We start from the raw sequence: 113,765 nt of genomic DNA on the forward strand, positions 1-113,765 counted from the left end.
CCAACCGCGCCGACGCCGCCGGTCTGCAAAAGGCGGCGGAGAGCGGCATCGCCGTCGAGGTCATCGAAAGCAAGCCGTTCGGCAAGGACCGGGCGGGCTTCGAAGCCAAGCTGCAGGCGGCGCTGGATGCGCGGGGCGTCGAGATCATCTGCCTCGCAGGCTTCATGCGGCTATTCACGGCGGAGTTCGTCCAGCACTGGTATGGCCGGATGCTGAACATCCATCCGTCACTGCTGCCGTCGTTCCCAGGCCTCGATCCGCACGGCCAGGCGCTGCGCGCCGGCGTGAAGCTGTCGGGTGCGACCGTGCATTTCGTCATCCCAGAGACGGATGCGGGACCGATCGTCATGCAGGGCGCTGTGGTGGTCAGGGACGATGATACGCCGGAGACGCTGTCGCAGCGCATTCTCGGCGTCGAGCATCGGATCTATCCGGAGGCGCTCAAGCTGCTCGCAAGGGACCAGGTGCGGCTGGAAGGCGATCTGTGCCGGACGTCGGCGACGGAGCAGGCGGAGCAGGCGCTGATCTGGCCGATGGTCTCGTAGTTGCTCTACGTGGTGTGTGTTTCTCTCTATCTGAGACGGTTCTCTCCGCAGACGCAGTTGTGCATCGTCATCGCTGAGGCTGCGTCCTGACAAAAAAATCCCCGGCGAGGCCGGGGGTGCATCAAGAGCTGACGAAGTCTGGTCATCCGCGTAGCAAGCCTTGCGCGGAGTTCGTTAGCTGCGGCGCTTCCGCCGCACATTGGCTCACGAGAGCTTCAGGTTCTCCGCCGACGTCTTTCCCCGGCTCTCCACGAGATCGTATTCGATCGGCTGGTTTTCGTTGAGCGTGGTCAGCCCCGCGCGCTCCACGGCCGAGATGTGGACGAACACGTCCTTGTCCCCGCCGGTCGGTTTGATGAAGCCATACCCCTTGGTCGGGTTGAACCATTTCACGCTGCCTTTGTAGGTCGGCATCGCCGTCTCCTCGTCTAGACGAAAAAAAGACGCGGTCACGCTCTCGCGTGCCACGCCACAAGCGGGCTTTCCGAAGTCTGCTGGATTTTCGAATTCACGAAACGCACAGTCGAACGGCCAAATCCGATTGTTGCTGGGATTGCAACACGATTTCTCATCGATATCAAGTTGGGGCGCGAGATGAGAACGCGTCGCGGAGTCGCGGCTGCAGGAGCCCGTCACGGCCGTCGTTGTGGCGTTGGAACCACAATTCGTCGGACGCGGGCTTGGCGAAGCCGATCGCGATTGACCGCGCTCGGGAACTACAGGCAAATCATTCGGCCACATTTAGACAGATTTGAGCGGGCGGCGGACAGGGCCGATGCGGGGACCATTTCAGCTTGGAAGGGACGGACGACCGTGCACCGGCGCGCTCGTAGCCGTGTCGTTCGTTGCTGCGCTCGCCGCCGGTTGTCTGGCGGCGAGTGCGACTGATGCCGCGAGCCTTCCTAGCGTCGCCGCAAGTCCAACACCAGCTCCGACGCCCAGCCCTTCGCCGAGCCCGGTTCCGAGTGCCGTCAGTTCCGATCTCTCATCCGGACGAACGGTGCTCGACCTCGGGTCGAATTTCCTCGAACGGCTTGGCAATCAGGCGACGTTTGGCGGCAGCCGGCTGCAGCGAAGCAATCCCGGTGGCGGTGGTGCTTCCGAGGCGTCGGAGCAGCCCCGGTTCCGGAGCTGGGCCGAAGCCTATGGCGTGACGGCTCGTTCCAACGCTCAAGGTGACTTCGTGGGCGACAAGAGGGTGACGTGGGGCGGCGTCGCCGGTATCGGCATGCGGCTCGCACCCGGTGTCAACGTCGGGCTGTCGATCGACCAGAGCCGGACCCGAGTCGACGTGCCGCTGGCGCTGCAGTCGGCAGCGCTGGACCTGACCCAGCTCGGATTCAACGCTTCCGTCGACCACGGCCCGTGGACCTGGGCGATTGCCATCGTCCACGGCTTCGGCGGCATCAATGCGCGGCGCGATACCATCCTCGGTGCGACGACCTCCGTCTATGGCGCCCACATCACGGGGGTTCTGAGCGAGCTCGACTACTACTGGAGCTTCGGCGAGAGCCGCGTGGTTCCGAAGCTCGCCTTCGAATATGCGCGCGCCACGACCGCAGCGTTCCAGGAAGCCGGCGGACTCGACCCGCTGTTGGTCAGCGGCACGTCGCTGGAGCGCGGCCGTGTCCTGGTCGGCGCCGAGATCGGCCGCTATTTCGTCGTCGACGGCAGGATTCTGGATGTCTCCGCCTACGGCAAGTTCGTCGACAACTTCGCGCAGAATCTCGGCGCGGTCACCGTCAGCCTCGGCGCGCAGAGCATCACCCTGCAGGGGCTCGGCGAAGGACGCTATGGCGCCGACGCCGGCGCGGCATTGTCGCTCTCCCTGAGCAGCACGGCACGCCTCTACCTGAACTACGATGCCAAGCTGCGCTCTGCGCTGCAGTCGCATCAGGGCACGCTGGGCGTCGAGCTCAAATGGTAGGCGATCCGACCGGCCTCGGTGCCACATAGTCGTTGAAGCCGACGACGTGGCGCGCCTCGGCCATCATCGGCACGAGATCGAGGGGGTGGATGAAATCATCGCGGAAGCAGGCGTGAACTTTCGGATCGAAGATGCGCTTGAGCCAGTCGATGACCACCTTGTGTCGATCGGAGCTGCGAAACTCCTTGTGATAGGTCAGCCACAGATCCATGTGGTAGTTGATGCCGAGATCGACCGGAACCAGCGGCGCACCCAGTGCGACCGCAGATGTCGGAAGAAAGCCGATGCCGGCGCCGCGCTCGACCGCGTAGAGCACCGCCACGCTGGAATTGGTGGAGATGCCGACGATGCCTTCGAGCGATTCCAATCCGAGGATGCGCGCATAGCCGGTCTCGTCGAGCTGCACGCCGTGCTGCTTGATGATGCGGTGGTTCCTGAGGTCCGCCAATGAGGCCGGCAGGCCATGAGCCTCGCGATAGGATTCCGACACGAAGCCGTAGATGTGCAGCCGGCCGAGCTTGGTGACGATCACGTCCGGATTGGTTGGCCGCTCGAACTGGATCGAGATGTCCGCCTCGAGCCGTGAGACATCGGCCTGCTGCATGGCGCAGCTCAGATCGACGGTGATCCTGCGATAGGTCTTCTGAAAATCGATCAGCCGCGGCAGCACCCAGAAATTGCCGGGGCCTTCGGTCACGGCGACTCGCACCGATCCTTGCGTGTCGGTCGACAACGAGGCGCGGCGGAAGATGTTGAAGCTCAGCCGTTCCATCTGCTCGACGTCGAACAGCAGCGACCGGCCCTCGTCGGTCAGCGAAAGTCCGGACTGATCGCGGATGAAGAGCTTGCACCCGAGCTCGTCCTCGAGCCGGTCGATCTTGCGCATCAGCGTGGTGCCGGTCAGTCCGAGAACCTCCGCCGCGTTCCTGAAGCTCTTGTGCCGCGTGCAAAGGAGAAATGCTCTTAAATCTTCCCACGAGGCATTAAGCGTTTCGTCAGATTTCCCGCGCTGCGTAGATGCAGCACCCCGATGCAAATGTTGCCGCATACACTCCAGCCCCGACAAGTATGATGACGTCATCAAAGCCAAGCTGGAAACATAGATGCAGAACCTGCAGCGCGGAAGCACAGAATTCACAGTGCGACATCAGCTCGACGCATTGCCCTGCACTGATCTGATCACCGCGCAGGCGGTCACCTCCGATCGGCTCGGCGAGCTCGCGGCGCTGGCGCGGCGGGAGATCCCGGGCGTGCGCGCCTCCGAGGCGGAGCTTGCCGAGTTCTTGCGGCACGATCCGGACTCGATCTTCGTGCTCTGTCGCGGCCGAGCCCTGTTGGGCGGCATCGCGTTCCTTTATCTGAACTGTGCGGGCCTGGATGCGCTGCTGCTCGACGAATTCCATTTGAACGATCCGCCGCGCCGATATCTGGCGCGGCCAGGCGAGGAGGTCGCGGCCATCTACGTCTGGGCGCTGGTGGCGCAGGGACGAGGCGCGATCGGGCTCGGCAATGTCGCGCAGACGCTGCGCGGACCGCGGTACCATGCAGCCGACTACTACGCCCAGCCCTCGAGCCCGGAGGGGCGCGCGTTCCTCGGCGCGCTCGGGTTCGCGCCGGTTGCGAGCTTTCAGCCGGACCTCTGGTGGTATCAGCGGCCTTGGAACCGGCTGCCCGACATGATCGCGCCTTCCATTCAATCGACCACGAATTGCGAAAAGGGGAGTCTTGCGGATGCACGGCATTAGTTCAGTCAGGACGACGAAGTCTGGCCCACGCACGATCACGGTGCGCATCGCACGAGATCCGAACGATTTGATGCTCGTCACGGCGATCCGGTCGGCGGTCTATCTGACCGAGCAGGATTGTCCGATGGAGGAGGAGTTCGACGGGAACGATCTCGTCGCGGCGCATTTCCTCGGCTTCGTCGGCAAGGAACCGGCCGGCTGCGTGCGCGTGCGCTTCTTCGGCGAGTTCGCCAAGGTCGAGCGTCTCGCGGTCCGTCATCAATATCGGCGGTCGCGGCTGTCGTTCAAGCTGGTGCGGGAGGCGCTCGACTACTGCAGGCGCAAGGGCTTCAAGAAGGCCTACGGCCACGCGCAGGATCGCCTGGTGGATTTCTGGGCACATTTCGGCGCCAAGCCGCTCGGTCACAACCGCAAGCTCACCTTCTCGGATTTCTCCTACACCGAGATGGTGCTGGATCTCGAGCCGTGCGACGACGCGATCACGCTCGACAGCGATCCCTACATGATCATCCGGCCCGAGGGCGATTGGGATCGGCCGGGCGTGCTCGATCTGTCTGCCGGGCGGCCAGCGTCCTCGCCTCTGCGCGATTTTGCTGCAGCGAGACCGTGATGGGGAACCGCGATCTGTTCGGCGCGACCGAGACGGATCCGCCGGTTCTGGTGTGCGCCGACCTGCAGTGCGAGTATCTCACTGAAGGACGCAAGCACCTGATCGCCGACGGCGACGCCACCATGGCGCGCTGCCGGCAGTTGATCGCGTTGTGGCGGGACAATCTCTGGCCCGTCATCCATCTCAAGCGGATCGCGCAGGCGGCCTGGTTCAATCCGGCTTCGAACCTCACCAACTGGCTCGACGACTTCAAGCCGAAGCCGGGAGAGATCGCCTTCGAGCACCCGCTGCCGTCGGCCTACAGCTCGGCGCGGTTCGCCGACTACATGTCGAACATGCGCAGTATCCGCTGCGTCGTGCTCGGCTTCTCGCTGGACGAGACCATCCTCTCGACCGTCGTCGACGGCTATCATCGCAGCCACCGCTATCAGGTGATCGGGGATGCGGTGGCCTGCCGTCAGGCGTGCGTCGGTGACGTTGTCTCTTACAAGCTGGTCGTCACCCGGGTGATCAGCAATTTTGCCGGCGTGGTCGACAGCGCCGAGCTGATGGCCGCGAGCGGCCGGCTGGCGGTCTGAACGGCAGGAGCTCGGCTGGCGTCAGCCGCCGGCGAGCCGTTCAGCCAGCTCGATGACCATGCGGCGATCGGACGGGTTGCTGATCTTGTTGAATGCAACGACCAGGCGCAGCGCCTCGACGACGTGCAAATCAACAGGATTTTCGCTGAGCAGCCGCAGCAGCTTCTGTTCCGGCGGCTCGCAATCGTCTTTGCTCACACGGGCAGCTCCAGCACCGAGACCATGACATGACCCGAGAGGAAGAGCTCAAAGAGCTGGCGAGCAGCCTCCAGGCGGCCATTGCGAAGGCGCGCCAGCTCGACCTGCCGACCAGCGCCTATATCCTTTCGTTGGCTCTGGTCGAGGTGTCCCAGACAATCGCGGCAGAGTTGAGGGGGCCGTCCGATTCCAAATGAGGTGCGCCGACCGTGGCCGCTTGCCACGCGGTCCGCAATCAACTGGGTAAACGCCCCGGGAGGGGACGTCGGGACCGGTGCGGCCGCTCAGGCCCGGTCGACCCTGACGACGCGGCCCTTGTCGATGGCGAGCGCCAGCTTGCCGTGCTTCAGCGCCAGCGCCGCCTCGCCGAACAGCTCGCGGCGCCAGCCCTGCAGCGCAGCGACGTCGGCATTGTCGTCCGCCGCGATCTGCTCGAGATCGTCCACGGTGGCGATGACCTTGCTGGCCACCGCGTGACGCTCCGAGGTCATGCGCAGCAGCACCTTGAGCAGCTCGACGATCGCGGCGCCGTTGGAGTTGTTGCGCGGCTTTTCCAGCTTCGGCAGCGCCGCGAGATCGCGGGCCAGCCCGCGCTGCACGGCGGCGACGATGTCCGAGCCCCATTTCGAGCGCTCGAAGCCCTTCGGCAGCGAGCGCAGGTTGCCGAGCTTCTCGATCGAGGTCGGGGCGTGGGTGGCGATATCGCCGACGGCATCGTCCTTCATGACGCGGCTGCGCGGCACATCGCGGCTCTGCGCCTCCTGCTCGCGCCAGGCGGCGACCTCGATCAGCACCGCGAGCTCCTTCGGCTTGCGGACGCGGGTCTTCAGCCGCTCCCAGGCGCGCTCGGGGTGGAAGTCGTAGGTCTTCGGCGAGGTCAGGATCTCCATCTCCTCGCTGACCCAGTCGCTACGTCCGCGCTTCTTGAGGTCGGCGTCCAGCGCGGCAAAGACGTCGCGCAGATGGGTGACGTCGGCCTCGGCGTAATGCGCCTGCTCCTTGGTCAGCGGCCGGCGCGACCAGTCGGTGAAGCGGTGGGTCTTGTCGGGTCGGTGGCCGGTGATGCGCTCGACCAGCTGGTCGTAGGCGATGCTGTCGCCGTACCCCAGCACCATCGCGGCGACCTGGGTATCGAAGATCGGATGCGGCACGATCCCGGCGCGGTGCCAGATGATCTCGATGTCCTGTCGGGCGGCGTGGAAGACCTTCAGGACCTTCTCATTGGCCATCAGCTCGAAGAACGCCTTGAGATCGATGCCCTCGGCGAGCGCGTCGATCACCACGGCTTCGTCCGGGCTCGCCATCTGCACGACGCAGAGCAGGGGGTAGTAGGTGGTTTCCCGCAGGAACTCGGTATCGACGGTGATGACCGGGTGCTGGGCGAGGCGGGCGCAGGCGGCTGCGAGGTCCGCGGTGGTCGTGATCAAGTCCATGAACGATCCATGACGAGGCTCTTACGCCGTCGTCCGAAAACGCTGACAAGTCAAGGGTGTCGGCAAAGGGTACGAGACGAAATTCATCTCCGCTTGTCGGCCCAATCCGTCCCGAACGCAAGCGCCGCGGTGTCAGTCGATCGCTCTATGGTTGATGATGGCCCGGCCTGGAGGCCGGTCAGTGGTGCCTGACGCGGCCCGAGGGCCGCCGCCCGGAGGGCACCGCGAGCACGATGAGGCACAGCGCGATCATCGCCAGACCCATGAATTCGAACACCAGCGCGTCCACGTCTCAGACCTCCCCGACAATTCGCTTCAACTTGTCGGGGCTGCGTTGATCGTTTCTTAAGGACCCCGGCGCGGTGCCGGCGATGGTGGACGGGGAGTTAAGACTGCGTGTCAGGTGCCGCAGAAGGTCTGCAGCACGCGCTCTTCCGGCTGCGGCGGCAAGGCATAATCGGTCCGCTCCGGCTGGTCCTCGTAGGGCTTGGCCAGCACCGCATGCAGCTCCTCGAACGGTTCGTAATCGTCGTTCTCGACCGCCGCGGTGATGACCGCCTCGATGCGGTGGTTGCGCGGGATGAAGGCTGGATTGACCTTGCGCATCGCCTCGCGCCGCTCGGCCGGGGTCTGCGGCTCCTGCGCCAGCCGCTGCTGCCAGCGCGCGGCCCATTCGTCGAACCCTGTGGGATCCTCGAACAGGGCGCGGACCTCGCCGAGATCGCCGCTGCCCGCGGCGTCGCTGAGGCGGCGGAAGGTGAGGGTGAAATCGGCTTTGGCCGCCGCCATGGTGTCGAACAGGGCCTGGGCCAGCGGCTGGTCGCCCTCGCGCTGAGAGAACAGGCCGAGCTTGCGGCGCAGGCCCGTCTGGTGCGCCTCGGTGAACTGAGCCGCAAAACCGTCGAGCGCGGCCTCGGCCTGCTTGATCGTCTCGTCCTTGTCGTCGCCGAACAGCGGCAGCAGGCATTCGGCCAGCCGGGTCAGGTTCCACAGCGCGATGCGCGGCTGGTTGGCGAAGGCGTAGCGGCCGAACTCGTCGATCGAGGAGAACACCTGCTTCGGATCATACGCGTCCATGAAGGCGCAGGGGCCGTAATCGATGGTCTCGCCGGAGACGGAGGTGTTGTCGGTGTTCATGACGCCGTGGATGAACCCGACCAGCAGCCAGTCGGCGATCAGCTTCGCCTGGCGCGAGATCACGGCGTCGAGCAGGGCGTGATACGGCCGCTCGGTGCCGGCGAGATCCGGATAGTGCCGGCCGATGACGTGGTCGGCGAGCCGGCGCACCGCCTCGGTGTCCTGGCGCGCGGCGAAATACTGGAACGTGCCGACGCGGATGTGGCTGGTGGCGACCCGCGTCAGCACGGCGCCGGGCAGGGCGATGCCGCGATTGACCTGCTCGCCGGTGACCACCGCCGCCAGTGACCTTGTGGTCGGGATGCCCAGCGCGGCCATCGCCTCGCTGACGATGTATTCGCGCAGCACCGGCCCGAGCGCCGCCCGGCCGTCGCCGCGGCGCGAGAACGGGGTCGGGCCGGAGCCCTTGAGCTGGATGTCCCGGCGGACGCCGTTGCGGTCGACGACCTCGCCCAGCAGCACCGCCCGGCCGTCGCCGAGCTGCGGCACGAAATGCCCGAACTGGTGGCCGGCATAGGCCATCGCGATCGGCTCGGCTCCATCAGGCACGGTCTTGCCGGCCAGGATCGCGGCGCCCTCCGGCGTCTCCAGCTCCGCCGGGTTCAGCCCGAGATCCTCGGCCAGCGGCCGGTTGAGCTTGATCAGCCGCGGCGCGGCGACGGGGGTCGGCGCCACCCGGGCAAAGAAATTGTCGGGCAGCGCGGCGTAGGAGTTCTGGAAGGGGAAATGCACGGTCATACCTCCCAAGATAAGCGCGAGAACGCCGCTTTTCGAGCCCAAACGACGGCCAGATGAGCGTTTCAGCGCCAGCTCAATTCGGCGGCAGCGCCGGTGGTTGCAATCGCGGCCCAGGCTTCCAGCCTCTTGGCCGGAAAAGCCGTTCCTGCGGTTGCCGCGCCGGGGCGGCTCGGCTAAACCCTGCGCGCATTCGGCCATGCGCCTTCGCGGCTGCGCCGATTCCCTCTTCCTCACGCCGACCATTCAGGACGACCATGCATCGCTACCGGACCCATACCTGCGGCGCGCTCCGCGACAGCAACATCGGAGAGACGGTCCGGCTGTCCGGCTGGTGCCATCGCATCCGCGACCATGGCGGCGTGCTGTTCGTCGATCTGCGCGACCATTACGGCATCACCCAATGCGTGGTCGATCCCGACTCCAAGGCGTTCGGCCTCGCCGAGAAGCTGCGCTCGGAGTGGGTCGTGCGCATGGAAGGCAAGGTCCGCCGCCGCCCCGAGGGCACCGAGAACGCCGAGCTGCCGACCGGCCAGGTCGAGCTCTACGTCGCCGACATCGAGGTTCTCGGCCCCGCGGCCGAGCTGCCGCTGCCGGTGTTCGGCGAGCAGGACTACCCCGAGGACATCCGGCTGAAGTATCGCTTTCTCGACCTGCGCCGCGACAGGCTGCACCAGAACATCATGACCCGCGGCGCGATCATCGATTCGATGCGCCGGCGGATGAAGGAGCAGGGCTTCTTCGAATTCCAGACGCCGATCCTGACCGCGTCCTCGCCGGAGGGTGCGCGCGACTTCCTGGTGCCCTCGCGCATCCATCCCGGCAAGTTCTACGCGCTGCCGCAGGCGCCGCAGCAGTACAAGCAGCTCTTGATGATGTCGGGCTTCGACCGCTACTTCCAGATCGCGCCGTGCTTCCGCGACGAGGACCCGCGCGCCGACCGCCTGCCCGGCGAGTTCTATCAGCTCGACGTCGAGATGAGCTTCGTCGAGCAGGAGGACGTGTTCGCGGCGATGGAGCCGGTCATCACCGGCGTGTTCGAGGATTTCGCCAAGGGCAAGCCGGTCACCAAGGGCTGGCCGCGCATCCCGTTTGCGGAAGCGCTGCGCAAATACGGCACCGACAAGCCGGACCTGCGCAATCCGCTCGAGATGCAGGACGTCTCCGAGCACTTCCGCGGCTCCGGCTTCAAGGTGTTCGCGCGCATGCTCGAGGACCCGAAGAATCAGGTCTGGGCAATCCCGGCGCCTAGTGGCGGCAGCCGTGCGTTCTGCGACCGCATGAACTCCTGGGCGCAGGGCGAAGGCCAGCCCGGCCTCGGCTACATCATGTGGCGCGAGGGCGGCGAGGGCGCCGGTCCCCTGGCCAACAACATCGGCCCGGAGCGGACGGCTGCGATCCGCAGCCAGCTCGGCACCAAGGAGGGCGATGCCGCCTTCTTCGTCGCCGGCGACCCCGACAAGTTCTGGAAGTTCGCAGGCCTTGCCCGCACCAAGGTCGGTGAGGAGCTGAACCTGATCGACAAGGACCGCTTCGCGCTGGCCTGGATCGTCGACTTCCCGATGTACGAGTACAACGAGGACGACAAGAAGGTCGACTTCTCGCACAACCCGTTCTCGATGCCGCAGGGCGGCCTGGACGCGCTGACGACCAAGGACCCGCTGACCATCAAGGCGTTCCAGTACGACATCGCCTGCAACGGCTACGAGATCGCCTCCGGCGGCATCCGCAACCACAAGCCGGAAGCGATGGTGAAGGCGTTCGAGATCGCGGGCTATGGCGAGCAGGAGGTGGTCGACCGCTTCGGCGGCATGTACCGCGCCTTCCAGTACGGCGCCCCGCCACATGGCGGCATGGCCGCCGGCGTCGACCGCATCGTGATGCTGCTGTGTGGCACAACCAATCTGCGCGAGATCTCGCTGTTCCCGATGAACCAGCAGGCCATGGACCTGCTGATGGGCGCGCCGTCGGAAGCCACCACCAAGCAGCTCCGCGAGCTGCACATCAAGACCAACCTGCCGGCCAAGTAGGTCGGCACGGCACGATCAGCGCTTCAACGGCGTCATTGCGAGCGCAGCGAAGTCATCCAGGGCGGCAAGCGCGCCCCTGGATGGCTTCGTCGCTTCGCTCTTCGCAATGACGGGCGCGCTGAGTACGGTACTCACGCGCTTCCGCGTCCCGGCAGCATCCGCGTCAGCACGCCGTCGCGGCGGACGAGGTGATGAAACAGCGCAGCGGCGATATGCAGGCCGACCACGACCCAGGCGATCCACTTGCCGACGAAATGGTGGATCGCATCGACCGGCGGCTCGAAGGCCTCCCACGACACCCCCCAGCGCGTCTCGATCCAGCCGAACAGCGCGGTCTCACGGAAGCTCGGGACCGCGAACGCTCCGAACTCCGTCGGGGCATCGGTGCCGATATAGCCGGTCAGCGGCATCAGGATCAGCAGGGCGTAGAGCCCCAAATGCGCGGCGTGCGCGAGCCATGCCTCGGCATGCGATGCGTGCGGCTGATCGGGCTGCACGTTGACGAGCCGCCACAGCAGGCGCGGCACGACGGAGACGCCGACGAAGATGCCGAGCACCCAATGGACATTGAGGACCGGGAGCACCTCCGGGGCCGTGTCGTCCATGAACCAGATGACGTAGTACACGACGGCATAGGCCGCGATGAAGGCCGCCGCGCTGGTCCAATGGAAGAACTTCGCGATCGCGCCGAACTCCATCTTGGTATTCTTCCACGGCATCACGGATCCCCTCGCACTCACGGCGCACCGGCAGCCGCGATCTGCTGCTATCGTCAGAGCGTCCGCTGGGCCAGAGGCTTGCGCGCGCGCCAAGCGGTCGCTCCCGTCAAATTCGTCTCACCTTGTCGTTATCGATGCCGAACTGCGGCAAGCCGTCGCTGGTCGTGTCGCGGGGGGCGCTGTGTCGGACGCAAGATGACCCAGCCTTGAAAGCGTCGCTCTGCATTTGATCTACTCGCGTTAACGCCGGTTAAGACTGCGAACAACTTCATCGTGGCGTCCGATCGCGTCCAGGCCGGGCCCGATACATCACAGGCGCCGCATCGGCAGCATCGGCGGGACGGCGAGGCCGGCCGCCGCGCACCTCGGCAAACCGTTGATTCTCAGAACTAATCGAGCATGCGGGTTGTTAGTCCGGCACCTTGCATGACGTCGCTCGAAACGTGGTGGCGCGATGTCGCGTGCGGCAAGTTCCAGGAGCCGGCGATCGGACGAATGGATGTTGCGGTGTCATGCAACCTGTCCTTAATACGATGCCTGTCTGACTCACGTAGTGAACATAGCCAACCAATCAGAAGAAAACGGATAGCTCAAAAATGACCGTTCGCTGGTGTGCGCTCCTTCTCGGAGTCTGCTTCTTCGCATCTTCCGCTTCCGCTGCCCCCATTTCCCCCGATGTCGTTCGTGATCTCGCCTCCCGCGTCGGGCCGGTCGTCGGTCAGGCCGCGACCTGCCGCGAGATTGCCCAGGGGCGCGTCCAGACCATCATCGATCAGTTCAGCGAGGTGATCCGTCAGGGCTCGTCCAACAGCGGCGAGCGCGATGGGCTCATCCGCAGCTTCAACAGCTACATCGCCGAGGGCCGCGGCCGGGTCGCGTCCTCGCAGGTGAATTGTCTCACGGCGGAACGTCAGTTGACCGAGCTCGAGCGATCCCTCAGCCAGCAGCAGTCCGCAGCTCCCACGCTGTCCTTTGCGCTGGCGCCCACGACCGCAGCCGCCGCGACGCAGCCCACCGCCAATCTGCCGCCACCGCTTCCGCATGGCGTCAGCGATTCCGAGATCCGCTTCGGCACCGTCATTCCGTTCTCAGGGGTCCGCAAAGAGTCGGCGCGGCAGATGAAGCTCGGCATCGAGACGGCGTTCGCCCGCGCCAATGATGCCGGCGGCATCAATGGCCGCAAGCTGCGGCTGGTCGCTGCCGACGATGGCTATGATCCCACGCGGACGCTCGGCGCCATGACCCAGCTGTACGAGAAGGACCAGGTCTTCGGCTTCATCGGCAACATGGGCACGGCCAACAATGCGGTCGCGATTCCTTACGCGCTGGAGCGCCGCGCGCTGTTCTTTGCGCCCTATAGCGGCTCCGCCGTCGTGCGCCGCGATCCGCCGGACCGCTACGTCTTCAACTATCGTGCCAGCTACGCGGAGGAGACCGCCGCGATCGTGCGCTATCTGATGAAGGTCAAGCGCATTCCGGCGAAGCAGATTGCGGTGTTCGCGCAGAACGATGCGTATGGCGACGACGGCGCCAACGGCGTCGCCAAGGCCTTCCGCGCGCTCGGCATCACCGATCCGATCATCCGCTACGGCTTTCCGCGCGGCTCGCTGGACGTCGACGAGGCCGTCAGCAAGCTGAAGGCGCAGACCAAGCCCGCGATCAAGGCCGTGATCATGATCGCGACCGACCGCGCGGCGGCGAAGTTCATCGAGAAGACCCACGAGGCGGTGCCGGGATTGATCTATGCCAACATCTCGGCGGTCGGATCGTCGTCGCTGGCCGCCGAGCTGAAGCTGCTCGGCAGCAAATACACCAACGGCGTCATCGTCACGCAGGGCGTTCCCTCGGTCGCGGGCTATTCGAGCCTCGTGCTCGACTACAAGACCGCACTGGCCAAGTACTTCCCCGGCGAAGCGCCTGACTACACCTCGCTGGAGGGCTTCATCTCGGCGAGCATCCTGATCCAGGCACTGAAGCAGACGACTCCGCTGGACACCGAGCGGCTGGTCGATACGCTGGAGTCGATGCAGAGCATCGATCTCGGCCTCGGCAGCAAGCTCTCCTTCGGACGCGCCGAGCACCAGGCCTCGCACAAGATCTGGGGCACCGCGCTCGACGAGACCGGCACCTACCAGGCGATCGAGCTGGAGTAGGAGCGGAGTAACCGCGGCGGGCCGGCTGCGCCATCGGTGGCGCTACCGGCCCGCGGCTCGTCAACGGAGCCGCCAAGTGCGCCGATCTCCAGTGCTCACGCGCTGCGTGTTCGCGTGCGTCCCGTCGCAAGCATTGTGCCGAAAACCGCGTCCCAGAGACCCGTGACGACGCCGAAATTGCCGGGCACCGGGTCGCGATGATGACGCAGATGGCGCAGCCGGCAGCTACGGAGCCACGCATGAAACGGCGACTGGCCGGTGAGCTGCCAGTGATGCACGGCATCGTGGACCAGGAGATACAAGACGTAGCCGGCGATCAGGCCGGCAGTCGCCCCGCTCGCGGTCTGGAGGTCTGAAAAGCGGGCGATCAGCGCGAAGAATGACACGAAGATGACGACGCTCACCCAGCTTGGCGCGCCAATGAGATCGCTCGGATAGGCATGATGCCGTCCGTTCAGGTGCTTGAGCACGGCGACCTTGTGATACAGGAACCGGTGCACCAGATACTCGGCAAACGTCCACAGCACGGCTCCGCCCAGTGCTGCCAACAGCCAGCGCCGATGCGCGTCGAAGCCGCTGCTCGCAAGATCGGACAGCAGAAGTCCGGCGAACACGAGCGGGTAGATGAAGAACTCGGCGTAGTAACTGAGCTTGCTTTGGTTCACGTCGGTCCCGCCCGCAAAATGACGACCATCGCCGTGGCGCCTCCCCGAGGAGGCCCGCCAGGGTGAGGCTCCGCCGAATCAACCTCGTTGGAGAGTCGGCCGGCGGTATTGGGTAGCGTAGATATGCGGCACGCGCGTGAATGCATGAATCCGGGCATTGACCGGTCGCGTCGGAATCCGGGTCCAGGTCGACGGAGCGGTCGCCCCACGTGAATCCCGGCCGCCCCGGCGCCGACAAGGATCGGCAACCGGCAGCGCAGCGGCTGGCCGGAGTTTCAGCTCGCGCGGCGCGCGAACAACAGCGCGCCGCCGAGCCCGCACATGACCGCACCCGATGTCTGCCGCATCCGCGTGACGAGGCTCGGGCGGCTGACCAGGCCGTGTCGTGCTCTGGCGGCCCAGACCGTCACGACCAGGTCGACGCTGGTGTTGAGCGCGACCGAGATCAGGCCGAGCACGATGAACTGCGCCGCGATGTGGCCGGCGGGATCGACGAATTGCGGGATGAAGGCGAGGAAGAACGCCGCCGTCTTCGGGTTCAGCGCTTCGACGATGATGCCCTCGCGAAACGCACGCCGGCTGCCTGTCGTCGCCACCTCGGCTGGCGCCGCGACGCGCGCCTCCCGCCAAGTCTTGATCCCGAGCCAGATCAGATAGAGCGCGCCCGCGATCTTCAGCACCGTGAACGCCTCCGCGCTCGCCATCACCAGCGCCGAGAGCCCGACCGCGCCGGCGACGACGTGCACCAGACCGCCGAGCCCAAGCCCCACACTGGAGGCTAGCCCCTCGCTCCGCCCGCCGGCCAGCGTGCGCGCCACGATGTAGAAGATGCCCGGCCCCGGCGTTAGCGCGACGACCAGGGCGGCGGAAAGGAACAGGAGGAGGGTGGGGAGATCGGGCATGGGACTCATCACGTTGGATATTGCCGGCTAAGTCGCGGTAACCCGCGCCGCCTGACGCCAAATCAAGCGATAGCGAAAGATCAAGGACATCTCAACGGGCGCCCATTTCGGGCGCATGCTATGGTGGTTCATGCGGATCATCGCCGGAGCACGTTGCGGGACTTCGCGGACGGACGCCGGGGTCACAAGGATCACGCGGCGCTCAAAGCAGCACTGGACGCGTGGTTTGACGAAGTCAGGAACGCTCGTTGGACAAGCACGGTCGACATCAAATGCGGCTATGCAACGGCCAGTGTCGTTTCCCCGGATCGGATCGTGTTCAACATCAAGGGAAACGTCGACCGGCTCGTCGTTGCCGTGGATTTCGAAAAGCGCATCGTGTGGATCAAGTGGGTCGGCACGCATCGCGACTACGACAAGATTGACGTGAAAGAGGTTAGACATGGCGAGTGACATCAAGCCGATCCGGACGAAACGGGACTACGTGGCGGCGCTTGGCGAGGTCGAGCGGCTTTGAGGCGCCAAGTCCGGTACGCCGGACGGCGATCGTCTGGATGTGCTCGCAACCCTGATCGAAGTCTATGAGGTTGAGCATTCCCCGATGGATCCACCCGATCCGATCGAGGCCATCAAGTTCCGGATGGAACAGCGGGGGCTGTCCCGAAAGGATCTCGAGCAGATCATCGGGACACGGACACGAATCGCCGAGGTCCTCACTCGAAAGAGCGGGCTTTCGATTGCCATGATCCGACGACTGCGCGAACGGCTTGGTATCTCCGCAGAGGTTCTGATCCATCCAAGCCGGAAACGGGCCGCTTCAGCGTAACTCATAGCTGCCGCGCGTTGATCGTTGCGGAGGAGGAGGCAGCTTCAGTCCTGATTGCGGATCTCTTAGCGACGCTCGCGTGTATCCCCGGCGACAGCGGCCGATCGTCGTTCGAGCCGGAGGGCGTACGCGGACCCAGGGCCCGCTTCGTCGGCATCTTCTACGTCGTGGCGCGCGCCAGCCTTTGCGTCGTCTCGGGGCGGAACTCAGCTTGTGATGCGCAGCACCAACCGTCGATAGCAACAACGACCCTTAGCTGGTGTCGGTTGTGGTTGCGAGCGCAGCTACGCGAGAGGTTAGATCGAATCGGGGGACTACTACGCGTTGTCCTCATCGTCGTCATCTTCTTCATCGTCGTCCGACTGCACCGCCATTGTCTCGATGTATCTGTGCCGCACATCGCGCAACGACTGTTTGCTGCTCTGATCAGTCAAGAAGAACCACCATCCGCCCATCTTCCTCCCAGATATAGATGTGGCGGCTTCATTGGGGGTGTCGTAAAGTTTTCCATCGACATCAATTTTTCCGTCACTGAGTAGAGTTGCTGTGACGTGGCTATATTTCTTCCTTCGGGGAAATAGAGCCATGCCGATCTGAAGCATACCTGCGTTTAGCAAGTCGACGAGTTCGACCGTTCTGAAAGTTTTTGGCTTATCAGGAGCAAATTCCGATTTGTAGTTGGCCGGAACAGGCCAAATTTCCTGTATCAGGCTGACGAGGTGCTCACTACGTTGGCGGATGGAATCTTCGGTCCATCCGTGTTCCGAGATCCTTAAGAGTTCACGATTTATGAACAGTACGTCATGAGCTTCGAGTCCCTCCCGCTTGCCGCCCGGTCCGATCCACGGTCCGTTGGAGACCTTCGAGTTGAGCTTTCCTGTGAGGAGAGTTAGGTTTCCTAAGGTATGTATAATCCGGTCGCGGTCCACATCACGGGCTGTCTCGGAGAGAGGCCAATTTGGCTGCCACTTGCGCGGCATGACGTGTTCAATCGCTAGCTTTCCTCGAGAGACTCTTTCATTGCCTAGACCCTGCTTGCCGTACTTCCAACCGCGCAAGTAGTCTTCTATGCCCTCTAGGACCATGCGTAGCCGTCCGCGCCCGAGACGGCGGTACGCTTGCATCTGAGGTAGCTCTTGCGCCAGTTCAGCGTTGTCGGGCCAGTATCGACTCGCGCTTTGTTGGTTTGTTAGGAAAGCCTCTACAATGTCTCCTGCAAGGGAGCGATCTGAATTGGCAAGACGGGAAATTATCTCTGCGATAGCTTGACTGTACGATTTCGTGGTAGCACGCACGAGCATCCGTCGAACCATCCAGCTTTCGATTACATCCAGGCACTTTGACAATTGAAAGGCGGGAATCTCCGCCTGCTCTGTGTCAAGGAGTTGGATCATGAGTGGCTTTACAACTTCGCTTTCCAGAATGCTCGTACGATAAGCAAAAAGATCAATTCGACTCGGGGAAGCATTGTTGGATTGAGCGGCTGTTATGAAGGTGCGGTAGTTGCCAGCCGCATGGTGTATCTGTTTCAGCAGTGCTTCCATTTTGAAGTTCGATTCGTCGTCAGCAAACCTCTTAAACCTGTCAAAGACTTCTCGGGCGACGACCTCCTCTCCGGTTTTTGCTACTAGCCAATGGTTCAGGAACAGTGCAGAGCGAGGATATCGCAATCTCCCAACGCTTATTTCCGTTTCCCAAAAGCCTGTCTCGAACTCCTTCCAATATCTTTGATAGGCAAGCTCTACATCGGCGCCGTCTTCCTGCAATCGTTGGAAAATGAAATTCTTAATTAGATCTGCGGCCGAAAGCTGCGCACCTCTCGCATTTAGCGTCTCGAATATTTCCTGGGCGTTTTCGTTGGCAGTTAGGTCAATTACGACGATCTGGAGCGATTCCCGTGCTGCGGTCTCTATTGCGATCGCCCGCTTCTGAGTCTCGCTTGGGTCGCTCGACCTTAGCCAAGTCTCGGCCTGCTCACAAAAATAGCGGTGCGCTTCCGCGATTCGCTCGCCGCGTAGCCCGTCTCCGTACAAAGTTTGCTGATTTTCGTTGTTCATCACGTGATAGAAGGCGGGGCGGTCGCGATTTGTTGGCCACACCTTAAACCTGTCTTCTGGTGCTGAGCAGAAGGGCTCCGCGTTCCGAACTAACGCTTCAATCCGCTTTGATGATTGAATTGCCTGCGCGGCAGCAAGTTGGGATGCAAGTGCGTCCAGCAATAGCTGGAGGGTTGTTAAACGTTGCTGGCCATCGATGATGGTGCGCTCTTGCATTAGGCCGGTCTGTCTCGGAACTTGCTGCAATACTACCGCACCCAAGAAATGTGGCTGGGGCTTTTCGCCAGGAGTCTTCATCAAGCGGTTTGCTATGCGGGTAAGGTCTTCCCAAAGGGGCTCCCATTGATTCTCTTCATTCCAAACGTATGGTCTCTGAAACAAAGGCACCACAAGCCTTTGAGGTTGCATGAAAATCAATTGAGGCGTCCGAACTTGGGTTTCCATTGTTGGTTCCTGCATTTAGTCAACTTAGGCTAGAAGTTTGTCCGGACGATTTCAATGCGTCACGGGAAAATGTAGGTCATAGATCAAGCGGGGTGCGAATAGCCGATACAGATGCGGTGCGCGCGCGGTACCCGTCAACGGTGTGGTGACAGGCAGGCTTCGTTGTCCCCGACGGGCAATCCCCGCAATCCCGCTATGCGCAATCTGCCCGTCGTGTTAGTTTGTCGCAATTAGGCCCCTTGCACCGTCGGGCAAATCACCTCCACATTTCCGGCCATCCCGCCTCGATGAAGAGGGACGGTTCGCGGTCGTCACGAGGCGTGAGGCGGGGAGGCGGTGGCTGCATCGTGTTGCAACGTGCTGATAGCGCGTGGACGAACGGCGCGGTGCAGGCGGTCAAGTCGTGTGGTCCTGACATCCCGATGCTGGTGTCAAGTTCGCGAGGATGCCTCCCGGCATCGCGCGGATGACGGGGGCAAACAAGCCGGTCCCCGAGGAGAGCGCGAAGCAGCCGAAAAGCCCATCGCGCAGGGAATGCCGGATGACCGGCAGCACCTGTGGTACCTGCCGCCTGCATTTTTTTCGCAGGCGGGCCATGGGTTGCGGCCAGCACCCGGCATTCCCTGCGCCCTCTTCGTCGAAGGAGGGTGAACGAGAGCAGCCAAACTCGGGCACGGCGTGCCGCGAGAACAAGTTTGCATGATCGGACCATCGTCCTTGCGAGCGCAGCGAAGCCATCGGGAATCTTGCAATCGGGAATCTCTCAGCGGGACGGCTCCGATCGTCTTGTCGGCTCGCAGGAACGCGGACGAAGCCTCGAACCATCGCCATCCACCCGTGAAGATGGGGCCCTGCGTTCGCAAGGACGACAGCGGAAGCCTCAGGGGCTGCGTGCCGATCCGCATCCTTGCGAGCATGTCAGCCATCCGACGTCTCGCCGAGACGCGATCAGATGCCGAGCGCCTGCATCGCCGCGGCGATGTCGCCGGTCGAGCGCACCAGCACGGCCTGCAGCCTGCTGGCGCGGGCCCCCTCGATGTTTTCAGCGAGGTCGTCGAAGAACACGATGCGCCCGGCGGGGACGCCGATCGCCTGCACCACGTGCTCATACGCCGCGGCATCGGGTTTGCGCAGGCCGATCGACGACGACAGGAAGATCTCGCGGAAATGGCCGAGCAGCCCGGCATAGCGCGGCGAGAAGTGATCGATGTGCGGCTGGTTGGTATTGGAGAAGGCATAGAGCGGAAGCGCGTCCGCGGCGCGGGCAAGCAAGGGGGCGATGCCGGGCATCGGGCCGACGAAGATCGCGTTCCAGCCGTCGAGAAACTGCGCATCGGTGATGTCGATGCCGAGCTGGCGGCGCAGATGGGCGAAGAAGGCGGCATCCGACACGGTGCCGCGCTCATGACCCTGATAGATCTCGTCGCGCACGAAGCGCTGCGCAATGTGCTCCGGCGCGCAGCCCGCATGCGCGGCCCAGCGCGATACGACCTGGACGAAATCGATGTCGATCACGACGCGGCCAAGATCGAACAGCAGCGCGTCGGCGGCACCAGGGCGGAGATCGGAGGGAAGCATCGCGACGCGCGTCTTTGCCGGAGAGAAAGCCGAAGCAGGGCCTCGTCAATAGCGGTAGGGCTCGATGTCGGCCAGCGGAAACGCGCTGAACACCCCGGGCATGGTGGTGGCAGTTGCCGGATGCAGATAGGACGCGTTCAGCTCGGCGAAGGAGGTGACGCCGAGCAGGCCGAGCGCGCGAATGACCTCGTCCTCCAGCAGCTCCAACATGCGCAGAATGCCGTCCTCGCCGGCGGCGGCCAGCGCCCAGCATTGCAGGCGGCCGATGCCGACCATGTCCGCGCCCGAGGCGATCGCCTTGACGATGTCGGTGCCGCGGCAGAAGCCGCCGTCGACCATGATTCTGGCACGGCCCTTCACCGCCGCGACGATCTCCGGCAGCACGTGCATCGCGCCGCGGCCATGGTCGAGCTGGCGGCCGCCATGGTTGGAGACGTAGATCCAGTCGACGCCATGATCGAGCGCGATCTTTGCGTCCTCGGCGGTGGCGATGCCCTTGATGATCAGAGGCAGCTTGAACTTGTCCTTGATCAGCTTCACGGTGTGCCAGCTCAGCGCCTTCTGGTGATCGCCGCCGGTGGCGCGCAGCCTGCTCTCGCGGACATATCGCTTGGCGATGTCGCGCTCGCGCCGGCTGTAATGGGCGGTGTCGACGGTCAGGCAGAACGCGGTGTAGCGGTTCGCCACGGCGCGGCTCACATAATCCTCGACGAAGGCGTCGTCACCGCGGACATAGAGCTGGAAGATGCGCAGCGCGTCCGGCGCGGCCTCGGCCGTCATCTCCAGCCCGGGTTCCGACACCGAGCTCAGCATGTGCGCAGCTCCGAACCGGCCGGCGCCGCGCGCCACGGCGGCTGCGCCCGTGGGATCGAAGATCTCGAGCGCACCGACCGGGGCAAGCACGACGGGCAGGCGCAGCCTGCGCCCGAGCACCTCGACCGAGGCGTCGACCCGCGAGACGTCGCGCAGCACCCGCGGGCGGAACGCGATCTCGTCCAGCGCCATTCGGTTCCGGCGCAGCGTGGTCTCGGTCTCGGCGCCGCCGATGATGTAGTCCCAGGCGTTCTGGTTGAGCTGCGTTCGTGCCTTGCGGATGAACTCGTGAAGGTTCTGGAACTTCTCGTCGCTGGCGCCGAGTTCGACGTTGCGCCAGCCCGCTTCGATCGGGGTCTGTTGATTCATGCCTGCCTCCCAGCAAAGATTATCATTTGTTATCCAACATCGCCCATCGGACGGGCCATACGCAAGCCATTCCGAACTGCGGCTGGCGGCGCGCGTCACGCCTGCGCATCGATTCGCCGCTGCGGACACGGCTCGTCGAGTTGTGATCGGGCGGCGACCGTGAAAGACCGGATAATCACCGTCGGGGGATGATGCCGGCGTGATCGCGATCTTGATTTCGGCCGGGGAGCGTCCATTTCGGTTGACAACGCCACGGCCCCTGGCGGCACTCTGGTGGAATGTTCCGGGCCGGATATCGGCCTTGAAGAAACCGGAAATGTGGTGTGAGTTCGTAGGCCAATCCTGCCGGCGTTGCGTTCGGACCATGTGATCTGCCGGCCACCAAGCAAACCCTCGGGAAGCAAAGCAATGCGGAAAAACTGGCTGTTCCTGGCAGGCACGATGACCGGCGTCTGTCTGACCCTGATGGTCGCAGGCCCCGAGGGTGCGCAACTCGTCGCACGGGCGAAGGCCGCCGCCGGAATGGCCGACACCTATTCGCAGCTCAATCTGTTCGGCGCGGTGTTCGAGCGTGTTCGTGCCGACTATGTCGAGAAGCCGAACGATCCTGCGCTGATCGAGGGCGCCATCAACGGCATGGTGTCCTCGCTCGATCCGCATTCGCGCTACATGAACGACAAGTCCTGGCGCGACATGCAGGAGACCACGACCGGCGAGTTCGGCGGCCTGGGCATCGAGGTCACCATGGAGGACGGGCTCGTCAAGGTCGTCGCGCCGATCGACGACACACCGGCCTCGAAGGCCGGCATCCTCTCCGGCGACCTTATCGCCAAGATCGACGGCGACAGCGTTCAGGGCCTGACGCTCGAGCAGGCGGTCGCCAAGATGAAGGGCGGCGTCAACACCAAGACCAAGCTCACCATCATCCGCAAGGGCAAGGACGCGCCGCTCGACGTCACGCTGACGCGCGAGATCATCCGCGTGCGGCCGGTGCGCTATCACACCGAGGGCGGCGATATCGGCTACATCCGCATCACCTCGTTCAACGAGCAGACCACCGAGAGCCTGCGCAAGGCGGTCGCCAGCATCTCCAGGGAGATTCCGCAGGAGAAGCTCGCGGGCTTCGTGGTCGATCTGCGCAACAATCCGGGCGGCCTGCTCGACCAGGCGGTGTCGGTGTCCAGCACGTTCCTGCCGCGAGGCGAGGTGGTGTCCACCCGCGGCCGCAATCCCGAGGAGACGCAGCGCTTCACGGCGCGCGGCGGCGATCTCACCAAGGGCAAGCCGCTCGTGGTGCTGATCAACGGCGGATCGGCGTCCGCGTCGGAGATCGTGGCGGGCGCGTTGCATGATCACAAGCGCGCGACGCTGGTCGGCACGCGCTCGTTCGGCAAGGGCTCGGTTCAGACGATCATTCCGCTCGGTGCCGGCAATGGTGCGCTGGCGCTGACCACGGCGCGCTACTACACGCCGTCCGGTCGCTCGATCCAGGCGCAGGGCATCGCGCCGGACATCGAGGTCAAGCAGGACGTTCCGGACGAGTTGAAGGATCGTGCCGACCTCAAGGGCGAGGCGGGAATGCGCGGCCATCTGTCGGCTGCCGACGGCACCGAGCAGACCGGCTCGCAGTCCTACGTTCCGCCGGACGAGAAGGACGACAAGGCCTTGCACGCGGCCTTCAACGTGCTGCGCGGCGTCACCGTGAATGCGGACGTCCGGGCCAAGGCAGCGGTGCCGAATTGAGATGAAGGGCAGGGCGCGAGGGATCTCGCGCCTGCTCCGCTCTCACACCGACGGGGCGGCTTTGCAGCCGTCCCGTCGTGGTTTTCGACCAGTGTGCACGGGCGGACATGGCCATGTCCGCCGCTCGAGATATTTCCGCGGCGAGGGCCGCCTGCAAGCGTCCGGCGTGGCGACCTGAAGACAGGGTTTGAAAACGGCTTGCGGAAAAGGACCAGATTGCAGCGGTTTTTAGCGGTTGAAAGCCTGTCCGTCAGGCCGCATCGGAGCGCGGGCGACGGCCGGTCGACCCGTTCCGGCCATGGGCGCGATGCGCCTCGAACAGGCCTCGGACGTCGGCTGCGGGCTTCGGGGGGCTGAACAGGTAGCCCTGCATCTCCGAGCAGCCGAGCCGCTTCAGCACCTGGCGCTGCGCCTCGGTCTCGACGCCTTCCGCCGTCGTGGACATCTTGCGGATCGCGGCGATGTTGACGACGGCCTGGACGATCGCGGCGGAGCCTTCGCTCTCCGTGATGTCCTTGACGAAGCAGCGATCGATCTTGATCTTGTCGAACGGGATCCGTTGCAGATAGCTCAGGCTGGAATAGCCCGTGCCGAAATCGTCGAGCGCGATGCGGACGCCGAGCGCGCGCAGCTCGTGCAGGGTGTCGAGCGCATCGTCGTCGCGAATGAGCACGGCCTCGGTGATCTCCAGCTCCAGCCGGCGCGGCGACAGGCCGGAGGCCGCGAGCGCCTTGGCAACCTTGAGCGCGAGCGTGCCGCTCTTGAACTGCACCGGCGAGACGTTGACCGCGAGCCGGATGTCATCCGGCCATGTCGCAGCCTCGGTGCAGGCGACGTTGAGAACGCGCTCGCCGAGCTGGTTGATGAGGCCGGTGTCCTCGGCGATCGGGATGAACTCGGCGGGCGAGACGTAGCCGCGGGTCGGGTGCCTCCAGCGCACCAGCGCCTCGCAGCCGACGATGCGGTCGTCCTGCAGGCTGAGGCAGGGTTGGTAGTAGACCTCGAGCTGGTCGTCGACCATTGCCTGGCGCAGGTCAACCTCGAGCTGATGGCGGGCCTTGACCTGGGCGTCCATCTCCGGCTCGAAGAAGCGCCACGTGCGACGTCCTGCAGCCTTGGCGGCGTACATCGCCAGATCGGCGTTCTTCATGATCTGGTCGATGTCGGTGCCGTGCTGCGGAATCAGCGCCACGCCGATCGAGGCGTCTGCGGTCAATTGGTGGCCGAGGCAGTCGCGCGGGGCGCGGATGGCGGCCAGCATCTCGTCGATCAGGCAGCTGACGTCCTCGCGGCTCTTGATCGTGGTCTGCACCACCGCGAACTCGTCGCCGCCCAGACGCGCGACGAAGCCGGCTGTCCCGACACAGGCCTGCAGGCTTCTTGCAACCGACTTCAACAGTTCGTCGCCGATCAGGTGGCCCAGCGAGTCGTTGACCCCCTTGAACTCGTCGATGTCGATGTAGTGCAGCGCCAGCTGCCGGCCGCTCGCCACGCCGGCCATTTCCTGCTTCAGCCGCTCGTGGAACAGGGTGCGGTTGGGCAGATCCGTCAGGGCGTCATAGTGGGCCAGATGCGTGATCTGCTCCTCGGACCGCTTGCGCTCGGTGATGTCCTCGTGGGTTGCAAGCCAGCCGCCGCCCACGATCGGCTCGTTGACGATCTGGATCCAGCGGCCGTCGGTGGTCTCGATGATCTGGGAGGTCTTGCGGCCGATGTTGCGCAACACGGCATCGGCATATTCTGCGTCGTCACCGGCGAGCGAGCCGGATGCCTTGCGGTGGGCGATCAGCTCGCGGAACGTGCAGCCGGGCTTCACGACATCGGCCGACAGGCCGTACATGTCGATGTAGCGCTGATTGCTGATGACCAGGTGCTCCGATGCATCGAACAGCAGCAGACCCTGGGTCATGTTGTTGACGGCCTTGTCGAGGCGTTCCTTCTCCAGCGTCAAGCGGCGGCTCGAGGCCTCGTGATCGCTGATCAGCCGTCGCACGACGACGGTGAGCATGCCGGCGATCAGCAGCACCGAGATCAAGCCGACGGCGATCAGGAACCTCATCTGCTCGCGCCAGTCGGCCAGCGCCGCGGACACGGTGGTCGTCGCGGTGACGATCAGCGGATAGCTCGTCAGCCGGTGCGACGCGCCAATGCGATGCTCGCCGTCGACCGGGCTGCTGAAGATGCCGGTGGTGTTGCCGTCGCCGGCCAGGATCTGGCGGAAGATCGGCGCGTCCTTGTAGTTCTGGCTCAGCATCCCCTCATGGCGAGGATAGCGTGCCAGCAAGACGCCGTCCCGATGCATCATCGAGATCGCAGCGTCCGGTCCGAGCGCGACGGACGCGAAGAAGCGCTCGACGTTGACCGGTTCGAGAGTGCGGCTGATGACCCCGAGGAACTCGCCGTTCGGGGCGGTCAGCTTGAGCGCGATCACGGCAACGTTCGTTCCCGTGACGCGGCTCACGACCGGCTCGATCAGCAATTGCGGCGCCGTCGGGTCAGACTTCAGCCGCTTGAAATAGGTGCGATCAGCGACGTTGACGGGCGGCACCGGCCAAGCGGTTGCCGAATTGATCAGGTTGCCGTCGGAATCGAAGATGCTGACGCCGCCGACATAGGACACCGCGCTCAGCTTGCCCTTCAGCATCGCGTTGACGGCCGCAGTGCCCATCTGCTCCTTGAAGCGGACGCTGGTGTCGATGCGGCTCAGCCGGACGTAGTTGGCGAGATCGCGCTGGATCGCGCCGAGGTCCTCCATCTGCTGATCGAAGTGACGCGCCAGCAGCAGCACGGTGTTTTCCAGCTCGCGCGTCGCGCTGTTCAGCGCGCGCTCCCGAAAGCTGTCGGCCATGATGGTCGCGCCGATCGCGATGGCCGCAATCAGCACGAGGCCTCCGCCAACCAGCCAGCGGATTGGTCCGCCGCGGTCAGCCGAAGCCTTGAGGGCACTTCCTGGACTGGTGTTCGTCGTCATCGGTCCCGAATACGCGTGCAAAGAGCGTTTGAGGATGGACCGCTACAACGTCCCTCCCATAGCAATGGCTACAGGCCCGCAATGGAAGTGAGGTTAGCAAGATGAGTTAGCGAACGATTAATTTGAAGTTGTAATTGGCTTCCTGATACCGTCAGGCGCGATAATGGCCCGACTTGCCGCCGATCTTTTCCGTCAGATGGATGCCTTCGATGCGGACCCCGCGCTCGGCGGCCTTGATCATGTCGTAGATGGTCAGGCAGGCGACGGACACGGCTGTGAGCGCTTCCATCTCTACCCCGGTGGGGCCGGTCACCTTCACGGTCGCCGTAACGATGCAGCCGGGCAGGGCGGCGTCAGGCGTGATATCGACGTTGACCTTGGAGAGCGCCAGAGGGTGGCACAGCGGAATGAGTTCGGAGGTCCGTTTGGCCGCCATGATGCCGGCGATGCGGGCCGTGCCCAGCACATCGCCCTTCTTGGCGTTGCCCGACACGATCAGGTCCAGCGTCGCCGGGCTCATCACCACGCGACCTTCGGCTGTTGCGGTCCGCTCCGTCGCGGCCTTGTCCGACACGTCGACCATGCGCGCTTCGCCGCGGGCGTCGATATGGGTGAGGGACGGCTTGTCGGTCATTTGCAGCTACTCAGCCGCGCTGACGGAGGCGGCATCTCGCGCGAGCAGTGCGCGTGTCGCGGCCGTCACGTCGGCCTGCCGCATCAGGCTCTCGCCGACCAGGAAGGTCTGGATCTGGACGCGTGCCAGACGCGCGAGATCCGCGGGCGTAAAGATGCCGCTCTCGCCGACCAGCAGCCGCTCCTTTGGCACCAGCGGCGCCAAAGCTTCGGAGGTTGCCAGCGTGGTCTCGAAGGTGCGCAGATTGCGGTTGTTGATGCCGATCATCGGCGAGCGCAGCTTCAACGCTCGGTCGAGCTCGGCGCGGTCGTGGATCTCGATCAGCACGTCCATCCCGCTGTAGAGTGCCGCCGCCTCGATGTCTTGCGCCGCGGCGTCATCGAGCGCCGCCATGATGATCAGGATGCAGTCCGCGCCATGCGCCCGGGCCTCGACAACCTGGTAGGTGTCGAACATGAAGTCCTTGCGCAGCACGGGCAGGGCGGTGGCGGCGCGCGCCGCGACCATGAAGTTCAGATGCCCCTGAAAAGACGGGGTATCGGTGAGCACCGACAGGCAGGCTGCGCCACCGGCCTCGTAGGCCTTGGCGAGGGCGGGCGGGTCGAAATCGGCGCGGATCAGGCCCTTCGAGGGCGAGGCCTTCTTCACCTCCGCGATCAGCGCATAGTCGCCCTTGGCGTGCTTGCTCCGGATCGCCGCGACGAAGCCGCGCGGCGGCGACGCGTCACGGGCACGGGCCTCGAGCACCGAGAGTGGGCACGCATGCTTGGCGGCGGCGATCTCCTCGCGCTTATAGGCTTCGATCTTGGCCAGGATATCGGACATGACGCGCTCCGCGAGATCAGCCGTTGGAGACTGCGATCAGCTGCTTCAGCCTCGCCGCGGCGGCGCCGCTGTCGAGGGAGTCCTTGCCGATCGCCACGCCCTCTTTGAGCGACTTGGCGCGGCCGGCAACGATCAGGGCTGCAGCTGCGTTCAACAGGGCAACGTCGCGGTAGGGACTGGGCAGGCCGTCGAGCACGCTCTGCAGCGCCACCGCGTTGGCCGCGGCGTCACCGCCCTTGAGCCCGTCGCTGCCGCACAGGCCGAGCCCGGCTTCCTCGGGCGTGATCTCGAAGGTGCGGATATGGCCGTTCTCGAGCGCCGCCACGAAGGTCGGGCCGGTCAGTGTGATCTCGTCCAGCCCGTCGGAACCGTGCACGACCCAGGCAGCTTCCGAGCCGAGGTTCTTGAGCACCTGTGCCAATGGCTCGACCCATTGCCGCGAGAACACGCCGACCATCTGACGCTTGACGCCGGCGGGGTTGGACAGCGGCCCGAGCAGGTTGAAGATGGTGCGGGTCGCGAGCTCGACGCGGGTCGGGCCGACGTTCTTCATCGCCGGATGATGAGCGGGCGCGAACATGAAGCCGATGCCAGCCTCGCGCACGCAGCGCCCGACCTGGTCCGGCTTCAGGTCGATCTTGACGCCCAGCGCAGCGAGCACGTCGGCTGCGCCCGAGCGCGACGATAGCGCGCGGTTGCCATGCTTGGCGACCGGAATGCCGGCGCCGGCCACGATGAAGGAGGCGCAGGTCGAGACGTTGACCGAGCCGGAGCCGTCACCGCCGGTGCCGACGATGTCGACAGCGGTTGCCGGTGCGTCGACGCGCAGCATCTTCGCCCGCATCACGCTGACGGCGCCGGTGATTTCCTCGACCGTCTCGCCACGAACGCGCAGCGCCATCAGCAGTGCGCCCATCTGCGACGGCGTGGCCTCGCCCGACATCATGCTGTCGAAGGCGGACGCGGCCTGTTCACGGGACAGCGGCGCGCCGGTCGCGACCTTGCCAATGATCGACTTGAGATCGTCCATCACGCGTTTCCTCGCGAGCCGTCACTGATTGCTGCCGCCGCCGACCACCTGGGCCACGGCCGCTTCGTTGATGGTGGTGCCGATATCCTTCTCGAGCTTCAGCACATACGATGTGCCCTGCTCGTCGGCCAGGGCCCGCTGCAACTGCTCCTTCAGCTTCTTGACGTCGTCGGCTGCGAGATCGACCTTCGGCTCGACGATGTCGGTGACCCGGAACACGATCCACTGCCGGCCGCCATCCGCCTCGGTCTGTCCGACGCCGTCCTTGGCCGTGCGGAACGCTGCCGTGATGGCGCCGGTCGGGACGCCGGGCAGGGTTGCATCCCGCTTGAATGCGCTTGCGGTCTCGAGCTTGACGCCGAGCGATGTCGCCTCGTCGACAAGCTTGGCGCCCTCGGTGAGCTTCTTCGCAAGCTCGGTCGCCTTGGCGCGGAGCCGCGCCGCGACCTCGTCGTCGCGCCACTTGGCTGCAACCTGGTCCTTGACCTCGTCGAGGGGGCGGTCGCGCGGCGGAGTGATGCCGAGCACCTCGAACCAGACATAGCCGCCGCGGAACGAGATCGGCTCATTGTCGACGCCGACGTCGCTGTTGAACGCCTGGGACACGACATCGAGGCCAAGCGGAATGTTCGGGACGGGCTGACCATTCGGCTCCTTGCCCGACCGATCCACCGCTTCGATCGTTACGGCATTGAGGCCGAGCTTCTTGGCGGCCTCGGCGACGCTCGAGCCGCCCCCGCGTTCGTCCTCCATCTTGTCGCGGAGCGTGGCGACCTCCGACTTGGCGCGGTCGGCGGCGATCTCCTTCTTGATGTCGGCGGCAACGCTCTCATAGGCCGGCTCCTGGCCGGGCTGGATCGCGCTCACCTTCACCAGCGCCACGTTGAAGGCGCCCTTGACCGGCTGGCTGACCTCGCCGGTCGGCAGCGAGAACGCGGTATCGGCGACCGCGGGGTCGAGGATGGCCGACTTCGTCACCAATCCGAGATCGAGGTCGGCAGGGTTCAGGTTGCGCTCCTTGGCGAGCTCGTCGAACGTGACTTCGCCCGACGCAATCCGCGCCCGAGCCGCCTGCGCCTCTTCCATGCTCGGGAAGGTCATCTGCAGGACCTGACGCTTTTCCGGCGTGCCCATCAGAGCCTTGCGCTGATCGAACAGCTTCCGCGCATCCTCGTCCGAGACGGTGGTCCACTTGCCGATTTCTTCTGGGGTCACCACGACGAACGAAAGCTTGCGATACTCCGGCGCCTTGAACTGCGCCTTGTGCGCGTCGAAATAGGCCGCAAGGACTTCAGGCGCGGGTGCCTCGATGGTGCCGGCCTGCGCCGCGTCGAGCTTGATGTATTCGATCGAGCGCTGCTCGTTCTGAAAGCGGCTCAGCGCATCGAGCATCGTATTCGACGGCTCGAGCCCGGCCGCGATGGTGCCGGTGATCTGCCGACGCAGCGACTGCCGGCGCTGGTCGGCCAGATAGCGCTGCTCGGTAAAGCCGAAATTGCGGATGATGGCCTGGAAGCGCTGGGGATCGAACGCGCCGTTCGGGCCCTTGAAGTTGGGGTCACTGAGGATCACCCGCATTGTCTCGGCATCGGATTGGCCAAGACCGAGCCGGCGGGCCTGCTCGTCGAGCGCAGCTTCCGCGATCGTCTGCTGCAGCACGGAGCGGTCGAGCCCGAACATGCGGGCCTGATCCGTGGTCAACGGACGGCCGATCTGCCGGCCGATCTGCTGCAGCCGGTCGGTATAGATCTGGCGGAACTCGTTGATCGAGATCTCGGTGCGTCCCACGGTTGCAGCCGTCGACTGGCCGAAGCCCTTGAAGATGTCGGCGATGCCCCAGATGCCGAAGCTGACGATCAAAACGCCCATGACCACCGCCATGATGGTCTTGCCGAGCCAGTTTGATGAGGCCTTGCGTAATCCTCGAAGCATGGGTCCAATCTGTCTGCAGGAAAAAGGATGAAGGGGCCGCACCTTGGAGCGAATTCCGCGGAAGGGCGTCACCGAGTTGGAACGGCTTATAATGAGGCAGCCGCCCGGTCGCAACCTCGCGCCTGAGGCGGATTGAAGCGGTGGGAAGACCGTTCCCGCTCTGGTACTCCTGCAGGGGCTCTGCTAGCCGATCTCCTGTCACAACGCTTGCTGGAATCCTGCCATGACCGACCGCATCCGCCCCCTGATTGCCGGCAACTGGAAAATGAACGGCCTGAGGGCTTCGATCGCCGAGTTCGAGGCGATGATGGCGGGGGCCGCGGAGGTCACGGCGAAGGCCGATCTACTGGTCTGTCCGCCGGCGACCCTGGTGTCGGCCTTTGCCGAGAAGGCGCTTGGCAACAAGGCGATCGTTGTCGGTGCGCAGGACTGCCACGCCAAGGCGTCGGGCGCCCATACCGGCGACCTTTCGGCGGAGATGCTGGCCGATGCCGGCGCGCGCGCCATCATCGTCGGTCATTCGGAGCGGCGGGCCGATCACGGTGAAAGTGATGTCGTGGTGCACCAGAAGACCGAGGCGGTCTGGCGTGCTGGTTTGGTCGCCATCGTCTGCATCGGTGAAACCCAGCACCAGCGCGATGCCGGCCAGACACTGGACATCCTGCGCGGGCAGCTCAACCTCAGCCTTCCCGAGGGTTCGCAGGCCGGCAATCTGGTCGTCGCCTATGAGCCGGTCTGGGCCATCGGCACCGGTCTGACGCCGACGGCGAAGGATGTCGAGCAGATTCATGCCTTTATCCGGGAGCTGCTGACCGATCGCTTCAAGGGGGAAGGCGCGAAGATGCGGATCCTCTACGGCGGGTCGGTAAAACCCTCCAATGCCGCCGAACTGATGGCGGTCGCGAACGTGAATGGCGCGCTGGTCGGCGGCGCCAGCCTGAAGGCGGCGGATTTTCTCGCAATTGCGAAGGGATGTTGAAGGGCCATCTCAACACCGCGCGCGAACACCCGCGCGTCATGCCGCTTCCCCGAGCCGCTTCCAATAGATCTTGGTCCCGGTGAGGCCGCCATGCGGCTTCACGGCATAGTCCGGAATGATGCCGCTGAGCTGAAAGCCGAGACCCTCGTAGAGCTCCGACGCACCGCCGTCCTCGGCTGTGTCGAGCACGAGCATCGTGCGTCCGTGCTGGCGAGCCAAAGCTTCCGCGGCGCGCAGCAGCGCAGTGGCAATCCCACGTTTGCGGTGACTGACACGCGTCATCATCTTCGCGATCTCCGCGCGATGCGGCTGGTTCGGCGGCAGCTTGAGCTGCAAGGTCACGGTCCCCACCACCGCATCGCCGTCGATCGCGCCGAGCACGATCCGCTCGCCGCGCGCGGCGCTCGACAGCGAATCGCGCCAGAACGCGTCGGCGTCATCGGCGCCGAGCGGGTGCATGAAGCTGACCGAGCCGCCGTTCGCCACCGTCTCGATCAGCATCTCGTTCAGCCCGGCGCGAATGGCCGGCGTATTGGACAGGGGTGCAATTCGAATCGTGGACATTCTCAACTCCGGGCAAGCGCCACCACATAGGTGCAGGGCGCATCGGTCTCATTGGCGAAGGTGGTGTCGATCGGCGGGCCGAAGCCCAGGCAGTCGCCAGGGCCCAGCTCATGGCGCTCCGCGCCTTCGATGATCGTCAGGCGTCCGCTCTGCACCCAGAGCAGCTGGCGGATGTGGATGTAGGACGAGGCCGGCAAGGTCACGCTGCGGCGAGCGGGCATCTCGACGGACACCAGCTCGACCGGATGGTCCGGGCGCAGGAACACCTGACGCCTGACATAACCGGTGTCGGGATCGCGCCAGACCGGCTGCTCGCCGGCTCTCGATACGCGCTCCGGCTGGGCTTCCGCGCGGAGCATCAGGCCCGCCAGCGTCAGCTCGAAGGCGCTGGCCAGCTTGACGAGCACCACGGCGGTCGGGCTCACTTCCGCGCGCTCGATCTTGCTGATGGTGGCTTTCGAGACACCCGAGCGCTCGGCCAGGTCGGCCAACGACCAGCCGCGGCCGTCGCGCTCCAGCTGGAGACGCCGGGCGAGCCGTTGGCTGAAATCGTCTATTATATGATCCATTCGTCTCTGATAATGGAATGTGGTTCGGCTTTCAAGAGGAAGCGACACCGCTTGCGTCGGCGCTTGTGAGAAGCGCGGCTGCGATTATCTGCGGGGTGGCGTTGCCCGATTTGATCGTGTAACACCGCGCAAATTTCCGAATAGCCCGCGAAGCTCTCGCGATCCCGGCCTCCGGTCGGGGCCAGCGAGGGCTTGTGACGGAAGGTCACCATGCAGACTGTCTTGATCGTCATCCACCTCATGATCGTCGCCGTCCTGATCGGCGCGGTGCTGTTGCAGAAGTCCGAAGGCGGCGGCCTCGGCATGGGCGGCGGCGCCGGCTTCATGTCGAGCCGCGGCACCGCGAACCTGCTGACGCGCACGACGGCGGTGCTGGCGGTCGGCTTCTTCATCACCAGCCTGCTGCTGACCTGGCTCGCCGGCCTCGAGCGCAAGCCGACCTCGATTCTCGGCAACATGCCCGGCCAGACGCAATCCGGTGGCGCGACGCCGGTGGCGCCGGGCAGCGGCGGCGTGCTCGACCAGCTCAAGAAGGCCGACGAGCAGCAGGCGCCCGCGGCGCCAAGCGCGCCGTCCGCTCCGCAGTCGCAATAACGCGGGGAAGCCATGCAGGAACGCACTTGGCGCCCTGCATCAGGAGGCGGTCTCAAGTCCCTGAGACCATTCACATTTTGACGTAACCCACAGGCCCGCGACGTTGTTGCGGGCTGCAGGCGATTCGTTTTGGCGAATCGCGCGCGCGGCATTAAAGGTAGGGTCCCATGGCGCGGTACATCTTCATCACCGGCGGCGTGGTTTCCTCGCTCGGAAAGGGTCTGGCTTCAGCCGCGTTAGGCGCGCTGCTGCAGGCCCGCGGCTACAAGGTCCGGCTTCGCAAGCTCGACCCCTATCTCAATCTCGATCCAGGAACGATGTCGCCGTATCAGCACGGCGAAGTGTTCGTGACCGACGACGGCGCCGAGACCGATCTCGATCTCGGCCATTACGAACGCTTCACCGGGCGGCCCGCGACCAAGGCCGACAACATCACCACCGGGCGCATCTACCAGGACATCCTGACCAAGGAGCGCCGCGGCGACTATCTCGGCGCGACCATCCAGGTCGTCCCGCACGTCACCAACGCGATCAAGGACTTCGTGCTGTCGGGCAATGACGAGTACGATTTCGTGCTGGTCGAGATCGGCGGCACCGTCGGTGACATCGAGGGCCTGCCGTTCTTCGAGGCGATCCGGCAACTCGGCAACGAGCTGCCGCGCGATCACGCGATCTACATCCATCTCACGCTGCTCCCGTATATTCCGAGCGCCGGCGAACTGAAGACCAAGCCGACGCAGCATTCGGTGAAGGAGCTGCGCTCGATCGGTATCCAGCCGCACATCCTGCTGTGCCGCACCGACCGTCCGATTCCCAAGGAAGAGCGCCGCAAGCTCGGCCTGTTCTGCAACGTGCGTGAGAGCGCCGTGATCGAGGCGCGCGACGTCGACAACATCTACGCCGTGCCGGAGGCCTATCACGCCGCCGGTCTCGACGACGAGGTGCTGGCCGCGTTCGGTATCGAGCCGCGGGTGCCGCCGGCGCTCGCCAGCTGGCACACGATCAACGAGCGCGTCCGCAATCCCGAAGGCGACGTGACGATCGCGATCGTCGGCAAGTACACCGGCATGAAGGATGCCTACAAGTCGCTGATCGAGGCGCTGTCGCATGGCGGCATCGCCAACAAGGTCCGCGTCAAGCTCGACTGGATCGAGAGCGAGGTGTTCGAGAACGAGGACCCCGCGCCGTTCCTCGAGCACGTCAACGGCATCCTGGTGCCCGGCGGCTTCGGCCAGCGCGGCGCGGAAGGAAAGATTCGCGCGGCGCAGTTCGCCAGGGAGCGTGACGTGCCGTATTTCGGCATCTGCTTCGGCATGCAGATGGCGGTCATCGAGGCCGCGCGCAATCTGGTGGGGATCACCGAGGCCAACTCCACGGAGTTCGGTCCGACGAGGGAGCCGCTGGTCGGCCTGATGACCGAGTGGCTGCGCGGCAATGAGCTGGAGAAGCGCTCCAAGAGCGGCGATCTCGGCGGCACGATGCGGCTCGGCGCATACCCGGCGGCGCTCAAGCGCGGCAGCCGCGTCTCCGAGGTGTATGGCGGCGCGACCGAGATTTCCGAGCGGCACCGTCACCGCTACGAGGTCAACACCGCCTACAAGGACCGGCTCGAGCAGCACGGCCTGAAGTTCTCCGGCCTGTCGCCCGACGGCGTGCTGCCGGAGATCGTGGAGTATGAGGACCATCCCTGGTTCATCGGCGTCCAGTTCCACCCCGAGCTGAAGTCGCGCCCGTTCGAGCCGCACCCGCTGTTCGCTTCGTTCATCCAGGCCGCGGTGGTGCAGTCGCGGCTGGTCTAGGCCGCTCAGGGCAGGGGCTTCGCCGCGGGCGCCGCGGCGGCCCCGACGCTCTCCTTGGCGAGCCGCTGCAATTCGAAACCGGCGGCGATGTGCTCGGTGTAGAGGATCACTCCCTGCTCGCGTGACTTCTCGAAGTTCAGCTTCGCCGCCTGTTTGTCGCCGCGCATCATGTCGTGCTGTCCGATGTAGAAATAGGCCTCCGACAGCAGCATCCTGCGCTCGTCGCCCTTCTTGTCGTCGAACGTCTTGAGCAGGTCGTCCGGCGACAGGGCGCCCGTCATCATCGCCAAGGCCGGCAGCGGCCACGGTCCCTTGGCGGCCGCGCTTGCGTGTTGCGCGATCGCGTCCGGCACGGGCTTGCCGGCGCGGCCCAAGACGGCCAGCAGCCACAGCTCGCAATAGATCTTGTTGTCGCCCTCGGCCAGCTCGACCGCGCGGGCGAAATCGGCGCCGGCCTGTTCGATCTGTCCGGCGTAGAAGCGGGCCGCGCCGCGGGTGCGATAGTTCGAGGCGGTGATCGCGCCGAGCGAAATGGACTTCGAGAGATCGGCAATGCTGCGCTCGAACTGTCCGGACTCGTACAGGGCGCCGCCACGGCAGCTGAACGCCTCGCTGGTATTGGGGATCAGACGGAAGGCCTCGGCGACGTCGCGCATCGCCTCGTCGACGCGCCCGAGCTCGACCAGCGAGCTGCCGCGCTGGCACAGCGCGTCGGCGAGGTCCGACCCGGTGAGCTTGCCGCTCGAAATGGTGTCGGTCGTCTTCTGGACGGCGTCCAGCAGCATGCGGTGGAAACGGTCGGTGGCCTGATCCGCTCCGGCCTCGCTCGATTTGATGTCGGACTTGCCGAACGCAAAAAAGCCGACGATGGCGCGGTTGGCGGCGCGCAAATCATCGGCATATTTGGGATAGCTGTTGCCCTCCACGAACGGCCGGAGCGTCGTGAGCTCGACCTGACTGCGGGCGACGTTGCCGCGGAAATAGCGCGAGCTGGTCAGGCTGAAATGATCGTTGGCCACGGTCTCCGTGTAGGGGTCGGCCACGACGCTGACGGCGTCGGGCAGCGTGATCTCGATCTGATATCGCGCGTGATAGGGATGGGCGGAGATGCCCAGCGGCATGGTTCGTGTCGCCGAGGGAGGCAGCGGCAGCGTGCCCGACTGGTTGTCCGGCTTGTAGCGGATCACCCAGGTCCCGCTGCGCTCGGTCGCGATCTTGGGAACGCGAAAGGTGGCCTCGAGCGAGAGGATGTTCTGCTCCTGGTCGTCGTGGACAGCGGGATCGGCGGCGAGAACGGCCCCTGGATATCTGTCCTCGAGCATGTCACCGACCCGCTTCGCGATCAGCTCGCGCGTCGTCTGTTCGAAGACAAGGCGCAGCCGTTCGGCGCTCAGCCCGGACCACACGCGCTTCACCGACAGTTGCGCGTCGTCCCCGAGCTTGTCGACTGTCACGCGCTCGGTGAGATCGTCGTCGACCTCGTCGGCCGCGCGCACGGGAATCGCGGACGGGCGCTCGGTCTCGGGCGCGACCGGCAGGATCTGGACCCCCGCATGCGCCTGGCCCATGCGGTCGAGGCGACCATGTTGGCCGAGGCGTGTCGGATCGAGAAAGTAGGATTTGCCGTCGACGACGGCTTCGACGATGACGTGATCGAAGAATTCGGGGCTGGGCAGCACCTCCTCGAGACCGCGGCGGCGACCGATCTGGAGCAGGACCGGGCGGCTCTGGATGCCGAGCCGCTGCAGCAGCGTGACGAGCAGGAAAGACTTGTCCTTGCAATCACCGTAGCGCCGGCGCAGCACGATATCCGGGGAGGCGGGTCGGTGCGAGCTCTCGCCGAGCGAAACCGAGAAGTAGCGGATCTGCGACTGCACGATCTGCAGCGCCGCCGCGACGCGTTGATCAGTCGAGTCGAGGGTGCCGATCGTCTTGGCGAGGCCATCCACCTCCTCGTTCGCAGCGGTGTTGACCTCGAACAGGGCGGTCGCCCATTGCGCGACCTCCTTCCAGCTTCCGAACTCCGAGAATTGCAGGAAACGGAAGGCGAAATAGTCGTGCGGTGTCTGCGGGTCGACAGTGGCCTCGCGCAGTCCGCGCTCGTCGAAGTCGAGCGTGCGCAACCCGCTGCGGAGTGTTTCGGTCGGCACGACCGGCGAGCCGGTGCGGTCGCCGATCATCCGCCATGCGATTGGCCTGCTGGCGGGATGGCTGAAGATCACATGCCGCCGGAGCGTCGGATGGGATTGATCCCAACTGGTCAACGCGATGAATTTGCCGGCGAACACCGGGTTCTGGCCGTAAAGCGAATAGGCCAGGTCGATGGTGTCGCCGACGCGCAGATCGTCGATCAGGATCGAGGCCGTCACATCGCCGCTATACACGCCCTGTTCGAGCCCTTGCTCGCGCTGCAAAAACCGGAGCTTGGAGACCTTGGTGCGGTCGATCTGCTCCTGTCCGCGTTGAATCCGGATCCAGTGCAGCTGAACGCGCTCATGATCCTGGGCGAACGAGATCGCGATGTGGCCGGCTCCGGCCAGCGAGGTCGCGTCGTTGACGGCAGTGACGCGGCGGACGAACGCGACCGGCTCGCGATCGACCAGATACTGCGTCTCGGAAAGGCGAATGACGATCGGCGCCGGCGCGCTGACCTCGGGGGCTGTGCTCTCGACCACCCAGGACGGGACGGGATCGGCGAGGGTGAAGGCGTCGGCGGCCGGCTTGACCTCGGCGAGATTCGGAGTGGCCGTCTGCTGCGCCGCGGACGGGTACGACGCCAGAATGCACGCGATGAAAATGACGACCCGGATGAACCCTGAACGATACATGCCCCACCTCGATGCCACTGAGATTGTGCGAGCGCGTTGCGCTTTGCGCAAGGTGGGGAACCGCCACGGCCCGCTGCGGCCGAACGGCTTTGACGACGGCGGCAATTGTTGCCAAAACGCGGCATCGATCACGCTTGAACGATCACGAAGGGGAGGTCCGCTGCCATGATCTACGAAAGCCGCATCTATCGCTGCATTCCCGGCCGCTTGCCGGCGCTGTTGAAGCGCTTCGAGACGACCACGCTGAAGCTGTGGGAGACGCACGGCATCCGCCCCGTGGGTTTCTTCACGACCCTGATCGGCGAATCCAACCAGGACCTGACCTATTTCCTCGCCTGGGAGTCGCTCGCCGAGCGCGAGACCAAATGGACCGCGTTCATGACCAATCCGGAGTGGATCGCGGCGCGCGCCAAGAGCGAGGAGGACGGCCAGATCGTCGCCAACATCACCAGCCAGTTCCTGGTGCCGACGGCGTTCTCGGCGCTGAAATAGGCCCGGCACAGCTGCGGGGATGACCGATCCCCGCAACCCTGCTATTCGCGGGCGCGCGCCGGGTTGATCCGGAGGCCCGCGCCGGGCCATGGTCGCGCGCTCAAAGAGGATGAAGTCGTGAACGCTCCGATCTCTGCCGCGCCGGTCGTCAGCCTCGGCTCCGTGAAGTTTGGCAATCAGCTGCCGCTCGCGGTCATTGCCGGGCCGTGCCAGCTGGAGAGCCGCGCCCACGCGCTCGAGGTCGCCTCGGCGCTGAAGGAGATTGCGACGCGGCTGAACATCGGCCTCGTCTACAAGACCTCGTTCGACAAGGCCAACCGTACCAGCGGCTCGGCCGCGCGCGGGCTCGGGCTGGCACAGTCGCTGCCGATCTTCGCCGAGATCCGCGCCTCGCTCGGCCTTCCCGTGCTGACCGACGTGCATGACGCCAGCCAGTGCGCCGAAGTGGCGCAGGCGGTCGACATCCTGCAAATTCCCGCCTTCCTGTGCCGGCAGACCGACCTGCTGCTTGCGGCGGCGGCGACCGGCAAGGTGATCAACGTCAAGAAGGGTCAGTTCCTGGCGCCCTGGGACATGGCCAATGTGGTCGCCAAGATCACCGGCGCCGGCAATCCCAATGTGCTGGCGACCGAGCGCGGCGTTTCGTTCGGCTACAACACGCTGGTCTCGGACATGCGCGCGCTGCCGATCATGGCCAAGACGACCGGCGCGCCGGTGATCTTCGACGCGACGCATTCGGTGCAGCAGCCGGGCGGGCAGGGCACCTCGTCGGGCGGCCAGCGCGAATTCGTCTCCGTGCTCGCGCGCGCGGCCGTGGCGGTCGGCGTCGCCGGCGTGTTCATCGAGACCCATCCCGATCCCGATCATGCGCCCTCCGACGGTCCGAACATGGTGCCGCTGGCGCAGTTCGAGGGATTGCTGCGGACGCTGATGGCGTTCGACGCGCTTGCCAAGGGACAGACGGCGGGCGCCATCAGCTGATGCACCAGCCCGTCGCCAAGCCCGAGACTAAGTTTCCGCCAGCGGTCAACATCATCGCGCTGGCCGGCTTCTCGGCAGCACTGTCGACCCGCGCGCTCGATCCGGTGCTGCCGCATGTCGCCGAGGATTTTTCGATCAGCATCGCCACCGCGGCCGGCATCGCCGCCGGCTATGCGCTGATCTACGCGCTGATCCAGCCGGCGATCGGCGCCGCCGCCGACCTGTTCGGCAAGGCGCGGCTGATGACGCTGTGCCTCGCGCTGCTCGGCGTCGCCAGCGTGCTCGGCGCGCTCGCCACCTCGTTTCCGCTGCTGTTCGCCAGCCGGATCCTCGCCGGCATCGCCTCGGGCGGCGTGTTTCCGGTGGCGCTCGGCTTGACCAGCGATCTGGTCGCGCCCGACAAGCGCCAGGTCGCGATCGGCCGCACGCTGGCGGGCTCGATGGCCGGCAACCTGCTCGGCGCCACCGCGTCCGGCATCATCGGCGATTTCATCGGCTGGCGCGGCGTGCTCGCGATCCTCGGCGCACTCGGGCTGATCGCGTCCTTCGCGGTCGCCGCCGGCTTCCGCGGCGCCAAGGTGACGCACGCGGCGACCACCGATCTCGCGACCTTGAAGAAGGGCTACCGCACCATCTTCACCAATCCGAATGCGCGCTTCTGCTTCCCAGCGGTGTTCGTCGAAGGCTGCTGCGTGTTCGGACTGTTTCCGTTCATCGCCGCGTTCCTGTTCGATCTCGGCGAGACCTCGCTGTCGATCGCCGGCATCGTCATTGCGGGCTTTGCGGTCGGCGGGCTGTTCTACACGGCCACCGTCTCGAACTTCCTGCCGCGGCTCGGCGTCAAGGGCATGATGATCTCCGGCGCCGCCCTGGTTGCCCTGCAGCTCGCCGCACTCGCCTTCGGCCCCGGCTGGAAGCTGCAATTTGCTTGCATGCTGATGATGGGCTGGGGCTTCTACATGATCCATGGCTGCCTGCAGGTGTTCGCCAGCGAGCTGTCGATCGGCGCCCGCGCCACCGCGATGTCGCTGCACTCGTTCTTCTTCTTCCTCGGCCAGACCGTCGGCCCGATCGCCTACGGCTTTGGCGTCGTCCATGGCGGCAAGCAGCCGACGCTGCTCGTCGCCGCGGCCCTGATGGTCGTCCTCGGCTTCGCCTGCGCCGCGCTGCTGCGGCAGCGGCCGCCGGCGGATGCGGCGGCGACGTGAAGGTCGTCTCCGGTGCGGGCGCATGGCCGCATTCGCCGACGTAGGGCCAGGGCCGCAGGAAGGGCTGCTCATTTGTTTCTCCGTCATGCCCGGGCTTGTCCCGGCCATCCACGTCCTTCTCAGCATGCCGAACGACGTGGATGGCCGGGACAAGCCCGGCCATGACGACGTGGAGAGAGGGGAGCGCATAATGCCCATCGTCCGCTGCGTTCGCCGTGGGCGAGAGCGAGGACGCCCTTTCTTGCTCTCGATGTTGAACATGCGCGGCTGAGACATCTGTGTCCGGCTCATCATTCGCCGCGGGACGCACCGCCGCCGCCTCGCGGCGCATCTGCGTCCGAGCTTTGCCTTTGGACTTGCCCTCTTTCCTTCGAAGAGGGCACGGGGAATGCCGGGAGCTGGCCGCCCCCATGGCCCGCCTGCAGAAAGAAAAGCAGGCGGCAGTCACCACAGGTTCAGCCGAGACATCCCGGCATTCCCCGCGCGATGGTTGGGCGGCTTATACGTACTCTCCCCGGGGACCGGGCTGTCTTGCCCCCGTGACCGGCGGATCATCACCGCCAGCGTAGCCTCAGCGTCGGGAGGCCAGGACCATACGATTTCGCCGGCGCATCAGGCCCGTTCGTCCGCATGATGGATCACGCTGCGAACCCGACACACCCACCGCATCCCGCCTCAACGTCCGTGACGACCGCGAAGCGCCCCTCAGATCGAGACGGGACGGGGACAGTCAATCATAAATTCTGATAAAGCGAAAGTGGAATATTTTCCGTGGAGGGTCTGGACAGAGGGCATCGGCTGGATCCGACAGGCAAAATAAGAGTCTTGGCGCACGCAGTTACGGCATGTCGGTTAGCGAGCCTCACGTGAGCGGAAGTCCAAGGTATTGAATTTACAAGCCTTTCATAATGTTCTTGTTTTGTTCAAAAAGTTAATTTAGCAATGCAGACGTCAAGCCAAACGCAGCCCAAAGTACCGGCTATAATCGTTTGAGAATCGGTGGATATGTTCACTTTACGTTCTTGACTGCCAGGAAGAATCGCAGATGATGCGAGACAAGTTTGACGCGCGGGCGATAGCAAATCTCGTCCTTACTGAGGGCTGGGAGAGAGGTCTCGCCATTTCAAACTTGAAGTTGCAGAAGCTAATTTTTCTCTGCCACGCACTCTTGCTCGTAGAGAGGAACAGGGACCTGTTTAGGGGTGACTTTGTTGCTTGGAAGTTTGGCCCGGTTCATCCAGACGTATATGACGCGTTCAAGCACTTTCGGGAAAGGCCAATTGATCGTCTGGCTATGAGAGTGAATCCTGTAACGGAGGAGCAGGCAGAGATTCCTCCTATCACGGACTTGGACGTTCGAGACGTTGTGAACAAGGTGGTGGCGTTCTACGGATCATGGACTGCGGCAAAGCTGGTTACTTTAACTCACGCCGAAGGCGGTCCTTGGGATGTGGTGGTGAAGGCCGCAATGAACAATGCGAATGTTGGACTGAGAATTAGTAGTAAGATGATCGAGCAGCGCTTCAAGTATCTTTGGTTTGGTGCAAAACGTGAGTTGAACTCCGAGGAGCCCTATGAAGATCAACCGCTTGTTGCATGAAACCGACTTGGCTCGAACCGCTCTGTTGTCTAAAGACGAAAAACGAATCCAACTACGAAGGATTCGCGACTTCGTCCCGACTTTTTCTTGGTCCCCATTCAAGCATTGTCTTCCTGGCATTTTTCAAGCACGAAAGTCGCTACTTGACTTGCCCAAGGTTACTTGGGCGGATGTTGAGGCCGCAATACGCGCCAAGTGCAAGAAGCATCCGAACTGGCTGAACGGTAATATTGACCTTGCTCGGTTGATGTTCGACCATGTGAGTAGGTCGGGCATGAAGGCTAGAGAATGGTCTTTTGGAGCTTTGCCGGTCGGTCATAGCTCTGCAGTGAAATTTTGGCCTGATTTCTATTGTGTTGAAGACGATCGACCCTTGATCCTTCATTCCGATCCGCGGCGTGGACATGGCTTGACGAGCTTGGCACGTAAGTTCGTTTTTTCGTCGATGTATCACCACATCGCAACGCGTTCAGATTTCGACAGTGCGCTCTTCAAGATTGCTGTCTTCCCAGTCGACGATGAGAATGATTGTCGACGGATCAAACTGTATCAGATGCGCGAAGATGAATTGATAGATCTTGATGTGCTGACGGCGGCCATTCAGGAAACATATCAGATGTGGTTTGAGATTCTTGACGAACGGGAGCGTGAGGCGCGTAGAGCATCGAAGGGAACAGGTACCGGAGGTCTTTTCGGTTAGATGGTGCGTTCACAGCGTGTTAGGTGCGCCCCTTTCGATGTTCAGGTTAGGGCTCCCTTGAATTGCCGGCTTTAGTCACGAAGTCGTAGTTCCATCGCCGCAGTCATCTGGAGCGTTGATGACAATAGCTGCCATTGTGCCATTGAGTAGGAAACGGGAGTCTCGGCCGTGGATGGCGAGTTGACCGACAGATTTTTGGCTCTTCAGTCTTTTATCGATCCGCAAATGCGTACTGTCTTCAATTCATCGTTGCCCACCCTTGACCCACGCCATGGTGCCATCGCCCTGATGTTTGGGACGCGGTGTTGATAGAAAAATCGCGCGCAGCGAATGGTTCGCGCAGCAAGGTAGCGTTTATTTGTTTTTCGATCTCTTCGAGCGCTTGCCGTTGAAGATGGACGAGATGCGCTTGTGCAGGCCTTCTTCGAGGCCCTTGGATATCCCTGACGCAGCGCCCACAATGACAATACCTGCGGGCACAGCTACAAACATTAAAACCGGGTTGTAGCCTTCTGCCACGTGGGTCCCGATGAATGCGCCCATCGCAAAGATCGGCGAGTGTTTGAGAAGCGCAGCAAATGAAATTTCTGTGGGGGGAGACTGTTCTATGATGATCGGAAAGTTCCAAAGCGCGGTGATCTCGCGCTCGCTGTAGGCAGGATTGGAGAAGGGGGCACCGAGCGCGTCCCTGAACATATCCTCGGGGCGGCCGCTAAACTGAGCGCCGATCAGCCAATCGACTGGATCTTCGTTCAATGCCTCGGGTAGTCCGTCAAAATAGGGCTGATTTGGATGCGGATTTCTGAACCAAGCGAAAGTCACTGCAGGGGCGTATTCGTCTTCATCTCGCTGCCGCCGGGTGTCGTCCGAAACATAGGCTGTAGTCTGAATAACTCGCATGGTTTCTACCATCCGGTGACTGGATGACCTTAGTTGTAGTGGGTCGTGGATACAAGCGCTAGCTGGGTCGCGTGTTTGAAGCTTTGGTGCTGACACGACACCCTGCCGTGCTGCAAAGATGGTGAGCTATTCTCCTTCGTATAACGGTTTGTCTGCGCCCCGCCGGCATCTCACGGCGTCAGCAATAGCCTTCCACCTAGCCAGCGCGCGATGGTGCAATGCACTCAGTTGATGATCGTCTGAGCACTGTCGCGGCGGATCACGAACTAAGTGCGCTGTCCCCAGAGGCCATGGCGTCATGATCTGATTTTTCCGTCACACCGCCACATCGTCGTGTCCGGCTCGGTCCCAAGGATCCAGATTCTGGCGCAACGCCGAACGACGTGGATGGCCGGGACAGTGCCCGGCCATGACGTTGCTGATGGAGCCGAGTTCGAAATGTCAGCGCTATCGGCGCTCACCCCCGCCCGCGATACGGCGCCACGCCTTGCTCCGGCACCCACAGCCCCTTCGGCAGCTTCCCCGTCTGCCAGAACACGTCGATCGGGATGCCGCCGCGGGGGTACCAGTAGCCGCCGATGCGGAGCCATTTCGGCTTGATCTCTGACGCCAGGCGCTTGCCGATGGCGACCGTGCAGTCCTCGTGGAAGGCGCCGTGGTTGCGGAAGCTCGCGAGGTACAGCTTGAGCGATTTGGATTCGACCAGCCAGGGGCCGGGGGCGTAGTCGATCACGAGATGCGCGAAGTCCGGCTGGCCGGTCACCGGGCACAAGGAGGTGAACTCCGGGACCGTGAAGCGGGCCAGGTAATCGGTGTCCTTCTGCGGGTTGGGAACGCGGTCGAGCCTGGCCGCCTCCGGGCTGTCGGGGGCCGCCACCTCGCGGCCCAGCTGAAGGCCGGCCGAGGTCAGGGATGGGGTGGTTTTTTTCGCCATATATTTCGTGGCCCTATGTCGTGTCATGCATCGCAATTGGCGCCGCTTTAGCCAATCGCCGGCCGTGCGTCATCCGGTTCGTGATTTCCGCGTCAGGTGGCCTTTTCGCCCCCGTGACCTTGCGGTAGAAGCGGCGCAGCAAAGCCCACCCGGAAACGCCTCACGAGGACCCCCCATGACCGCCATCGTCGACATCATCGGCCGCGAAATCCTGGACAGCCGCGGCAATCCCACGGTCGAGGTCGACGTCGTGCTGGAGGACGGCTCGGTCGGCCGCGCCGCGGTTCCCTCCGGCGCCTCCACCGGCGCCCATGAGGCGGTCGAGCTGCGCGATGGCGACAAGCACCGCTATCTCGGCAAGGGCGTGCTGAAGGCCGTCGAGGCCATCAATGACGAGATCTATGAGGCGCTCAGCGACATGTCGGTGCAGGACCAGGTCCAGATCGACCAGATCCTGATCGAGCTCGACGGCACCGAGAACAAGAGCCGGATCGGCGCCAACGCCATTCTCGGCGTGTCGCTGGCCTGCGCCAAGGCGGCGGCGATCTCCTATGACATGCCGCTGTACCGCTATGTCGGCGGCACCTCGGCCCGCACCTTGCCGGTGCCGATGATGAACATCGTCAATGGCGGCGTGCACGCCGACAATCCGATCGACTTCCAGGAATTCATGATCATGCCGGTGGGCGCGCCGAGCTTTGCCGAGGCGCTGCGCTGCGGCTCGGAGATCTTCCATACGCTCAAGGGCGAGCTGAAGAAGGCCGGCCACAACACCAATGTCGGCGACGAGGGCGGCTTCGCGCCGAACCTGCCGTCGGCGGACGCCGCCCTCGACTTCGTCATGAGCGCGATCGGCAAGGCCGGCTACACCGCCGGCGAGGACGTGATGCTGGCGCTCGACTGCGCCGCGACCGAGTTCTTCAAGGACGGCAAGTACGTCTATGAGGGCGAGAACAAGAGCCGCTCGCGCTCCGAGCAGGCGAAATATCTCGCCGATCTCGTCGCGCGCTATCCGATCTGCTCGATCGAGGACGGCATGTCCGAGGACGACATGGACGGCTGGAAGGAGCTGACCGACCTGATCGGCCACAAGTGCCAGCTGGTCGGCGACGATTTGTTCGTCACCAATGTCAACCGCCTCGCCGACGGCATCCGCAACGGCCGCGCCAACTCGATCCTGATCAAGGTCAACCAGATCGGCACGCTGACCGAGACGCTCGCCGCGGTCGAGATGGCCTACAAGGCCGGCTACACCGCCGTGATGTCGCACCGCTCGGGTGAGACCGAGGATTCGACCATTGCCGACCTCGCGGTCGCCACCAATTGCGGGCAGATCAAGACCGGCTCCCTGGCCCGCGCCGACCGCACCGCGAAGTACAACCAGCTGCTGCGCATCGAGCAGGAGCTGGATTCGCAGGCGAAGTACGCCGGCCGCGCGGCGCTGAAGGCGCTGGCCTGAGCCGGCGCTGAAGACGACAGAACAGGGAGGCACGGATGAGTGGCGAGACTGGCCTGCAACTGCGGACGTTGATCACGCGCAGCGGTGAGCTCGAACTGTCGCTGGTCGATGTGCCGACCCCTGAGCCGGGGCCGGACGAGGTCGTGGTGCGCATCGAGGCGGCGCCGATCAATCCGTCCGATCTCGGCCTGCTCGTCGGTGCGGCCGACCTCTCGACCGTCAAGGCATCGGGCACGAATGATCGTCCCGTCATCACGGCGAAGGTGCCGGAGGCCGGGATGCGGGCGATGGCCGCCCGCGTCGACGAGTCGATGCCGATCGGCAACGAGGGCGCCGGTGTCGTGGTCAAGACCGGGTCGTCGGACGCCGCCAAGGCGCTGATGGGCCGCACGGTCGCGGCGATCGGCGGCGCGATGTACAGCCAGTATCGCTGCCTGAAGGTCTCCGAGTGCCTGCCGCTGCCGGCCGGGACGACGCCGGAGGAGGGCGCGTCCTGCTTCGTCAATCCGCTGACCTCGCTCGGCATGACCGAGACGATGAAGCGCGAGGGCCATACCGCGCTGGTGCACACCGCGGCCGCCTCCAATCTCGGGCAGATGCTCAACAAGATCTGCCTCAAGGACGGCATCCCGCTGGTCAACATCGTGCGCAGCCAGGCGCAGGCCGAGCTGCTGCGCGGCCTCGGCGCGAAGCATGTCGTCGATTCGACGTCGCCGAATTTCATGGACGAGCTGATTGCGGCGCTGGTCGAGACCGGCGCCACCATCGCCTTCGACGCGATCGGCGGCGGCAAGCTCGCCGGCCAGATCCTCAATGCGATGGAAGCCGCGATCAACAAGTCCGGCAAGCACCCCTACAGCCGCTACGGATCGAACGTGCACAAGCAGGTCTACATCTACGGCAGCCTGGACACCCGGCCGACGGAGATCACGCGCGGCTTCGGCATGACCTGGAGCGTCGGCGGCTGGCTGCTGTTTCCGTTCCTGATGAAGATCGGGCGGGCGGATGGCGAACGGCTGCGGCAGCGCGTCATCGACGAGCTCAAGACGACGTTCGCCAGCCGCTACACCAAGGTCGTTTCGCTGACCGAGGCGCTCGATCCGACCAACCTCGCGGCGTACGCCAAACGGGCCACTGGCGAAAAATTCCTTATCGCCCCCAACAAAGATAAGTGACCTAACGCCGCTCCCCGGACGTTGCTGACGGGCTTGCGTTTGCCCCGCGGCCGGAGACAATCCGCCCGGTTTTTCAGGGGGCGGTGTCTGCCGCGCATCAAGCACTGAGGAGAGACTTGTCATGAGCCAATTGGATCGCCGTCGATTTCTGGCCGGTGCGGCCCTTGCCGGCGCCGCGAGCGCCTTGCCATCGCTGACCGGCGGGCAGGCGCGCGCAGCGGTCGCGCCCGCCGGCGCCCAGGCGCCCGGCTTCTATCGCTACAAGGTCGGCGACTACGAATGCACCTCCGTCAATGACGGTGCGCGCACCTTCCCGATGCCAGACAAGTTCGTGGTCAACACGGCCAAGGACGACGCGCTCGCAGCGGCCGAAAGCGCCTACATGCCGAAGGGCATGATCACGATTCCCTTCAATCCGCAGCTGATCAACACCGGCTCCAAGCTGGTCCTGATCGACACCGGCAACGGCGCCGGCGCCTTCGAGGCCAGCAAGGGCGCGGTCGGCCGTACCTTGCAGAACCTCGCCGCCGCGGGCGTCGATCCCAAGAGCATCGACGTCGTCGTGCTCTCGCACATGCATGGCGACCACATCAACGGCCTCAAGCTCGCCGACGGCTCGCTGGCGTTTCCGAATGCCGAGCTCAAGGTGCCGGCCAAGGAATGGGCGTTCTGGAATAGTGACGAGAATGCCGCCAAGGCGCAGACCGATTTGATGAAGGGCAACTTCGCCAACTTTAAGAAGGTGTTCGGCGGGCTGGAGAGCAAGGTCACACAGTACGAGTGGGACAAGGAGGTCGCGCCCGGGATCACCGCGCTGGCGACCCCCGGTCACACGCCGGGCCACACCTCGTTCGCGGTCGCCTCGGGCAACGCCAAGGTGTTCATCCAGTCCGACGTCACCAACGTGCCGGAGCTGTTCCTGCGCAATCCCGACTGGCACGTGATGTTCGACACCGATGCGGCGCAGGCCCAGGAGACGCGGCACAAGTTCTACGACATGGCCGCCGCCGAGAAGGCGAGGGTGATCGGCTTCCACTTCTCCTTCCCCTCGGTGGGCTATGTCGAGAAGGATGGCGCGAAGTACCGGCTGATCCCGGCGCCGTGGAATCCGGTGCTGTAAGTTTTCTTCGTCATTGCGAGCGAAGCGAAGCAATCCAGGGGCTCGGTCGGGACTCTGGATTGCTTCGTCGCTTCGCTCCTCGCAATGACGGAGGAGAGACTGTGCCAGGCCGCCTCCGGGCGGCCTGTTCGTTTTTGCATACGCGAAATGCCGGACTTTCCCCTGCGGCCGCGAACGCCTATGTCGGACGCCTCGCATCCGCAGGGCCTCGCATGTCGACCGATCCGTCTCCCTCCAGCGCCGATCTCTCCAACTGGCGCACCGCGCCGTTCAGCCGCTGGGCGTTCCACAACATCCGCTCGATCCTGCCGGTGGCCGACATCGCGAGCGCACCGGGCAGCGCCTGGCCGCTGCCGGCGGGCCCCGTTTCATTCGACGATTTCAGCCTGCGGCTGCCGAAGGGCGGCACGCTCGACCTCGATGGTTTCCTCAAGGCCACGGCGACCGACGGGCTCCTGATCCTGCACGACGGCCGCATCGTGTTCGAGCATTATGACGGTGGCACCGATCGCGACACGCCGCACATCCTGATGTCGGCGACCAAGTCGATCACCGGCCTGATGCTCGGCATCCTCGCCGACCGCGGCGAGATCGATATCGAGGCCGAGGTCACGCGCTACGTGCCGGAGGTCGAACGCACGGCCTATCGCGGCGCCACCATCCGTGAGCTCACCGACATGCGCGCCGGCATCGTCTTCGATGCCGCCGGTCTGCAGGCCTATGCCGACGCTGCCGGCTGGGAGCCGGTGGCATCAGGCACGACGCCGAACCTGCACGATTTCCTTGCGACGATGCGCGCGCAGGCCAAGCCGCATGGCGGTCCCTTCAGCTACGTGTCTTCGAATACCGATCTGCTGGGGTGGGCGATCGAGCGCGCCACCGGCCGCAGCTTCGCAAGCCTGGTCGGCACCTTGCTGTGGCAGCCGATGGGGGCGAGCGGCGAGGCCTTCATCACGCTCGACCGCAACGGCGCGCCACGCTGCACCGGCGGCTTCTGCGCCACGTTGCGCGACTTCGCCCGGCTGGGCCAGCTCGTGCTGTCGGGCGGCCGCCGCGGCTCGCACGCGATCATCCCCGAAGCCTGGCTCGACGACATCAGGCACAATGGCGATGCGCAGGCCTGGCGCGACGGCCAGTGGCGCGACAGCTTTGCCGCCATCAGCCGCAACATGCATTATCGCAGCGGCTGGTACGTCACCAACGATCAGCCGCAACTGCTGTTCGCCATGGGCATTCACGGCCAGAACCTGTTCGTCGATGCCGCCAACGGGATCGTGATCGCGAAAGTCTCGAGCTGGGCTCAGCCGGTCGACGGCCAGGCGATCTGGCTGACGCATCAGGCCGTCGCGGAATTCGCCCGCTGCATCAAGGGGGCAGGCTGAATCCGGAACGGCTGGGCCTCAGGCGGCCCCGTCAGGCGGCTCGCGCGCTGAAACGCTGAGTTTCCCGGCACGCCAGTCCATGCACTTGCATGTTCCCGGCCGCGTGCCTTAAGTGCCGCACCATCTCGTTCTCAAGAGGATTCCCCCATGCCCGCCCCGTATTCCATCGTCGCGCTCGTCGGCAGCCTCCGCAAGGAGAGCTTCACGCTCAAGATCGCCAAGGCGATGGCCAAGCTCGCGCCTGCCAGCCTCAAGATCGAAGTGGTCACGCCGGAAGGCCTGTCGTTCTTCAACCAGGATGTCGAGGCCAATCCGCCGGCCGAGTGGCTCGCCTTCCGCGACAAGCTCAAGGCCTCGAACGGCGTGCTGATCCTGACTCCGGAATACAACCGCTCGATTCCGGGTGTGCTGAAGAACGCCATCGACATCGCCTCGCGCCCCTATGGCCAGAGCTCGTTCCTGGGCAAGCCGGTCGGCCTGATCTCCAACTCGCCGGGTCCGCTCGGCGGTGTCGCCGCGGCGAAGCACCTGCAGAACATCATGCCGGGCATCTCGGGCCCGGTGATGGGCCAGCCCGAGATCTACCTGAACGGCGTCGGCGATGCATTCGACGGCAATGGCGAGCTGATCAAGGACGCGCTGAAGGCGGTGCTGCAGCAATATCTCGACGCCTTCGCCGCCTTCGTGGCCAAGCAGAACGGCTGATGTCATGACAGCCCGGCGGCGGCGCATCCCGCTGTCGCCGGCTGCATGACGGCTATGATCGGGGCGGGGCGTTGACGCGCCTTGCCCGATCCGTTTCAAGGCAAGGGCCGGTCACCCGCGCGGGAACGCGCGCTGCCAAGGATCTTCGATGGCCCACGCCTTCACACCCGCCAGCACGTCAACCCCCGGGGCGAACCAGCCGGATCTGAATTCGGAAGCGGTCTGGCAGGCGCGGACCGATCTCGCGGCCTGTTTCCGCATGGCCGCGCGCTACGGGCTGGAAGAGGGCATCTGCAATCACTTCTCGGCGCTGGTGCCCGGCTATGACGACATCTTCATCGTCAATCCCTACGGCTACGCCTTCCGCGAGCTGACCGCCTCGAAGCTCCTGGTGTGCGATTTCGACGGCAACGTCATTGCCGGCGACGGCCGTCCCGAGGCGACGGCGTTCTACATCCACGCCCGCATCCACAAGGCGCTGCCGCGCGCCAAGGTCGCATTCCACACGCACATGCCGTATGCCACGGCGCTCTCGATGACGGAGGGCGCACCGCTGATCTTTGCCGGGCAGACGGCGCTGAAATTCTACGGCCGCACCGCCGTCGACGAGAACTACAACGGCCTCGCGCTCGACAACAGCGAGGGTGACCGCATCGCCGGCGCGATCGGCGAGGCCGACATCGTCTTCATGAAGCATCACGGCGTCATGGTGCTGGCGCCCACCATCGCCGAGGCCTGGGACGATCTGTACTATCTCGAGCGCGCCTGCCAGGTGCAGTGCTTGGCGCTGTCGACCGGGCGCAAGGTTGTGCCGGTCGCGCGCGAGATCGCCGAGGCCGCCGCGCGCCAGATGCGCGAGGGGGATGCGGAATCGGCCCGGCTGCATCTCGAAGCGATCAAGCGGACGCTCGACCTCGAGGAGCCGGCCTATCGCGGTTGAGCGCACAGCGGGCGGGCCAGCAGGGTTAGCGATTCCTTAACCGGGGCGCCGCATTCTGCCGGCCATGGTCTCCCGCGCACGCCTGAAATCATTCCTCACCGGGCTCGCCCTCTACACGATGGCGGCGGCCATCATCGGCTATTTCGGTATCAACGCCTACACCGGCCGCTACGGGCTCAATGCCCGCCAGGAGCTCGACCAGGAGATCGTCGCGCTGACCTCGGAGCTCGTCCGGCTGAAACAGGAGCGGGCGGAAGGCGAGAAGCGGGTGTCGCTGCTGCGCTCCGACCGGGTCGATCCCGACATGCTCGATGAGCGCGCGCGCTTCGTGCTCGGCTATGCCAACCCGCGTGATTTGATCCGCATCGTTCGGCCGCAGTGACGCGTGGCGCTTGGCCGCGGATGGCGATGACGTGACTGCCTAAAAAATGGCAGCCGCTGACGCAGGGAATTTCAAAAACAGCGCCGATCGGATTCAATAATTTCGCGTCGTTTTAGTGCGGCGCAGCAAAGTGAATGGTGGTTCACGCAGTCCTTTTACGTGCCATGGAGTTGAGCTAGAGAAAGCTACTTTTTCTCTCATCCGGAATTGCCATGGCCGCACCCAAGAAGACCGCCGCAAAGGAACAAGGGCAGGACAGAGACAACGGCCCGCCGCCGGAATTCACCAGAGACCAGGATTTGGCTGCGCTGCGCGACATGCTGCTGATCCGCCGCTTTGAGGAGAAGGCTGGTCAGCTCTACGGCATGGGTGCGATTGGCGGCTTCTGCCATCTCTATATCGGCCAGGAAGCCGTGGTCGTCGGCATGCAGATGGCGCTGAAGCCGGGTGATCAGGTCATCACCGGCTATCGCGATCACGGCCACATGCTGGCCACCGGCATGGACGCCAAGGGCGTGATGGCCGAGCTCACCGGGCGCCGCGGCGGCTATTCCAAGGGCAAGGGCGGCTCCATGCACATGTTCAGCATGGAGAAGAACTTCTTCGGCGGCCACGGCATCGTCGGCGCCCAGGTGTCGCTGGGCACGGGGCTGGCGCTCGCCAACCGCTACCGCGGCAATGATTCGGTCAGCGTCGCCTATTTCGGCGACGGTGCGGCCAATCAAGGGCAGGTCTATGAGAGCTTCAACATGGCGGAGCTCTGGAAGCTGCCGGTGATCTACGTCATCGAGAACAACCGCTATGCGATGGGCACGGCGGTGTCGCGCGCCTCGGCGCAGACCGACTTCTCCAAGCGCGGCATCTCCTTCAACATCCCGGGCGAGCAGGTCGACGGCATGGACGTCCGCGCGGTGAAGGCCGCGGGCGAGAAGGCGGTCGCCTGGTGCCGCGAGGGCAAGGGCCCCTACATCCTGGAAATGCAGACCTACCGCTATCGCGGCCACTCGATGTCCGACCCGGCGAAGTATCGCACGCGTGAGGAGGTCGAGAAGGTCCGCCACGACCAGGATCCGATCGAGCAGGTGCGCAACCGCCTGCTGGCGGCCAAGGTCAGCGAGCAGGATCTCAAGGCGATCGATGCCGACGTGCGCAAGATCGTCAACGAGGCCGCCGATTTCGCGCAGGCCGATCCCGAGCCGGATGCCGCCGAGCTCTACACCGACGTCTATCGCTAATCGCGCGCGCAAGCTGATTTCTCTGGAGCTGATATGCCTATTCAAGTTTTGATGCCTGCGCTGTCGCCCACGATGGAGAAGGGCAACCTCGCCAAATGGCTGAAGAAGGAAGGCGAGGCGATCAAGTCGGGTGACGTGATCGCCGAGATCGAGACCGACAAGGCGACGATGGAAGTCGAGGCGACCGACGAGGGCACGCTCGGCAAGATCCTGATCCCCGAAGGCACCGCCGACGTCGCCGTCAACACGCCGATCGCCACCATCCTCGCCGATGGCGAGACGACTGCCGATCTCGGCAAGGCCTCGGCGCCGGCCGCCGAGATGAAGGCCGCGCAATCGGCGCCGCCGTCGGATGCCGCTGTTTCCGTGCAGGCTTCGCCCGCGCCGACCGGCGTGGCCGCGCCGCAGAGCGTCGCCGAGCCCGATCCGGAAGTGCCGGCCGGCACCGAGATGGTGACGCAGACCATCCGCGAGGCGCTGCGCGACGCCATGGCCGAGGAGATGCGCAGGGACGGCGACGTCTTCATCATGGGCGAGGAGGTCGCCGAGTATCAGGGCGCCTACAAGGTCACCCAGGGTCTGTTGCAGGAGTTCGGCGCCCGCCGCGTGATGGATACCCCGATCACCGAGCACGGCTTCGCCGGCATCGGCGTCGGCGCCGCGATGGCCGGGCTGAAGCCGATCGTCGAGTTCATGACCTTCAACTTCGCCATGCAGGCGATCGACCAGATCATCAACTCCGCGGCCAAGACCTTGTACATGTCCGGCGGCCAGATGGGCTGCTCGATCGTGTTTCGCGGGCCCAACGGCGCCGCCGCCCGCGTCGCCGCGCAGCACAGCCAGGACTATTCGTCCTGGTACTCGCACATTCCGGGCCTCAAGGTCGTCGCGCCGTATTCCGCGGCTGACGCGAAGGGCCTCTTGAAGGCTGCGATCCGCGATCCGAACCCGGTGATCTTCCTCGAGAACGAGGTGCTGTACGGTCACTCCGGCGAGGTGCCGAAGCTCGACGACTACATCATCCCGATCGGCAAGGCGCGCATCGCCCGCTCGGGCAAGGACGTCACGATCATCTCCTGGTCGAACGGCATGACCTACGCGCTCAAGGCCGCCGATGAGCTCGCCAAGGAGGGCATCGAGGCCGAGGTGATCGACCTGCGCACCTTGCGTCCGATGGACACCGAGACCATCATCGCCTCGGTCAAGAAGACGGGACGCGCGGTCACGGTGGAAGAGGGCTGGGCGCAGAGCGGCGTCGGCGCCGAGATCGCCGCGCGCATCATGGAGCACGCCTTCGATTATCTCGATGCGCCGGTGACGCGCGTGTCGGGCAAGGACGTGCCGATGCCGTATGCGGCAAATCTCGAGAAGCTCGCGCTGCCGTCGGCGGCCGAGGTCGTGCAGGCCGCCAAGTCCGTCTGCTACCGCTAAGGGAATCCCAGATGGCCGGACCCAAGGAGCAGCCGCTGCCGCCCGACGTCGTCGGCCGCGAGGACGCCACCGAAGTGTTGCGCGCCTTCGTGCTCGACGGCGGGCTCTCGATCGCCTTCCAGCGTGCGTTCGAGGAGCCCGACGTGTGGGGGCTGCTCCTGGTCGACGTCGCCCGACATGCTGCGCGCGCCTATGCGCGCGAGAGCGATTATTCCGAAGACGAGGCGCTGCAGCGCATCGTCGAGATGTTCGAAGCCGAGCTGGCTCGGCCGACTGATATGGGCACCACCAGCCCCAGGTCGAAACAAGGTCACTGATCATGCCGATCAACATTCTGATGCCCGCGCTGTCGCCGACGATGGAGAAGGGCAACCTCGCCCGTTGGCTCAAGAAGGAAGGCGACCAGGTCAAGTCGGGCGAGGTCATCGCCGAGATCGAGACCGACAAGGCCACGATGGAAGTCGAGGCGGTCGACGAAGGCACGCTCGCCAAGATCCTGGTGCCCGAGGGCACCCAGGACGTGCCGGTCAACGACGTGATCGCCGTGCTTGCGGGTGAGGGCGAGGACGTCAAGGCGGCCGGCAGCGCGCCGGCGGCGGCTGCGCCGAAGGCTGAAGCCAAGCCGACCGCGTCGGCGGCTCCCGCTGCGGCGCCTGCTGCCGCGCCCGCGCCCAAGCCTGCTGCGGCTCCCGCGCCGGCCGCTCCTGCGGCTGCTGCTCCTCAGGTCAACGGTCACGCGCGCGTCTTCTCATCGCCGCTGGCGCGACGTCTCGCCAAGGACGCCGGCATCGATCTCGGCCGCATCACCGGCACTGGTCCGCATGGCCGCGTCGTCGCGCGCGACGTCGAGGAGGCCAAGTCCGGCAAGGGCCTCAAGGCCGCGCCGTCGGCCGCTCCCGCTGCGGGTGCAGGCGCGCCGGCCGTGGCGCCGTCCATGTCCGACAAGCAGATCCTGGCGCTGTTCGAGCCGGGCTCCTACGAGGTCATCCCGCATGACGGCATGCGCCGCACGATCGCGCAGCGCCTGACGGCGGCGACGCAGACGGTCCCGCATTTCTATCTCACGATCGACTGCGACATCGGCAAACTGCTCGCCGCGCGCGAGGAGATCAATGCGGCCGCGCCGAAGGACAAGGAGAAGAAGCCGCTCTACAAGCTCTCGGTGAACGACTTCGTCATCAAGGCGATGGCGGTGGCGCTGCAGAAGATCCCGAACTGCAACGTCAGCTGGACCGAAGGCGGCATGGTCAAGCACAAGCATTCCGACGTCGGCGTTGCCGTGGCGATGCCGGGCGGCCTGATCACCCCGATCATCCGCAAGGCCGAGACCAAGACGCTGTCGGCCATCTCCGGCGAGATGAAGGATTTTGCCGCGCGCGCCCGCTCGCGCAAGCTGAAGCCGGAGGAATATCAGGGCGGCACCACGGCGGTGTCGAACCTCGGCATGTACGGCATCACGCACTTCACCGCGGTGATCAACCCGCCGCACGCGACGATTCTCGCGGTCGGCACGAGTGAGGAGCGGCCGGTCGTGCGCAACGGCAAGATCGAGATCGCCAGCATGATGAGCGTGACACTGTCGTGCGACCACCGCGCGATCGACGGCGCGCTCGGCGCCGAACTGATCGGCGCCTTCAAGCAGCTGATCGAGAACCCCGTGATGATGATGGTGTGAGCGGAGCGATTGACCGTCATTCCGGGGCGATGCGCCAGCATCGAACCCGGAATCTCGAGGTGAGGATATCGCAAGCCAATCTCGGGATTCCGGGTTCAAGGCCTTCGGCCTTGCCCCGGAATGACGGCGCAAGGAGCAAGGTGGGCAGAGCAAGTCGTGCCCGCTGACTAATAATGAGATCGTCGGATGGCGGAGGCGACGCAACGCGCCTTTACCTACCATCGACCTACGAATTTCAGTTGAACGGGAGCCGTCATGGCCGACACATCCTTCGACATCATCATCATCGGGTCCGGCCCGGGCGGCTACGTCGCCGCGATCCGCGCCGCGCAGCTCGGCTTCAAGACCGCGATCATCGAGAAGTCCTATCTCGGCGGCATCTGTCTGAACTGGGGCTGCATCCCGACCAAGGCGCTGCTGCGCTCGGCCGAGATCTACCACTACATGCAGCACGCCAAGGACTATGGCCTCTCTGCGGAGAAGATCTCCTACGATCCCAAGGCGGTGGTGCAGCGCTCGCGCGGCGTCTCCAAGCGCCTCAATGACGGCGTCGGCTTCCTGATGAAGAAGAACAAGATCCAGGTGATCTGGGGCCGCGCCAATATCGACGCGCCCGGCAAGATCACCGTGACCAAGTCCGACGTCGAGGCGCCCAAGGGCGCTCTGGGCGAGGGCACCTATCAGGCCAAGCACATCATCGTCGCGACCGGCGCGCGGCCGCGCGTGCTGCCGGGGCTCGAGCCGGACAAGAAGCTGGTCTGGACCTATTTCGAGGCGATGGTGCCGGACAAGATGCCGAAGTCGCTGCTCGTCGTCGGCTCCGGCGCGATCGGCATCGAGTTCGCCTCGTTCTTCCGCACCATGGGCTCCGAGGTGACGGTGGTCGAGGTGCTGCCGCAGATCCTGCCGGTCGAGGACGCCGAGATCGCCGGCCTCGCCCGCAAGCAGCTGGAGAAGCAGGGCCTCAAGATCATGACCGGCGCCAAGGTCACCAAGCTCGACAAGAAGAGCGACAGCGTGGTGGCGACGATCGACGACGGCAAGGGCAAGATCGAGACGACCGAGTTCGATCGCGTCATCTCGGCGGTCGGCGTCGTCGGCAACATCGAGAATCTCGGGCTCGAGAAGCTCGGGGTGAAGACCGACCGCGGCTGCATCGTGATCGACGGCTACGGCAAGACCAACGTCCCCGGCATTTACGCCATCGGCGACGTCGCCGGTCCCCCGATGCTCGCGCACAAGGCCGAGCATGAGGGCGTAGTCTGCATCGAGGCGATCAAGGGCCTGCATCCGCACCCGATGGACAAGAACCTCATTCCGGGCTGCACCTATTGCCATCCGCAGGTCGCTTCCGTAGGGCTCACCGAGGCCAAGGCGAAGGAGCAGGGCCGCGACATCCGAGTCGGCCGCTTCCCGTTCGTCGGCAACGGCAAGGCGATCGCGCTCGGCGAGGACCAGGGCCTGGTGAAGGTGATCTTCGACAAGAAGACGGGCCAGCTGATCGGCGCGCACATGGTCGGTGCCGAGGTGACCGAGCTGATCCAGGGCTATGTCGTGGCGATGAACCTCGAGACCACCGAGGAAGAGCTGATGCACACGGTGTTCCCGCATCCGACCCTGTCGGAGATGATGAAGGAAGCCGTGCTCGACGCCTATGGGCGTGTGCTGAACATGTAAGATGCGACGAAGCAGGAGCATCGACATCAAGACACTCGAGAGCCCTGACGGCGATGAGCGCGTGCTGATTTTGCAGCGTGCCGATGGCCACTATACCTATCGTAGGCAATGGCGCCCCGCTGCCTCACAATTCACGTACGTCGACGAGGAGGGGTGGGGACAGCCGGGTCCTGATTGCGGAATTTATGATTCAGCGGACACAGCCGAAACAGAAGCACGACAAATTGTGCCGTGGCTCAAACGCCAATTTCATTGAGGCGTGAGCTGAAGGCAGACGTAAACGAGAGGCCACGATCCGTGAAATCCAGCGACAATCTCATCACCGAGCGTCCGACCTTCGTCACCCATCTCGAATGCGCGATGGTCGAGGACCACTATCCGGCGGACCAGGTCCACAACCTGTCGAAAGCCGGCAAGCCGCTGTTGGTGCGCTACGATCTCGCCGGCGTGAAGCAGGCGCTGACCAAGGACGCGCTGGCGCAGCGCCCCGCCGACCTGTGGCGCTATCGCGAGCTGCTGCCGGTGCGAAAGTGCCAGGACATCGTCAGCCTCGGCGAGGTCATGACGCCGCTGATCAATCTGCCAAAGCTGTCGAAGAAGCTCGGCGGCGGCGAGATCATCGTCAAGGACGAGGGACGGCTGCCGACCGGCTCGTTCAAGGCGCGCGGCCTGGTGATGGCGGTGTCGATGGGCAAGGCGCTCGGCATCAAACACATGGCGATGCCGACCAACGGCAATGCCGGTGCGGCGCTCGCCGCCTACGCGACCTCCTGCGGCATCAAGACCACGATCTTCTGCCCGGCCGATACGCCCGAGGTAAACGTCAGCGAGATCGAGCTGCAGGGCGCGACCGTCTATCGCGTCAACGGCCTGATCGATGACTGCGGGAAAATCGTCGGCGAGGGCAAGGCCAAGGTCGGCTGGTTCGATACCTCGACCCTGAAGGAGCCGTACCGGATCGAGGGCAAGAAGACGATGGGGCTGGAGCTCGCCGAGCAGCTCGGCTGGGACGTGCCCGACGTGATCTTCTATCCGACCGGCGGCGGCACCGGCCTGATCGGCATGTGGAAGGCGTTCGACGAGCTCGAGAGAATTGGGTTCATCGGATCAAAACGTCCGCGCATGGTCGCGGTGCAGGCCTCCGGCTGCGCGCCGATGGTGCGCGCCTTCGAGCAGGGCGTCGAGCATGCGACGCGCTGGGAGGATGCCCACACGATCGCGTCGGGTATCCGCGTCCCGCAGGCGGTGGGGGATTTTCTCATCCTGCGCGCGGTCCGCGAGAGCAAAGGTTTCGCGATTGCGGTCGATGACGAGAAGATTTCTTCTGCGCTGAACGAGGTCTCGCGCGAGGAGGGGCTGTTGCTGTGCCCCGAGGGCGCTGCGACCTACGCCGCCTACAAGCAGAGCCTCGCCGACGGCCGCGTCACGAAGAGCGACCGCGTGATGCTGTTCAACTGCGCCACCGGACTCAAATATCCGCTGCCGAAGGTCGAGCGCACCCTCGATCGCCATCAGCCGATCGACTACACTCAGTTCTAATCGGACGGTCGGCATCGCGGCCTGGCGCCTGATCGTCTGACAAGAAGGATCAGGCCGCTCAGGGAGGACCGCGATGCGACGCCTGTTTGGCGCTGTGGTGATGGCGCTTGCCTTGTTTGTCGGTTCCGCTGCTGCGGAGACCTACCCCTCTCGCGCCATCACGGTGATCGTGCCGTTTGCCGCCGGCGGACCGTCGGACGCGATGATGCGCATCCTGGCCGAGCACATGAAGCAGACGCTCGGCCAGCCGGTGCTGGTCGAGAACGTCACCGGCGCGGGCGGATCGATCGGCGTCGGGCGCGCGGTGCGCTCCAGGCCGGATGGTTACACCGTGAGCTTCGGCCATCTCGGTACGCACGTCGCCAACGGCGCGGTCTACCGGCTCGGCTATGATCTCGTCGCCGATCTCGAGCCGGTCGTGCTGCTGCCGAGCAATCCGATGATCATCGTCAGCAAGAGCAACGTGCCGGCGAAATCGCTGTCCGAATTGCTCGCCTGGCTGAAGGCGCAGCCGAACCCTGCCTCCGCCGGCACGGCCGGCAACGGCTCCGGCAGCCATATCGCCGGGCTCTATTTCCAGCAGATCACCGGCATCAAGCTGCAATACGTACCCTATCGTGGCACGGGGCCGGCGATGAACGATCTCGTCGGCGGACAGATCGATCTCATCGTCGATCAGACCTCGAACGCCATCAACCAGGTGCGTGCCGGCATGATCCGGGCTTATGCCGTCACCGACGCCAAGCGCCTGGATACGGCCCCAGAGATTCCGACTACCGACGAAGCGGGCCTGCCGGGCTTCCACATGACGTTGTGGTCGGGACTGTGGCTGCCGAAGGGAGCGGCCAAAGATGTCGTCGAGACGCTCAATGGCGCGGCCGTCGCCGCCCTGAATGATCCGGATGTGCAAAACCAATTGAAAAACCTGGGATTGCAGATGCCGCCGGCGGATCGGCGCACCCCCGATGCGCTTGGAACCCTGCAGCGTGACGAGATCGCCAAATGGTGGCCGATGATCAGAGGCGCAGGTGTGGTGCCGGAATAGGCTGGCGGTATTTCATTCCGCCTGTGATGGTTGCGCAACAGCCACGAATGTTGCGACCTCGCCACAGTTTACGAAGTTTTGGTAACAATCTCGGGCGCTCCGCAAACGCGCCGCTTTTTGGCCACACCTGGTCGTGAAATACTTTGATCAGAATAGTACCAGTGCGTGTGAGGTAGCAAGAAATCCACTTCCAGGATTTTAGCGTTCTCCGCAGCACCGGGAGGCCAGAACAGCGATGGACGCGAAGACCGACATCAAGCGCAGGCTGCCCAGCCGTCACGTGACGGAAGGACCCGAGCGTGCGCCGCATCGGTCCTATCTCTACGCGATGGGCCTGACCACGGCCCAGATCCACCAGCCTTTCGTTGGCGTTGCTTCGTGCTGGAACGAGGCCGCGCCCTGCAACATCGCGCTGATGCGGCAGGCCCAGGCGGTGAAGAAGGGCGTTGCGCACGCCGGCGGCACGCCGCGCGAATTCTGCACCATTACCGTGACCGACGGCATCGCCATGGGCCATGACGGCATGCGCTCGTCGCTGCCGTCACGCGAGGCGATCGCCGATTCGGTCGAGCTGACGATTCGCGGCCATGCGTACGATGCGCTGGTCGGCCTGGCCGGCTGCGACAAGTCGCTGCCGGGCATGATGATGGCGATGGTCCGGCTCAACGTGCCCTCGATCTTCATCTATGGCGGCTCGATCCTGCCGGGCAATTTCCGCGGCCAGCAGGTCACCGTGCAGGACATGTTCGAGGCGGTCGGCAAGCATTCGGTCGGTCAGATGTCGGACGACGATCTCGACGAGCTCGAGCGAGTCGCCTGTCCGTCGGCCGGCGCCTGCGGCGCCCAGTTCACGGCCAACACCATGGCGACCGTGTCCGAGGCGATCGGGCTGGCGCTGCCATATTCCGCTGGTGCGCCTGCGCCCTACGAGATTCGCGACTCGTTCTGCATGACCGCCGGCGAGAAGGTCATGGAACTGATCGCCGCCAACATCCGGCCGCGGGATATCGTCACGCGGGCCGCGCTGGAGAATGCCGCGGCGGTTGTGGCGGCGTCCGGCGGGTCGACGAATGCTGCGCTGCACCTACCTGCGATTGCGCATGAGGCCGGCATCAAGTTCGACTTATTTGACGTCGCCGAAATCTTCAAAAAGACACCTTATATCGCGGATTTGAAGCCGGGTGGCCGCTATGTCGCCAAAGACATGTTCGAGGCTGGTGGCATTCCGCTCTTGATGAAGACGTTGCTCGACCATGGCTATTTGAACGGCGACTGCCTCACAGTCACCGGCCGGACGATCGCCGAAAACCTCAAAGGCGTGAAGTGGAATCCGCACCAGGACGTGGTGAGGCCGGCCGACCAGCCGATCACTGCAACCGGAGGTGTGGTCGGTCTGAAAGGCAATCTCGCGCCAGAGGGCGCGATCGTGAAAGTCGCGGGCATGTCGAACTTGAAATTCACTGGGCCGGCCCGCTGCTTCGATCGGGAAGAGGATGCCTTTGAGGCCGTGCAGAAGCGCACCTATCGCGAGGGCGAGGTGATCGTCATTCGCTATGAGGGGCCGCGCGGCGGTCCGGGCATGCGGGAAATGCTGCAGACCACGGCGGCGCTGACCGGGCAGGGCATGGGCGGCAAGATCGCGCTCATCACCGACGGCCGGTTCTCGGGCGCGACCCGCGGCTTCTGCATCGGCCATATCGGACCGGAGGCGGCGGTCGGCGGACCGATCGCGCTGGTCGAGGATGGCGACACCATCGAGATCGACGCCGAGGCAGGTATCCTTAACGTCAAGTTGAGCGATGCCGAGCTGGCGACACGCAAGACCAAGTGGACGCCGCGTGAGACCCATCACACGTCAGGTGCACTTTGGAAATATGCCCAGCAGGTTGGACCGGCCGTGGCGGGTGCCGTCACCCACCCAGGTGGTGCGCAAGAGAAGTATTGCTATGCGGACATCTGATCGGATCATTTTTGCATTGATGCTGGGGGTTGCCCCGCTCGCGTTGCCGACGTCGTCGTTCGCGTTCGATGGCGCTCCGGTCAACCAGGAGCCGGCGATTGCCGTGGCTGGACCGCAGGCCGGTGCTGGCGCGCTGCGCAAGACCGTGCCCGCGACGACCTCCTCGACGTCGCCGACCCAGTCCTTGACTGCGCTGCAATATGCTGCGGAGGAAGGCCACCCGGTCGCGCAGTTCAAGCTCGGCCGGATGTACGCCGCCGGCGACGGCGTGGCGCGCGACGACATGCGCGCCTTCGACTATTTCAGCCGCATCGCCAACGCGCATGCGGAGGACAGCCCGTCGGCGCCGCAGGCCCAGATCGTGGCCAATGCCTTCGTCGCGCTCGGCCGCTATTATCTCAGCGGCATTCCGAACACGAAGGTGAAGGCGGATCCGGATCGCGCCCGCGAGATGTTCTCCTACGCGGCGTCCTATTTCGGCAATGCCGACGCCCAGTACGATCTGGCGCGGATGTACCTGAAGACGGCAGACGCCTCGCGCGACGACTTTCGCTATGGCGCGCGCTGGCTCGGCCTCGCCGCCCAGAAGGGGCAGCATCAGGCCCAGGCCTTGCTTGGTCAGATGCTGTTCAATGGCGACCGTCTGCCCCGGCAGCCGGCGCGCGGCCTGATGTGGCTCACTCTGGCGCGCGACAGCGCCGGTCCGGACGAGGTCTGGATCAAGGAGAGCTACAACCGCGCCTTTGCCAAGGCGTCGGACGACGACCGCGCCTCGGCACTGCAGATGCTCGAGAGCTGGGTGCAGGGCAAGCGCGAGTAAGCGGAAGCGGAATGCATCGCATTCCCTCCGCGCGACGGGGGGACTGGAATGATCATCCGCGATGCGACGCCTGATGATGCCGAGGCAGCCTGCGCCGTACTACGCGCCTCCATCATCGAATTGTGCGGGGCGGATCATCGCGGCAATCCGGACATCCTCGGCCGCTGGCTCGCCAACAAGACACCGGAGATCGTCGCCAGCTGGGCCGACGGGCAGGGCCGATCGCTGCTGGTCGCGGTCGAGGAGGGAACGATTCTCGCTGTCGGCGGCCTCGCTCATCCCAACGAGATCACGGCGAACTACGTGTCGCCGCAGGCGCGTTTTCGCGGCGTGAGCTCGGCCCCGGTGGCCGCGCTGGAACAGCGAGCCGTGGCGCTCGGCGCCCGTGAGATCGAGCTGCTGAGCACCGAGACCGCGCACCGATTCTATCTCGCTCGCGGCTACGCCGACGTCGGCACGCCCGCCGGGAAGTTCGGCACAGCCGCGTCCTATCCGATGCGCAAGCTCATTGCCCCGGTGGGCTGAGTCGCACCGCGCCGCTCGTCATCATGGTCCTGTCTGCCGTTGCCCAATGATTGGGCGACGAGTGGCTGCTGTTTTGATCAGCCTTCGGCGCCCAGACCAAATTCGGCGAACTTTGATGCACAAACGACTGCGCCGGCACCGAATCGCGCTTGGCACGATTTGTGAGTGCAAGTCCTCTGCAACAGCAGAAGGCAGTACGTTTGCGCAACGTTCGGATCGGCCTGATCATTCCTCAGCGCGGCTCGGCAGGGTTGTGGGCGCCCTCGGCCGAAGCCTGTGGGCGGCTGGCCGTAACCGAGCTCAACCAGGCTGCGGGCATCCGCCGCAGGCCGGTGGAGCTCGTCGTCATCGATGCAGGTGCCAGTGGCGCCAGCGCGGGGCAGGCGGCCGCGGAGGCGGTCGATGATCTCGCGGTCGATGGCCTCGTCGGCATGCTGCCGAGCTATGCGCGCGATCCAGTCGCCCGAGCTGCGCGCGGCCGCGTGCCATTCGTCTACACGCCGCAGTTCGAAGGCCTGTCGTCGGACAGCGATGTCATGACCACCGGCGAGACCGCCGGCGAATTGCTGGCGCCCGCCATCCAGTGGCTCTCCGAGTGCAAGCGCGCCCGCCGCTTCTTTCTGTGCGGGAACGACTATATCTGGCCGCGCTCCTCGCTGCAGATCGCCAGGCGGCTGATCGCTCGATTCGGCGGCACCGTCACCGGCGAGTACTACGTGCCGGTCGGCGTGCATGACTTCGACGAGATGCTCGACCGCATCAAGGCGACGCGCAGCGATGTCGTCCTGCCGGTCTTCCTCGGCTCCGACTGCATCGCGTTCAATCGCGCCTTCTGCGCCGCCGGCCTCAGCCGCCACGTGCTGCGCTTCTCCTCGGCCTTCGACGAGACCATCGTGTATGGCCTCGACTGTAGCGAGACCGAGAACGTCTACGTGGCTTCCAGCTACTTCGCCTCGCTGCGCTCGCGCAACAATGGTGCATTTCTCGAGCGCTACTACACGGCCTATGGCGACAATCCGCCGCCGGCGAACGGCTATGGCGAGTCCTGCTACGAGGGCATTCACGCGCTGGCCGCGCTGATCGAGCGCGCCGAGAGTTTCGATGCGCGCGATCTCCGGCGCGTGTTCGGACGAACCCTGCAGGGGCGCACCGCGCGCGGCAACGAGGCCCGGCCGGTGGTCGGCGGCCGCCACCCGATCCATCTCGCCGAGCTGGACGGCTACGATTTTTCGGTCGTCGCATCGCGCTAGACCCAGGCGGCGTCAAAAAATAACTTGCCATTTCAAATATTGTAATTTTAAACTTCGTGCGGCTCGTGAACCAGCATCGCCAACCCATGGGGACCCCTTATGACTCTTTCACGCCGTCGTTTCCTGCAACGCTCGGCCATCGCGACCTCGACCTTGATCGCAGCACCTGCGGTGTTCCGCTCGGGTGCGCTCGCGGCCGAGAACCCGATCACCGTCGGCAGCCTGCACGACCAGTCCGGCCCGATCGGCACCTCCGGCACACCGATGGTCTACGCGCTGCAGCTCGCCGTTGAGGAGATCAACGCCGCGGGCGGCTTGCTCGGGCGGCCGCTGAAGGTCATGCACTACGACACCCAGTCCAACATCCAGCTGTACTCGCAATATGCCCAGCAGCTGGCCGTGAAGGACAAGGTCGACGTCGTGCATGGCGGCATCACCTCGGCCTCGCGCGAGGCCATCAGGCCGACCTTCGACCGCTTCAAGGTGCTGTACTTCTACAACACGCTGTACGAAGGCGGCGTCTGCGACCGCAACACCTTCTGCACCGGCACCACGCCGGCACAGACCGTCGAGAAGCTGGTGCCGAGCGCGATGAAGAAGGCGGGCAAGAAGGCCTACATCATCGCCGCCGACTACAATTACGGTCAGATCACCGCGAAGTGGATGACCAAATACTGCAAGGACAATGGCGGCGAGATCCTCTCGACCGACTTCTTCCCGCTCGACGTCACCAATTTCGGCTCGACCATCTCGAAGATCCAGGCGGCCAAGCCCGACCTCATCCTCTCGGCGCTGGTCGGCGGCAACCACACCGCGTTCTACCGGCAGTGGACCGCAGCCGGCATGAAGGGGAAGATCCCGATCGCCTCGACCACCTTCGGCCTCGTCAACGAGCCGTCGACGCTCGACGCCGCCGAGAGCGACGCCATCATCGGCGCCTACGGCTATTTCGAGGAGCTGACCACGCCGGCCTCCAAGAGCTTCGTCGAGAAGATCAAGAAGGCGCATCCGGACTCGCCCTACATCAGCGAGCTCGCTTCCTGCACCTATGAGGGTGTCATGCTCTGGGCCGAGGGCGTCAAGAAGGCCGGCAGCATCGACCGCATGAAGGTGATCGAAGCGCTCGAGAGCGGCCTCGTGTTCGACGGTCCGAGCGGCAAGGTCTCGCTGGACAAGCCGACCCATCACACCGTCCGCAACGCGTTCCTCGCCGAGGTGAAGGATCGCAAATGGTCGGTGCTGGAGACCTACACCGACGCCAAGCCGGCGGACACAGCGAGCGTCTGCGACCTCGTCAAGAACCCGAACGACGTCAAGCAGTACATCATCAATCTCTGACGCCTGCCGGGTCCCGCCATCCGGCGGGGCCCGGATTTTCCGGACTGCCCTGAAAGACCTGACGCATGGCGATCTACGTCATCCTCGCGCTCGACGTTCTCAATGGAATCTCATCGCTGTTCCTGCTGTGCCTGGGGCTGGCGATCATCTTCGGCATGATGAAGATCATCAACCTCGCCCATGGCGAGTTCATCATGCTGGGCGCCTATGCGACCGTGATCTCGGCGAATGCCGGGGTGAATATCTGGATCGCGATGCTGATCGTCGCGCCCTTGTTCGTCGGCATCGTCGGCCTCGTGATCGAGCGCTGCCTGATCCGCTTCCTCTACGGCCGCCTGGTCGATTCCATGCTCGCCACCTGGGGCCTCAGCCTGCTGATCATCGGCATCATCACCACGATCTACGGCAACACCCAGCAGGGCGTGCCGACGCCGCTCGGCGGCTTCTCGATCGGCTCCTACCAGTCGAGCTACTACACGCTGTTCCTCGCCTTGATGGCCGCCGTAATGATGGCGATCATCTACGGCGTGATGCGCTACACCCGCTTCGGCCTGGTCGCCCGCGCCACGATGCAGAACCCGGCAATGGCGGCGACCCTCGGCGTCAACCCGGCCCGCGTCTACATGAGCACGTTCGCGCTCGGCGCGGCCGTCACCGGTCTTGCTGGCGGCCTGCTGGCACCGGTCTCCGGCATCACGCCGGTGATGGGCGGCGCCTATGTCGCCAAGGCGTTCATGACCGTGGTCGGCGGCGGCGCCGCGATCCTGTCCGGCACGCTGTCGGCGGCGAGCCTGTTCGGCTCGGTCAACCAGGTCGGCGCCTACTTCACCACGCCCGTCTATGGCGAGGTCATCGTCTTCACCACCGCGATCGTTCTCATTCGTCTGCTGCCGCAGGGTATCTCCGGGCGCTTCTTCAAGGGGAACCTGTGATGGACAAGCGCCTTCGTCTCGCGCTCCAGGCCGCGGGGACCGTTGTCGCCATCGGCGTGATCGCGATCGTGCCGAGCGTGATCGAGCTGTTCGGCCTGATGCAGCTGACCTTGTTTGCCGCGATGTCGGTGCTGGCGCTGAGCCTGGCCTTCATCTGGGGTTATGGCGGCATCCTGTCGTTCGGCCAGACCGCCTTCTTCGGCCTCGGCGGCTACGCCTACGCAATCGCGGCCGTGAACTTCCAGGACTCGACGCCGGCGATCCTGCTGGCCATCGTGGTGCCCGCGCTGTTCGCGGCGATCCTCGGCTACTTCATCTTCTTCGGCCGCATCTCCGACGTCTATCTCGGCGTCATTACGCTCACGGTCACCCTGATCCTGTTCAACTCCGTCAACTCGACCTCGGGCGACGCTTACAAGATCGGCAAGGCGCTGCTCGGGGGCTTCAACGGCATGCCGGCGGTGCCGACCTTCAACGTGCCGTTCGATCCGTCAACGGTGCTCTCGCCGGAGCAGTCGTGGTGGACGACCGCCTATGTGCTGCTGGGCGTGTTCCTGCTGCTGCGACTCCTGCTGGCGCTGCCGGCCGGACGCATCATCGTCGCTGTCCGCGAGAACGAGGTGCGGGCGTCGCTGCTCGGCTACGATCCGCGGCTGGTGAAGTGCCTGACCTTCATCCTCGGCGGCGCCATCGCCGGCCTTGCCGGCGCGCTCTATGTCAACTGGGGCGCCTTCGTCAGCCCGACCATCTTCAGCCTGTCTTTGTCGGCGGAGATCATCATCTGGATCACCGTCGGCGGCCTCGGCACCTTGCTGGGACCGATCATCGGCTGTGTCGTCATCGAGTACATCGTCGCCTATATCGGCTCGCAGCAGCTGCTGAACTCGAACCTCGTGCTCGGCGGCGTGCTGGTCGTGTTCGTGCTGCTGCTGCCGAAAGGCATCTTCCCGACCGCGCGTGATCTGGTGATGCGGCTGATCCCGGACAAGAAACCGAAGACGAATGGCCCGCCGGTGCCATCAGCGGCGGCGCCGCATCCTGCAGGAGCCGAATGACATGGCGGACCTCGTCCCTCTGCTCAAGGCCGAACACCTGACGATGCGCTTCGGCGGCGTGGTCGCCAATGACGACATCACCTTCACCTTGCAGGAAATGGAGCTGCGCTGCCTGATCGGCCCGAACGGCGCCGGCAAGAGCACCTTCTTCAAGACGCTGACCGGACAGCTGGTGCCGACGTCGGGCAGCATTGCGTTCCGCGGCATGCCGATCGCGGGCAAGCTGTCGCATGAGATCGCGCGTATGGGCATCGGCATCAAGACCCAGGTCCCGAACGTCTTCAACGGCCTCTCGGTACGCGAGAACATCTGGATGGCGGTGCGCCGCAAGGCGACACCGCGGCAGCAGGGTCCGGCGGTCGACGCCGTGCTGGAAATGATCCGCCTGACGGACTACGCTGACAGCATCGTCGCGACGCTCTCCCACGGCCAGCGCCAATGGGTGGAGATCGGCATGGTGCTCGCCGCCGAGCCCGAACTGATCCTGCTCGACGAGCCCGCCGCCGGAATGACCGACGAGGAGACGTTTCATACGGCCGCGATCATCCGCGAGATCAACCAGACCCGTGCCATCGTCGTCGTCGAGCACGACATGGAGTTCATCAAGCAGATCGCCAAGCGCGTCACCGTGTTCCACCAGGGCCGCGTGCTGGTCGAGGACACCGTCGACAAGGTGCTCGCCGATCAGCGCGTGCGCGACGTCTATCTCGGCAAGAAGGTGGCGGCATGAGCGCGCTTCTCGAGGTCAAGGGTCTCAAATCCGGCTATGGCCGGATCCCGATCCTGTTCGGCGTCGATCTCACGGTCGCCGACGGCGAGTATCTCGGCATTCTCGGCCACAACGGCATGGGCAAGACCACGGCGCTGCGTACCTTGATGGGGCACCTGCCGACCACCGACGGCTCGGTCGTGTTCGCCGGCAAGACCATCACGCATCTCAAGCCGCATGAGCGCTCCAGGCTCGGCATCGGCCTGGTGCCGCAGGGCCGCGAGATCTTCCCGGATCTTTCGGTCATGGAAAACCTGCGCATGGGTCTCGCCGCGGCGCCGAAGGAGGACCGCGGCGTCATTGACGCCGTGCTGCAGGATTTCCCGCGCCTGGTGCGGCTGCTCGACCGCCGCGGCGGCGCGCTGTCCGGCGGCGAGCAGCAATTGCTGGCGCTGGCACGCTGCCTCTGCACCAAGCCGAAGCTGATCCTGCTGGACGAGCCGACCGAAGGCATCCAGCCCTCCATCATCGAGGAGATCATCGAGACCTTGCTGGCGCTGAAGACGCGATGGAAGATGTCGCTGATCGTCGTCGAGCAGAACCTCGAATTCATCACGTCGTTGTCGGACCGCATCCTGCACATCCAGAAGGGACGCATCACCGAGGAACTCGACCGTGAGACTTTATTGGCCCGGGAAGGTCAGATGATCCCGAGCTAGCGAATTCCGGCGCGGCTGCGCCGGCGCAACTGAACTGCACACGCCTGTCTCTGCTCCAGCTTATCCTCACAAGAAAGGATGACTCATGTCCATCAAACGCCCGAATGCCGAGGAAGTCGCCGATCTCGCCGCCAGCCTGCACATGAACATGACGGTCGAGGAGGCCGCCGAATATCTGTCGCTGATGGGCGGCATGTTCGATCAGTACGACATCATCGACGAACTGCCGAACCCGCTGCCGCCGGTGAAATATCCGCGCACACCGGGCGCCAAGCCGCCGGCCAAGGAGAACAAGTACAACGCCTGGGCGATCAAGACCGAGGTGAAGGGCGCAGGTTCCGGCAAGCTCGCCGGCCGCACCGTCGTGCTGAAGGACAACGTCGCGCTCGCCGGCGTCCCCATGATGAACGGCTCGACCACCCTCGAAGGCTTCATTCCCGCCGCTGACGCCACCATCGTCTCGCGCATCCTCGATGCCGGCGGCACCATCGTCGGCAAGGCCGTCTGCGAGCACTTCTGCCTGTCCGGCGGCAGCCACACCTCCGATCCGGCGCCGGTGCACAACCCCTGGAAGATGGGCTATTCGGCCGGCGGCTCGTCCTCGGGCAGCGCCGCGCTGGTGGCGGCCGGCGAGGTCGATATGTCCATTGGCGGCGACCAGGGCGGCTCGATCCGTATCCCCGCGTCCTATTGCGGCATCTACGGCATGAAGGCGACCCACGGCCTCGTGCCCTACACCGGCGTGATGCCGATCGAGTCGACGATCGACCACACCGGACCGATGACGGCCAACGTCAAGGACAATGCGCTGCTGCTCGAAGTGCTGGCCGGCGCCGACGGTCTCGATCCACGGCAATACGCGCCGAAGGTCTCGGCATACACCGAGGCGCTCGGCAAGGGCGTCAAGGGCCTCAAGATCGGCGTGCTCAAGGAAGGCTTCAGCGCGCCGAACATGCAGGAGGGCGTGGTCAGCAAGGTCAAGGCCGGCGCTGAGCGCTTCGCCAAGATGGGCGCCTCCGTGTCGGAGGTCTCGATCCCCGAGCACATGCATGCGCTGGCGGCGTGGAATCCGATCACGCTGGAAGGCTTCCTGGTGCAGATGATGCTCGGCAACGGCATGGGCTTCAACTGGAAGGGCCTCTATGATGTCGGCCTGCTCGACACGCATTCCGGCTGGCGCAACCGCGCCGACGATCTCTCTGTGACCTTGAAGCTGACCATGCTGGTCGGTCAGTGGGGTCTCGAGCACTATCGCGGCCGCTACTACGCCAAGTCGCGCAACATCGCGATCCAGGCCAAGGCGGCCTATGACGCCATGTTCGGCTCCTATGATCTCCTGCTGATGCCGACCTTGCCCTGCGTCGCCACCCCGATCCCGGCCAAGGACGCACCGCTCGCCGAAGTCGTGCAGCGCGCCTTCGAGATGACCGCGACGACGAGCCCGTTCGACGTCACCGGCCATCCCGCGATGACCGTGCCGTGCGGCCTCTCCGATGGCCTGCCGGTCGGCTTGATGCTGATCGGCAAGGACTACGCCGAGTCCACGATCTACCAGGCGGCGGCGGCGTTCGAGGCCGACGGCGACTGGAAGACCTTCTGATGATCACCATCACCGCGGTCATCAGGGCCAAGGCGGGACACGAGGCCACGATGCGCGACGCCCTCGTCGCCGTTGCGGCCCATGTCGCGGCCAACGAGCCGGAGACGATCGGGTTCTTCATCTCGCAGAGCGAGACCGAGCCCGGTCTGTTCACCACCTATGAGCGCTTCGCCGACAAGGCCGCGATGGACCGCCACAACGGCTCCGCCGCGGTGGCGACCTTCTTCGGCATCGCCAAGCCGATCCTCGACGGCGAGGTCATTCTCGTGACCTCGCAGGAGGTGTCGGCGACGATGCGGTAGGGGGAGGCGAGAGAGGCGAGTCCGCCAATCGCCTTCGAGACGCCCGCCAAGGGGCGGGCTCCTCAGAACGAGGGCGGTGGGTGTGGTGCGGTGAAATATCGTGGGTATCAAGACTCGACCAATAGGGATGGACTTCGGCCGGGCAAGCCCCGACGGCTCTCAACTACGTCAATGAGCACGTTCTCCATGATCAGTTGTTCGGATAGTCCAGCACGAGGCTCGCTGCTCGCCTCTCCCCGCGTGCGGGGAGAGGCCGGATTGCATCGAAGATGCAATCCGGGTGAGGGGGGCTGTCCGCTGGGTCCGGTGCCCGTGGCCGCCCCTCACCCCAGCCCTCTCCCCGTGAAGAACGGGGAGAGGGAGCACACCGACATCGCCGAGCCGCTCTCGATTTTCAACCCTCATGGTGAGGAGCCCATCCCTTGGCGGGCGTCTCGAACCATGAGGCCCCAATCGAACCTCGAGCGCTGAACAACAAAGAGGACCACCGCCGATGCTCCGTCTGCACGGCATCATGGGACGCGCCGACGACAAGATCTACGCGCGGCAACTGCACACGCTGGAGCATCGCGGCGGCATCGAGCTGTTGTTCGTGCCGCCGGAAGATTCCGGCCGCAAGCGCTTCCGCCTGACCACCGATCGCGGCACGGACTGCGCCGTCAGCCTCGACCGCGACGAGGAACTCATCGACGGCGCGCTGCTGCATCTCGACTCCGACCGCGCGATCATCGCCCGTTTCGGCGAGCAGCAGGTGCTGCGCCTGAAGGCGCGCGACGAGGCGAGCGCGCTGAAGCTCGGCTGGCATGCCGGCAATCTGCACTGGCGCGTCCGCTTCGAGGGCGACTGCCTCGCCGTCCTGCTCGACGCGCCGCTTGCCACCTACCGCGCCCGCATCCAGCCGCTGCTCGAGGCCGGCGAGGTGGTGGAGCGCGACCATGTTTGACCGCGGCGAGACGCTAGCCTTGCTGCAGCTTGGCGACAGCGCCTTTCCCGCCGGGGGTTTTGCGTTCTCCTGGGGCATTGAGGGCCTGGCGGCCGATGGGCTGCTGTCCGGTCGCCGCGATCTCGACGGCGTCATCGCAGACCATCTCGCGCAGCGCTGGGCCAGCATGGATCGCATTCTCCTGCGCCGCGCGTGGCACGCGAGCGACAGCGACGCGATCGCTTCCGTCGACCGTCTCGCCGAGGCCACCACACCGTCGGCCGAGATGCGCGAGGGATCGCGGCGCGCGGGCAGGGCGCTGCTCGGCGTCTGGGTCAAGCTCGCAGGTCCGCTGTCGGTGTCCTATCGCGCACGCGTCTCGGCAGATCCGAGGCTTGGGCACCTCGCCGTGGTGCAGGCGATCACCGGCCGTGACGCCGGCCTGAGCCTTGATGCCGCCGAGCTGGTCTCAGGCTGGACCTTGATCACTGGCCTCGTCAGCGCCGCCGTCCGGCTCGGCCTGATCGGTCACATCGACGCGCAGCAGAGCCTCGCGCGTGCCCGCACGATTCTCGCTGATCTGCTCACTGAGACGCCCGACGCCGACGCGATGCCGTCGAGCTTCACGCCCTTCATTGATATCACCGTGTCGCGCGGGCCGTTGCGGCACGTGCGGATGTTCACGACCTGAGGTGCCCTGGCCATGATGAACCTGTCGCCGACGGAGCTCGATCGTCTCGTCATCTTCAACGCCGCGCAGATGGCGCGGCGCAATCGCCAGCTGGGCATCAAGCTCAGCCATCCCGAGGCGGTCGCCTACATCACCGATGAGGTGATGACCGCGGCGCGCCGCAATCTGCCCTATGCCGAGATCCGCGACATGGCGGGACGGCTGCTCACGACCGATGACGTCGAGCCCGGTGTCGCCCAGATGATTCCGATGCTCTATGTCGAGCTGATGTTCGCCGAGGGCACCAAGGTGATGGCGCTGTTCGAGCCGATCCAGCCCGCGGAAGGCGCTGCAACTGACGACGTCGTCCCCGGCGAGATCATCGCCGGCGGCGACGACATCGCAATGTTCACGGAGCTGCCGGCGGTCACCATCGACGTCGTCAACACCGGGGATCGCGACATCCAGGTCCGCAGCCACACCCATTTCTTCGAGGTCAACCGCGCGCTGCGCTTCGACCGCGCCGCCGCCTGGGGCATGAAGATCGACCGTCCGGCGGGTTTGGGCATCCGCTTCGAGCCGGGCGTTTTCAAGTCGGTGCGGCTGGTCCCGATCACCGGCGACCGGATCGTGCGCGGCCAGGCCGGGCTGGTCAACGGTCCGCTCGACGCCCCCGGCGCGCGCGACGCCGCGCTGAAGCTCGCGCAGTCGCGCGGCTATCTCGGAGCTTGAGCCATGGCCACGTTGACCCGCAAAGCCTATGCCGAGCTATATGGCCCAACCAAGGGCGACCTCGTCCGGCTCGCCGACACCAGCCTGCTGGCTGAGATCGAGCACGACTACACCACCTACGGCCATGAACTCCTGGTCGGCGCCGGCAAGAACATCCGCGACGGCGAGGCCGTCGCCGCGCACCGGACGTCCACTCACAAGGCGCTCGACGTCGTCGTCAAGAACGCGACCATCGTCGATGCCGTCATCGGCATCGTGAAGGCCGATATCGGCATCCGCGATGGCCGCATCGTCGGCATCGGCAAGGCCGGCAATCCCGACATCATGCCGGACGTGCATCCCGACATGGTGGTCGGCCATACCACCGCGCCGATCGCCGGCGGTCCGTTCATCGTCACCGCCGGCGCGATCGAGAGCCACGCGCATCTGATTTCGCCGGAGCAGTCCGATCATGCGCTCGCCGGCGGCACCACCACGATGGTCGGCAATGGCTCGGGGCCGGTGTTCGACGTCGGTTCAGGCTCTGGGCCGAACTTCGGCCACTTCCTCAACTCGATCGAGTTCTCACCGCTGAACTACGCGCTGTTCGGCCGTGGCGGCTCCAACCCGGAAGCAGTCGAGGAGGCGGTCGCCGCAGGTGGCATGTCGGTCAAGATCCACGAGGATTTTGGCGCAGCGCCTGACGTCATCGACAAGACGCTGATCGCGGCCGACCGCAACGATTTCGCGGTCCATCTGCATACCGACTCGATCAACGAATACGGCTTCTGCGAGGACACGATGGCGGCGGTCGATGGCCGCACCATCCACATGTACCACGTCGAGGGCGCCGGCGGCGGCCACGCGCCCGATCTGCTCAAGGTCGTGTCGTGGGCCAACGTCATTCCGTCCTCGACCAACCCGACCAATCCCTACACCTCCTACGGGATGGAGGAGGGCGTGCCGATGACGATGATCTGTCATCAGCTCAACTACAATTCGCCCGAGGATGTCATGTTCGGTGAGTCCAGGGTGCGCGCGCAGTCGATGGCGGCGGAGGATTTCCTGCATGACATGGGCGCGATCTCGATCTTCGGCACGGACACGCAAGGCATGGGCCGGCTCGCCGAGAACGTCGCCAAATGCTGGCAGCTCGCCAGCGTCATGAAGAACCGCATCGGCCGGCTGTCTGAGGAGACGACTGTTCGCGCCGACAACGAGCGTATCAAGCGCTATGTCGCCAAGCTGACGATCAATCCCGCGATCGCGGTCGGCATCGATCATGTCGTGGGCTCGATCGAGGTCGGCAAGATGGCCGATCTCGTGCTGTGGCCGCGCGCCTCGTTCGGGCTCAAGCCCTACATGGTGATCAAGAACGGTTTTCCGGTGTGGGCCGCGATGGGCGACGGCAATGGCAGCCTTGGGCTCTCCGAGCCGATGATCCAGAAGCGGATGTGGGGCGCGCTGGGCGCCGCGCCGCAGCGGCTCGGCGTGAACTTCATGTCCAAGCTCGCGGTCGACGCCGGCGTCCGCGACAGGCTGGGACTCGGACGCGAGACCTTGCAGATCAAGAATGTCCGCCGCCTGCGCAAGACCGACATGGTCCGCAACGCCGCGATGCCGCATGTCGAGGTCGATCCGCAGACTTTCGAGGTGCGCGCCGATGGCAAGCTCTTGATGTGTCCGCCTGCCACGACCGTGCCGCTCGCCAGGAGGTTCATGCTGCGATGAGCCGTCTCGCTCTCACCCGCGCCGATGCCCCGATGACCGCCGCGCGCGTCGGCATCGGCGGCCCCGTTGGCTCCGGCAAGACCGCGCTGGTCGAGCAGCTGATCCCTGCGCTGCAGGCGCGCGGCATCGACATCGCCGTCATCACCAACGATCTCGTCACCGCCGAGGATGCCGAGCGCGTGCGCCGCTCCGGCCTGATCGACCCCGAGCGCGTCTCGGCGGTGGAGGCGGGCGCCTGTCCGCACACCGTGATCCGCGAGGACCCGACGCTGAACATCGAGGCGGCCGACGAATTGGAGCGGCGCTTTCCCGGCCTCGAGCTGATCCTGCTGGAGAGCGGCGGCGACAATCTCGCCTCGACGTTCTCGCGCGACTTGACCGATTTCTGGATGTTCGTGATCGACGTCGCCGGTGGCGACGACATCCCGCGCAAGCGCGGCCCCGGCGTGATCCGCGCCGATCTCTTGGTCATCAACAAGGTCGATCTCGCCCCGCATGTCGGCGTCGACATCGCCCGGATGCAGCGCGAGGCCACGGAGGTGCGCGGCGGCCGGCCGGTGCTGCTGACCAACTGCCGGCGTGGCGAGGGGATCGACGCGATCGTCGATCTGCTCGAGCGCGAGGTGCTGTTCCGCACGTGAGTGATCTTGGCCCAGAGAAGCCGCGGCTCGATCTGTCCTTCGTCCGCCGCGGCGGCCGCACCGCTATCGACCGGCGGCTGTTCGCCTGGCCGTTCGTGCTGACGCGCAGCTTCCACACCGATGCCGCGCGGCCGGATGTCCTCAGCGTCATCCTGCAAACCGGCAGCGGCGCCGTGCATGGCGAGGACCGGCTGACGCAGCGCTTCACCCTGCATGCCGGCGCGGCCGTGTGCGTGACCACGCAGGGTGCGACCTCGGTGCATCGCGCCGAGCCGGGCGCGCGGGCCGTGGAGCAGGTGCTGCTGCATGTCGCGGCCGGTGCGTCGCTCGACTATCGGCCGGAGCCGCGCATCCTGTTTCCCGACGCCGCCTTGCGCCAGGTGCTCGAGCTGGAGTATGCGGCCGATGCCTCGGCGCTCGTCACCGACGCGTTCACCATGCACGACCCCGACGGGCAGGGGCGCTTGTTCCGCGAGCTCGATTCCATGCTCATCGTCCGGCGGCAAGGGCAGGAGCCACTGCTGATCGACCGGATGCATCTGCGCGATCCCACGAGCGCGCCGTTCAACGGGCGCCGCGCGTTCGGCTCAGCCGTGCTCATGCTGCTGCAGACGCACGACCGTGCCGCGCTTCGCCTGCGCCTTGCCGACGCGTTCTCGCGCATCGATGATCTCTATGCGGCCGCGAGCCTGCTGCCGGACAGCGCCGGCGTCGGCGTTCGGCTCGCGGCTCGCGAGGTGCGCCAGCTACGCGCCGGCTTCGACGCGATCGCAGCGCTGGTCCGTGAGATCGATCTCGGCGTGCGCGTCGCTCAGGCGCCGAGCGCAGCCGCCACCGCGCGGCCGACCGCAGCGTGAGCCGCATTGCGCTTGTCGTCACCGGCCTTGGTCTCGGTGAGATAGCAGCTCACGATCACAGGGGCGCGGCCCGTCGGCCAGATCACCGCGACGTCGTTGCTGCTGCCGTTGTCGCCGGCGCCGGTCTTGTCGCCGACGCGCCATGATCCAGGCAGGCCGGCGCGCAGCTTGGCGGCGCCGGTCTTGCAGCCGATCAGCCAGCCATTCAGGACATCGCGCGACGCGCCCGACAACGTGTTTCCGGTCGTGAGCTTCGCCAAGGTCTGCGCCATGGCTGCCGGCGTCGTCGTGTCCCTGGGATCACCCGCCACGCTCTCATTGAGGGTAGGCTCGATGCGGTCGAGCCGGGTGATCGCGTCGCCTAAGCCGCGGATCGCGCGCGTGAGCCCGGCCGGGCCGCCGAGCGTCGCAAGCAGAAGGTTCGCCGCCGTGTTGTCGCTGAGCGTCACGGTCGCTTCGCAGAGTTCGCCGATCGAGAGGCCCGATGTTCCGACATGCAGCTTGGTGACCGGCGCGTAGGACAGGATGTCCGCTTGCGTGATCGGGAGCCGCCGCGAGAGCTGCTCGGCGCCAGTATCGACCTTGGCCAGGATTGCAGCCGCCAGCAGCGCCTTGAAGGTGCTGCACATCGGGAACCTTTCGTCGAGCCGATGGCCGCTGAGCGCGCCGCTTGCGGTGTCCAACAGCGCGACGCCGAGACGCCCGCCGCTGTCGGTCTCGATGCCCGCGATGGTCTCTTGGAAGTCGGCTGCGAAGGCCGGCCTGACCAACAGAGGTACGAGTGCGAGCGGAAACAATTGCCGCCGTGTGTAGATGGTCAATGGAGGTTCCTGACAGCGATCCCGGATATCCTACACTATCTCGGCGCAGCGGCTGAACCAAGCGGGAGACGCTGTTGACGAAGATAGATCACGTGCGCTACCTTAGGTTGTTGTTGAAATATTGCCCGCCTCAAGCCCGTCGAACGGGACGTGATCGAGGGCACCATCGATTTTGATTCACATACTTCATGTCGTCACAACGATTGATGAGGAATATTCACCATGGACGATTTCATCATTGGCACTCCGAGTCCGGCGCGCGCAGCGGCGCCTGCCTCCGCAGGCGACGGTTGGCAGGAGAACTACGCGTATTCGCTGGGAATGCAGGCCTATGTCTGGGGCTTTCCGTGGATCTACAACGCGCAACTGCGCTGGCTCTGGACCACGAAAGAAGGCCAGAAGGTGAGCCAGCAAGCCGGCAAGCCCGATCTGTACGCGCCGGTCAACTCGTTCCACCGCAGTGAGCAGCTCGCAAGCCCAGAGAACAGCAAGTCCGGCGGCAGTCCCAACTGCGACACGCTGTATGCGACCGCCTGGCTGGACGTGACGCAGGATCCGATCGTGATCTCGGTGCCGGCGGTGAACGACCGCTTCTATTGCATCGAAATGGTGTGCATGGATGGCGACAATTTCGCCTATGTCGGGACCCGCTCCACCGGCACGGAGGCGGGCAATTTTCTGATCGCTGGCCCCGGCTGGACCGGCGCGGTGCCCGATGACGTGCTCGACGTCCTGCCGCGCTCTCGCACGGTGAGCATCTTCCTGCTCGGACGCACCGGGGTCAACGACACCACCCAGGAGGATCTGAACAAGGCGATCGCGATCCAGGCGCAGTATCAGCTGACGCCGCTGTCGCTGTGGCCCAACACGCCGCCGCCGACGCCGAGCCACGTGCTCGTCCCCGACGGCTTCGACTACAACAACACGGCGGGTGCGTGGCGAACAATGAACGCTGCGATGACGCAGGATCCGCCCGGCCTGCCTCCCGGCATCGCGCAGGATCAGCTCCTGAAGCTGTTTGCGACCGTCGGCATCGGTCCCGGTCAGGACGTCGAACGCCAGTCCGAGGCGACGCGCGCCGGTCTGCAACGTGCGGCCAAGGACGGGCTGGCGATGCTCCAGTCCATGGCCAAGGGTCACGGCAAGCAGATCAACGGCTGGACCTATCCGCCGCTGGATCTCGGACGCGCCGGGCAGAGCAGCGACTACATTACCCGCGGTGCGTTGCAGTCGCTCGCCGGCATCTGCGCCAACGATCCGGCCGAGGCCGTCTATCTCAACGCATTCAGCGACAATCTCGGCAGTCAGTTGAATGGAAGCAGCAACTACCGGATCATGTTCGGCGCCGGCGACTTCCCGCCTTGCGATGTGACCAGGCACGGCTTCTGGTCGATCACGATGTACGGCTCCGACTACAATCTCGTCGCAAACTCGTCCCACTACACCATCAACGGCTACTATCCGGAATATCAGGCCCGCGACGCCGCAGGCGGCATGACGATCCTGATCCAGAGTGCCGATCCCGGTCAGCTTCCGTCCGGCACCTATTGGCTGCAATCGCCGTCGACCGATACGTTCTATCTGATCCTGCGCGTCTATGTGCCGGATCCCCAGGTGAGCGTCACCCAGACCTGGGCGCCGCCGGAAATCGTCCGGCTGCCCTAGCCATTGCGCGATTGAGGGCTAGGCGGTCTCAAGATCGAAATCGGCCCACACCGGCACGTGATCCGACGGCTTCTCCCAGGCACGCACATAGCTGTCGATGCCGACCTCGACCAGCCGGTCGCTCGCCTGCGGCGACAGCAGCAGGTGATCGATCCTGATGCCCATGTTCTTCTGCCAGGCGCCGGCCTGGTAGTCCCAGAACGTGTACTGTCCCGGCGCGTCGTTGACGGCGCGCAGCGCATCGGTCAGCCCGAGGCCGAGCAGCGACTGGAAGCTCTCGCGCGTCTCGGGCCGGAACAGCGCGTCGTCGACCCAGGCCTCGGGATTGGACACGTCGGCAGCCGCCGGGATAACGTTGAAGTCGCCGGCGAGGATCAGCGGCTCCTCGGTCTTCAGCCGTTCGCGCGCATAGTCGCGAAGCCGCGACATCCATTTGAGCTTGTAGGGATATTTCTCGGTGTTCGCAGGATTGCCGTTGGGCAGATAGAGGCAGGCGATGCGCACGACGCCGCTCTTGAGGCTGACGACGCCTTCCAGGAACCGCGCATGCACGTCCTCGGCATCGCCTGCGAGACCGGACTTGGTCTCGTCGAACGGAAGCTTCGACAGCAGCGCCACGCCGTTGAACGTCTTCTGGCCGTGGGTGACGACGTTGTAGCCGAGCGCCTCGATCTCCAGCCTGGGAAACGCGTCGTCCGTGCACTTGATCTCCTGCAGGCAGACGATGTCCGGCGAGCACTCCCTGAGCCAGGTGACGAGGTGCTCGATCCGTTGCCGGACCGAATTGACGTTCCAGGTGGCGATGCGCATCGGCGGGTTCCCAGCAGGCTCGGAAGATCGGCCCGGTTAGACCAAGCGGGAGGGCCCCGGGTCAAGGCGATTGGCTGGCGGACTCACAGGGCGGTGCAACCAGGTCATGCAGGGCGCCCCATGGCGGCCAGCCGCCTGTCCGCGTATTCATGCTGTCAACACCAGGGGAGATTATCATGGACCATCGACGTCTCGGCCATTCAGGCCTGCGCGTGCCCGCGCTCAGCTTCGGCACCGCGACCTTCGGCGGCGGCAACGACTTCTTCAAGGCCTGGGGCGCGACCGACGCTGACGGCGCGAGCCGGCTGATCGACGTCTGCCTCGATCATGGCGTCTCGATGTTCGACAGCGCCGATGTCTATTCGAGCGGTCTCGCCGAGACCATTCTCGGCCAGGCCATCAAGGGCAAGCGCAACCGGCTGTTGATCTCGACCAAGGGCACGTTCCCGAAGGGCGACGGTCCCAACGACTACGGCTCGTCGCGCCAGCACCTGATCGAGGCGGTGGAGGGCTCGCTCAAGCGCCTCGGCGTCGATCACATCGATCTCTATCAACTGCACGGCCAGGACTACAACACGCCGGTCGAGGAGACGCTCTCGACGCTCGACCAGCTCGTGCGCGCCGGCAAGATCCGCTACATCGGTTGCTCGAACTTCTCCGGCTGGCACCTGATGAAGTCGCTGTCGTCCTCTGACCGTTACGGTTGCCCGCGCTACGTCGCGCACCAGGCCTATTACTCGCTGCTCAACCGCGACTACGAATGGGAGCTGATGCCGCTCGGCATCGACCAGGGCGTCGGCGCCGTGATCTGGAGCCCGCTCGGCTGGGGCAAGCTGACCGGCAAGATCCGCAGGGGCCAGCCGGCCAAGCCCGGCACCCGCGCCCATGACATCGCCGGCACCGGGCCGCATTTCGCGGAGGAGCGGCTGTATCGCGTCGTCGACGCGCTCGACGGCGTCGCCAAGGAGACCGGCAAGACCATTCCGCAGGTGGCGCTGAACTGGCTGCTGCAGCGCCCGACGGTGTCGACCATCATCGTCGGCGCCCGCAATGAGAGTCAGCTGATCGAGAACATCGGCGCGGTCGGCTGGAGCCTCACGGCGGAGCAGGTGGCCACGCTCGATGCCGCCAGCGACATCCCGGCCGCCTATCCGGTCTGGCACCAGCGCGGCTTTCCGATGCTGAACGAAAGGCGCTAGTGGTGGATGCGACGCCGAGCCATTTGACGGCGCCGCGGGACCGGCAGTAACATCATCACTCGATCGTCACGTGGCCGCGCTCCGGTCATTCTGGAGCCGCCACAACGGGGGGCGTCGACCCCGGACCGATCGGCGGTTGAGCCTCACGACTGTGCCGGACCCGCAGTCTTCAATGTGACGATGTTTGGCTCACTAAGTCGTCCCGGCGAACCGCATCAATTTTGGTCCGTCATCGCAGCGCCGGAAGATGCAGCCGGTACGTGACTGGCCCTCGCCAGCAAGGAGAGAGGCGCGTTGATATGCGCGGCGCCTCATCTCCGATCCTCGAGCGGCGCGAGACGGCCCGAATGGTTGCCTCACATCGCGGGTCGCAACGAAGCGCGCAGGTCTCACCTCACATTGGCGAGGCGCATGTCCAGATAGGCCGTGATGGTTTCCATCAGCGGCTCGAGCTTGCCGTCGAAGAAGTGGTTGGCGCCGGGGATGACCTGCTGGTCGATCACGATGCCCTTCTGCGTCTTCAGCTTCTCGACCAGCGTGTTGACGTCCTTCGGCGGGACGACAGCATCCTTCTCGCCGTGCACGATGAGGCCCGAGGACGGGCAGGGCGCGAGGAACGAGAAGTCGTAGAGATTGGCGGGCGGCGCGATCGAGATGAAGCCCTCGACCTCCGGGCGGCGCATCAGCAGCTGCATGCCGATCCAGGCGCCGAAAGAGAAGCCGGCGACCCAGCAGGCGCGCGCTTCCGGGTTGATGGTCTGCGCCCAGTCGAGCGCGGACGCGGCATCCGACAATTCACCCGTGCCGTGATCGAACGACCCCTGGCTGCGGCCGACGCCGCGGAAATTGAAGCGCAGCACCGAGAAGCCGCGATGCGCGAAGGCGTAGTAGCACTGGTACACGATCTGGTGGTTCATCGTGCCATGGAACTGCGGATGCGGATGCAGGATCATCGCGATCGGCGCGTTCTTCTGCTTGGCCGGGTGATAACGGCCCTCGAGGCGGCCCGCCGGACCGTTGAAGATGACTTCAGGCATCAGAGAATCCTTGGCAGAGCGTCGACCGACTTCGTCCGTGCTTCATCTGGCGCCTCGCCGACGACATCAGCAGAAAAAGCGGTGATCGAGCGCCTTCCGTGCGCTTGGACGGAGTGGCGCTGGCGTGACTGGAAGTTGGCCTTCTAGCATGGCGCGCGGGGCAAAAAGCAAGGGTTTTCAACGCCCGGCAAGGGGACTGTGAGGCGAATGCGGCCGAGGCCGCTGCTGCAGGTTCGCCGGACCGGTGCTGCTGTCGACCACCCGGATGCCTCTGCAATCCAATGAAAATGCTGGAGTTTTCACTTTCCGCACGCCGCCGTTTCAGCGCGCCGCCGGCATTCGCTCCAGATGGGCCACGGCGCCTCGATAGCGACGGCTGCCCTGGACCGATTGCCCGGTGTCGAAGGTCAGGCCGAACTCGCCCGATGGCAGGACCGAGAGCGCCGTGACCCTGGCCATGTTGACCAGCCGGCCGCGGTGGATGCGCACCAGGGCGAAGCAGGCGAGCTCGGTCTCGACGGCCGAGAGCGTGCCGCGGACGAGGTGCTGACGGCCGTCGGCCATGGCGTATTCGACATAGTTGCCCGCGGACGCGACCCAGAGAATATCGGCCGGCATGATGCGGACGCGGTTCGCGCCGTCGCGCAGCCAAAGCGAGGCTGGTGCCGATGCCGGGCGCTCCTCGCTCGGCGCTACTGCGCATCCCGCTGCGTTGTAGGCACGATCGAACAGCCAGAGCGCGCCTCCGATCAGGATCGCCGTCAGCACGTCCTTGCGGAGCTCGTAGACCAGTGTGGCAAGCGACATATGGAAATCATAGCTGCTGCCGGCCGCCCACAGCGCGAGCTTACGCAAGCTCACCATGCCGGCGATGTGGAGCGCGGAGAACGCCAGGATCGCGCCGAGTGCGATGGCGATGCGGGCGGACCAGGCCGGACGCCGGCGAAGGGTGCGGACGGCGAAGAGCAGCAACGGCGCGAGCAGGATGATCGCGAAGATGCTCGTCATTTCCCACAGCAGCGGCGTGCGTACATCATAGATCGCGCCTCGCTTCGCGGCATCGTGCGCGGCTGAAAGGGCGTTGACGAGGCCGGTGCCGAGCGAGATCGCGGCGACGGCCGCGTAGAAGATGCGATCGGTTGGACGCGAGACGGAACTCAAAACGGAAACGACGAGCTTGTTCATGGTGGCGCAGCCGCTATCTCAATCCCGGTGTGCGACGTTACCACGTCGCCATGCGCCAGAGCAGCATCGCGGGAGGGCCGCGATGGCCGGTCGCGGTGCAACTTGCTAAGAACGGACGATGGCCGACAGGATCTATCTCGATTGGAACGCGACGACGCCGCTGCGCCCCGAAGCGCGGCAGGCGATGCTCACCGCCATGGATCTCCTCGGTAATCCGTCCTCGGTTCATGCCGAGGGCCGCAAAGCCAGGCGGTTGATGGAGGAAGCACGCGAGGTGATCGCCCGCGGGCTCGGAACGGTGCCCCGCCGGGTGGTGCTCACCTCGGGGGGGACCGAGGCCAACGTCCTCGCTTTGAGCCCGGGGCTCAAAGCCCCCGCGGGGCCGGCCGAGCGGCTGCTCGTGTCGGCAACCGAGCATGCCTCGGTGCTCGCGGGCGGCCGGTTCGCGCCGTCGGCAGTCCAGACCATCCCGGTCGATTCGTCCGGCGTGGTCGATCTCTGCGGCCTGGACACGCTTCTGGCGGGCGGTCCGCCGGCCCTGGTCTCCGTGATGGCCGCCAACAACGAGACCGGCGTGCTTCAACCGGTTTCGGAGGTTGCCGAGATCGTTCGCCGAGGGGGTGGCCTGCTGCATGTCGATGCGATCCAGGCATTTGGAAAACTTCCGCTGGATATCAAGGGGATAGGAGCAGACCTTGTCACCCTTTCCGGGCACAAGATCGGCGGCCCCAAGGGAGTGGGCGCGCTGGTGCTGGGCGCCGGTGTCGACGACGTCATCCCTTTGCTGCGCGGCGGCGGTCAGGAGCTTGGGCGACGGGCTGGAACCGAGAACGTGATCGGCATGGCCGGGTTCGGCGCGGCGGCTGGCGCAGCGCTGGCCAGCCTGGAGGCCGAGCATGTGCGCGTTTCGGCGTTGCGCAACCGCCTCGAAGCCGGGCTCCGGCAGACAGAGAACGTGACGGTATTTTCCGCGCAGGCGGCGCGGTTGCCCAACACCACGCTGTTCACTGCGCCAGGTCTGAAGGCCGAGACGGCCGTGATTGGCTTCGATCTCGAAGGTATTGCAGTATCTTCCGGCTCGGCCTGCTCCTCGGGCAAGGTTCAGCCCTCGCATGTGCTGGAGGCCATGGGCGTGAGTTCCGCGACCGCGCAGGGAGCGGTGCGCCTCAGTCTTGGCTGGTCCACGACGGAGGCGGAGGTGGATCGCTGTCTGCAGGCTTGGCGAAAGTTGTCCCTGACCCTACTTAAGGGACGTGACGAAACAGCGCTTGAGCGATTCTAAGGGCGTGATTTCGTCCGCGAAACGTCGTAAGACGGTTCCCAGAGATGTCCACCGCGGTCCTTGAAACCGCGAGCGGAGGATGGAATGCCAGCCGTACAAGAGACAGTCGACCGCGTCAGGCGGATCGACGTCGATCAATATCGATATGGGTTCGAGACCGTCATCGAATCCGAGAAGGCCCCCAAGGGGCTTTCCGAAGACACGATCCGCTACATCTCGGGCAAGAAGAACGAGCCCGCCTGGATGCTCGAATGGCGCCTGGAGGCCTATCGCCGCTGGCTGACCATGCAGGAGCCGACCTGGGCGCGCGTCGACTACCCGAAGATCGACTTCCAGGATCTGTATTATTATTCGGCGCCGAAGCCGAAGAAGCAGCTCTCCTCGATCGACGAGATCGATCCGGAGATCCTGAAGACTTATGAAAAGCTCGGCATTCCCTTGCGCGAGGTCGCGATCCTGGAGGGTGTGGAGCCGAAGCCCGGCGCCGGCAGCCCCGAGACGCGCAAGATTGCGGTCGATGCCGTGTTCGATTCGGTGTCGGTGGCGACGACGTTCAAGGAGGAGTTGAAGAAGGCCGGCGTGATCTTCATGCCGATTTCGGAAGCCATCCGCGAGCACCCTGAGCTCGTGCAGAAATATCTCGGCAGTGTGGTGCCGACGTCCGACAATTTCTATGCGACGCTGAACTCGGCTGTGTTCTCCGACGGCTCGTTCGTCTACGTGCCGCCGGGCGTGCGCTGCCCGATGGAGCTGTCGACCTATTTCCGCATCAATGAGCGCAACACCGGCCAGTTCGAGCGGACGCTCATCATCGCCGACAAGGGCGCTTACGTCAGCTACCTCGAAGGCTGCACGGCGCCGCAGCGCGACGAGAACCAGCTGCATGCGGCCGTCGTCGAGCTGGTCGCGATGGACGATGCCGAGATCAAGTACTCGACGGTGCAGAACTGGTATCCGGGCAATTCGGAAGGCAAGGGCGGCATCTACAATTTCGTCACCAAGCGTGGCGACTGCCGCGGTGCCAACTCGAAGATCTCCTGGACCCAGGTCGAGACTGGATCCGCGATCACCTGGAAGTACCCGAGCTGCATCCTGCGCGGCGACAATTCGCGTGGCGAGTTCTACTCGATCGCGATCTCGAACGGCTTCCAGCAGGTCGATAGCGGCACCAAGATGATTCACCTCGGCAAGAACACGTCGAGCCGCATCATCTCCAAGGGCATCGCGGCGGGCCGTTCGCAGAACACCTATCGCGGCCTGGTGACGGCGCATCGGAAGGCGACCGGCGCGCGCAACTTCACCGCCTGCGATTCGCTGCTGATCGGCGACAAATGCGGCGCGCACACCGTGCCGTATATCGAGGCCAAGAATTCCTCGGCCACCTTCGAGCATGAGGCGACGACATCCAAGATCTCCGAGGATGTGCTGTTCTACTGCATCCAGCGGGGTCTTTCGCAGGAAGAAGCGGTCGGGCTCGTCGTCAACGGCTTCGTCAAGGACGTGCTGCAGCAACTGCCGATGGAGTTCGCCGTCGAGGCGCAGAAGCTGATCTCGATCAGCCTCGAAGGTTCGGTCGGCTAAGGCCGCATCGTGAGAAGGCCGCTGAGCGGCCTTCTTCCAGCATCAGCTTTATGGGCCTCGGTCCTGCGCGACGCGCCTGTGGCGCTCCTCGGGACGAGGGACAGACAGAAGAGACAACCATGGCACTACTGGAAATCAAGAACCTGCAGGTCCGCGTCGAGGAGCGCGAGATCCTCCACGGGCTGACGCTGACAATCGACGCCGGCAAGGTCCACGCGATCATGGGACCGAACGGCTCCGGCAAGTCGACGCTGTCCCACGTCATCGCCGGCAAGCCGGGCTATGAGGTCACCGGCGGCGAGATCCTGTTCAAGGGCGAGGATCTGCTCGCCATGGAGCCGGACGAGCGCGCCGCCAAGGGTGTGTTCCTGGCGTTCCAATATCCGGTCGAGATTCCCGGCGTCGCCACCATGACCTTCCTGCGTACGGCGCTGAACGCGCAGCGCAAGGCGCGCGGCGAGGAGGAATATTCGACGCCGGACTTCCTGAAGAAGGTCCGCGAGATCTCGAAGTCGCTCAACATCCCGCAGGACATGCTCAAGCGCGGCGTCAATGTCGGGTTCTCCGGCGGCGAGAAGAAGCGCAACGAGGTGCTGCAGATGGCGCTGTTCCAGCCGTCGCTGTGCATCCTCGACGAGATGGATTCCGGCCTCGACATCGATGCGTTGCGCATCGCCGCCGACGGCGTCAACGCGCTGCGCTCGCCCGAGCGCTCGATGATCGTGATCACCCACTACCAGCGGCTTCTGAACTACATCGTGCCCGACGTCGTTCACGTGATGTCGAAGGGCCGCGTCGTGAAAAGCGGCGGCAAGGAGCTCGCGCTCGAGCTGGAGGCGTCCGGTTACGCCCAGTTTGAAGACGCGGCCTGATCGCTGGCCTGAATGGATCTGTGATGAACGTAGCTTTGGTCAAGAACGACAGCGGTCCGGCGGCGAGCAGCGTGTTCGCTGCCGCCCAGGGCCGGCTGCCCGGCACCGGCAAGGTGGCTGAGATCCGGCGCGAGGCCTTCGCGGCCTTCGAGCGCATCGGCCTGCCGCACCGGCGCATCGAGGAGTGGAAGTACACCGACCTGCGCGCGCTGGTGCGCGAGGTTCTGCCGCTGGCGGGCCCGCCCGATGCCGCAGCGCTGACGCGGGCGAAGGCTGCGGTTGCAGAGGCTGCGATCGAAGGCGCGACCAAGCTGGTGCTGGTCGATGGCGTCGTTGCCACCGATCTGTCGGATCTCGCGGCACTGCCTTCCGGCGTGACGGTGCGGATGTTGCGCGCGGTGCTCGACGAGCAATCCAATGACTCCCGTGGCGACTTGCTGCTCACCAAGACCAGCGATCCCATGCTGTCGCTGAACGCGGCGCTCGTGACCGACGGCGTCGTGGTCACGGTGGCCGACGGCACGCAGCTCTCGTCGCCTCTGCAACTCATTCATGTCGCCACCGCCTCCAAGACGGCGCGCTATAGCCGCTCGCATGTGCGGGTCGGGCAGGGCGCGCGCGTGGCTCTGGTCGAGAGCGCGATCGCCGCCGCCGGCGCCGGCGCCTACCAGGCCAACGATGCCGCGGTGGTGTGGGTCGGCGACGAGGCTCAGTTGTCGCATGTCCGGCTGATGCGCGATGCCGCTGACGCCGTGAACGTCTCGTCCGAACTGTTCACGGTCGGCGCCAAGTCCAGGCTCAACCTGTTCAACATGACCAGCGGCGCCGCCGTCAGCCGGCTGCAGGCGTTCTTCACGATGGCAGGCGAAGGCAGTGAGCTGATCGTCAACGGCGTCAACCTGCTGCGCGACAAGCAGCATGGCGACATGACGCTGGTGGTCGATCACGCGGTGCCCGGCTGCACCAGCCGTGAGAATTTTCGCGCCGTGCTCGATGATCGCGCGCACTCGGTGTTCCAGGGACGCATCATCGTCCGCCAGGACGCGCAGCAGACCGACGGCAAGATGATGACGCGGGCGCTGCTGCTGTCCGACGAGGCCGAGGCCGACAGCAAGCCGGAGCTCGAGATCTTCGCTGACGACGTCTCTTGCGGCCACGGCGCCACTGCCGGCGCGCTCGACGACAGCCTGTTGTTCTATCTGCGTGCCCGCGGTCTTCCCGAGAAGCAGGCGCAGGCGCTCCTGATCCAGGCCTTCGTCGGCGAGGCCATCGAGGCGATCGAGGACGATGATTTGCGCGCGCGCGTCATCGCTTCCGCCCAGGACTGGATGGAGGCGCGCGCATGAGCACGCATCCGGCCGTCGCCAACGGTTCCTACGACGTCGCCCGCATCCGCGAGGACTTTCCGGCGCTGGCGCTGCAGGTCTATGGGAAGAAGCTGGTCTATCTCGACAACGCCGCCTCGGCGCAGAAGCCGCGCGCGGTGCTCGACCGCATGACGCAGGCCTACACCAGCGAATACGCCAACGTGCATCGCGGCCTGCATTATCTCGCCAATGCCGCGACCGAAGCCTATGAGGGCGGCCGCGAGCGCGTGACGCGCTTTCTCAACGCGCGGCGCAGCGAGGAGATCATCTTCACCCGCAACGCGACCGAGGCGATCAACCTCGTGGCGTCGTCCTGGGGCGGGCCGAACATCGGCGAGGGCGACGAGATCGTGCTCTCGATCATGGAGCACCATTCTAACATCGTGCCGTGGCACTTCTTGCGCGAGCGCCAGGGGGCCGTGATCACATGGGCCCCGGTCGACGACGACGGCAACTTCCTGATCGACGAGTTCGAGAAGCTGCTCACGCCGAAGACCAAGCTGGTCGCCATCACGCAGATGTCGAACATGCTCGGCACACTCGTGCCCGTGAAGGAGGTCGTGCGGATCGCGCATGCGCGCGGCATTCCGGTGCTGGTCGACGGCAGTCAGGCGGCGGTGCATCTGGCCATCGATGTCCAGGATATCGATTGCGACTTCTACGTCTTCACCGGTCACAAGCTGTACGGGCCGACCGGCATCGGCGTGCTCTACGGCAAATACGATCGGCTCGCCGCGATGCGCCCCTTCAATGGCGGCGGCGAGATGATCCGCGAGGTCTCGCGCGATGTCGTCACCTATGGCGACCCGCCGCACCGTTTCGAGGCGGGCACCCCGATGATTGTCGAGGCAGTCGGATTGGGCGCTGCCATCGACTATGTCAACTCGGTCGGCAAGGAGCGCATCGCCGCGCACGAGCACGACCTGCTCACCTATGCGCAAGAGCGGCTGCGCGAGATCAATTCGCTGCGGCTGATCGGCACCGCCAAGGGCAAGGGGCCGGTGATCTCGTTCGAGATGAAGGGCGCGCACGCTCACGACATCGCGACCGTGATCGACCGCCAGGGCGTCGCCGTGCGGGCTGGCACGCATTGCGTGATGCCGCTTTTGGAGAGATTCAACGTCACCGCGACCTGCCGGGCCTCGTTTGGCATGTACAATACGAGGGAAGAGGTCGATCAGCTGGTACAGGCATTGATCAAGGCGCAGGATTTGTTTGCATGACCGACACCGCCGACGTCAAAACTCAGTCTATCGAAACTCATTCGGCGCTGCCGATGGAGGAGACCGAACGGCTCTCCAGCGAAATCATCGCGGCGCTGAAGACGGTGTTCGACCCGGAGATCCCGGCCGACATCTACGAGCTGGGCCTGATCTACAAGGTCGACATCAAGGACGACCGCAGCGTCGACGTGCTGATGACGCTGACGACGCCGAACTGTCCGGCGGCCGGCGAGCTGCCGACGATGGTGGAGAACGCGATTGCGAGTGTCCCGGGCGTCGGCATCGTCAACGTCAGCATCGTCTGGGAGCCGCAATGGACGCCGGACCGGATGAGCGACGAGGCACGCCTCGTCCTCAACATGTGGTGAGGCACGAAGTTTGAATGGCGGTCGGGATTGATCGAACGCCGGGATTGACCAGATGACCGATATGACGAACACGCCAGTTGCCAGCAAGCCCAAGCCGCGGCCCCGTCCCCAGGTGATGCGGTTGACCGATGCGGCAGCCACGCGCATCCGCGAGCTGACCGGGCGCGCGGAGTCCGAGATCATCGGCCTGCGCGTCGGCGTCAAGAACGGCGGCTGCGCCGGCCAGTCCTATACGGTCGAATATGCCCACGACGTCCGGCCGACCGACGAGGTCGTCGAGGACAAGGGCGTCAAGATCCTCGTCGATCCCAAGGCGGTGCTGTTCCTGTTGGGCACCGAGATGGACTATCAGGCCGACAAGATGCAGGCCCAGTTCGTCTTCAACAACCCGAACCAGATCAGCGCCTGTGGCTGCGGCGAGTCGGTGCAATTGAAGCCGGCCGAGGTGTGACCGTTCGCTTTCCGTCAGCACTGGATCCGGACCTGTCGCGTTCCGGACATTGACACGCGCCACGGTCCCGACCGACAAACCCAGGGAGCAACTGGGTGTTGGCGGGAGGTGTCGCGATGGACCGCGAGTTCCTGATCGATCTGTTCGCGGGCTTCGGTCCGGTCACGATCCGGCGGATGTTTTCCGGTTTCGGGATCTCTGCGGACGGCATCAACTTTGCACTGGCACTGCGCAGCGGCCTCTATCTGCGGGCCGACGAAGCGAGCTTCGGGAAGTTCGAGGCCGCAGGATCCAAGCCGTTTTCGTACGAAACGCGTGCGCGGACCATGACCGTGCGGTCGTACTGGCAGGTGCCGGCGCATCTGTTCGACGACACCGACGAGTTTGCAGTGTGGGCAAGAGAGGCGTTTGCGGCAGCCCAGAGGGCCGCCCTGAGCAAACGGACCAGGACGAAGCGCGGAGCGTCGCGCAGCAAGCCAGCCCCAAGTGAAGCGAAGCCCGGGGCGGCCAAGAAGGCAGTGAAGCCGGCCAAGACGCGGAAGGCTGCCAAGAGCGCCGGCAAGGCGGCCGCAGGGAAGGCGGCCGCGACCGGCCGCAAGACGCGCAGCGCGGCCGCTTCGCGAACGCGCTGAGGGTGTTGGCAACGCCGCAGGCCGGCTGCCGTCAGGCGACCTGGCCGCGCGTGGCCGCCGTATATTCGGGATCGCTCTCGCACACCACCTTGTTGCGGCCGCCGCGCTTGGCGGCATAGAGGCAGGCGTCGGCGCGCTCGATCAGCGCATCGGTGTCGTCGCCGGCGCGGAGCATCGACACGCCGACCGAAATGGTGACGCGACCCAGGATCTCACCGGTCGACTTCTTCTTCAACTCCTTCGCGGTCACGGCGCGACGGATCTGGTCGGCGACGGTCAACGCCTGCCGCAGCGAAGTGTTCGGCAGCACGACCGCGAACTCTTCGCCGCCGTAGCGCGCGGCGATGTCCTGGCCCTTGATGGCGTGCTTCAGGGTCATTCCCACGAGGCGCAGGACCTGGTCGCCGGTGAGGTGACCGTAGGAGTCGTTGAACGATTTGAAGTGGTCGATGTCGAACATCAGCAGCGACAACGGCTGATCGGTCGCAAGCCCCGTCTGCACCGCCGTCTCGATCATCCGGTCGAAATATTTGCGGTTGCCGAGCCCGGTGAGCGGATCGGTCAGGCTCTCGGCACGGATCGCTTCGAGGCTGTGCTGCAGTCCGCTGATCTCGTCCTTGGACAGCGACAGCCGCTCCTCGAGAACCCGGTTGGTCTCCCGCATCTGCTTGGTCGAATGCGCGAGCGCCTCGATGATATCGACGAGCTGCTCGCGGCTGTTGGCCGCGGCGAGCATCCGGTCGGCGCCTGCGAGGCTCGCATCGTAGCTCGCGGTCCTGCCGAGAGCGTCCGTGATCATGGTCATCAGGTCGTCGATCTCGCCGACGACGCGCGCGCCGACCTTGTCGATGCGGTCCGACGTCTTGAGATGCGCGAGATAGGATTCATAGAGCTGGTCGAGATCGGCCTGGGACAGCTTGCCGTTGCGGGACAGCGTTCCGTTGATGATCTCGTTCAGCTGCGCGTTGTAGCCCGTCGCATAGACGTACCAGATCTCGTAGTTGCGCGGGTTGGCCGCGTGACGCAACGTCTTGATCTGGCTGAGCGCGACCTCGGCGAAGGCTATCGTGCGTTCGTGTTCATCAAGCGCATTGACCACAACAGGTTCTCCCCAATCGCCCGCGTCGCCGTCACAGCAATGAATTTAAACAATGCCGGCCAAGCTAAAGGACGTGTGTGAACCAGGGGTAAATACGGCCGTAGAGTCACGGGCAAACGTCAAGCGACGCTTACAGGATGGCCGTCATTCCATATGTTCAATGAGCTGCATAAGCGCGCAATTAGCTGCGCCGGAGCGTCGCCAGCACGCGGCGTCAGTCACGATCGCGCTGCACTCGCGATCGAACAACTTAACCCATGTGAGATCAGCAGAAGAAAACGCGGGCGGAACTCCGAGCGCCCCTGTCTGCGGAGCCCGGAGCTTTGACCGCTCAGGGGAGCGGCGCGCGCACCGGACGGAGCAGGAACGCGGGCAGATGCGAATGATCGGCCGGCTCGTTGTCGTGGTCGCGTCGCGGCCGTCGGGATTCATTACGCGGCTGCTCGTTGCGCGGCTGCTCGCTACGGGCGCTGGGTGCGGGCCGAGGTGAGGCGGGCTGGGCCGAGCGCGGGGCGGCTGCGGCCGGACGCGGCTCCCTCTCGCGCTCGCGCGGCTCACGTTCACGCTGCTCGCGCTCACGGGGCTCACGCGGCTCGCGCTCACGCGGTGTCTTGCCGCGGCTGCGGCGTGAACTGTCGCGCGGACGGCGCTCACGCGTGTCCTCATCGCGCGCAGCCTCGGTTACTTCGTAGTCGCCTTCGATGGTCGGAATGCTCTGTCCGATCAGCTTCTCGATCGCGACCATCGACTTCTGCTCGGCAGGGCAGACGATCGAGATCGCGGTACCGGTCCGTCCGGCGCGGCCGGTACGACCGATGCGGTGAACGTAGTCATCCGAATGGTGCGGAACGTCGAAATTGAAGACGTGACTCACTTCGGGAATGTCGAGGCCGCGTGCCGCGACATCGGAGGCCACGAGCAAGGGCAGTTCGCCCTTGCGGAACTGATCGAGCGCCGCGGTGCGGGCCGACTGGTCCATGTCGCCGTGCAGGGCGCCGACGCTGAAACCATGCTTCTGCAGCGACTTGTGGACGATGGCGACGTCGCGCTTGCGGTTGCAGAAGATGATCGCGTTGTTGAGATCCTTGGCATCCCGCAACAGCCTGCGCAGCACCTCGCGCTTCTGATGCGCCTCGCGTCCCGAGGGGACCTGCAGCTGCGTGACGGTGACCGCCGTCGTCGCCGGTTTCGACACTTCGACCTTCTGCGGATTGTGCAGGAAGGCCTCGGTGATGCGCCGGATCTCCGGCGGCATGGTCGCGGTGAAGAACAGCGTCTGGCGGGTGAATGGGACGAGCTTGCAGATGCGCTCGATGTCCGGAATGAACCCCATGTCGAGCATGCGATCCGCTTCGTCGATGACCAGGAGCTCGACGCCGGTGAGCAGCAATCCACCGCGCTCGGTGTGGTCGAGCAGGCGGCCAGGGGTGGCGATCAGGACGTCGACGCCGCGGGTCAGCTTGGCATCCTGGTCCCCGAAGGAGACGCCGCCGATCAGGAGGGCGACGTTGAGCTTCTGTCCGGCGCCGTAGCGGTCGAAATTCTCCTTGACCTGGGCGGCCAGCTCGCGCGTCGGCTCCAGGATCAGGGTCCGCGGCATCCGCGCCCGGGCGCGGCCCTTTTCAAGAATGGTGAGCATCGGCAGGACGAAAGCGGCGGTCTTGCCGGTGCCGGTCTGGGCGATGCCGAGCACGTCGCGGCGCGCCAGAACGTGAGGGATCGCCTGTTCCTGGATGGGGGTCGGGGTGGTGTAACCGGTGGCCGCAACTGCAGCCAACACCTTGTCGGACAAGCCGAGATTGGAAAAGGACATCGAGCCTCTGTGTCACGCGCCAACAGGCGACGGGGCCTCTATTCGACGCCGCCGTTAGGAATCGAGGGGTAAAAGGCTGTGGTCGCGTTCAACCCCGAAACGGCATGCTCTAAGGAAGCTGGGGGTGTTCTGACTTACGCTGACCCGCGGTCAATGTGTGGGAATCGGATCCGATCCCGGCCGCGCTGAACGGGAAGATAGGGGCGAATCCCGCAAAGTCAATGGAAGAGGGGGACGAAGTGCCGAAAAAGCTTAATGTTTTTGCATTATTTGCAGGCAACCTGTCGTCGAGCTGTCGTATTCGGGTGCTCCGAAGCTCTTGGCGGCCGGTCGCGGAAAGCGCTCTGGTCGAATTGTCGACGGAATTGCGGCGTGTGTTCGGCGGGGAGGAGCGGCCGCAGGCGGTTCGGGCATGAACCGGGGGCGGCGTACCGCCGACTATCGAAGGCGGCAGCCCACGCGATGAGAGCAGGGACGAACGATGAGATCGATGCGGACGTGGCTGGCGTGCGGGCTGGCGGTGCTGGTGGTGGTTCTGGCGCCAGCCGCCGCACAAGCCGAGAAGCGCGTTGCGCTCGTGATCGGCAACAACGACTACCGCTTCGTTCCGAAGCTGCAGAAGGCCGTCAACGACGCACGCACGATGGGCGACACGCTGAAACAGCTCGGCTTCAGCGTCATGGTCGCCGAGAATCTCAATCGCCAGCAGTTCAGCCAGACATTGCTGACGTTCGACAACGCCGTCGAGCCCGGTGACACCGCATTCTTCTTCTACGCCGGCCACGGATTCGAAATTGCGGGCCAGAACTTCCTGCTGCCGACCGACGTGCCGGCTGCGACTGAAGGACAGGAAGAGCTGGTGCGCGACGCCTCGATCCTCGCGGACCGCATCATCGAGCGGCTGCAGAACAAGAAGGCGCGCACCTCGATTCTCGTCTTCGACGCCTGCCGCAACAATCCGTTCGAGCGTTCGGGCACGCGCGCGGTCGCAGGTGCCGGCGGCCTCGCGCCGATGACCCAGTTGCCCGAGGGCGTGTTCTCGGTGTTCTCGGCCGGTCCGCGGCAGACGGCGCTCGACCGGCTCTCGAACGACGACGCCAATCCGAACTCGGTATTCACCCGCACCTTCGCCAAGGAACTGACGCAGCCCGGCGTCAACCTGGTGCAGGTGGCGCAGCGGACTCGGCGCGCGGTCAGCGAGCTCGCCGAGACCGTGCGTCACAAGCAGATCCCGGTCTATTTCGACCAGATGGTCGACGACGTCTTCCTCAACGGCATGGCAAAGGGGCCGGCCGCCGCCGACAAGCCCGCCGAGCCGCAGCAGAAGCTCGCAGCGCTTCCTCCCGTCTCCGCGCCGCGCATTCCTCCGGCCAACGAGATCCTGAACGCGCCGATTGCGATGTTCTCGCGCCACAATGGCGGCTGGACGGTCACCTTCTCGATCGCCGATCCCACGCTCGGCATTTCCTGGCGCATGGGGGAGAGCGGAGACTTCCGCGAGACCGGCTTCATGGACGTGCTCGATCCGCGCACGCGCAAGCGCATGCCCAATCCCTCGATCCAATTGCCCGCGGATGCGCCGGCCGGCACTATCCAGGTCCGCTATGTCGATGCATCAGGCGAGATGCAGGGGCCGTTTCCGATCCGCTTCGAGCCGGAGGTCGCGCTGGTGCGCGACCAGCGCAAGATCCTCGATATGACCGCGACCAGCTGGTTGTCGTTCCGCGAGTTCAACGGCCTGCTGGTCTACTACACGCATCTGATGTCGTACCGCTGCGCGATCCGCGAGGTGCGCATCGGCATCGACAGCGCCGTGCCGGACAAGGTGCTGAACATGCCCGGCTGCGACATGCGCGATCCGATCGCGATCCCTTCCAACGCCATGCCCTACCTCAAGCTGCCGCCGGCGACGAAGTTCGTCTCGGTCGAGCTGACATATCGCGACGGCAGCGTCTCCGAGATCAAGAGCTTCCGGCGTTGACGGGGCGGCTTCACGCCATGATCGAATAGCCGCCGTCGACCGGAATCGCGGTGCCCGTGACGAAGTCCGAAGCGGGCGAGCTCAGGAAGGTGGCGATCCCGGCGAAATCGTCGATGTCGCCCCAACGTCCTGACGGCGTGCGTGCCAGCACGCGGTCGTGCAGGCCGTCGATCTGCTTGCGGGCCGCGCGCGTCAGATCGGTATCGATCCAGCCCGGCAGGATGGCATTGACCTGGATGTTGTCGGGCGCCCAGGCGCAGGCGCAAGCGCGCGTGTATTGCACGATGCCGCCTTTGCTGGCGGCGTAGGCCGGCGCGAAGCTGGCGCCGAAGATCGACAGCATCGAGCCGATATTGATGACCTTGCCGCGGCCTGCGGCCTTGAGTGCGGGGTAGACGGCCTTCGAGCACAGAAAGGCGCTGGTGAGATTGGTGTCGATCACCTGCTGCCATTCCTCCAGCTCGAGCTGGTGCGGCGGCTTGCGGATGCTCATGCCGGCGTTGTTGATCAGGATGTCGATGCGGCCGAGCTCTGCCGTGACACGCGCAACCATCGCCGCGACGTCGTCCTTGTTGCTGACATCGGCCGTGACCGCGACGGCCCGGACGCCCCGGGCGGTGAGATCGGCCACGGCTGTCTGCGACTTAACCTCGTTGCGGCCGACAACGGCGATATCGGCGCCTGCCTCAGCGAGCCCGCGGGCCATGCCGAGACCGATTCCGCCATTGCCTCCTGTCACGATCGCAACCTTGCCCTTGAGGTCGAAACGGCCCGCCATCATCATCTCCAGATCAAATTGAGAAAGTCGTCAGCAGGTGCCCTGCCAGATCATCACCAGGCCCAGCGCACCCATGCCGACACCGTAGCCGGCCCATTGCAGCTGGTTGATCATGAAGCTGGTCCGCGGCCACGCCACCACCCCGGTGCCCTGACCAACCCAGAGCAGGCCGACGGCGAGCAGAAGCAGGCCGCCGATCATCAGGAATCTCCGCATGGCCTTTTCCTCCCTCGTCGACCGGCGTCACCGCATGGGAGACGCTGCAGCCGTCTTTTTTGTGAAGTTTTGTGAAGAGGAAGCTAGCGGCGGAAGGGACGGATGACCAGCGGATCGCGCGTCAAAACAAAAAGCCCCGGATCAACCGGGGCTTTTCGCAGCGAATTCGAGATGCCGAGTGGGGACGGCTCAGTACTTGGCGACCACCGGGCCGGTCCAGTTGAAGCGGTAGACCAGCGAGGTGGTAATGGTCTGGACCCACGGCTTGAAGGTGATGTCGCGGCCGAACGCGGCGTTCGTGCCATCCACGCGCTCGGTGATGTTCTTGCGGTCGTAGAAAGCCGAACGGTACTCGGTCTTCATAAACCAGCCCGGCGCGGTGATGCCGAAGAAGTTCAGGTTGTTCTCGACGCCGCCGCCGATGAACCAGCCGCTGCGATCGAAGCCGTCGGTGTGCAGGCCGGAGGGTGCGCCAGTGACCGTGCTGAGGAGAGTGGTGCCCTTCCAGTGCGAGCTGGAGTAGCCGGCGTTGGCGTAGGACAGAACGTTCGGGGCAACGAGATAACCGACGCGCGCGCCGACGGCCCACGAGTAGTCGTTCTTGATGTTGCCGGCGATGAACGGGCCCTGATCCTGGATCGTGCCCTTGATGCTGCCGAACTGACCGTCAGCCAGGATACCGAACACCCAGCTCGGGGTCACCTGCCAGTCGTAGCCGGCGCCGGCGGTGCCCAGCCAGCCTTCGCCACCCTGCTTCTGGTTGAGGCCGATGAGAGCGGCACCCGTCGCAGTGCTGACGATGTTGGTGTCAGCGTTCCAGAGGCCGCCACCGCCACCGCCGAAAATGTAGAAGCCGGTCCAGCTCGGCGCGACCGGCGCAGCCATCGGAGCCTTCGCATAGGGACGGGCGGCCAGATCGGCAGCCGACGCTGCACCCGTCATCGCCACCACCGCGGTCGCAGCAAGCAAAAGCTTTTTCATATTCAATTCCCCAAGAGATCGACGGGTCGGAAGACCGGAAAGCGGCGGCGATTCCCTCGCCAGATGTGCCCGAACTATAGCCGATTGGTGCCCAAAAGCTGTTGCCGGTGGAGCACAGTGGAGGGGAAAGTGCGGTGCGAGACGCCGAGCGCGATGGTAACAGATTGTTTATAAAAAGAAAAAGCAGGCCCACGCGAGTGCGTGGAACCTGCAATCGATGCGAGAAGTCGGGTCAAAAGCTAGACGTCGAGCAGTTCGTCGCTCGCGAACTCCGCCTTTTCCGAGATGAAGGCGAAGCGCGCCTCCGCTTTGGTGCCCATCAGGCGTTCGACGGAGTCGGCGGTGCCGTCGCGATCATCGGCGATCAGCGTCACCCGGAGCAGGGTTCGCTTTGACGGATCCATGGTGGTTTCCTTCAACTGCGCAGGCATCATCTCGCCGAGGCCTTTGAAGCGGCCGATGTCGACCTTGGCGTTGGCGTTGAACTCGCGCTTGAGGATCTCGTCCCTGTGGGCGTCGTCGCGGGCGTAGAACGTCTTGCTGTTGTGGGTCAGCCGATACAGCGGCGGCACGGCCAGGTACAGGTGGCCCTCGTCGATCAGCCGCGGCATCTGCCGGTAGAAGAAGGTGATCAGCAGCGAGGCGATGTGGGCGCCATCGACGTCGGCGTCGGTCATGATGATGATGCGTTGATAGCGCAGATCCTCTTCGCGATACGACGTGCCGGTGCCGGCGCCGATCGCCATCACGAGATCGGCGAGCTGGGCGTTGGCGGTCAGCTTGTCCTTGCCGGCGGAGGCGACGTTGAGGATCTTGCCGCGCAGCGGCAGCACAGCCTGCTTCTTGCGGTCGCGCGCCTGCTTAGCGCTGCCGCCGGCCGAATCGCCCTCGACGATGAACAGCTCGGAGCCTTCGGTGCCGGCGTCGGTGCAGTCGGCGAGCTTGCCCGGCAGGCGCAGCTTCTTGGTGGCCGTCTTGCGCGCCGTTTCCTTCTCCTGGCGGCGGCGGATGCGCTCCTCGGCGCGCTCGACAACGAAGTCGAGCAGGCGATTCGCCTGCACCGGGTTGCCGGACAGCCAGTGATCGAACGGATCCTTGACGGCCTGCTCGACGATGCGCTGTGCCTCGGCGGTGGCGAGACGGTCCTTGGTCTGGCCCTGGAATTCCGGCTCGCGCACGAACACCGAGAGCATGATGGCGGCGCCCGCCATGATGTCCTCGGAGGTGATGTTGGCTGAGCGCTTGCCCTGGCCGACACGCTCGGCGTGGTCCTTCAGGCCGCGCAGCAGGGCGCTGCGGATGCCCGATTCGTGCGTGCCGCCATCGGGCGTCGGAATCGTGTTGCAGTAGGACGACAGGAAGCCGTCGGCGTCGGCGGTCCAGGCCACCGCCCATTCGCAGCCGCCATGGCCGCCGGTCCGGCCGGACTTGCCGGCGAAGATGTCGGGATGGACCAGCGTGTCGGCGTGGATCGCGGCCGCCAGGTAGTCCTTCAGGCCGCCGGGGAAATGGAAGGTCGCCTCGGGCTGGACGTCCTCGATGCCCTTGAGCAGCGACGGGTCGCACTTCCAGCGGATCTCGACGCCGCCGAACAGATAGGCCTTCGAGCGGGCCATCTTGAACAGGCGCTGCGGCTTGAACGTCGCCTTGGCGCCGAAGATGGTCGGGTCGGGCTGGAAGCGCACCCTCGTGCCGCGCCGGTTGGCGACCTTGCCGATTTCCTCGAGCTTGCCCTTCGGATGGCCGCGCTCGAAGATCATGCGGTAGAGCTTCTGGTTGCGCGCGACCTCGACCTCGAGCCGGGTCGACAGCGCATTCACCACGGAGATGCCGACGCCGTGCAGGCCGCCCGAGGTCTCGTACACCTTGGAATCGAACTTGCCGCCCGCGTGCAGGGTGCACATGATGATTTCGAGGGCCGACTTCTTCGGGAACTTCGGATGCGGATCGATCGGGATGCCGCGGCCGTTGTCGGTCACGGTGAGGAAACCCTCGGCGTCGAGTTCGACCTCGATGAAGGTGGCGTGGCCGGCGAGCGCCTCGTCCATCGAGTTGTCGATGACCTCGGCGAACAGGTGGTGCAGGGCCTTCTCGTCGGTGCCGCCGATATACATGCCGGGGCGCCGGCGCACCGGCTCCAGGCCCTCGAGCACCTCGATGTCGCGGGCGGTGTAATCGCCCTCCGCACCCGCCGCGCGGGCGGCTGGCTTGGCCGGGGCCTTGCCCTTGGCGGCGAACGCCGCCAACGGGTCGGCGACACCCTTGCCCTTGGCTTTTGCAGCTGATTTCAACGGCTTACCCATGGAATCTGATGTTGCGCTCGCGCAAGATGGAACGAATCGTTGAGCCTGACTATGCCATGGACGGGCATAAAACAATGACCCCGGAAACATCGCCCCTGGGCGCTCCGGCACCCCCTTCGTCCGTTCCCTGGGCCGAATGGACCTTCGTTCACGCAGACAGCCGGTTGTTGTGACTTGAAGTGGGCGGGCCCGGTGGCGTACCAGTCTGAGCCAGGGAACCGCGAAAGCCTTCAAGGACTTAGGGCTCCATAGCGGGAAAGGCATCGAGCAGATGGAAGATTTTGGCCGCGCGGTTGCTGATTTCGTGCGCGACCATCAGGCCTGGGCTGCTCCGATCGTCCTGCTGCTCGCTTTCGGCGAGTCGCTCGCTTTCATTTCGCTGCTGATTCCCGCCTGGGGCGCCCTGGTTGCGATCGGCGCCCTGATCGGGGCCACCGGCATCAGCTTCTGGCCGGTGTGGCTGGCCGGCGGCATCGGTGCAGCGCTCGGCGACTGGGTCTCCTACTGGTTCGGCTACCGCTACAAGGATCGTGTCGCCCAGATGTGGCCGCTGTCGCGCTATCCGGAGTTGCTGCCGCGCGGCGAAGCCTTCGTGCGCGACTGGGGTGTACCGAGCATCTTCATCGGCCGGTTCTTCGGGCCGTTGCGCGCCTCGGTGCCGCTGGCGGCCGGCATCTTCGAGATGCCTTATCTCGTGTTCCAGGTTGCCAATTTCGTCTCGGCGCTGATGTGGTCGGCGGTGCTGCTGCTGTTCGGCGACATCATCGGCCGCATCATGGAATGGCTCTGGCGTACGGTCTGATGCGCGCCGGAGAGTTGCGATCTTGACGCAGGAACCGTGCGGCCTTATACGCCTGCGCCCATGATCCACGCAGCGACCAACATGATCGCCGGAATGCGCCGTCGTACCCCCGCGGTACGGGCGATGATCTGCGTTTGAGATCACAGCCCTTGCCGCCGGATCCGGTCCCGCGGCGATCCTTCTCCTTGCAGCGCGATTGATCAGGCGGCTCCTTCGTCCAGCAGGAGTTTCCAATGTACACGCCACCGCCCTTCAAGCCTGACCGCGCCGCGAGCCTCGGCTTTGCGGACGCGCGCGGGTTCGGCACGGTCTGCGCGTGGGACGGCAGCAAGCCGATTGCATCGCTGGTGCCGTTTCACCTGGGGGCACTGAACGACGGCACTCCGCAGGCGTTCTTTCATGTCGCGCGCAACAATCCGTTGGCCAAGGTTGCCGACGGCGCGACGCCCTGGCTGCTCGCCGTGAGCGGCGCCGATGCCTATGTCTCGGCCGACTGGTACGTGTCGCCCGACCAGGTGCCGACCTGGCTCTATCAGGCGGTGCATCTGACCGGCACGGCGCGGATCCTGTCCGAGGCTGAGCTTGCGCGGCAGGTGGACGAGGTCAGTGCCAAGTTCGAGCAGCGCCTGCTGCCGAAGAAGCCGTGGACCTCGGACAAGATGACGGCGGGACGCCTCGAGGCGATGCGCAAGGCGATCGTTGGAATCGTCATGACGATCGAGACCGTCGAGGGCAGCTTCAAGCTCAATCAGCACAAGTCCGAAGCGGATTACGCGGCGATTGCAGCCAGGCTCGGCGAGCAGTCCGACATCGGCTCGCAACAGATTTCCTCTCTCATGCGGCAGGCGCGGCCTCAGGCCTTTGCCGGCGAACCCCAGACCTGAAGGAGCGTGTCATGACCGTGATCGATAGCAGCCCGCCGAAGGCTCACACCGCAACCGGCGCCGCGACCCGTTCCGTGTTCGTCGACGGCGGCTCGGGGACGACCGGCCTCGGGATCGCCGAGCGGCTGGCGCATCAGAACGACATCGTCGTGAAGACGATCGCCGACGACAGGCGCAAGGATCCCGCCGCCAAGCGCGAGCTGATGGCTGAGGTGGATCTCGTCATCCTCTGCCTGCCGGATGACGCGGCCAAGGAGACCGTCGCGTTGATCGACGGCATGGGCTCGTCGGCGCCGAAGGTGCTGGACGCGTCGACCGCCTATCGGGTCGCGCCGGACTGGGCCTATGGCTTTCCCGAATTGGCGGCCGACCAGGCCGACAAGATCCGCAGCGCGCGCAAGGTCTCCAATCCCGGCTGCTATCCGACCGGCGGCATCGCGCTGCTGCGGCCGCTGGTCGATGCCGGCCTGCTGCCGCAGGACTATCCGGTCACCGTGAATGCGGTGAGCGGCTATTCCGGCGGTGGCAAGACGATGATTGCGGCTTACGAGAACGGCACCGCGCCCAATTTCGAGCTCTATGGCCTCAGTCTCGAGCACAAGCATCTGCCGGAACTGCAGCTTTATTCGCGACTGACGCGGCGGCCGATCTTCATTCCCTCGGTCGGCAACTACCGGCAGGGCATGCTGGTCTCGGTGCCGCTGCAACTGGACACGCTGCCGGGCAAGCCCGGTGGTGCGGACCTGCAGGCCGCCCTGGCAAAGCACTATGCCGGCAGCAAGTATGTCTCGGTGATGCCGCTCGACGGCGCGGCGGCCAGGAGCGGCCGGCTCCAGCCGGAGGCGCTGAACGAGACCAACAAGCTCGAGCTCCATGTGTTCGCGAGCGACAAGCATCACCAGGCGGTGCTGGTGGCGCGCCTCGACAATCTCGGCAAGGGCGCCTCGGGCGCGGCCGTGCAGAACATGCGGCTGATGCTTGGGCTGCCCGATCTCGGGGCCTGAGCTCGACGCGAACCGTCCGACCGCGCCGGCGGTCGGCTCGTATCGGCAATGTCGTGCGAGCGCCGGCGCTTCGTCGGCATCGCCGTGCAATGATGCACGTTGAAGGATGGGCAGAGCCATGACCGCCATCGATCTGACCGCGCTGCCCGTGACGTTGAGCGATGTGCGCGCCGCCGCGGACACCATCGGCGGCGCGGTGCTGGCGACCGCCTGCAACCAAAGCCGGACGTTGGGCGAGATCTGCGGTTGCAACATCTGGCTCAAATTCGAGAACCTGCAGTTCACCTCCTCGTTCAAGGAGCGCGGCGCGCTGAACCGGTTGAACGCGCTGTCAGCCGAGCAGCGCGAGCGCGGCGTGATCGCGATGTCCGCCGGCAACCATGCGCAGGGCGTGGCCTACAACGCGCGGCGTCTTGGAATTCCCGCCACCATCGTGATGCCGGTGGGCACGCCGATGGTGAAGGTGGAGAACACCAAACGGCACGGCGCCGACGTCATGATCTCCGGAGCTACGCTGGAGGAGGCGGGCACGTTCGCCAGGGAGCACGGTGCGGCCAAGGGCATGACCATGATCCATCCCTACGACGATCCGCTGATCGTCGCGGGGCAGGGCACGGTCGCGCTCGAGATGCTGGCGGTGGTCCCCGAGCTCGACACGCTGGTGGTGCCGATCGGCGGTGGTGGCCTGATCTCCGGCATGGCGGTCGCGGCGCGCGCCCTCAAGCCGGGCCTGCGCATCATCGGCGTGCAGGCCGAGCTCTATCCGTCGATGTTCAACGCCATCAACGCTAGCGGCCTGCCGATGCGCGGCGATACGCTGGCCGAAGGCATCGCGGTGAAATCGCCGGGCCGCATCACGACCGAGATCATCCGCCACTTGGTCGACGACATCCTGCTCGTCACCGAGCCGCAGATCGAGCGGGCGCTGGCCACCTTGATCTCGATCGAGAAGACGGTGGTCGAGGGCGCCGGCGCCGTCGGCCTCGCGGCGGTGCTCGCGCATCCCGCGCAGTTCGCTGGACGCAATGTCGGGCTGGTGCTGAGCGGCGGCAACATCGACACCCGCCTGATCGCCTCGGTGCTGACCCGCGAGCTTGCGCGCGAGGGGCGGCTGACGCAGCTGTCGATCGACATCGTCGACCGCCCGGGGCAACTCGCGGCCGTGTCGGCCTTGCTCGCGGATGCCGGCGCCAACATCATCGAGGTGTCGCATCAGCGCACCTTCTCCGACCTGCCCGCCAAGGCGACCCTGCTGGAGCTGGTGATCGAGACGCGCGACCAGGCGCATCTCAACGACGTGATGACGAGGCTGACCGCAGCCAACTTCAAGGCGCGCTGCACCTGAGGGGACTGCGACGCGATAGACCGACGGAGCAGTCACTCACACCCAGCCGCCGTCCACGACGTAGTGCTGAGATGTACAGGCCGATGCCTCCTCGGAGGCGAGGAAGACGGTGAACTTCGCGAGCTCGTCGGGAATCAGCTTCCGCTTCAGGCATTGCCGCTGCATCAGCTCGACCTCGCCTTGCGGGGTCATCCATTTCTCGAGCTGGCGCTCGGTCATGATCCATCCCGGCGCGATCGCGTTGACGCGGATATTGTAGGGGCCGTAGTCGCGCGCCAGCGAGCGCGTCAGGCCGAGCACGGCTGACTTGCTCGCCGTGTAGGCGGCCATGCCGCCTTGTCCGGCCATCCATGAGATCGACCCGTAATTGATGATGACGCCGGCATTCGCAGCCTTCATGTCCGGCAGCACGGCCTGCGCAGCGAAGAACTGGTGCTTCAGGTTGACCGCGACGCGGTCGTCCCAATACTCCGGCGTCATCTCCTCGGTGCTGTGTCGTTCGTCGTTGGCGGCATTGTTGACGAGGACGTTGATCGCGCCGTGTGCCTTGCGTGCCTCCGCGACGCCTGCCCGCAAGGCGGCGATGTCGGTCAGGTCGACGCATTGGAAATGCGCGCTGAGACCTTGACCCGACAATTCGCGCTCCAGGCCGCGGCCCTCATCGGCCTTGATGTCGAAGAACACGACGGTGGATCGCTGCTGTGCAAAGCGCCGCACGGTCGCTGCGCCGATTCCCGATGCGCCGCCGGTCACGAGAACGACCTTATGGGCGAGATCGGAATAAGTGGCAGCCATGGACATCTCCCGACTTTGATTTTCGTGGGGCGACGCGCCGCCCAACTCGACTCCAAAGCTTAGACGCCTCCGAGTGAGGTGCATAGATCAGAATTTTAGTTGCGCACCTCAAAATTTGAGGACAGGATTACCGCAACAAAAGAAGATGGTTGGGAGGACTGTGATGAGACTGCTCGCGAAGCTGGGACTCGCCGCTGCCGCATGCCTGCTCTGGGCCAACGCCGCGAGCGCCGACACCACCGTCAAATGGTTGCACATCGAGGTCAACCCGGCCCAGGTGAAGATCTGGGAGGAGGTCGCCCGCGCCTATGAGGCGTCGCATCCGGGCGTCAAGGTCGAGATGCAGTTCCTGGAGAACGAGGCCTACAAGGCCAAGCTGCCGACCATCCTGCAATCCAAGGACCGGCCGAACATCATCTACAGCTGGGCCGGCGGCGTCCTGAAGGCGCAGATCGAAGCCGGTGTGTTGGAGGACATCACCGATCAGGTGAAGGGTTACAGCGACAGCCTGACCCCGGCAGCGCTCGCGGCCTTCACCGACAATGGCCACGTCTACGGCCTGCCGACCGCGTTGTCGCAGGTCGGCTTCGTCTGCAACAGGGAGCTGATGGCCAAGGCGAAGGTCGATCCCGCTGCCATCAAGACCTGGGACGATCTGCTGGCGGCCGTGAAGACCTTGAAGTCGGCGGGCGTGACCCCGATCGTGGTCGGCGGCGCCGACAAATGGCCGCTGCACTTCTACTGGACGCATCTCGCCGTGCGTATCGGCGGCAAGCCGGCCTTCGAGGCAGCGCTGCGCGGCGAGAACGGCGGCTTCGCCGGCGACACCTTCGTCAAGTCCGGCGAGCTGTTCAAGCAGCTGGTCGATCTCCAGCCGTTCCAGAACGGTTTCCTTGGCTTCAAGAACCCGCAGGCCGTGGGCTATTTCGGCGACGGCAAGGCGGCGATGACGCTCGCGATCAGCTCCGTCTACAATCTCCAGCGGGCGCTCGCGGCCGACAAGGTGGGCTTGGGCGAGGACAAGATCTGCTGGTTCGATTTTCCGACGGTGGCGGGCGGCAAGGGCGCGCCGACCGACACGCTCGGCGGCATCACCGGCTGGCTGATCACGAAGGGCTCGCCGAAGGAAGCGGTCGACTTCCTCAAATACTTCATCTCGAAGGACGTACAGACGCGGCTTGCGGCCGGCAACTTCATCGTTCCGGTGGTGCAGGGCGCCGACGCCGGCCTCAACAACTCCTTCATGAAGCAGATCGCGTCGAATCTGGCGAAGTCGAACTATCACCAGAACTTCTACGATCAGAGCCTCGGTCCTTCGGTCGGTCGCGTCGTCAACGACACCTCGGCGGAGATCGCCGGCGGCAGCATGAGTCCGCAGGAGGCGGCCAAGACGATCGAGGCTGCGCGCAAGCAGGGCAATTGACGTGGCGCGACCGATTGCGAGTTCGCCGGCGATGGGCGTTGCGCAGCCATCGCGCGCCGCCCAGGCGGTGCGCGGGCCGAGCTGGGACGGCCGCTTCACCGTCCTGATCCTGTTCCTGCCGCCGGCGCTGGTGTTGTTCACGCTGTTCGTCGTGCTGCCGATCGGCGAGGCCGCCTGGTACTCGGCCTTCAACTGGAACGGCTTCGGCAAGCCGACCAACTGGATCGGGCTCGACAATTACCGCTTTGTGCTGGAGACACGCGCGTTCTGGCTGGCGCTGCGCAACAACGGCCTGATCATCGCGGTCTCGCTGTGCGTGCAGCTGCCGCTGGCCCTGGCGCTGGCCCTGATGCTCGCGGAGCGGTTCTGCGGCGCGGTGGCGCTGCGCATGCTGTTCTTCATGCCCTACATTCTCGCCGAGATCGCGACCGGGCTGATCTTCAGCTTCGTCTATGATGGCGATTACGGCCTGGTCGCCTCGATCTGGCGCAGCTTCGGCGCCGAGCCGCCGCATCTGCTGGCCTCGACCGACACTGCGATGCTGGCCGTGCTGATCGTCATCGTCTGGAAATATTTCGGCTTCCACATGATGCTGTTCATCGCGGCGCTGCAAAGCATCGACAAGAGCCTGGTCGAGGCGGCGCGGATCGACGGCGCGACGCGGGCGCAGAGCCTGCGTCACGTCGTCGTCCCCTTGCTCTATCCGACGATCCGGCTGTCGGTGTTCTTTGCCGTCGTTGGCTCTTTGCAGCTGTTCGACCTGGTCATGCCGCTGACCCGCGGCGGGCCCGCCGATTCCTCGAACACGATGGTGAGCTTCCTCTACAACAACGGCATCTCGCGCATGCGCGTCGGCTACGGCAGCGCCATCGGCGTCATCCTGTTCGTGATCTGCGTGACCTTTGCCTTCACCTACAAGCGATGGTTCATGCGCGATGAATAGGACAGAGACCACAACAGCGCCGTTCGATCCCGCGGCACTGTTCAAGGCGGCGTTCCTGACACTCGTCGCCATCTTCGTGCTGGTGCCGCTGCTTGCGACGTTCCTCGGTGGCTTCAAATCTCTGGGCGAATTGCGCGTCAATCCGTTCGGCCTTCCCCAGCATTGGGAATGGCAGAACTATGCTGAGATCCTGTTTTCCGGCCGTTACTGGCAGCTGCTCCGCAACTCGCTCATCATCTCGACCCTGACGGTGGCTCTGACCCTGATCGTCGCGTCCATGGCGGCGTTCACCTTCGCCCATGTCCGGTTCTTCGGCAGCTCGATGCTGCTGAGCTATCTGACGCTTGGCCTGCTGTTTCCGGCGGCGACCGCGGTGCTGCCACTGTTCATCAAGGTGCGAGATCTCGGGCTGCTCGATACCTACTTCGGCGTGGCGCTGCCGCAGGTCGCCTTCAGCCTCGCGATGAGCGTGCTGCTGCTGCGGCGCTTCTTCAAGGACATCCCCTATGAGCTGCTCGAAGCCGCTCTGGTCGACGGCTGCAGCTACGTCAAGTTCTTCCGCTATGTGACGCTGCCGCTGTCGCGTCCGATCCTGGCGACCGTCGGCACCATCACCTTCGTGAACAGCTGGAACGCCTATCTCCTGCCGCTCGTGATGCTCAACTCCGACGCGCTGTATCCCTGGCCGCTCGGCATCATGGTCTATCAGGGCGAGTATTCGTCCGAGTGGCACCTGATCCTCGCCTTCATCACTCTCACCATCCTCCCCACCATCATCCTCTTCCTTCTGGCGCAGAAGCACATCGTTGCCGGCCTGACGTCGGGTGCGGTCAAGGGATGAACGGGGCCTCACGGAGACCACAATGAGAAGAGTAGGCATCGGCATCGTCGGCTGCGGCGTCATCAGCACCGCTTATCTGAAGGCGGCCCAGCGCTTCCCCGTCCTGGAGGTGAAGGCACTCGCCGACATGCGCAGCGACGTCGCCGAGCGGCAGGGTGCTGCTTTCGGCCTGCCGGCCATGCGGGTCGACCAGCTCCTCAGGCGCGATGACGTCGAGATCGTCGTCAATCTCACCGTGCCGCTCGCCCACACCGATGTCAGCCTTGCGGTGCTGAATGCCGGCAAGCACGTCCATTCCGAGAAGCCGCTCGGCATCGATGTCGCCGAGGCCCGCAAGGTGATCGAGCTCGCCGCGCAGAAGAACCTGCGCGTCGGCTGTGCCCCCGACACCTTTCTCGGCGGCGGGCACCAGACCGCGCGCAAGCTGATCGACGACGGCGCGATCGGAAAGCCCGTGGCAGGGAGCGCGTTCTTCGGCTGCCCCGGGCATGAGCGCTGGCATCCCGCGCCGGGCTTCTACTATCTGCGGGGCGGCGGGCCGATGCTCGACATGGGGCCGTATTACATCACCGATCTCGTGCAGCTGCTCGGGCCAGTCGCCGGCGTGCAGGGCTCGACCGCGCGCCCGCGTGCGGAGCGCCGCGTCACCAGCGAGCCGATGAATGGCACGCTGATTCCGGTCGAGGTCGCCACCCATGTCGCGGGCACGCTCGAATTCGAGAGCGGGGCGGTGGTGGCGGTCACGATGAGCTTCGACGTGCCGAAGCACCGACACGCGCCGATCGAGATCTATGGGGAGGAAGGCAGCATGCTGGTACCGGACCCGAACCGCTTTGGCGGCGAGGTCCAGGTCGCCAAGACCGGCGGCGACTGGGAGACAGTGCCGCTGACGCACGGCCACGTTGACGGCGAATTCCGCTCCATCGGCGTCGCCGACATGGCCACCGCGATCCTGAACGAGCGGCCGCACCGCGCCAGCGGCGCGCTCGCCTTTCATGTGCTGGAGGTAATGGAGGCCTTCCAGACCTCCGCCAGCGAAGGCCGGCGCGTCAAGATCGAGAGCCGCGTCGAGCGGCCGGCGATGCTGCCGGCGGGGCGCGAAACCGGACAGATCGACTGAGGACGGACACATGCGCAAGGCAATGATTGTATGGGGCGGCTGGCCGGGGCACGACCCTGATTTGTGCGCCTCGATGATCCGCGGCTGGCTCAAGGCGGAAGGCTTCGAGGTGCGGATCGAGACCACGACCGCGGCGTTTGCGGATCCCGCGATTTTCGACCTGTCGCTGATCATCCCGATCTATACGATGTCCAAGATCGAAAAGGCCGAAGCGCTCAACCTCTGCGCGGCGGTCCGCAGCGGCGTCGGCTTCGCCGGTCATCATGGCGGCATGTGCGACGCCTTCCGCGATTCGGTGGATTACCAGTTCCTCTGCGGGGGCCAGTGGGTCGCGCACCCCGGCAATATCATCGATTACCGTGTCGACTTGACCAGGCCGGACGATCCCATCATGAAGGGCCTGAAGAGCTTCGAGCATCGTTCCGAGCAGTATTACATGCATGTCGACCCGGCCAACGAGGTGTTGGCCACGACCACCTTCACCGGCGAGCACGCCCCCTGGATCGAGGGGGTGGTGATGCCGGTGGTCTGGAAGAAGCGCTATGGCGCGGGCAGGGTCTTCTACTCCTCCCTCGGCCACCGCGCCTACGAGCTCGACGTCCCTGAGATCCGGACGTTGATGACCCGCGGCATGCTATGGGCGGCGCGCGCGTGACAGCTGAGGCGACCCCGTTGCCGGTGCGTGCCACGCTCGAAGATGTCGCGCGGACGGCGGGTGTGTCGCTCGCCACCGTCGACCGCGTGATCAACCGGCGCGAGGGCGTGCGGGCGAAGACGGTTGCGCGGGTCGAGGCCGCCGTTGCGAAGCTCGGCTACCGCGCCGACATCGCCGCCGCGCGGCTTGCCCGCGGACAGAGCTTCCGCTTTGCCTTCGTGCTGCCAACCGGCGGCAACAGCTTCATGACCAATCTGACGGAGCAGGTACGGCACACCGCGGAGTGGCTGGCCGGGCAGCGCGGCTTCATCGATATCATCCATGTCGACGTGTTCGACCCGGACGTGCTGGCCGGCGCGCTGGAGACCTTGTCGCCGGCCTATCAGGGCGTCGCCGTCATCGCGCTCGACCATCCCAGGGTGCGGGCCGCGATCGACGAACTCTCCGCCCGCGGCGTTGCCGTGGTGACGCTGGTGTCGGATGCGCCGAGCTCGCGCCGCCTGCATTATGTCGGGATCGACAATCCGGCTGCGGGGCGGACGGCGGCGACGCTGATGGGACGGTACCTCGGCGGTCAGGAGGGGACCGTCGCTGTCATCGCCGGATCGCTGTCGCTGCGCGATCATGCCGAGCGGCAGTTCGGCTTCAGCCAGATCCTGTCCAGCGAGTACCCGAACCTGCGCGCGTTGCCAGCCCTCGAGGGACGCGACGACAGCGAGCGCACGCGGGAGCTCACTGCCACGCTGCTCGCGCGCCATGGCGACCTGCGCGGCATCTATTGCTGCGGCGCCGGCAACCGCGGCATTGCCGATGCGCTGGAAGCCTCGGGCCGGGCGCGCGAGGTGGTCTGGATCACGCATGAGCTGACCCAGCACACGAGGCGGTTCCTGGTCCGCGGCACGTGCGACGCCATCATCAATCAGGATCCGGGCCACGAGGCGCGCTCCGCGGCACGGGTCCTGCTCGCGCATTGCTCGGGCGAGCCGATCAGCCCCGATCAGGAGCGCATCCGCATCGACATCTTCCTGCGGGATAATCTGCCGTAGCTGACGGGTTACAGCCAGCCGAAGATTGCGACCGCCAGCACCGCCTGTGCCGCGAAGCCGACCACGAAAGCCAGCGTGCGGAACACGGGCAAGCCGATCGCATAGACGATGACGTGCGCGACGCGCGACCAGAAATAGACGGCGCAGGCGAGCACGGTCCATTTGGTCGAGTAGTCGATCGCGTTGAGGATCAGCACCAGCGGCGCGAAGATCACGAGGTTCTCGACCGCGTTGTCGTGCGCGAACATCAGCCGCGTCGCCCAAGGCGCGTGCGGCTTGTCGTTGCGGGTCGGATTGGCCATCGCGCCGGTGAGGCCGCGGATCTGGCAGCGGTTCAGGATATAGGGAACCCACAGCAGCCCGGTCAGAATGACCGTCAGCGTCAGCCAGAACAGTTCGCGCGTCATCGAGATCCCCTCAACTGATATCCGTCCCGTCCCGGCGGGACGGAGCGGTTATAGTCAATTGCGGGGGACAGCGCTATGCGCGGACGCGGACATAGGAGCCGGGAGCGTCCTCGAGCGGTGGATAGGCCTCGGTGCCGACGCCGCGTGCGGGAACCTCTTCCGGATCGAGCTCGCTCAGCCATGCGCGCCAATCCGGCCACCACGAGCCCTTGTGCTCCTGCGCGCCCTTGATCCAGTCCTTCAGCGAGATGTCGTGGATCTGGTCGTTGGTCCAGTACTGGTATTTGCCCGACGAGGGCGGGTTGACGACGCCGGCGATGTGGCCGGAGCCCGACAGCACGTACTTCACCGGGCCGCCGAAGAACTGCGAGCCATAGAGCACGGAATCGGCCGGCGCGATGTGGTCCTCCCGTGTCGCGAGATTGTAGACCGGCACCTTCACCTTGGAGAGGTCGAGCAGGGTGTTGTCGAGCACCATCGTGCCCGATGTCAGGCGGTTCTCGAGATAGCAGTTGCGCAGGTAGTAGGAATGATTGGCCGCCGACATGCGGGTGGCGTCCGAATTCCAGTGCAGCAGGTCGAACGCCTGCGGCGGCTGGCCCTTGAGGTAGTTGTTGACGACATAGGACCAGATCAGGTCGTTCGACCTGAGCATGTTGAAGGCCATCGCCATCTTGCTGCCTTCGAGCACGCCTGCGGCCTGCATGTCGCGCTCGAGTGCCGAGATCTGGGTCTCGTCGACGAACACCAGGAGATCGCCGGCATGGGTGAAATCGACCTGCGCAGCCAGGAAGGTCGCGGAGGTGACACGCTGGCGGCGCTTGTCGGCAAGCCAGGCCAGGGTGGTCGCGAGCATGGTGCCGCCGACGCAATAGCCGAGCGTGTGCACCTTCATCTCGCCCGTCACCTTCTCGATGACGTCCATCGCGGTGAGCGGGCCCTCCTTCATGTAGTCCTCCCAGGTCTTATTCCCGAGCTTCTTGTCGGGATTGACCCAGGAGATCACGAACACCGTGAGCCCCTGATCGACGCACCATTTGACGAAGGATTTTTCCGGTCGCAGGTCGAGGATGTAGAACTTGTTGATCCAGGGCGGCACGATCAGCAGCGGCGTCCGCAGCACGGTCTCCGTCGACGGCGCGTACTGGATCAGCTGCATCATCTCATTTTGGAAGATCACCTTGCCCGGCGTCGTCGCCATGTTGACGCCGACCTCGAGATTGCCGGGGTCTGACTGGCGGATCTTGAGCGATCCCTTGCCGGCCTCGATGTCCTCGGCGAGCATCTGCATGCCCCGCACCAGATTGTCGCCGCTCGTGGCCACCGTCTGCCGCATCACCTCGGGGTTTGTCAGGACGAAGTTCGACGGCGCCAGCGCGTTGGTGATCTGGTTGACGTAGAACTCGGCCTTCTTGCGGGTGTGCGGATCGAGTCCTTCGGCATTGTGGACCAGATCCTGCGCCCATTGCGTCGTCAGCAGATAGGCCTGCATGACGAAATCGTAGAACTGGTTCGATTTCCATTCCGGATCGGCGAAGCGCTTGTCGCGCGGCGACGGAGAGATCGCCGGAGGCGCTTCTTC

104 protein-coding genes and 1 pseudogene (2 of these 105 running past the window's edge) are annotated in these 113,765 nt (G+C 65.0%); 71 read left to right on the top strand and 34 right to left on the bottom strand.

Going from position 1 to position 113,765, the window contains the following annotated elements:
• A protein-coding gene (purN, locus tag QXZ94_RS07490; protein ID WP_315719881.1) for a phosphoribosylglycinamide formyltransferase crosses the window boundary here: on the top strand, window positions 1–545 show its 3' portion. The gene continues 109 nt to the left of window position 1, outside the view; 545 of the gene's 654 nt are visible here — the last part of the coding sequence; its start codon lies beyond the left edge, outside the window; its stop codon occupies window positions 543–545.
• 204 nt (window positions 546–749) lie between these two features.
• On the opposite strand, the gene QXZ94_RS07495 is transcribed toward purN, so the two are convergent.
• On the bottom strand, window positions 750–959 hold the full coding sequence (locus QXZ94_RS07495; protein ID WP_008961173.1) for a cold-shock protein: 210 nt from the start codon (window positions 957–959) through the stop codon (window positions 750–752).
• 361 nt (window positions 960–1,320) lie between these two features.
• Here QXZ94_RS07495 and QXZ94_RS07500 point away from each other — a divergent pair, with 361 nt between their 5' ends.
• On the top strand, window positions 1,321–2,472 hold the full coding sequence (locus QXZ94_RS07500; RefSeq protein ID WP_315719882.1) for an autotransporter outer membrane beta-barrel domain-containing protein: 1,152 nt from the start codon (window positions 1,321–1,323) through the stop codon (window positions 2,470–2,472).
• Here QXZ94_RS07500 and QXZ94_RS07505 read toward each other — a convergent pair.
• The gene (locus tag QXZ94_RS07505) at window positions 2,462–3,520 is read right to left on the bottom strand and encodes a LysR family transcriptional regulator (RefSeq protein ID WP_172131963.1); all 1,059 of its coding nucleotides are present in this window, start codon (window positions 3,518–3,520) and stop codon (window positions 2,462–2,464) included. The two genes, QXZ94_RS07500 and QXZ94_RS07505, sit on opposite strands and share 11 nt — an antisense overlap.
• Window positions 3,521–3,575: 55 nt before the next feature.
• Here QXZ94_RS07505 and QXZ94_RS07510 point away from each other — a divergent pair, with 55 nt between their 5' ends.
• Genes QXZ94_RS07510 through QXZ94_RS07520 form a run of 3 tightly spaced genes read left to right on the top strand, consistent with a single transcriptional unit; the run spans window position 3,576 to window position 5,405 of the window.
• Complete coding sequence (locus tag QXZ94_RS07510; protein WP_172131962.1) at window positions 3,576–4,217, top strand: hypothetical protein; 642 nt, start codon at window positions 3,576–3,578, stop codon at window positions 4,215–4,217.
• Window positions 4,204–4,827: a GNAT family N-acetyltransferase gene (locus tag QXZ94_RS07515; RefSeq protein WP_172131961.1), complete on the top strand. Its 624-nt coding sequence runs from the start codon at window positions 4,204–4,206 to the stop codon at window positions 4,825–4,827. The genes QXZ94_RS07510 and QXZ94_RS07515 overlap by 14 nt, the downstream gene beginning before the upstream one ends.
• Window positions 4,827–5,405, top strand: coding sequence for an isochorismatase family protein (locus QXZ94_RS07520; RefSeq protein ID WP_315719883.1), 579 nt, complete (start codon window positions 4,827–4,829; stop codon window positions 5,403–5,405). Before QXZ94_RS07515 ends, QXZ94_RS07520 begins: the two co-directional genes overlap by 1 nt.
• A gap of 21 nt (window positions 5,406–5,426) precedes the next feature.
• Here QXZ94_RS07520 and QXZ94_RS07525 read toward each other — a convergent pair whose 3' ends face one another.
• A complete protein-coding gene (locus tag QXZ94_RS07525; protein WP_315719884.1) occupies window positions 5,427–5,603 on the bottom strand; it encodes a hypothetical protein in 177 nt (58 codons plus the stop codon).
• A 29-nt stretch (window positions 5,604–5,632) separates the two neighbouring features.
• Between QXZ94_RS07525 and QXZ94_RS07530 the strand changes: the two genes are divergently transcribed.
• Window positions 5,633–5,800: a hypothetical protein gene (locus tag QXZ94_RS07530; RefSeq protein ID WP_172109316.1), complete on the top strand. Its 168-nt coding sequence runs from the start codon at window positions 5,633–5,635 to the stop codon at window positions 5,798–5,800.
• Between the two features lie 87 nt (window positions 5,801–5,887).
• On the opposite strand, the gene rnd is transcribed toward QXZ94_RS07530, so the two are convergent.
• Together rnd and QXZ94_RS07540 are read right to left on the bottom strand one after the other, a co-directional pair.
• Window positions 5,888–7,036, bottom strand: coding sequence for a ribonuclease D (gene rnd, locus QXZ94_RS07535; protein ID WP_315719885.1), 1,149 nt, complete (start codon window positions 7,034–7,036; stop codon window positions 5,888–5,890).
• Between the two features lie 399 nt (window positions 7,037–7,435).
• Window positions 7,436–8,911 carry a protein adenylyltransferase SelO gene (locus QXZ94_RS07540; protein WP_315719886.1) on the bottom strand — a complete coding sequence of 492 codons (1,476 nt, stop codon included), beginning with the start codon at window positions 8,909–8,911 and terminating at the stop codon, window positions 7,436–7,438.
• 254 nt (window positions 8,912–9,165) lie between these two features.
• On the opposite strand from QXZ94_RS07540, the gene aspS reads away from it, so the two are divergent.
• A complete protein-coding gene (gene aspS / locus QXZ94_RS07545; RefSeq protein ID WP_315719887.1) occupies window positions 9,166–10,938 on the top strand; it encodes an aspartate--tRNA ligase in 1,773 nt (590 codons plus the stop codon).
• 131 nt (window positions 10,939–11,069) lie between these two features.
• Here the strand turns inward: aspS and QXZ94_RS07550 are convergent, their stop codons facing one another.
• On the bottom strand, window positions 11,070–11,657 hold the full coding sequence (locus QXZ94_RS07550; RefSeq protein WP_315719888.1) for a cytochrome b: 588 nt from the start codon (window positions 11,655–11,657) through the stop codon (window positions 11,070–11,072).
• Between the two features lie 596 nt (window positions 11,658–12,253).
• Between QXZ94_RS07550 and QXZ94_RS07555 the strand changes: the two genes are divergently transcribed.
• Window positions 12,254–13,810 (top strand): ABC transporter substrate-binding protein, encoded by a 1,557-nt coding sequence (locus QXZ94_RS07555; protein ID WP_315719889.1) that lies wholly within the window; start codon window positions 12,254–12,256, stop codon window positions 13,808–13,810.
• 95 nt (window positions 13,811–13,905) lie between these two features.
• Here QXZ94_RS07555 and QXZ94_RS07560 read toward each other — a convergent pair whose 3' ends face one another.
• Together QXZ94_RS07560 and QXZ94_RS07565 are read right to left on the bottom strand one after the other, a co-directional pair.
• Entirely contained in the window at window positions 13,906–14,475 is a 570-nt protein-coding gene (locus QXZ94_RS07560; RefSeq protein ID WP_315719890.1) for a sterol desaturase family protein, read from the bottom strand.
• A gap of 275 nt (window positions 14,476–14,750) precedes the next feature.
• Window positions 14,751–15,377 (bottom strand): LysE family translocator, encoded by a 627-nt coding sequence (locus QXZ94_RS07565; protein ID WP_315719891.1) that lies wholly within the window; start codon window positions 15,375–15,377, stop codon window positions 14,751–14,753.
• 120 nt (window positions 15,378–15,497) lie between these two features.
• Between QXZ94_RS07565 and QXZ94_RS07570 the strand changes: the two genes are divergently transcribed.
• Both QXZ94_RS07570 and QXZ94_RS07575 read left to right on the top strand, forming a co-directional pair.
• Window positions 15,498–15,830 carry a type II toxin-antitoxin system HigB family toxin gene (locus QXZ94_RS07570; protein ID WP_315719892.1) on the top strand — a complete coding sequence of 111 codons (333 nt, stop codon included), beginning with the start codon at window positions 15,498–15,500 and terminating at the stop codon, window positions 15,828–15,830.
• Window positions 15,820–16,203 (top strand): annotated as a pseudogene (locus QXZ94_RS07575) (type II toxin-antitoxin system HigA family antitoxin). The gene QXZ94_RS07570 and the pseudogene QXZ94_RS07575 overlap by 11 nt, the downstream one beginning before the upstream one ends.
• Window positions 16,204–16,520: 317 nt before the next feature.
• Here the strand turns inward: QXZ94_RS07575 and QXZ94_RS07580 are convergent.
• The 3 genes from QXZ94_RS07580 to QXZ94_RS07590 form a co-directional block, all read right to left on the bottom strand.
• Window positions 16,521–18,704 (bottom strand): DUF262 domain-containing protein, encoded by a 2,184-nt coding sequence (locus QXZ94_RS07580; RefSeq protein ID WP_315719893.1) that lies wholly within the window; start codon window positions 18,702–18,704, stop codon window positions 16,521–16,523.
• 948 nt (window positions 18,705–19,652) lie between these two features.
• Window positions 19,653–20,282, bottom strand: coding sequence for an HAD-IA family hydrolase (locus QXZ94_RS07585; RefSeq protein WP_315719894.1), 630 nt, complete (start codon window positions 20,280–20,282; stop codon window positions 19,653–19,655).
• Between the two features lie 45 nt (window positions 20,283–20,327).
• Complete coding sequence (locus tag QXZ94_RS07590; protein WP_315719895.1) at window positions 20,328–21,464, bottom strand: alpha-hydroxy acid oxidase; 1,137 nt, start codon at window positions 21,462–21,464, stop codon at window positions 20,328–20,330.
• Window positions 21,465–21,872: 408 nt separating this feature from the next.
• Here QXZ94_RS07590 and QXZ94_RS07595 point away from each other — a divergent pair, with 408 nt between their 5' ends.
• Window positions 21,873–23,207, top strand: a complete 1,335-nt coding sequence (locus tag QXZ94_RS07595; protein ID WP_315719896.1) for a S41 family peptidase — start codon at window positions 21,873–21,875, stop codon at window positions 23,205–23,207.
• Window positions 23,208–23,457: 250 nt separating this feature from the next.
• Here the strand turns inward: QXZ94_RS07595 and QXZ94_RS07600 are convergent, their stop codons facing one another.
• The 5 genes from QXZ94_RS07600 to QXZ94_RS07620 form a co-directional block, all read right to left on the bottom strand.
• Window positions 23,458–26,178: an EAL domain-containing protein gene (locus QXZ94_RS07600; RefSeq protein WP_315719897.1), complete on the bottom strand. Its 2,721-nt coding sequence runs from the start codon at window positions 26,176–26,178 to the stop codon at window positions 23,458–23,460.
• Between the two features lie 151 nt (window positions 26,179–26,329).
• Entirely contained in the window at window positions 26,330–26,812 is a 483-nt protein-coding gene (gene moaC, locus QXZ94_RS07605) for a cyclic pyranopterin monophosphate synthase MoaC (protein ID WP_315719898.1), read from the bottom strand.
• Window positions 26,813–26,818: 6 nt separating this feature from the next.
• A complete protein-coding gene (gene trpC / locus QXZ94_RS07610; protein WP_315719899.1) occupies window positions 26,819–27,637 on the bottom strand; it encodes an indole-3-glycerol phosphate synthase TrpC in 819 nt (272 codons plus the stop codon).
• Window positions 27,638–27,653: 16 nt separating this feature from the next.
• Window positions 27,654–28,667, bottom strand: a complete 1,014-nt coding sequence (gene trpD, locus QXZ94_RS07615; protein ID WP_315719900.1) for an anthranilate phosphoribosyltransferase — start codon at window positions 28,665–28,667, stop codon at window positions 27,654–27,656.
• A 21-nt stretch (window positions 28,668–28,688) separates the two neighbouring features.
• On the bottom strand, window positions 28,689–30,599 hold the full coding sequence (locus QXZ94_RS07620; RefSeq protein WP_315719901.1) for a peptidylprolyl isomerase: 1,911 nt from the start codon (window positions 30,597–30,599) through the stop codon (window positions 28,689–28,691).
• Between the two features lie 223 nt (window positions 30,600–30,822).
• Here QXZ94_RS07620 and tpiA point away from each other — a divergent pair, with 223 nt between their 5' ends.
• The gene (gene tpiA / locus QXZ94_RS07625; RefSeq protein WP_315719902.1) at window positions 30,823–31,578 is read left to right on the top strand and encodes a triose-phosphate isomerase; all 756 of its coding nucleotides are present in this window, start codon (window positions 30,823–30,825) and stop codon (window positions 31,576–31,578) included.
• A 36-nt stretch (window positions 31,579–31,614) separates the two neighbouring features.
• Here the strand turns inward: tpiA and QXZ94_RS07630 are convergent, their stop codons facing one another.
• Together QXZ94_RS07630 and QXZ94_RS07635 are read right to left on the bottom strand one after the other, a co-directional pair.
• Window positions 31,615–32,142 (bottom strand): GNAT family N-acetyltransferase, encoded by a 528-nt coding sequence (locus tag QXZ94_RS07630; RefSeq protein WP_315719904.1) that lies wholly within the window; start codon window positions 32,140–32,142, stop codon window positions 31,615–31,617.
• A 2-nt stretch (window positions 32,143–32,144) separates the two neighbouring features.
• Entirely contained in the window at window positions 32,145–32,711 is a 567-nt protein-coding gene (locus QXZ94_RS07635; protein WP_315719905.1) for an XRE family transcriptional regulator, read from the bottom strand.
• A 210-nt stretch (window positions 32,712–32,921) separates the two neighbouring features.
• Here QXZ94_RS07635 and secG point away from each other — a divergent pair, with 210 nt between their 5' ends.
• Entirely contained in the window at window positions 32,922–33,305 is a 384-nt protein-coding gene (gene secG, locus QXZ94_RS07640; protein ID WP_172109299.1) for a preprotein translocase subunit SecG, read from the top strand.
• Between the two features lie 167 nt (window positions 33,306–33,472).
• Window positions 33,473–35,104 (top strand): CTP synthase, encoded by a 1,632-nt coding sequence (locus QXZ94_RS07645; RefSeq protein WP_172109298.1) that lies wholly within the window; start codon window positions 33,473–33,475, stop codon window positions 35,102–35,104.
• A gap of 5 nt (window positions 35,105–35,109) precedes the next feature.
• Here QXZ94_RS07645 and QXZ94_RS07650 read toward each other — a convergent pair whose 3' ends face one another.
• Complete coding sequence (locus QXZ94_RS07650; RefSeq protein WP_315719906.1) at window positions 35,110–37,932, bottom strand: DUF3857 domain-containing protein; 2,823 nt, start codon at window positions 37,930–37,932, stop codon at window positions 35,110–35,112.
• A gap of 165 nt (window positions 37,933–38,097) precedes the next feature.
• Between QXZ94_RS07650 and QXZ94_RS07655 the strand changes: the two genes are divergently transcribed.
• From QXZ94_RS07655 to QXZ94_RS07675, 5 genes are all read left to right on the top strand, one after another.
• Window positions 38,098–38,424, top strand: a complete 327-nt coding sequence (locus tag QXZ94_RS07655) for an NIPSNAP family protein (RefSeq protein WP_315719907.1) — start codon at window positions 38,098–38,100, stop codon at window positions 38,422–38,424.
• 117 nt (window positions 38,425–38,541) lie between these two features.
• Entirely contained in the window at window positions 38,542–39,405 is an 864-nt protein-coding gene (gene kdsA / locus QXZ94_RS07660; RefSeq protein ID WP_315719908.1) for a 3-deoxy-8-phosphooctulonate synthase, read from the top strand.
• Window positions 39,405–40,613 (top strand): MFS transporter, encoded by a 1,209-nt coding sequence (locus tag QXZ94_RS07665; protein WP_315719909.1) that lies wholly within the window; start codon window positions 39,405–39,407, stop codon window positions 40,611–40,613. The genes kdsA and QXZ94_RS07665 overlap by 1 nt, the downstream gene beginning before the upstream one ends.
• Before the next feature lie 1,045 nt (window positions 40,614–41,658).
• Window positions 41,659–42,213, top strand: a complete 555-nt coding sequence (locus QXZ94_RS07670) for a Panacea domain-containing protein (RefSeq protein WP_315719910.1) — start codon at window positions 41,659–41,661, stop codon at window positions 42,211–42,213.
• On the top strand, window positions 42,188–42,913 hold the full coding sequence (locus QXZ94_RS07675) for a hypothetical protein (protein ID WP_315719911.1): 726 nt from the start codon (window positions 42,188–42,190) through the stop codon (window positions 42,911–42,913). Before QXZ94_RS07670 ends, QXZ94_RS07675 begins: the two co-directional genes overlap by 26 nt.
• Before the next feature lie 354 nt (window positions 42,914–43,267).
• On the opposite strand, the gene QXZ94_RS07680 is transcribed toward QXZ94_RS07675, so the two are convergent.
• A complete protein-coding gene (locus QXZ94_RS07680; protein WP_315719912.1) occupies window positions 43,268–43,825 on the bottom strand; it encodes a hypothetical protein in 558 nt (185 codons plus the stop codon).
• A 445-nt stretch (window positions 43,826–44,270) separates the two neighbouring features.
• On the bottom strand, window positions 44,271–44,747 hold the full coding sequence (queF, locus tag QXZ94_RS07685; RefSeq protein WP_315719913.1) for a preQ(1) synthase: 477 nt from the start codon (window positions 44,745–44,747) through the stop codon (window positions 44,271–44,273).
• Between the two features lie 175 nt (window positions 44,748–44,922).
• Between queF and eno the strand changes: the two genes are divergently transcribed.
• The 31 genes from eno (at window position 44,923) to QXZ94_RS07840 (ending at window position 77,254) form a co-directional block, all read left to right on the top strand.
• Complete coding sequence (gene eno / locus QXZ94_RS07690) at window positions 44,923–46,206, top strand: phosphopyruvate hydratase (protein ID WP_315719914.1); 1,284 nt, start codon at window positions 44,923–44,925, stop codon at window positions 46,204–46,206.
• 35 nt (window positions 46,207–46,241) lie between these two features.
• Complete coding sequence (locus QXZ94_RS07695) at window positions 46,242–47,381, top strand: zinc-binding dehydrogenase (protein ID WP_315719915.1); 1,140 nt, start codon at window positions 46,242–46,244, stop codon at window positions 47,379–47,381.
• A gap of 121 nt (window positions 47,382–47,502) precedes the next feature.
• Entirely contained in the window at window positions 47,503–48,501 is a 999-nt protein-coding gene (locus QXZ94_RS07700; protein ID WP_315719916.1) for an MBL fold metallo-hydrolase, read from the top strand.
• Window positions 48,502–48,713: 212 nt separating this feature from the next.
• Window positions 48,714–49,883: a serine hydrolase gene (locus tag QXZ94_RS07705; RefSeq protein WP_315719917.1), complete on the top strand. Its 1,170-nt coding sequence runs from the start codon at window positions 48,714–48,716 to the stop codon at window positions 49,881–49,883.
• 147 nt (window positions 49,884–50,030) lie between these two features.
• Window positions 50,031–50,588, top strand: a complete 558-nt coding sequence (locus QXZ94_RS07710; protein WP_315719918.1) for an NADPH-dependent FMN reductase — start codon at window positions 50,031–50,033, stop codon at window positions 50,586–50,588.
• Window positions 50,589–50,736: 148 nt separating this feature from the next.
• Window positions 50,737–51,528 (top strand): aldolase, encoded by a 792-nt coding sequence (locus QXZ94_RS07715; protein ID WP_315719919.1) that lies wholly within the window; start codon window positions 50,737–50,739, stop codon window positions 51,526–51,528.
• Between the two features lie 64 nt (window positions 51,529–51,592).
• A complete protein-coding gene (locus QXZ94_RS07720) occupies window positions 51,593–51,910 on the top strand; it encodes a septum formation initiator family protein (protein ID WP_315719920.1) in 318 nt (105 codons plus the stop codon).
• 212 nt (window positions 51,911–52,122) lie between these two features.
• On the top strand, window positions 52,123–53,145 hold the full coding sequence (pdhA, locus tag QXZ94_RS07725; RefSeq protein WP_315719921.1) for a pyruvate dehydrogenase (acetyl-transferring) E1 component subunit alpha: 1,023 nt from the start codon (window positions 52,123–52,125) through the stop codon (window positions 53,143–53,145).
• Window positions 53,146–53,178: 33 nt separating this feature from the next.
• Complete coding sequence (locus QXZ94_RS07730; protein ID WP_315719922.1) at window positions 53,179–54,576, top strand: pyruvate dehydrogenase complex E1 component subunit beta; 1,398 nt, start codon at window positions 53,179–53,181, stop codon at window positions 54,574–54,576.
• A gap of 11 nt (window positions 54,577–54,587) precedes the next feature.
• On the top strand, window positions 54,588–54,893 hold the full coding sequence (locus QXZ94_RS07735) for a DUF5076 domain-containing protein (protein WP_008963957.1): 306 nt from the start codon (window positions 54,588–54,590) through the stop codon (window positions 54,891–54,893).
• 2 nt (window positions 54,894–54,895) lie between these two features.
• Window positions 54,896–56,251: a pyruvate dehydrogenase complex dihydrolipoamide acetyltransferase gene (locus QXZ94_RS07740; RefSeq protein WP_315719923.1), complete on the top strand. Its 1,356-nt coding sequence runs from the start codon at window positions 54,896–54,898 to the stop codon at window positions 56,249–56,251.
• A 255-nt stretch (window positions 56,252–56,506) separates the two neighbouring features.
• Window positions 56,507–57,928, top strand: coding sequence for a dihydrolipoyl dehydrogenase (lpdA, locus tag QXZ94_RS07745; protein ID WP_315719924.1), 1,422 nt, complete (start codon window positions 56,507–56,509; stop codon window positions 57,926–57,928).
• A 297-nt stretch (window positions 57,929–58,225) separates the two neighbouring features.
• The gene (locus QXZ94_RS07750; RefSeq protein ID WP_315719925.1) at window positions 58,226–59,467 is read left to right on the top strand and encodes a threonine synthase; all 1,242 of its coding nucleotides are present in this window, start codon (window positions 58,226–58,228) and stop codon (window positions 59,465–59,467) included.
• 73 nt (window positions 59,468–59,540) lie between these two features.
• Window positions 59,541–60,512 (top strand): tripartite tricarboxylate transporter substrate binding protein BugD, encoded by a 972-nt coding sequence (locus QXZ94_RS07755; RefSeq protein ID WP_315719926.1) that lies wholly within the window; start codon window positions 59,541–59,543, stop codon window positions 60,510–60,512.
• Between the two features lie 235 nt (window positions 60,513–60,747).
• A complete protein-coding gene (gene ilvD / locus QXZ94_RS07760; RefSeq protein ID WP_315719927.1) occupies window positions 60,748–62,472 on the top strand; it encodes a dihydroxy-acid dehydratase in 1,725 nt (574 codons plus the stop codon).
• A gap of 103 nt (window positions 62,473–62,575) precedes the next feature.
• Window positions 62,576–63,292 carry a tetratricopeptide repeat protein gene (locus tag QXZ94_RS07765; protein ID WP_376698633.1) on the top strand — a complete coding sequence of 239 codons (717 nt, stop codon included), beginning with the start codon at window positions 62,576–62,578 and terminating at the stop codon, window positions 63,290–63,292.
• Window positions 63,293–63,340: 48 nt separating this feature from the next.
• Window positions 63,341–63,817 carry a GNAT family N-acetyltransferase gene (locus QXZ94_RS07770; RefSeq protein WP_315719928.1) on the top strand — a complete coding sequence of 159 codons (477 nt, stop codon included), beginning with the start codon at window positions 63,341–63,343 and terminating at the stop codon, window positions 63,815–63,817.
• A gap of 200 nt (window positions 63,818–64,017) precedes the next feature.
• On the top strand, window positions 64,018–65,067 hold the full coding sequence (locus QXZ94_RS07775) for a substrate-binding domain-containing protein (RefSeq protein ID WP_315719929.1): 1,050 nt from the start codon (window positions 64,018–64,020) through the stop codon (window positions 65,065–65,067).
• 99 nt (window positions 65,068–65,166) lie between these two features.
• Entirely contained in the window at window positions 65,167–66,405 is a 1,239-nt protein-coding gene (locus tag QXZ94_RS07780; RefSeq protein ID WP_172131936.1) for an ABC transporter substrate-binding protein, read from the top strand.
• Window positions 66,406–66,470: 65 nt separating this feature from the next.
• Window positions 66,471–67,337, top strand: coding sequence for an ABC transporter permease subunit (locus QXZ94_RS07785; protein ID WP_315719930.1), 867 nt, complete (start codon window positions 66,471–66,473; stop codon window positions 67,335–67,337).
• Window positions 67,337–68,392: a branched-chain amino acid ABC transporter permease gene (locus tag QXZ94_RS07790; protein WP_315719931.1), complete on the top strand. Its 1,056-nt coding sequence runs from the start codon at window positions 67,337–67,339 to the stop codon at window positions 68,390–68,392. Before QXZ94_RS07785 ends, QXZ94_RS07790 begins: the two co-directional genes overlap by 1 nt.
• A gap of 1 nt (window position 68,393) precedes the next feature.
• Window positions 68,394–69,122, top strand: a complete 729-nt coding sequence (locus tag QXZ94_RS07795; RefSeq protein WP_315719932.1) for an ATP-binding cassette domain-containing protein — start codon at window positions 68,394–68,396, stop codon at window positions 69,120–69,122.
• Window positions 69,119–69,820: an ABC transporter ATP-binding protein gene (locus QXZ94_RS07800; protein WP_315719933.1), complete on the top strand. Its 702-nt coding sequence runs from the start codon at window positions 69,119–69,121 to the stop codon at window positions 69,818–69,820. Before QXZ94_RS07795 ends, QXZ94_RS07800 begins: the two co-directional genes overlap by 4 nt.
• Before the next feature lie 85 nt (window positions 69,821–69,905).
• Entirely contained in the window at window positions 69,906–71,420 is a 1,515-nt protein-coding gene (locus QXZ94_RS07805; protein ID WP_315719934.1) for an amidase, read from the top strand.
• Window positions 71,420–71,722: a putative quinol monooxygenase gene (locus tag QXZ94_RS07810; RefSeq protein WP_006614371.1), complete on the top strand. Its 303-nt coding sequence runs from the start codon at window positions 71,420–71,422 to the stop codon at window positions 71,720–71,722. Before QXZ94_RS07805 ends, QXZ94_RS07810 begins: the two co-directional genes overlap by 1 nt.
• A gap of 493 nt (window positions 71,723–72,215) precedes the next feature.
• A complete protein-coding gene (gene ureE / locus QXZ94_RS07815; protein ID WP_315719935.1) occupies window positions 72,216–72,665 on the top strand; it encodes an urease accessory protein UreE in 450 nt (149 codons plus the stop codon).
• Window positions 72,658–73,335: an urease accessory protein UreF gene (locus QXZ94_RS07820; protein WP_315719936.1), complete on the top strand. Its 678-nt coding sequence runs from the start codon at window positions 72,658–72,660 to the stop codon at window positions 73,333–73,335. The genes ureE and QXZ94_RS07820 overlap by 8 nt, the downstream gene beginning before the upstream one ends.
• Window positions 73,336–73,347: 12 nt before the next feature.
• Window positions 73,348–74,046: an urease subunit beta gene (gene ureB / locus QXZ94_RS07825; RefSeq protein ID WP_315719937.1), complete on the top strand. Its 699-nt coding sequence runs from the start codon at window positions 73,348–73,350 to the stop codon at window positions 74,044–74,046.
• Between the two features lie 3 nt (window positions 74,047–74,049).
• On the top strand, window positions 74,050–75,756 hold the full coding sequence (gene ureC, locus QXZ94_RS07830; protein ID WP_315719938.1) for an urease subunit alpha: 1,707 nt from the start codon (window positions 74,050–74,052) through the stop codon (window positions 75,754–75,756).
• Complete coding sequence (gene ureG, locus QXZ94_RS07835; protein WP_315719939.1) at window positions 75,753–76,397, top strand: urease accessory protein UreG; 645 nt, start codon at window positions 75,753–75,755, stop codon at window positions 76,395–76,397. The genes ureC and ureG overlap by 4 nt, the downstream gene beginning before the upstream one ends.
• Window positions 76,394–77,254: an urease accessory protein UreD gene (locus tag QXZ94_RS07840; protein ID WP_315719940.1), complete on the top strand. Its 861-nt coding sequence runs from the start codon at window positions 76,394–76,396 to the stop codon at window positions 77,252–77,254. Before ureG ends, QXZ94_RS07840 begins: the two co-directional genes overlap by 4 nt.
• On the opposite strand, the gene bla is transcribed toward QXZ94_RS07840, so the two are convergent.
• A complete protein-coding gene (gene bla / locus QXZ94_RS07845) occupies window positions 77,209–78,075 on the bottom strand; it encodes a class A beta-lactamase (protein ID WP_315719941.1) in 867 nt (288 codons plus the stop codon). The two genes, QXZ94_RS07840 and bla, sit on opposite strands and share 46 nt — an antisense overlap.
• A 222-nt stretch (window positions 78,076–78,297) precedes the next feature.
• Here bla and QXZ94_RS07850 point away from each other — a divergent pair, with 222 nt between their 5' ends.
• A complete protein-coding gene (locus tag QXZ94_RS07850) occupies window positions 78,298–79,740 on the top strand; it encodes a DUF1254 domain-containing protein (RefSeq protein ID WP_315719942.1) in 1,443 nt (480 codons plus the stop codon).
• 18 nt (window positions 79,741–79,758) lie between these two features.
• Here the strand turns inward: QXZ94_RS07850 and xth are convergent, their stop codons facing one another.
• Window positions 79,759–80,550 carry an exodeoxyribonuclease III gene (xth, locus tag QXZ94_RS07855; RefSeq protein ID WP_315719943.1) on the bottom strand — a complete coding sequence of 264 codons (792 nt, stop codon included), beginning with the start codon at window positions 80,548–80,550 and terminating at the stop codon, window positions 79,759–79,761.
• A gap of 176 nt (window positions 80,551–80,726) precedes the next feature.
• On the opposite strand from xth, the gene QXZ94_RS07860 reads away from it, so the two are divergent.
• Complete coding sequence (locus QXZ94_RS07860; protein ID WP_315719944.1) at window positions 80,727–81,749, top strand: aldo/keto reductase; 1,023 nt, start codon at window positions 80,727–80,729, stop codon at window positions 81,747–81,749.
• A 389-nt stretch (window positions 81,750–82,138) separates the two neighbouring features.
• On the opposite strand, the gene QXZ94_RS07865 is transcribed toward QXZ94_RS07860, so the two are convergent.
• On the bottom strand, window positions 82,139–82,786 hold the full coding sequence (locus QXZ94_RS07865; protein ID WP_006614822.1) for an alpha/beta hydrolase: 648 nt from the start codon (window positions 82,784–82,786) through the stop codon (window positions 82,139–82,141).
• A gap of 321 nt (window positions 82,787–83,107) precedes the next feature.
• On the bottom strand, window positions 83,108–83,971 hold the full coding sequence (locus QXZ94_RS07870; protein WP_315719945.1) for a LytTR family DNA-binding domain-containing protein: 864 nt from the start codon (window positions 83,969–83,971) through the stop codon (window positions 83,108–83,110).
• Window positions 83,972–84,089: 118 nt separating this feature from the next.
• Between QXZ94_RS07870 and QXZ94_RS07875 the strand changes: the two genes are divergently transcribed.
• The 8 genes from QXZ94_RS07875 to QXZ94_RS07910 all read left to right on the top strand — a co-directional run bounded on the left by QXZ94_RS07875 (window position 84,090) and on the right by QXZ94_RS07910 (window position 91,747).
• Window positions 84,090–85,253 carry a cysteine desulfurase family protein gene (locus QXZ94_RS07875; protein WP_315719946.1) on the top strand — a complete coding sequence of 388 codons (1,164 nt, stop codon included), beginning with the start codon at window positions 84,090–84,092 and terminating at the stop codon, window positions 85,251–85,253.
• 84 nt (window positions 85,254–85,337) lie between these two features.
• Window positions 85,338–86,834, top strand: coding sequence for a Fe-S cluster assembly protein SufB (sufB, locus tag QXZ94_RS07880; protein WP_315719947.1), 1,497 nt, complete (start codon window positions 85,338–85,340; stop codon window positions 86,832–86,834).
• Between the two features lie 119 nt (window positions 86,835–86,953).
• Window positions 86,954–87,706, top strand: coding sequence for a Fe-S cluster assembly ATPase SufC (gene sufC / locus QXZ94_RS07885; protein ID WP_315719948.1), 753 nt, complete (start codon window positions 86,954–86,956; stop codon window positions 87,704–87,706).
• A 23-nt stretch (window positions 87,707–87,729) separates the two neighbouring features.
• Complete coding sequence (gene sufD, locus QXZ94_RS07890) at window positions 87,730–89,052, top strand: Fe-S cluster assembly protein SufD (protein ID WP_315719949.1); 1,323 nt, start codon at window positions 87,730–87,732, stop codon at window positions 89,050–89,052.
• Complete coding sequence (locus QXZ94_RS07895) at window positions 89,049–90,296, top strand: cysteine desulfurase (protein WP_315719950.1); 1,248 nt, start codon at window positions 89,049–89,051, stop codon at window positions 90,294–90,296. Before sufD ends, QXZ94_RS07895 begins: the two co-directional genes overlap by 4 nt.
• The gene (locus QXZ94_RS07900) at window positions 90,293–90,664 is read left to right on the top strand and encodes an SUF system Fe-S cluster assembly protein (RefSeq protein ID WP_172109239.1); all 372 of its coding nucleotides are present in this window, start codon (window positions 90,293–90,295) and stop codon (window positions 90,662–90,664) included. Before QXZ94_RS07895 ends, QXZ94_RS07900 begins: the two co-directional genes overlap by 4 nt.
• A gap of 61 nt (window positions 90,665–90,725) precedes the next feature.
• Window positions 90,726–91,115, top strand: coding sequence for an iron-sulfur cluster assembly accessory protein (locus QXZ94_RS07905; RefSeq protein ID WP_315726139.1), 390 nt, complete (start codon window positions 90,726–90,728; stop codon window positions 91,113–91,115).
• Window positions 91,116–91,231: 116 nt separating this feature from the next.
• The gene (locus tag QXZ94_RS07910) at window positions 91,232–91,747 is read left to right on the top strand and encodes a TfoX/Sxy family protein (RefSeq protein ID WP_315719951.1); all 516 of its coding nucleotides are present in this window, start codon (window positions 91,232–91,234) and stop codon (window positions 91,745–91,747) included.
• 31 nt (window positions 91,748–91,778) lie between these two features.
• Here the strand turns inward: QXZ94_RS07910 and QXZ94_RS07915 are convergent, their stop codons facing one another.
• Together QXZ94_RS07915 and QXZ94_RS07920 are read right to left on the bottom strand one after the other, a co-directional pair.
• A complete protein-coding gene (locus QXZ94_RS07915) occupies window positions 91,779–92,846 on the bottom strand; it encodes a GGDEF domain-containing protein (RefSeq protein WP_315719952.1) in 1,068 nt (355 codons plus the stop codon).
• Window positions 92,847–93,177: 331 nt separating this feature from the next.
• Entirely contained in the window at window positions 93,178–94,659 is a 1,482-nt protein-coding gene (locus QXZ94_RS07920; protein WP_315719953.1) for a DEAD/DEAH box helicase, read from the bottom strand.
• Between the two features lie 490 nt (window positions 94,660–95,149).
• Between QXZ94_RS07920 and QXZ94_RS07925 the strand changes: the two genes are divergently transcribed.
• On the top strand, window positions 95,150–96,640 hold the full coding sequence (locus QXZ94_RS07925) for a caspase domain-containing protein (protein WP_409998737.1): 1,491 nt from the start codon (window positions 95,150–95,152) through the stop codon (window positions 96,638–96,640).
• A gap of 10 nt (window positions 96,641–96,650) precedes the next feature.
• On the opposite strand, the gene QXZ94_RS07930 is transcribed toward QXZ94_RS07925, so the two are convergent.
• From QXZ94_RS07930 to parE, 4 genes are all read right to left on the bottom strand, one after another.
• A complete protein-coding gene (locus tag QXZ94_RS07930) occupies window positions 96,651–97,421 on the bottom strand; it encodes a glucose 1-dehydrogenase (RefSeq protein ID WP_315726141.1) in 771 nt (256 codons plus the stop codon).
• Window positions 97,422–97,448: 27 nt separating this feature from the next.
• Window positions 97,449–97,634: a hypothetical protein gene (locus QXZ94_RS07935; protein ID WP_009027935.1), complete on the bottom strand. Its 186-nt coding sequence runs from the start codon at window positions 97,632–97,634 to the stop codon at window positions 97,449–97,451.
• A gap of 189 nt (window positions 97,635–97,823) precedes the next feature.
• Window positions 97,824–98,615, bottom strand: a complete 792-nt coding sequence (locus tag QXZ94_RS07940) for a porin family protein (protein WP_315719955.1) — start codon at window positions 98,613–98,615, stop codon at window positions 97,824–97,826.
• Window positions 98,616–98,854: 239 nt separating this feature from the next.
• On the bottom strand, window positions 98,855–100,918 hold the full coding sequence (gene parE / locus QXZ94_RS07945) for a DNA topoisomerase IV subunit B (RefSeq protein WP_315719956.1): 2,064 nt from the start codon (window positions 100,916–100,918) through the stop codon (window positions 98,855–98,857).
• A 271-nt stretch (window positions 100,919–101,189) separates the two neighbouring features.
• Here parE and QXZ94_RS07950 point away from each other — a divergent pair, with 271 nt between their 5' ends.
• The 4 genes from QXZ94_RS07950 (at window position 101,190) to QXZ94_RS07965 (ending at window position 104,953) form a co-directional block, all read left to right on the top strand.
• Complete coding sequence (locus QXZ94_RS07950; protein WP_315719957.1) at window positions 101,190–101,720, top strand: DedA family protein; 531 nt, start codon at window positions 101,190–101,192, stop codon at window positions 101,718–101,720.
• A 233-nt stretch (window positions 101,721–101,953) separates the two neighbouring features.
• Window positions 101,954–102,604 (top strand): FMN-binding negative transcriptional regulator, encoded by a 651-nt coding sequence (locus tag QXZ94_RS07955; protein WP_315719958.1) that lies wholly within the window; start codon window positions 101,954–101,956, stop codon window positions 102,602–102,604.
• A gap of 11 nt (window positions 102,605–102,615) precedes the next feature.
• Complete coding sequence (argC, locus tag QXZ94_RS07960) at window positions 102,616–103,608, top strand: N-acetyl-gamma-glutamyl-phosphate reductase (RefSeq protein ID WP_315719959.1); 993 nt, start codon at window positions 102,616–102,618, stop codon at window positions 103,606–103,608.
• A gap of 118 nt (window positions 103,609–103,726) precedes the next feature.
• A complete protein-coding gene (locus tag QXZ94_RS07965; protein WP_315719960.1) occupies window positions 103,727–104,953 on the top strand; it encodes a threonine ammonia-lyase in 1,227 nt (408 codons plus the stop codon).
• A 36-nt stretch (window positions 104,954–104,989) separates the two neighbouring features.
• On the opposite strand, the gene QXZ94_RS07970 is transcribed toward QXZ94_RS07965, so the two are convergent.
• Window positions 104,990–105,748: an SDR family NAD(P)-dependent oxidoreductase gene (locus tag QXZ94_RS07970; RefSeq protein ID WP_315719961.1), complete on the bottom strand. Its 759-nt coding sequence runs from the start codon at window positions 105,746–105,748 to the stop codon at window positions 104,990–104,992.
• A gap of 163 nt (window positions 105,749–105,911) precedes the next feature.
• Here QXZ94_RS07970 and QXZ94_RS07975 point away from each other — a divergent pair, with 163 nt between their 5' ends.
• From QXZ94_RS07975 to QXZ94_RS08000, 6 genes are read left to right on the top strand one after another with little or no spacing between them, the layout of a single operon-like run.
• On the top strand, window positions 105,912–107,171 hold the full coding sequence (locus QXZ94_RS07975; RefSeq protein WP_315719962.1) for an extracellular solute-binding protein: 1,260 nt from the start codon (window positions 105,912–105,914) through the stop codon (window positions 107,169–107,171).
• 1 nt (window position 107,172) lies between these two features.
• Entirely contained in the window at window positions 107,173–108,114 is a 942-nt protein-coding gene (locus QXZ94_RS07980; RefSeq protein ID WP_315719963.1) for a sugar ABC transporter permease, read from the top strand.
• Complete coding sequence (locus tag QXZ94_RS07985; protein WP_315719964.1) at window positions 108,107–108,955, top strand: carbohydrate ABC transporter permease; 849 nt, start codon at window positions 108,107–108,109, stop codon at window positions 108,953–108,955. Before QXZ94_RS07980 ends, QXZ94_RS07985 begins: the two co-directional genes overlap by 8 nt.
• A 22-nt stretch (window positions 108,956–108,977) precedes the next feature.
• Window positions 108,978–110,075, top strand: coding sequence for a Gfo/Idh/MocA family oxidoreductase (locus QXZ94_RS07990; protein ID WP_315719965.1), 1,098 nt, complete (start codon window positions 108,978–108,980; stop codon window positions 110,073–110,075).
• A gap of 10 nt (window positions 110,076–110,085) precedes the next feature.
• Window positions 110,086–110,730 (top strand): ThuA domain-containing protein, encoded by a 645-nt coding sequence (locus QXZ94_RS07995; RefSeq protein WP_172109205.1) that lies wholly within the window; start codon window positions 110,086–110,088, stop codon window positions 110,728–110,730.
• On the top strand, window positions 110,727–111,776 hold the full coding sequence (locus QXZ94_RS08000) for a LacI family DNA-binding transcriptional regulator (RefSeq protein WP_172109203.1): 1,050 nt from the start codon (window positions 110,727–110,729) through the stop codon (window positions 111,774–111,776). The genes QXZ94_RS07995 and QXZ94_RS08000 overlap by 4 nt, the downstream gene beginning before the upstream one ends.
• Window positions 111,777–111,784: 8 nt before the next feature.
• On the opposite strand, the gene QXZ94_RS08005 is transcribed toward QXZ94_RS08000, so the two are convergent.
• Window positions 111,785–112,183, bottom strand: a complete 399-nt coding sequence (locus QXZ94_RS08005) for an MAPEG family protein (RefSeq protein ID WP_315719966.1) — start codon at window positions 112,181–112,183, stop codon at window positions 111,785–111,787.
• A 73-nt stretch (window positions 112,184–112,256) separates the two neighbouring features.
• Window positions 112,257–113,765 carry the 3' portion of a class I poly(R)-hydroxyalkanoic acid synthase gene (locus tag QXZ94_RS08010; protein ID WP_315719967.1) on the bottom strand. 297 nt of this gene lie beyond the right edge of the window, so the window shows 1,509 of its 1,806 coding nt (coding positions 298–1,806); its start codon lies off the right edge, out of view — the gene reads right to left on this strand; its stop codon occupies window positions 112,257–112,259.

It is taken from the genome of Bradyrhizobium sp. SZCCHNS2022 (genome assembly GCF_032377575.1).
GTDB lineage: Bacteria > Pseudomonadota > Alphaproteobacteria > Rhizobiales > Xanthobacteraceae > Bradyrhizobium > Bradyrhizobium aeschynomenes.

Excerpts from the sequence above, each read along its gene's own strand:
- QXZ94_RS07495 (WP_008961173.1), bottom strand. The coding sequence starts at position 959 with ATGCCGACCTACAAAGGCAGCGTGAAATGGTTCAACCCGACCAAGGGG.
- QXZ94_RS07500 (WP_315719882.1), top strand. The coding sequence starts at position 1,321 with ATGCGGGGACCATTTCAGCTTGGAAGGGACGGACGACCGTGCACCGGC.
- QXZ94_RS07505 (WP_172131963.1), bottom strand. The coding sequence starts at position 3,520 with ATGCGGCAACATTTGCATCGGGGTGCTGCATCTACGCAGCGCGGGAAA.
- QXZ94_RS07510 (WP_172131962.1), top strand. The coding sequence starts at position 3,576 with ATGCAGAACCTGCAGCGCGGAAGCACAGAATTCACAGTGCGACATCAG.
- QXZ94_RS07515 (WP_172131961.1), top strand. The coding sequence starts at position 4,204 with ATGCACGGCATTAGTTCAGTCAGGACGACGAAGTCTGGCCCACGCACG.
- QXZ94_RS07520 (WP_315719883.1), top strand. The coding sequence starts at position 4,827 with ATGGGGAACCGCGATCTGTTCGGCGCGACCGAGACGGATCCGCCGGTT.
- QXZ94_RS07530 (WP_172109316.1), top strand. The coding sequence starts at position 5,633 with ATGACCCGAGAGGAAGAGCTCAAAGAGCTGGCGAGCAGCCTCCAGGCG.
- rnd (WP_315719885.1), bottom strand. The coding sequence starts at position 7,036 with ATGGACTTGATCACGACCACCGCGGACCTCGCAGCCGCCTGCGCCCGC.
- QXZ94_RS07540 (WP_315719886.1), bottom strand. The coding sequence starts at position 8,911 with ATGACCGTGCATTTCCCCTTCCAGAACTCCTACGCCGCGCTGCCCGAC.
- aspS (WP_315719887.1), top strand. The coding sequence starts at position 9,166 with ATGCATCGCTACCGGACCCATACCTGCGGCGCGCTCCGCGACAGCAAC.
- QXZ94_RS07550 (WP_315719888.1), bottom strand. The coding sequence starts at position 11,657 with ATGCCGTGGAAGAATACCAAGATGGAGTTCGGCGCGATCGCGAAGTTC.
- QXZ94_RS07555 (WP_315719889.1), top strand. The coding sequence starts at position 12,254 with ATGACCGTTCGCTGGTGTGCGCTCCTTCTCGGAGTCTGCTTCTTCGCA.
- QXZ94_RS07565 (WP_315719891.1), bottom strand. The coding sequence starts at position 15,377 with ATGCCCGATCTCCCCACCCTCCTCCTGTTCCTTTCCGCCGCCCTGGTC.
- QXZ94_RS07570 (WP_315719892.1), top strand. The coding sequence starts at position 15,498 with ATGGTGGTTCATGCGGATCATCGCCGGAGCACGTTGCGGGACTTCGCG.
- QXZ94_RS07580 (WP_315719893.1), bottom strand. The coding sequence starts at position 18,704 with ATGGAAACCCAAGTTCGGACGCCTCAATTGATTTTCATGCAACCTCAA.
- QXZ94_RS07585 (WP_315719894.1), bottom strand. The coding sequence starts at position 20,282 with ATGCTTCCCTCCGATCTCCGCCCTGGTGCCGCCGACGCGCTGCTGTTC.
- QXZ94_RS07590 (WP_315719895.1), bottom strand. The coding sequence starts at position 21,464 with ATGAATCAACAGACCCCGATCGAAGCGGGCTGGCGCAACGTCGAACTC.
- QXZ94_RS07595 (WP_315719896.1), top strand. The coding sequence starts at position 21,873 with ATGCGGAAAAACTGGCTGTTCCTGGCAGGCACGATGACCGGCGTCTGT.
- QXZ94_RS07600 (WP_315719897.1), bottom strand. The coding sequence starts at position 26,178 with ATGACGACGAACACCAGTCCAGGAAGTGCCCTCAAGGCTTCGGCTGAC.
- moaC (WP_315719898.1), bottom strand. The coding sequence starts at position 26,812 with ATGACCGACAAGCCGTCCCTCACCCATATCGACGCCCGCGGCGAAGCG.
- trpC (WP_315719899.1), bottom strand. The coding sequence starts at position 27,637 with ATGTCCGATATCCTGGCCAAGATCGAAGCCTATAAGCGCGAGGAGATC.
- trpD (WP_315719900.1), bottom strand. The coding sequence starts at position 28,667 with ATGGACGATCTCAAGTCGATCATTGGCAAGGTCGCGACCGGCGCGCCG.
- QXZ94_RS07620 (WP_315719901.1), bottom strand. The coding sequence starts at position 30,599 with ATGCTTCGAGGATTACGCAAGGCCTCATCAAACTGGCTCGGCAAGACC.
- tpiA (WP_315719902.1), top strand. The coding sequence starts at position 30,823 with ATGACCGACCGCATCCGCCCCCTGATTGCCGGCAACTGGAAAATGAAC.
- QXZ94_RS07630 (WP_315719904.1), bottom strand. The coding sequence starts at position 32,142 with ATGTCCACGATTCGAATTGCACCCCTGTCCAATACGCCGGCCATTCGC.
- QXZ94_RS07635 (WP_315719905.1), bottom strand. The coding sequence starts at position 32,711 with ATGGATCATATAATAGACGATTTCAGCCAACGGCTCGCCCGGCGTCTC.
- secG (WP_172109299.1), top strand. The coding sequence starts at position 32,922 with ATGCAGACTGTCTTGATCGTCATCCACCTCATGATCGTCGCCGTCCTG.
- QXZ94_RS07645 (WP_172109298.1), top strand. The coding sequence starts at position 33,473 with ATGGCGCGGTACATCTTCATCACCGGCGGCGTGGTTTCCTCGCTCGGA.
- QXZ94_RS07650 (WP_315719906.1), bottom strand. The coding sequence starts at position 37,932 with ATGTATCGTTCAGGGTTCATCCGGGTCGTCATTTTCATCGCGTGCATT.
- QXZ94_RS07655 (WP_315719907.1), top strand. The coding sequence starts at position 38,098 with ATGATCTACGAAAGCCGCATCTATCGCTGCATTCCCGGCCGCTTGCCG.
- QXZ94_RS07665 (WP_315719909.1), top strand. The coding sequence starts at position 39,405 with ATGCACCAGCCCGTCGCCAAGCCCGAGACTAAGTTTCCGCCAGCGGTC.
- QXZ94_RS07670 (WP_315719910.1), top strand. The coding sequence starts at position 41,659 with ATGATGCGAGACAAGTTTGACGCGCGGGCGATAGCAAATCTCGTCCTT.
- QXZ94_RS07675 (WP_315719911.1), top strand. The coding sequence starts at position 42,188 with ATGAAGATCAACCGCTTGTTGCATGAAACCGACTTGGCTCGAACCGCT.
- QXZ94_RS07680 (WP_315719912.1), bottom strand. The coding sequence starts at position 43,825 with ATGGTAGAAACCATGCGAGTTATTCAGACTACAGCCTATGTTTCGGAC.
- queF (WP_315719913.1), bottom strand. The coding sequence starts at position 44,747 with ATGGCGAAAAAAACCACCCCATCCCTGACCTCGGCCGGCCTTCAGCTG.
- eno (WP_315719914.1), top strand. The coding sequence starts at position 44,923 with ATGACCGCCATCGTCGACATCATCGGCCGCGAAATCCTGGACAGCCGC.
- QXZ94_RS07695 (WP_315719915.1), top strand. The coding sequence starts at position 46,242 with ATGAGTGGCGAGACTGGCCTGCAACTGCGGACGTTGATCACGCGCAGC.
- QXZ94_RS07700 (WP_315719916.1), top strand. The coding sequence starts at position 47,503 with ATGAGCCAATTGGATCGCCGTCGATTTCTGGCCGGTGCGGCCCTTGCC.
- QXZ94_RS07705 (WP_315719917.1), top strand. The coding sequence starts at position 48,714 with ATGTCGACCGATCCGTCTCCCTCCAGCGCCGATCTCTCCAACTGGCGC.
- QXZ94_RS07710 (WP_315719918.1), top strand. The coding sequence starts at position 50,031 with ATGCCCGCCCCGTATTCCATCGTCGCGCTCGTCGGCAGCCTCCGCAAG.
- QXZ94_RS07715 (WP_315719919.1), top strand. The coding sequence starts at position 50,737 with ATGGCCCACGCCTTCACACCCGCCAGCACGTCAACCCCCGGGGCGAAC.
- QXZ94_RS07720 (WP_315719920.1), top strand. The coding sequence starts at position 51,593 with ATGGTCTCCCGCGCACGCCTGAAATCATTCCTCACCGGGCTCGCCCTC.
- pdhA (WP_315719921.1), top strand. The coding sequence starts at position 52,123 with ATGGCCGCACCCAAGAAGACCGCCGCAAAGGAACAAGGGCAGGACAGA.
- QXZ94_RS07730 (WP_315719922.1), top strand. The coding sequence starts at position 53,179 with ATGCCTATTCAAGTTTTGATGCCTGCGCTGTCGCCCACGATGGAGAAG.
- QXZ94_RS07735 (WP_008963957.1), top strand. The coding sequence starts at position 54,588 with ATGGCCGGACCCAAGGAGCAGCCGCTGCCGCCCGACGTCGTCGGCCGC.
- QXZ94_RS07740 (WP_315719923.1), top strand. The coding sequence starts at position 54,896 with ATGCCGATCAACATTCTGATGCCCGCGCTGTCGCCGACGATGGAGAAG.
- lpdA (WP_315719924.1), top strand. The coding sequence starts at position 56,507 with ATGGCCGACACATCCTTCGACATCATCATCATCGGGTCCGGCCCGGGC.
- QXZ94_RS07755 (WP_315719926.1), top strand. The coding sequence starts at position 59,541 with ATGCGACGCCTGTTTGGCGCTGTGGTGATGGCGCTTGCCTTGTTTGTC.
- ilvD (WP_315719927.1), top strand. The coding sequence starts at position 60,748 with ATGGACGCGAAGACCGACATCAAGCGCAGGCTGCCCAGCCGTCACGTG.
- QXZ94_RS07770 (WP_315719928.1), top strand. The coding sequence starts at position 63,341 with ATGATCATCCGCGATGCGACGCCTGATGATGCCGAGGCAGCCTGCGCC.
- QXZ94_RS07780 (WP_172131936.1), top strand. The coding sequence starts at position 65,167 with ATGACTCTTTCACGCCGTCGTTTCCTGCAACGCTCGGCCATCGCGACC.
- QXZ94_RS07785 (WP_315719930.1), top strand. The coding sequence starts at position 66,471 with ATGGCGATCTACGTCATCCTCGCGCTCGACGTTCTCAATGGAATCTCA.
- QXZ94_RS07790 (WP_315719931.1), top strand. The coding sequence starts at position 67,337 with ATGGACAAGCGCCTTCGTCTCGCGCTCCAGGCCGCGGGGACCGTTGTC.
- QXZ94_RS07795 (WP_315719932.1), top strand. The coding sequence starts at position 68,394 with ATGGCGGACCTCGTCCCTCTGCTCAAGGCCGAACACCTGACGATGCGC.
- QXZ94_RS07800 (WP_315719933.1), top strand. The coding sequence starts at position 69,119 with ATGAGCGCGCTTCTCGAGGTCAAGGGTCTCAAATCCGGCTATGGCCGG.
- QXZ94_RS07805 (WP_315719934.1), top strand. The coding sequence starts at position 69,906 with ATGTCCATCAAACGCCCGAATGCCGAGGAAGTCGCCGATCTCGCCGCC.
- QXZ94_RS07810 (WP_006614371.1), top strand. The coding sequence starts at position 71,420 with ATGATCACCATCACCGCGGTCATCAGGGCCAAGGCGGGACACGAGGCC.
- ureE (WP_315719935.1), top strand. The coding sequence starts at position 72,216 with ATGCTCCGTCTGCACGGCATCATGGGACGCGCCGACGACAAGATCTAC.
- QXZ94_RS07820 (WP_315719936.1), top strand. The coding sequence starts at position 72,658 with ATGTTTGACCGCGGCGAGACGCTAGCCTTGCTGCAGCTTGGCGACAGC.
- ureB (WP_315719937.1), top strand. The coding sequence starts at position 73,348 with ATGATGAACCTGTCGCCGACGGAGCTCGATCGTCTCGTCATCTTCAAC.
- ureC (WP_315719938.1), top strand. The coding sequence starts at position 74,050 with ATGGCCACGTTGACCCGCAAAGCCTATGCCGAGCTATATGGCCCAACC.
- ureG (WP_315719939.1), top strand. The coding sequence starts at position 75,753 with ATGAGCCGTCTCGCTCTCACCCGCGCCGATGCCCCGATGACCGCCGCG.
- QXZ94_RS07850 (WP_315719942.1), top strand. The coding sequence starts at position 78,298 with ATGGACGATTTCATCATTGGCACTCCGAGTCCGGCGCGCGCAGCGGCG.
- xth (WP_315719943.1), bottom strand. The coding sequence starts at position 80,550 with ATGCGCATCGCCACCTGGAACGTCAATTCGGTCCGGCAACGGATCGAG.
- QXZ94_RS07860 (WP_315719944.1), top strand. The coding sequence starts at position 80,727 with ATGGACCATCGACGTCTCGGCCATTCAGGCCTGCGCGTGCCCGCGCTC.
- QXZ94_RS07865 (WP_006614822.1), bottom strand. The coding sequence starts at position 82,786 with ATGCCTGAAGTCATCTTCAACGGTCCGGCGGGCCGCCTCGAGGGCCGT.
- QXZ94_RS07870 (WP_315719945.1), bottom strand. The coding sequence starts at position 83,971 with ATGAACAAGCTCGTCGTTTCCGTTTTGAGTTCCGTCTCGCGTCCAACC.
- QXZ94_RS07875 (WP_315719946.1), top strand. The coding sequence starts at position 84,090 with ATGGCCGACAGGATCTATCTCGATTGGAACGCGACGACGCCGCTGCGC.
- sufB (WP_315719947.1), top strand. The coding sequence starts at position 85,338 with ATGCCAGCCGTACAAGAGACAGTCGACCGCGTCAGGCGGATCGACGTC.
- sufC (WP_315719948.1), top strand. The coding sequence starts at position 86,954 with ATGGCACTACTGGAAATCAAGAACCTGCAGGTCCGCGTCGAGGAGCGC.
- sufD (WP_315719949.1), top strand. The coding sequence starts at position 87,730 with ATGAACGTAGCTTTGGTCAAGAACGACAGCGGTCCGGCGGCGAGCAGC.
- QXZ94_RS07895 (WP_315719950.1), top strand. The coding sequence starts at position 89,049 with ATGAGCACGCATCCGGCCGTCGCCAACGGTTCCTACGACGTCGCCCGC.
- QXZ94_RS07900 (WP_172109239.1), top strand. The coding sequence starts at position 90,293 with ATGACCGACACCGCCGACGTCAAAACTCAGTCTATCGAAACTCATTCG.
- QXZ94_RS07905 (WP_315726139.1), top strand. The coding sequence starts at position 90,726 with ATGACGAACACGCCAGTTGCCAGCAAGCCCAAGCCGCGGCCCCGTCCC.
- QXZ94_RS07910 (WP_315719951.1), top strand. The coding sequence starts at position 91,232 with ATGGACCGCGAGTTCCTGATCGATCTGTTCGCGGGCTTCGGTCCGGTC.
- QXZ94_RS07920 (WP_315719953.1), bottom strand. The coding sequence starts at position 94,659 with ATGTCCTTTTCCAATCTCGGCTTGTCCGACAAGGTGTTGGCTGCAGTT.
- QXZ94_RS07925 (WP_409998737.1), top strand. The coding sequence starts at position 95,150 with ATGCGGACGTGGCTGGCGTGCGGGCTGGCGGTGCTGGTGGTGGTTCTG.
- QXZ94_RS07930 (WP_315726141.1), bottom strand. The coding sequence starts at position 97,421 with ATGATGGCGGGCCGTTTCGACCTCAAGGGCAAGGTTGCGATCGTGACA.
- QXZ94_RS07935 (WP_009027935.1), bottom strand. The coding sequence starts at position 97,634 with ATGCGGAGATTCCTGATGATCGGCGGCCTGCTTCTGCTCGCCGTCGGC.
- QXZ94_RS07940 (WP_315719955.1), bottom strand. The coding sequence starts at position 98,615 with ATGAAAAAGCTTTTGCTTGCTGCGACCGCGGTGGTGGCGATGACGGGT.
- parE (WP_315719956.1), bottom strand. The coding sequence starts at position 100,918 with ATGGGTAAGCCGTTGAAATCAGCTGCAAAAGCCAAGGGCAAGGGTGTC.
- QXZ94_RS07950 (WP_315719957.1), top strand. The coding sequence starts at position 101,190 with ATGGAAGATTTTGGCCGCGCGGTTGCTGATTTCGTGCGCGACCATCAG.
- QXZ94_RS07955 (WP_315719958.1), top strand. The coding sequence starts at position 101,954 with ATGTACACGCCACCGCCCTTCAAGCCTGACCGCGCCGCGAGCCTCGGC.
- argC (WP_315719959.1), top strand. The coding sequence starts at position 102,616 with ATGACCGTGATCGATAGCAGCCCGCCGAAGGCTCACACCGCAACCGGC.
- QXZ94_RS07965 (WP_315719960.1), top strand. The coding sequence starts at position 103,727 with ATGACCGCCATCGATCTGACCGCGCTGCCCGTGACGTTGAGCGATGTG.
- QXZ94_RS07970 (WP_315719961.1), bottom strand. The coding sequence starts at position 105,748 with ATGGCTGCCACTTATTCCGATCTCGCCCATAAGGTCGTTCTCGTGACC.
- QXZ94_RS07975 (WP_315719962.1), top strand. The coding sequence starts at position 105,912 with ATGAGACTGCTCGCGAAGCTGGGACTCGCCGCTGCCGCATGCCTGCTC.
- QXZ94_RS07985 (WP_315719964.1), top strand. The coding sequence starts at position 108,107 with ATGAATAGGACAGAGACCACAACAGCGCCGTTCGATCCCGCGGCACTG.
- QXZ94_RS07990 (WP_315719965.1), top strand. The coding sequence starts at position 108,978 with ATGAGAAGAGTAGGCATCGGCATCGTCGGCTGCGGCGTCATCAGCACC.
- QXZ94_RS07995 (WP_172109205.1), top strand. The coding sequence starts at position 110,086 with ATGCGCAAGGCAATGATTGTATGGGGCGGCTGGCCGGGGCACGACCCT.
- QXZ94_RS08005 (WP_315719966.1), bottom strand. The coding sequence starts at position 112,183 with ATGACGCGCGAACTGTTCTGGCTGACGCTGACGGTCATTCTGACCGGG.